Genomic DNA, 89,570 nt, shown 5'->3' with positions numbered 1-89,570 from the left:
CAGCCTTGAACTGCGCACTGAACCGGCGACGCTTCTCAGCCATGAACAAATCCTCTCAACCAAGAGCACCTGTCCAACAACCTTGGTACACCCCATCGGGTGGGCGGGAGCGCGCGTAGCGGGCGCGACGAAGGAGTGCCTGCGTAGCACGCGTGGGATGAACCACCTGCCGACTAGAGCGGCTTCTGGTAGGCGATGGCTCGGGCGACTATGTGGTAGTTGAGTTGTTCGTTGATCGCGATCATGTGGGTGTTGGACTCGGCGTTCCAGGTGTCGAGCTGGGTGATCGCGGGTTCCTGGTCGCGCATCCACAGCAGCATGGCGGTCTTGACCAGGGCGCCGAGGCGGTGGCCGCGGTGGTTGCGGTCGACGGCGGTGTCGTGCTGCTCGGCGATGTGCGGTCGTTCGCGCTCGACCGCGATGACCGAGTGGCCGGCCAGTTCGCCGGTCGAACGTTCGCGCGCGATCACCCGGTAGACGCTCTGGTCGCCGGCTTCCTGGGCGGCCTCGTACGCGCGGAGCCGCTCCGGGGTGAACACGTCGTCCTCGATGTCCAGGTCGTCCTTCGGTGCGTCGTTGATCGACGCGGTCAGCGCGACCAGACCGCCGATCAGGTCCTCGGGCACCGGCCCGGTCAGCCGCAGTAGTTCGTACCCCTGCGATGCCTGAACCGCCTCGTCGTACAAGCGCTGCACGACGGACCAGTCGAGGCCGGCGATGTCCTGCCGCCGGTTGACCTCGATCGCCTTCTGCTCGAACCCGTGCCGCAGCGAGAACGCGTTCGCCTTCGGCAGGTCCCAGTTGTCCGTGCCGACGCTGGTCCGGCCGAGCTCGCGCGCCAGCTGCTCGCCGTATGCGAGCAGCTCGGTGCCGATCCCGCGTCCGCGGTGGTCGGGGTGAACCTGCAGGTCGACCCACGAGAGATGGGTGTTGTCGTACGTCGGGGCGTGCAGGCCGAGAAGTCCGACGGCCACGCCGTCCTCGTCCCGGGCCAGATAGGCCCGGCCCGGGTCGCCATCCCAGCCGTGCTTCAACTTGGCGGCGTAGCCGCGGGGCGTCGGTACGTTCGCGGCCGGGCAGTCGAGCTTGGTCGCGACGCTGATCAGCGCCACGGCGTCCGCGCAGCCGACCTCGTCGTCGGGCGACAGTCTGGTGATCTCCACGCCCTCAGCGTCCACTAGATGGACACTTACCGCGACAGATTTATCGGTGGTGGAGAAGTTCCTCGCTGACCGTCCACAGCCGCCGGGCCGCGTCGGCGTCGATCGCGTACGGCCGGACGCCGTACGTGCCCTCGGACATCTCCAGCTCGCCGAGCTCCGCCTCGTCGGTGCGGATCGGGGCGATGTCGGTGTTCTCGCAGTACACGCCGCCGCGTCCGTCGAGCTGCGGGCTGGTCGCGCACCAGACGCTGGTCGACGCGCCCTGCTCGACGGTCTTGAGTCCTCGCGCCGGGTCGATCACCGGCTCGCCGTCCGCGTCCAGGACGCCGGCCGTGCGGAGTGTCTCGGGATTGGTATACCGCGCCAGATTGGTGACGATGCTGCCGGGATGCAAGGAGAACGCGCGTACGCCGTTGTCCTGCTCACGCTCGTCGAGCGCGACCGCGAAGAGGACGTTCGCCGTCTTCGACTGCCCGTACGCCGTCAGCGGCTGGTACTCGCGATGCGCGAAGTGCAGGTCGTCGAAGTGCACATCGGAGTACCGGTGCCCGCGCGACGAGACCGAGACGACGCGAGCGCCCTCGGCCTGCCGCAGGGCCGGCAGCAGTCGAGTGGTGAGCTGGAAGTGTCCGAGGTGGTTGGTCGCGAACTGCGATTCGTAGCCGCGGGCGTCGAGTGTGAACGGGTTCGCCATGATGCCGGCGCTGTTCACCAGGATGTGCAGCGGCTTGCCGTCGGCGAGGAAGGTGTCCGCGAAGGCGTCGATGGAGTCCTGGTCGAGCAGGTCCATCGGGGCGACCCGCACGCCGCTCAACTGGGCGACGGCCTTGCCGGCACGGCCCACGTCGCGGGCCGGGACGATCACCTCGGCGCCGGCCAGCCGCAGGACCCGGACGGTCTCGAGTCCGAGCCCGGAGTATCCGCCGGTGACGATCGCGGTCCGGCCGGTCAGGTCAACGCCCCGGACGACGTCCGCAGCCGTGGAGGCCGCGCCGAAGCCGGAGCCGATGGGTTCTTGGGGAGTGGTCATGCCTTCAGCGTAGGAACGCGGATCCGGACGCAGAATATTTGTGAGTCCGGATTTCTTGCGCGATAGTACGGATATGCCCGCTGATCCACTATCCGACGTCCTCGAGCTGATCGACGCGCGCTGTGTGGTGTCGGGCGGGTTCGTCGCCGGCGGCCAGTGGTCGCTGCGCTTCCCGAAGCCGAACCGGCTGAAGCTCATCGCGATCACGGAAGGCGAGTGCTGGCTGGTCCTGGACGAGCACGCGCCGGTCCGGCTGATGCCCGGTGAGCTGGCGGTCTTCGACGGGACCCGCGGCTTCGTGCTGACCAGCGACCTCGAGCTCGAGCCGGTGGACGCGACCGAGCAGTTCCCGCCGGACCGGCCGCCGATGGTGCGGATCGGCGAGGGCCGCGAGGTGGTCAACCTGGGCGGCCACATCGATCTCAACGAGGTCGGCCGTGAGCTGCTGCTGGACGCGCTGCCGCCGCTGCTGCACGTCAGGGCGGACAGTGAGGAGGCCGTCGTGCTGCGCTGGCTGCTGGACCGGCTCGCGCACGAGGTGGCCGACGGCCGGGTCGGGTCAGAGCTTGCCTCCGGCAACCTTGTCGAGCTGGTCTTCGTCCAGGTGCTGCGGAGCTACCTGGCCGAGGCGCGGACGTTGCCGGCCGGTTGGCTGCGGGCCCTCGGTGACGAACGCATCGCGCCCGCGGTCCGCTCGATGCACGCGGATCCCGGCCGGGCCTGGCAGCTCGACGACCTGGCCCGGACCGTGTCGATGTCGCGGACCACCTTCGCCGAACGCTTCAAGGCGGTCGCCGGCGAGCCGCCGCTGACCTATCTGCTCAACTGGCGGATGCGGCTCGCCCAGCGGGCGCTGCGCGAGAGCGACGAACCGCTGTCGGCCCTCGCGCACTCCCTCGGCTACACGTCCGACAGCGCCTTCAGCAACGCGTTCAAACGTGTCAACGGGATCGCGCCCAAGCGGTACCGCGACGCGGCCCGGGCCGGCGACCTCGTTCAGCTCGGGGTCGGCATCCCGTAGGCGTGGTCGACGGTCATCGAGAACATCAGCCGCTGGTCGCGGACCATCACCGCGCGGTACTCGTCCCAGTCCGGGTGCTCACCGGACGCGGTCCGGTAGTAGTCGACGAGATCCTCGACGACCTCGTCGTACGGGTCCGCGGCGACCGGACTGAGCTCGGCCTTGCCCTCCAGTACGACGTACGAGCGGCCGCGCGGGCCGTCGACGTACAGACTGGCGCGCGGGTCGCGGCGGAGGTTCTTCGTCTTGGCGCGGCCATCGGTGAGCGAGACCCGGATCCGGGTGCCGTCGTACACATAGGTGACGTTCGACAGTTGCGGTCGTCCGTCCCGCTTGATCGTCACCAGGACGCCGAGCCCGTGACTGCCGATCCGATCGGCGAGGGAATCAGTCATACCCGAAGCTTAAAATTTCAAGCGCCCTTGAACACAAGTCAGGAGTACGCCGGCGATGATGGTGGCGAGTCCGGCGATGCGGGGGAGCGTGAGTCGTTCGTGCAGGACGACCGCACCGAGCAGGGCTCCGAGGACGACGTTCAGCGTGCGGCCGATCGCCACCGTGTCGACCGAAGCAAGAGACAGAGCCAGGAGGACGAGGCCGTAGCTGGCGGGCGTCAGGACGGCGATGGGCACCGCGCGACGCCACTGGCTCAGATCGAAGTTCCGGACCACCACGGTCAACACCGCGACCTGTGCCACGTTCGCCACGGCGAGATAGGTCAGTACGTCGACGCCGAGCGACGTGACCGCGAATCCGTCCCAGAGCGTGTAAGCGGCGGTGCAGCTCGCAACCGCCAGGCCCAGGCCGATTCCGCGCCCCAAGCGGCGCGAGTGCAACCCGTCCATGAGCAGTACGCCGCCCAGCACCACGGCGGCACCGGCAAAGACCCGTGGTCCGGGATTGCCCACCCACGGAATCGCCGCCACCGTCACCAGCACAGGTGCCGTCCCTCGGCTGACCGGATAGACCGTCGAGAACTCGCCGGCGCCGTACGCCTTCTGCAGGGTCACGGCGTACGCCGTGTGCAGGACCATGCTGACCAGTGCGGGCCACCAGGTCGTCGCGATCGAGCCGCGGATGAGCAGAACCAGGGAGAGCGGCAGCGTGATCAGGCCGCAGAGCCACACGAATCCCGGACCGCCCTGACCGGACCTCTTGATCAGCAGGTTCCAGGCGGCATGGCAGCACGCGGACGCCGTCAGTAGCCCCAGAGCGATCACGTAGACAGTGTCTACACGATCGCCGTAGACGTTGTCTACCAACCGCAGCGATCACGCTCCGTGTCTCGGCGGTCAAGACCCCGGTTCGACGGGCCGGGTGGGTTGTGCCTACACTCACTGGCATCATGCGGCACCAGCTTCTCCTCCTTCGCTGCCGCGGCGAGGCCTGACAAGGCCGGTTCCCTCGCCGCGGAGTCTCGTCGTACGCGCCGGTCGTCCTCACGACCCCCCAGCGACTGCAGCACATCCTCCGAGGAGAACCCCCGTGGCACCCAAGAACCAGCCCAAGCCTGTCCAGCAGCCGACCGGCATGCCGATCCACCGCTACCGCGCGTTCCCGCCGATCGACCTGCCGGACCGCACCTGGCCGGCCAAGTCCGTGGACCACACCCCGCGCTGGCTGTCCACCGACCTCCGCGACGGCAACCAGGCCCTGGTCGAGCCGATGTCCCCGGCCCGCAAGCGGCGGATGTTCGACCTGCTGGTGAAGATGGGCTACAAGGAGATCGAGGTCGGCTTCCCGAGCGCGAGCCAGTACGACTTCGACTTCGTCCGCAGCCTGATCGAAGAGGACGTCATCCCCGACGACGTGACGATCTCGGTGCTGACCCAGGCCCGCGACGAGCTGATCGAGCGGACCGTGCAGTCGCTGCAGGGCTCGCCGAAGGCGACCATCCACCTGTACAACGCGACCGCGCCGCTGTTCCGCCGGGTCGTCTTCAACGTGGACAAGGCCGAGTGCCTGAACATCGCGGTCCGCGGCACCGAGACGGTGATGAAGTACGCCGACGACATGCTGGGCGATTGCGAGTTCGGCTACCAGTACAGCCCGGAGATCTTCACCGGGACCGAGCTGGAGTTCGCGCTCGAGGTGTGCGAGGCGGTCAGCGACCAGTGGCAGCCGGCCGAGGGCCGCGAGATCATCCTGAACCTGCCCGCCACCGTCGAGATGTCGACGCCGAACGTGTACGCCGACCAGATCGAGTGGTTCGGCCGCAACCTGACCCGGCGTGAGTACAGCACGATCAGCCTGCACCCGCACAACGACCGCGGGACGGCGGTGGCCGCGACCGAGCTGGCGCTGATGGCGGGGGCCGATCGCGTCGAGGGCTGCCTGTTCGGCCACGGTGAGCGGACCGGCAACGTCGACCTGGTCACGCTGGGGATGAACCTGTTCAGCCAGGGCATCGACCCGCAGATCGACTTCGCCGACATCGACGAGATCCGCCGTACGGTCGAGTACTGCACACAGATGCGCGTTCCTGAGCGCCAGCCGTACGCCGGCGACCTGGTCTACACCGCCTTCTCCGGATCGCACCAGGACGCCATCAAGAAGGGCCTGGAGGCGCTGGACAAGCAGGCGGCGGCCGAGGGCAAGCCGGTGTCGGAGATCGCCTGGGAGGCGCCGTACCTGCCGATCGACCCGAAGGACGTCGGCCGGTCGTACGAGGCGGTCATCCGGGTGAACTCGCAGTCCGGCAAGGGCGGCGTCGCGTACATCATGAAGTCCGAGCACCGGCTCGACCTGCCGCGCCGGCTGCAGATCGAGTTCAGCAGGGTGATCCAGCAGCACACCGACGCCGAGGGCGGCGAGGTCGGCCCGCAGCAGATGTGGGACATCTTCGCGAACGAGTACCTGGCCCCGGGCAAGCTGTCGCTGCTGACGGTCAATTCGACCTCCGGCGAAGGCCAGGGTGACCAGCTTCGCGTTCAGGTCTATTCCGGTGGCGTGCCGCACGAGCTGGTGGGCGAGGGCAACGGTCCGGTGTCGGCCTTCGTCGACGCGATCAAGCCGCTGAAGTACGACGTCCGTGTCCTTGACTATCACGAACACGCGCTGTCCGCGGGCGGCGACGCGCTGGCCGCGGCGTACGTCGAGTGCGAGGTCGGCGACGAGGTCTTCTGGGGTGTCGGCCGGGACGCCAACATCCTCACCGCCTCGCTCAAGGCGGTCGTGTCCGCCATCAACCGCGCCACCCGCTGAGCAATCAGGGATCGCCCGCCTCCCGTGTCGGAGGCGGGCGATTCCGACACGCCCCGATACCGTTGCGTCACGGTTCGCAACGTTGTCTCAACGTTGCCTCAAGACGTTGACTCGCTGACCGAGGTTGCGCACACTGTCGTCACTATGCGCAGATCCTTGCAAGACAGCATTACTAAATCCGCTGTCTGAGGGTCCGTGCCACCGACTTTTCCCTGGCAGTCGTGTGGAGGTGAGCAGTGAGCGGTGCGGTCGAGACATCCGCGTCGAAGCTGATCGAAGGTCCGGCCCAAGAGCCGAGACCGACGGCGGTGCGACGTTTCTATAATGCCTGGCTGGTCCGAAGACTGGCCAAGGCGATCTTGACCATCTACATCGTCGCGACGCTGACGTTCTTCCTGGTCCGGCTGCTGCCGGGCAACCCGGTCGACACCTTCATCTCGACCCAGATCGCGCAGACCGGTGTCTCGTACGCCGACGCCGCCGCGCAGGCGCGCAGCCTGTTCTCGCTCGATCCGGACCAGCCGTTGATCCAGCAGTACGCCAACTACATGGTCAACATGCTGCACGGCGACTTCGGGAACTCGCTGCTGTCACCCGGCACCACGGTGGCCGAGGTGATCAGGACCTATCTGCCCTGGACGCTGTTCTCCGTGGGAATCGCCACGGTCATCGCCTTCGTCATCGGCATCCTGGCCGGCATGGTGATGGCCTACCGCCGGGAGAGCTGGATCGACCACGTGCTCACCTCGCTCGGGGCGCTGCTGCACGCGATCCCGAACTACATCCTCGCGATCCTGATCGTGGTCTTCCTCGGCGTGAAACTGCAGTGGTTCAACCTGACCCTGGCCCGCGGCTCGTACTCGCCGGGTGTCGAGCCCGGCTTCACCCTGAGTTTCCTCAGCGACGCGCTGTACCACGCGACGCTGCCGATCCTCGCCTACACCCTGACCACGGTCGGGTCCTGGGCACTGGTGATGAAGTCCTCCACCGTGGAGACACTGGGCGAGGACTACGTGACCGTCGCCCGGGCCCGCGGCTTGTCGTCGGCGCGGATCCGCACCGGATACGTGGGACGCAACGCCGTCCTGCCGATGTTCAGCGCGCTCGCCGTGTCGCTCGGCTTCGTCGTCGGCGGGTCGATCTTCGTGGAGCGGATCTTCGGCTACCAGGGCATCGGCTTCAGCCTCTACAACGCGCTCTCGGGCCGCGACTACCCGGTCCTGCAGGGAATCTTCCTGGTCCTCACGATCTCCGTGGTGGCGGCCAACCTCGTCGCCGACATCTTCTACAGCCGGCTGGATCCGCGGATCCGGCTCGGCGCCAAGGCGAAGGGGTGACGAGATGTCCGACATGACAGATGTAGCGATCCCCGGCCCCAGCGAGGTCATCGGCACGACCAGCGTCGGCCGGATGTCCGGCATCCTCCGCGGGCTGCGCCGGAGCCCGGCCGGCTTCATCGGCTTCATCATCGTCGCGCTGCTGGTGCTGATCACCGCGATCGGGCCGATCTTCACCCCGGACCTGGTTCCGGACGTGAAGTCGATCATGCTGCCCGCCGGATCGCCCGGGCACCTGCTCGGCACCGACAACGAGGGCAAGGACGTCCTGATCCAGATCATCGACGGCGGGGCGTCCGTCATCTTCATCGGATTCCTCGCCGCCGCGATCTCGACGGTCATCGCGATCGTCCTCGGCTCGCTGGCCGCCTACCTCGGTGGCTGGGTCGACTCGGTCGTGGTCAGCGCCGCCGATGTCGCGCTCACCATCCCGACGATCGTGCTGCTCGCGGTGCTCGGCGCGCTGTTCAAGCTCGACTCGCCGATCCTGCTCGCCTTCCTGGTCGGCGGCCTGGCCTGGCCGGTGCTGACCCGGGCGATCCGGTCCCTGGTGCTCTCGCTGAAGGAACGTGAGTTCGTCGAGGCGGCCCGGCTGCTCGACCTCGGCACGGTCCGGGTGATCTTCGTCGAGATCCTGCCGAACATGGCCAGCTTCATCCTGATGAACTTCATGATCGCCGTCAGCAACGCGATCTACGCGCTGGTCGGCCTCTACCTGCTGGGTCTGGCGCCGTTGACCGGATCGAACTGGGGGATCATGCTCAACCGCGCCTGGATCGCCGGCGCCATCTTCAACGAGGACAGCCTGGCGTTCATCCTGAGCCCGATCGCGGCGATCGTCCTCCTGCTCCTCGGATTGGTGATGATGACGAGATCGCTCGAAGAGATCCTCAACCCGCGCCTCCGGGACCGGTGAGCCTGGTGACTGTTCCGAACACCTCCACCTCAGCTGCCCGCGCCGTGCGTGGCGGCCAGGGCAAGCCACTGCTGTCCATCCGCGACTTCAAGGTCGAGTACCGGACCGGCGCCGGTGCCACGGTGCAGGCCGTCCGCGGCGTCGACCTCGACCTGTACCCCGGCGAGAGCCTCGCGCTGGTGGGGGAGAGCGGCTGCGGCAAGACGACCTTGGGGCTCGGTCTGCTGCGGCTCCTGCCGCGGCTGGGCCACGCCAGCGGCACGGTGACGTTCAACCGCGGCGACGGTGCCGAGATCGACATCCTCGGCCTCAACGGCCGCGACCTGCGGGAGTTCCGCTGGCGGGACGCGGCGATGGTCTTCCAGGGCGCGATGAACGCCTTCAACCCGTTGCTGAAGATCCGCGGGCACATGTACGACACGATGCGGGCCCACACCAAGGCCACCCGGCAGGAGGTCGAGGACCGGGCCGGGGAGCTGCTCCGGCTGGTCCGGCTGGAGCCGGCCCGGGTGATGGACAGCTACCCGCACGAACTGTCCGGCGGTATGCGGCAGCGGGTGCTGATCGCGATGAGCCTGCTGCTCGACCCGGAGGTGCTGATCCTGGACGAGCCGACCACGGCCCTGGACATCCTCACGCAGCGATCGATCGTCGACGTCCTGCACGAGGTCCGGGACCGGCTCGGCTTCTCGATGATCTTCATCTCGCACGACCTGTCGCTGGCCGCCGAGCTGGCCGACCGGGTGGCCACCATGTACGCCGGTCGCCTCGTCGAGACCGGTGGCGTCCGGGACCTGTTCTACCGGCCACGGCATCCGTACACGCTCGCCCTGATCAACGCCGTGCCGCCGATCGTCGGCGACCTGCCGGACCTCGAGTCGATCCCGGGCGGACCGCCGAGTCTGGCGGCCCTGCCGAAGGGCTGCACGTTCCACCCACGCTGCAAGTTCGCCACCGACGAGTGCAAGGCGGAGGATCCGCCGCTGCTCGCGGTGACCGACCAGCCGGGCGACGCGCACGAGGTCGCCTGCATCCACTCCAAAGAAGTCCACCTCGAACGCAAGCGGCCCACCGACACGCTAGGAACCGCCTCATGACCGCCATGGAGACGGCCCCGGCCAGCACGGCCGACGGGCGGAAGCCACTGATGACGCTGGCGGGGGTCAGCCAGGTGTTCGACACCAAGGCCGGCCCGATCCGCGCGGTCGACAACGTCGACCTGTCGGTGAATCCCGGTGAGGTGCTCTGCCTGGTCGGCGAGAGCGGCTCCGGCAAGACCACGGCGGCCCGGATGGCGGCCGGTCTGTCCCGTCCGACCGGCGGCCAGGTGGCCTTCGACGGCGCCGACATCTGGTCGATGAAGCGGCAGGACTTCTCCACGTTCCGGCGGAGTGTCCAGTACGTCCACCAGGATCCGTACGCCTCGCTGAACCCGACCCGGACCATCCAGCAGACGCTGACCGCGCCGCTGCTCAAGCACGGGGTGGTCAAGGGCTCGAAGGCCGCCGCCGCGCGAGCGGCCGAGCTGCTGGCGAAGGTCGACCTGACCCCACCGGAGAACTACCTGCAGAAGTACCCGCACCAGTTGTCCGGCGGCCAGCGGCAGCGGGCGTCGGTCGCCCGGGCGCTGACGCTGGACCCGAAGCTGATCATCGCCGACGAGTCGACCTCGATGCTCGACGTGTCGATCCGGATCAGCGTGCTGGCGATGCTCGGCCGGCTGCGCGACGACCTCGGCGTCGGGTTCCTGTTCATCACCCACGACCTGGCGATCGCGAAGTACTTCGGCTGGAACGGGAAGACCGCGGTGATGTACCTGGGCCGGATCGTCGAGTTCGGGCCGACGCGGCAGATCATCAACGCGCCCACGCATCCCTACACCCGGGCGCTGATCGACGCGATCCCGGAGCCCGATCCGGACCTGACCAAGACCAAGGGCGCCGGCTCGCTGCGCAGCCTGGAGATCCCGAGCCTGGCGCACCTGCCACCCGGGTGCTCGTTCCATCCGCGCTGCCCGCTGTTCGAGGGCGGCCTGTGTGACGGCGAGGTGCCCGAACTGGTCGACATCCGTCCCGGTCAGTCGGCCGCGTGCCATGTGGTGGCACGCGACGGCGTCGACCAGCTCAGGCCGTCGGACGAGCCGGCCGGCTGATGCCTCCCGAGATCGGCCGAGTGGCTCTCGGCTGGGCGGCGTTCCTGGTCCTGGCCAGCGTGCTTCTGCTCCTCACGCTGACGCCGGGGACACCAGAGTTCGTGATCACCCTGTTCACCTTGTGTTTGGGCCTGCTCTTGGGCCTGATCGTCGTCGCCGGGGTCGTCCTGACCAGGCGCCGGGAGAAACGCGAGGACGGTTAGCAGTAACCAGTGGTAGTGCCTGACCACGCGGGCGTGCGGTCAGTTCAGGAAAGGACGAAGGATGAGTCCCACCGGCACCAACGAATCCGGCGCGAGCGACCGGACCAACGCGGTCTCTCGCCGGCACGTGCTCCAGCTGTTCGGCATCGCCGGCGTCGGCATCGCCGGCATCGGGTCGCTGGAGGCGTGTTCACCGAGCTCTCCGACCGCGGAGAGCAGCAAGTCGGGCGGTAACAAGGAGTTCCACGGCGCGTACCCGTACCAGCTGCCCCCCAAGGGTCACTTCAACCTGGCCGCCGGTGTCACCGACGGCATCCAGCAGCAGAGCCCGTACCTCGACCTGATCTACCCGAGCGGCGGTCTGTACTACTGGGCGGACAAGAAGTGGGAATACATGATGGCCGAGTCCAGTGCGCTGGACGAGGCGGCCAACACCTACACGATGAAGCTCCGGTCCGGACTGACCTGGAGTGACGGCTCGCCGATCACCAGCAAGGACGTCGTGTCGACGTTCAACCTGCACTGGCTGATGCGCCAGCAGTCGTGGACGTTCCTGTCCGACGTCAAGGCCCAGGACGACACCACCGTCCTGTTCACCATCGGCACGCCGTCGACGGTGCTCGAGCGCTACATCCTCCGGGCGCCGATCCTGCCGGACTCGGTCTACGGTGAGTGGGCCACCAAGGCCGAGACGATGCGCAAGGCCAAGACCAGCCTGGACAGTGCCGAAGGCAAGGCGCTGAACGGTGACTTCCAGAAGTTCCGCCCAGAGAACCCGGTCGTGTCCGGCCCGTTCAACTACGACGCCAAGACCATGACCAACTCCCAGATGAGCCTGGTCAAGAACGACAAGGGCCTGTTCGCCGACAAGATCGGCTTCAGCAAGGTCCTGCTGTACAACGGTGAGACCTCCGACATCACCCCGACGGTGATGAACAAGGACGTCGACTACGCCACCCACGGCTTCGCGGTGGCCAGCGAGAAGACGTTCCTGAACACCGGCTTCCGGATCCTCCGTCCGCCGGTGTACTCGGGCCCGGCCCTGGTGTACAACTACACCACCCACCCGGAGTTCGCCGACGTCCGCGTGCGGCAGGCGATCGCCTACATCATCGACCGCAACGAGAACGGCACCGTCGCGCTCGGCGACTCCGGCAAGGCCTGCAAGTTCATGGCCGGCTTCTCCGACATCGCCGTACCGGACTGGATCTCCGACGAGGACCAGAAGAAGCTGCAGGCCTACGAGAAGGACGAGGCCAAGGCCACCTCGCTGCTGCAGGCGGCGGGCTGGAAGAACTCCGGTGGGAAGTGGACCTTGCCGAACGGCAAGCCGGCGGCCTACGACATCAAGTTCCCGACCGAGTTCGCCGACTGGAACCCGGCCGCCACCAACGCGGCTGACCAGCTGAACAAGTTCGGGTTCAACATCACCAAGCGCGGCATCACGTTCACCCAGCTGAACCCGGACGTCCTGGCCGGCAAGTTCGACATGGCGATCCAGAGCTGGGGCGCGTCGTCGCACCCGCACCCGTACTTCTCGTTCGTCCAGAACCTCTACACGTTCAACTACGTGACGGCGGCGAACTCCGGCGGCAAGGGAATGAACTTCCCGCTCAAGCAGACGACATCCGCGGGTCCGATCGACCTGCAGGCCGTCGTCGACAAGTCCGCGCAGGGCCTGAACCTCGACGAGCAGAAGAAGAACGTCACCGCCGCGGCGCTGGCCTTCAACGAACTGCTCCCGATCATGCCGCTGTGGGAGCGCTACGGTAACAACCCGGCCCTCGAGGGGACCCGGGTCGCCAAGTTCCCGGCGGACGACGACCCGATCCTGAAGAACGCTCCGTACGCGGACAACTTCGTGATCATGTACATGTACCAGGGCAAGGTCGCGCCGGTCTGAGTTGTCGACTGGCGTTCTGACCCGTTTGTTTGGTTGGGTCGGCCGGGTGATCATCGTTCGCGAGATCGACCCGGCCGACCTGGCCTTGTTCGACGAGTGGTTCGACGCCTACCGGGCCGGCTCGGTCGCCGGCCGGGAAGCCGCCCTGGTGGTCGGGCGGGAGGCGCTCGGGTGGTCGCTGCGCCACCCGGGCCCGCTGAAGCAGCGGCTCGCGGTCGCCGCGTTCGAGGACGACCGGGTGCTCGGCACGATGGTGTTCGGGTACCGGCTGACCGACAATCTGGACACGGTCGAGGTCGACGTCGCCGTACCGCCGCAGCACCGGCGCCGGGGGATCGGTACGGCGCTGTGGCAGTGGGCGGTCACGCGGTCGGCGCAGCTCGGCCGGACGATCGTCCAGGCCGAGCTCGAGGTGCCGTCGGATCCCTGGCCGGGAGCGGCGTTCGCCGCGCGGCTCGGTTTCACCGTCGAGCATGTCGAGGAGCATCTCGTCGTACCGCTGCCGTACGACGAATTCCGGCTGGCCGAGCTGGTGGAGTCCGCGGGCTCACTTGACGGCTACCAACTCACATCCTGGGCGGGGGTCTGCCCGCCGGAACATCAGCAGGCGTACGCCGATCTGCACACGGCGATGGATCACGACGTACCGACCGGCGGGATGACGCGGGAAGTCGTGCCGTGGACGGTCGAGAAGCTGCAGGCGAGTGAGCAGCGGATCGACCGCAACTATCTCGCGCTGGTGACGATGGCGCACACGCTCTCGGGAGAGCCCGCCGGGTACACGTTGCTGTACCTGCCGCGCGCCGATGCCGAGCACGCCCAGCAGGACGACACGCTGGTGCTGCGCGAGCATCGCGGTCACCACCTGGGCACGCACCTCAAGCTGGCGAACCTCACCCAGCTGGCCAAGCACCGGACCACGCAGCGCTTCCTGCACACGTGGACCGCACTGTCGAACGCGCCGATGCGCAAGGTCAACGCCCGCTTCGGTTTCCGCGCGGTCGAAGAACATCGCGAGCTGGAGCTGACCTTGCCGCACCTGCGCCCGGCCGCTCGTGGTGTCGTCATCGACGCCGACGACCGCATCCTGCTGGTCCGGTTCGAGTTCTCCTCAGGTCCGCTGTGGGCGACGCCCGGGGGCGGCATCGAGGCGGGGGAGTCCGTCGTCGACGGGTTGCGGCGCGAGCTCCGCGAGGAGATCGGCCTCGACGTCCCGGACGATCCGCCGCACCTGTGGCACCAGGAGGTCGTTGCCGAGGGCCACGCCACCGGGTACGACGGTGTGCTCAACGAGTACTTCCTGGTCCGCGTGGACGGCTTCACTCCGGCCGGCGAGCTGACCGACGCGGAGCTGGAGGCCGAGAACGTCTACGGCCACGCGTGGTGGACGCCGGCCGAGCTCGAGGCCCACGACGGTCCCTTCGCACCCCGTGCTCTCCCCGAGCTGGTGCGGAAGGTACTGGAGACCGGGCCGCCGACCACCCCGACCCAGCTGGGCCTGTGAGAATGATGTGGGAGTTCTGTGAGGACAGGGGAATCCGGCCACGCGGCGGCTTAACGTCGAAGTGTGAAGCCTCGACATTGCGGTGACTGGTTGGTTCCCGTTCGATCGACTGGTGCGGCGGCCGCGCTGCAGACCGGGCGACTGCCCGACGGACGACGGGTCGGCATTGCTTTCACCACGTTCGCACAGTTGCGCGCGGCAACGGGTCCGCGGCAGGAGTGGATGCGGCTCACCGAGGAGGCGCTGCGCGAGATGCTCGCACCGCTCGGTGTGACCAGGATCCAGCTCGATCCGGTGCTGGTCGGACCCGACGTGGCGTCACAGGCGCCGCAGCCAGCTGAGCCGGCCCTCGTCCATTAGCGCGTGGCCGTCGGCGCTGTCGGCGACGTTGGGGTCGTGGGTGGCGATCACGACGGCGGCGCCGCGATCCGCCTCGGCGCGGAGCAGTTCGAGGACGCGCTCGCGGTTGGTGCTGTCGAGTTCGCTGGTGGACTCGTCGGCCAGGATCACCCGGCCCTGCTGGGCGATGCCGCGGGCAACGGCCACGCGTTGCTGTTCACCACCGGACAGTTCCTCGACCAGATGGTCCCCACTCTCCTCCAGGCCGACCTGGGTGAGTGCCGCTTCGACCGCCCGGTCGAGCTCGTCCCTCGGCTTGCGCTCGGCGAGCAGTGGGATCGAGAGGTTCTCCCGGGCGGTGAGCACGCGCGCGAGTCCGTTGCCCTGCGGGATCAGGACGACGCCGTGCGCGGCCGCCGACGGCCGGTCCTTGATCACGAGTCCGTCGACCTCGACCTGACCGGTGGTCAGCGGTACGGCGCCGGCGATTGCCCATAGCAACGAGCTCTTCCCGGCGCCGGACGGGCCGCTGACCGCGAGTACGAATCCCGGCGGCACCCGGAACGACACGTCCGCCACCGCGGTCGTCTCGCCGTAGGTGACCGTGACCTGGCTGACGTCGATCACCGCGTTCCCTCCTGGTCGACCGGGGTGAGCCGGATCCCGCCGTCCTCCGTCGTGACCTGGACGAGCGTCCCGGCCGGCAGCAGTTCGGCCACGTGGGGCGGCAGCGGCAACGAGCCGTCGGTCGCGACCACGGCGTACTCCTCGCCTGAACGTCCTTCCGAGGCGATCCGGCCGTCCCGGATCGTGATCGTCCGCGGCAACGTCGCCGCCACCTCGGGGTCGTGGGTGATCAGCAGCACGGTCATCCCGGTCTCGGCGTTGATCGTCCGGATCGCCGCCAGCACCTCGTCGCGCGCGTGGTGGTCGAGCTGGCTGGTCGGTTCGTCGGCCAGCAACAGTCCTGGGAACGTCGCGATCCCGACCGCCACCGCACACAGCTGGATCTGGCCCGGCGTCAGCGCGGTCAACGGGGTGTTCGCGTGCTGGGGGAGGCCGACGAGCTCAAGGATCGCATCGGGCGTGGGCAGCTCGCGGTCCCGTGGTGCCGCGCCTTGGGCGTAGCGGATGTTGTCCACCGGCGTGAGATACGGGATCAGGTTGCGCCCGGCCCCCTGCAGCACGATGCCCACGTCACCGGACCGCATCCGGTCGAGCTCGGCCTCGGTCATGGTCGCGACGTTGTGCTCACCGATCTGCAACCGGCCCGCGCTCGGGGTCAGCAGTCCGCCACACAACTGCAGCAGTGTCGACTTCCCGGCCCCGGATGGCCCGAGCAGGCCCACCAACTCGCCGGGGCGGACGGTGATCCCGATGCCGGACAGCGCGGCGACGTCATGCCCGTGTGCACGGTAGATGTGCACGAGTCCCGTCGTACTGATGGCGAGGCCGGTCACGTCAGGTCCTCCCGGATTCGGGCGAAGCCGGCGCGCCGGTTGACGCCGGTGCCCAGCAAGAGCGTCACGGCCGCGAGTACCGCCGTACCCGCGAGCCAGAGCAGCAGTGCGACCGGCCAGTTGGTGCTGAGCTCAAGCGGTATCGGCCCACCGGAGTCCGCGAACAGCGGTATCAAGGGCAATGCGATCTGCGCGCCGATCACACCGCACACCGACCCCAGCAGCACGGCCAAAGCCACCGGACCGGTCTGCTCCCACCGCGCGGCCCGCCCAGTCGTGCTCGCGGGTACGCCGGTGATCCGCAGGCTCGCGTAGTCCTGAGCCCGCGACCGCCACGACGTCACCACAGTAAGCAGCAGTACGACGATCGCCAGCGCCCAGCCCGCTATCCCGACCACAGGGGTCAGCTGCAGGGCCAGTGCACTCGCAGACCGCCCGTACGACGCGATCCGGTCGGTCCGGCGGTCGATCAACTCCGGTGCGAACCCGGCCGCGCGGAGCTGCCCGACGATGACGTCGGCCTTCGCCAGGCCATCGGCGTTCAGCCAGAGCTCGAACTCGGTCGACGCTTCGTCCACTGTCCCGCCGAGGCGCCGTACCGTCTCCAGATCGACGACCGCGGTGCGGAGCGGGAACCTGTTCACCGGACCGTCGAGCCGGTCGAGCTTGGCCAGCGCGATCGGTGCGCCGTCGAATCCGGGACTCGTGGCCGAGGCGTCGTACCGGTAGTCCGGCGTCACGAGCGCGGGGGTCACGGCCGGTACCGATGCGTATTGCAGGAGCTGGTCGCCGCCCAGGTTCGTCACCGCCATCGTCAGTGCACCGCCCTGCGCCGCTTCGATCGAGTCCTGGCTCGAGTCCGGTTGCTTGACTGACTGCCAGTCCTCGGGCCGGCCGAGCGGGATGGAGGCGTGGTCGTCGCTGGAGAGCTTCTCGATCTTCACGTCACCGCGGATCCCGGCCTGGTCGTCCAGGTCGCGGCTGATGCCGAGCCGGAGGAGCTGGCATCCATCGCGACAGTCGATCTTGGCCTGCAGTTCGGCCTGCCGGCCCAGCGGCAGCCGGGGAAAGGTCAGCAGATTGCGCGCTCCGGTGCCGAGGTTGACGACGTTCGCGACCAGCCGGACAGACTTCGCGGCCGGTTGCGGCACGGGCTCCTGACCGTCGTTGGCCGTCTTCGCCTGCACCGGTGTCATCGGTCCGGTCGAGGCGGTGATGGTCAGCTCGGTACTGCGGAACTCGATCGGCCGGACGCTCGGCGCCGACAGCCTGCGGAACCCCTCGGCGTCGGTGAGCCGGTCGCCGCGGTACGCGATCCGCTGGAAGCTGTCCGGTTCGATCATCATCGTCTGCAGCGAGTCGGGCGACGGCGGTCGCGTCAGCACGACCGGGGTCAGCCAGTGGCGGTCCGGGTCGATCTTGTCGATCGCCTGGGTGAACTTGCCCAGGTAGCCGGCGTTCACCCGCAGCACGCCCCCGGCGCCGGTCTCGTAGCCGGCCCGGGACTCCCGGTTGTGCTCGCCCACCGACGCGGCCTGACCGGCGAACACGACGAGCGCGGCGGCGACCGCGACCGCCGCGACGATGCGGGTGACGGCGGGCCGGCGGGAGATCTGCAGTGCCCCGAGGGCCAGGCCCAGGCGTCCCCGGCGCAACGCCCGCCGGCTGATGAGGCCCGCGAGCGGAAGGAGCAGGTGGGCGAACGTGAGTCCCACCGCGAGCGCCAGCAACGCGGGCGCGAGTACCGGCAGCGGGCCTCGACCCGAGCCGGTCAGACCGGACACGAGGCCGGCGACGGCGAGCACGATGATGGCCAGGTCGACCATGCCCAGCGTCCGGCCGCGACGGTGTGGTGCCACTCGCCGTAGAAGGGCGGAGATCTGCTGCCGAACGACGCCACGCACCTGGAGCACCACGACACCGAGAGCGACTACCGCGACCGCGAGCAGGGCCACCGGGACCGTCCACGGCAGCTCGATGGGGGAGCCATGGTGCAGCCAGGTGGCCCGGACGATCAGGAGCAGCGCGAAGCCGACCGGTGCTCCGGCGAGCGTTCCCAGCAGCACTGGTATACCAAGCTCGACGGACAACGAGCGGCCGGTGCGACGGGCAGTGGATCCGCGCAGACGGGCGACCGCGATCTCCGGCCGCCGTTGGTCGACCACCACGGCGAGAGCCAGTGCGAGGACGACCAGCCCGAACAGAGCGACCTGCACCATCACCAGCGGGATGATCGTCGCGGCCTGTCCGCGCTCGTTCCGGATCCGGTCGAGCACGCCGGGCAGGCCGGAGGTGTTCTCCGCACCGAGGTCGGTGGCTTTGATCTTGACGGCGTTCGAGGCTGCTTCGAGGCGGTCCAGGTCGTCGAGCCTCGCCACTCCCGGCGCCGGCCGCGTGTCTAGCGTTGTGTGCTGACTCCAGGTGTTCGCCGCGAACGTCGTACGGTCGGTCAGCAAGTAGTCGGACTCGCCTGGTTGCTTGTCGATCGGGGGATGGGAGTGACCGACGGGTGGGCGACCGAACCAGTAGTCCGCCTCGCTGTCCTTCGGACGGTAGAGGCCAACGACCTTGAGCGTGCCGCCGACGTCGGAGGTCTCCGGGACCACCGCGAGGGTCTTGCCGGGCTCGAGACCCCAGGTCTTCTGGTCGACGGTCGAGGCGATCACTTCGTTCGGCCCGCTCGGGCAGCGGCCGGCGACCACGACGATCTCGGTGCAGTAGCCGTCCCGCCACAGCAACCGGCTGACGATCGGCTCGGGCGCGTCACGCCAGTTGACGTCGCTGTGGATACCCAGCACGGGCTTGGTGAACAGGGGCGCGATGTCGGCGGGGATCAGCTTTGTCAGGTCCTCGGGCTGCGGGTTGCTCGCCGAGCTCCGGGCCGGACTCGTCTCGAGCTGCCACGCCGCCGACAGCCGCTGGCCGGACAGGGTCTCGGTCATCACGGTCTGCTGGACGGCGCGGGCGAACCACGGCCCGAACACCGCGCAGGTCCCGATCAGCAGGCTGATGCCGGCCAGCACCAGCGCCTGGGACCAGCGGTACCGCAGTGCTTGTCGTACGAACATCCGTTTGCCCACCCCCAGCGACTCGCCACCCGCCCGCCCGAACATACGGAACGGCGTGGGCGGAGGGGCGGGCGGTGGCGAAATGTCACAGAGTTGTTGTCTAGGCAGCAATGTGGGTGTCACGGACGGTGACCGGGCGGAGGGTGTTGCCCAGCGCAACGGGTCCCGGCGGTAGGTTCGGGTCATGCGTGAATCCCAGCTCGGTGACCTGACCGTTTCCTGCCTCGGCCTCGGCTGCATGGGGATGTCCCAGTCGTACGGCGTGACCTCGGACGAGACCGAGACCGAGTCCGTCGCCACCATCCACGCGGCCATCGACGCGGGGTGCACCTTCATCGACACTGCCGACGTGTACGGCGACGGCGAGAACGAGGAACTGGTCGGCCGCGCCCTGGCCGGCCGCCGCGACCAGGTGGTGCTCGCCACCAAGTTCGGCTTCAAGCGGCCGGCGAGCGCCAGCGCGCTGCCGTCGGTCGTCGACGGGTCGCCGGCGTACGCGCGGGAGGCCCTCGACGCCTCGTTGCGCCGGCTGGGCGTGGACCACGTCGACCTGTGGTACCTGCACCGGCGTGACCCACAGGTGCCGATCGAGGAGACCGTCGGGGCGATGGCGTCGATGGTCGAGGCCGGCAAGGTGCGGTACCTGGGGCTGTCCGAGGTGAACGGCGACACGGTCCGGGCCGCGCACGCGGTGCACCCGATCAGCGCCGTACAGAGTGAATGGTCGCTGTGGACGCGCGACCCGGAGACCGTCGTGCTGCCGACGCTGCGGGAGCTCGGGATCGGGTTCGTGCCGTTCAGCCCGCTCGGTCGCGGGTTCCTCACCGGTCAGCTCAAGTCGCCCGACGACTTCGAGCCGGACGACATGCGGCGCGGGCTGCCGCGGTTCACCGGGGAGAACTTCCAGCGCAACCTCGACCTGGTCGCCCAGGTCCAGGCGCTGGCCGCCGTGAAGGGTGTCACGCCGGGGCAGCTGGCGCTCGCGTGGTTGCTTGCGCAGGGCAATGATGTGGCGCCGATCCCGGGGACGAAACGGCGCAAGTACCTGGCCGAGAACCTGGGCGCGGCCGACATCACGCTGACGGCGGACGAGTTGACGGCGCTGGACGAGGCGTTCCCGGCGGACGCGGTCTCGGGGCAGCGGTACTCGCAGGGCGGAATGGACCTGGTGGGCAAGTGATCGGGGTCACCGGGTCGACCGGTCAGCTCGGCTCCCGGATCGCGCGCCGGCTGGCGGATTCCGGCGTGCCGCTGCGGCTGCTCGTCCGGGACCCCGGGCGGGCTCCGGTGCTGCCGGGCGCTTCGGTGGCACAGGCGGCGTACGGCGAACATGACGCGCTGCTGGACGCCCTGGACGGGGTCGACGTGCTGATGTTGCTCAGTGCAACGGAATCCGCGGATCGGGTTTCGTTGCACAAGGCCACGGTCGACGCGGCGGTGGCGGCGGGTGTGTCGCGGATCGTGTACACCTCGTTTGCCGGGGCGGCGCCTGGTGCGACGTTCACGTTCGCGCGGGACCATTGGCATACCGAACAGCACATCCGGTCCACGGGGGTCGACTTCACCTTCCTGCGGGACAACCTCTATCTCGACTTCGTGCCCAGGTTCGCCGGTGAGGACGGGGTGATCCGGGGGCCGGCCGGCGACGGGCGGACGGCCGCGGTCGCGCGGGACGACGTGGCGGCGGTGGCGGCCCGGGTGCTGGTGGACCCGGGGCACAGCGGGGCGACGTACGACCTCACCGGTCCGGTCGCGTTCACGCTGGCCGAGGCGGCCGCGATACTCACGGAGGCGTCGGGGCGGAAGTTCCGCTACGAGCCCGAGACGCTCGACGAGGCCTACCGGTCACGCGAGTGCTACGGCGCTCCCGCGTGGGAGGTGGCCGGTTGGGTCACGTCGTACGCCGCGATCGCCAGTGGCGAGCTCAGTCACGTATCCCGCGCGGTCGAGGACATCACGGGCAGCCGTCCGATCAGCCTCGAGGAGTATGTCGGTCGCGGGTGAGACACTGACCTCGTGCCGCTCTACCGGGATCAGGCGATCGTGTTGCGCACCCAGAAGCTGGGTGAGGCGGACCGGATCGCCACGCTGCTGACCCGCGGGCACGGCAAGATCCGCGCCGTCGCCAAGGGAGTCCGCCGTACGTCGTCGCGCTTCGGCGCCCGGCTCGAGCCGTTCAGCCACGTCGACCTGCAACTCGCCACCGGCCGCACCCTCGACGTCGTCACCCAGGCCGAGTCGATCGCGGCGTACGGCGAGGGCATCGTCGGCGACTACGCTCGGTACACGGCCGGCACGGTCCTGCTGGAGACCGCCGACCGCCTCGTCGTCGAGGAGAAGGAACCCGCCACCCAGCAGCACCTCCTGCTGGCCGGCGCCCTCCGCGTCCTGTCCACCGGCGAACGCGAACCGGCCCTCGTCCTGGACTCCTTCCTCCTCCGCTCCCTGGCGATCTCCGGCTACGCCCCCTCTTTCGCCGACTGCGCCCGCTGCGGCGAACCCGGCCCCCACCGAGCCTTCAACCCCGCCTCCGGCGGCATGGTCTGCAGCACCTGCCGCCCACCCGCCTCAGCCATGCCCGCCCCCACCACCGTCGCCCACCTGGCCGCCCTCCTCACCGGCGACTGGCCCACCGCCCTCCAAGCCGACCCAAAAACCCGCCGCGAAGCCACCGGCCTGATAGCCGCCTTCTTCACCTACCACCAAGACCACCAACTCCGCTCCCTCCCCCACCTGGACCTCACCTCCTGACGCCCCTGCAACAACCTGCAGTCCTGTGGATAACCTCCACGCCGCGAACCGTACGTATGGAAGAGTTGCACTCTCAGTAGTCCAACACCCGTACGTGGAGGTCCGATGATCAGGCGGCTACTGCCCCCAGCGGCCGCGGCCCTCACCGCCCTAGCCCTACCCGCCTGCACCCCAAACACCCCCACCCCCACACCATTCACCCCGTCACCTGCACCGACGAGTACGTCGAGTACTCCGTCACCCGATCCAGAACAGTCCGCTGCAGCAGCCGCACAGGCGGCGTACCGGGGGTATATCGCGGCCAAACTCGCGACAGCCATGAGCGGTGGCAACGACATCTCGGGGCTATCGAAGGTTGCGACCGGGATCATGCTCAAGACCGAGCTGAATCAGGCGGCGACGTTCAGGGGGCGCAAGTGGCGTGGTGTCGGGCAGATCGACGTGATCTGGACGAAGGTGCTCAGTGTTGGGCCTGCTGGTGCAACTGGTCAGATCGCCGAGGTCACTGTCCAGGCATGTGTCGACGGATCGAAGGTAACCACGGTTGACGCGAAGGGCAGCAATGTCAAGAAACCCGGCACGCCGACTCGCTGGATCGACGAGATGCAGATGCGCCTGGACCACGGCGCCTGGAAGGCCTACTACGGCATGAACAAGGCAGCACAATGCTGATGAGAGCAGCTGGCCTGGCTTTGGTTTCCGCGCTATGTGCATTGCCCGCCCCGAGCGCCATAGCGGGTCCCGATCAGACGTTGGGTTCCGATCCACCACAGTGCAGGCAGGACATCATTTCTGGCGAGTGCGAGCTGACCGCCGACGATGACGGGCAACAGCCAGCCGATGACGCGAAGACGACACCCGGGTCGAAGAAGCCTGGGGGGTCTGGGTGCGTATTCGAGGGGCAGGCGGTGCCTTGTCGGACGGCGGATGGGTTCTTCGATGCGGCTTCGGGGTGTTACTTGACCCCACAGGAAGCGCCGATGTCGTTGGTGAATCCGGTCAGTGGTTATCCGCCGGGCACGAAGTTCTACCGGTGCTGGGTGATTCTCGGGGTTGTCGATGGCCGGCCGCAGGGGATCGAGCGGTTCGAGTCGGTCATCCGCGAACCGGGGCAGACGCAGACCATCGATCCACGGGTTGCGGCGCAGCAGGTGGTGGAGACGATGGACTTCGTGGCGCCGCAACTCGGCCTATCGCCGTACGTGCAGAGCACCACCCACGAGGGGATCGTCAACGTGCCGATCTGGATGTGGGTGACCGATCCGGGGTCGACGACGACGGGGCCGCAGACCAAGCGTGCAGCGGTCGGCGGCGTCGCGATCGAGGCGACCGGGACCGTCGACCGGATCGAGTGGTCAATGGGCGGCGGCGAGACCGTCACCTGCAAAGGCGCGGGTACGCCGTTCAGCCGCGCGATGGCCGAGGGCAAGTCCCTCAAGGAGATCCCAGCGTCCCCAACCTGCGGCCACAAATACCGAAAGACCTCACGCTGCGAGAAGTCCGGCACCTACCAAATCACCGCCACCGCCTATTGGAACGTCCACTGGACCGGCGGCGGCATGGAAGGCGACATCCCCCTCAACTTCAGCCGATCCACACCCCTCCGCGTAACAGACCTACGACCGGTCCTGGTCGACCCTGCCGGCGGCCAAGCTACTTCCCCACCCCCAGTTCGCGACTGCACCAGCTGACAACGCCTCCCACAAGAAACCGCAGCAGATGACCACCCCGCCCGCCCGCCCGCCCGTCCGTCATCGCGGAGTGCGGCATCCACCAAGCCCCACACTCCGACACCCTCGCCGAGCTCGCGGCATCAGTGCTCCTGCTCCACGTCCCTGGCCTTCTCCAGGCCCGCCGTTGTGGCTCCGGCATTCAGGATCTCCAGCTACCGCTCGCGGCCGGGAGCGGGTGTGTCGTCATCGTCGTACACCGACTCCCTCAACATCGCATCAAGCGCCTCCCGGCGCTGCACACGCAGCCGCTCAACGAGAGCCAGTACGTCGGCCAGCCGCACCCAGTCGGTGTATTCGCTGGAACGGAACGGGATCGCGTCCTCAACCGCATACGATCGCAACTCGTCCGAGCCCATGCCCACCGCGGCGGCCGCCTCGTCGATAGGCAGCTCATGCCGCAGGGCAACGATCTGCACCGCGAATCCCTGACGCGTCGCATCCTCGACAAACTGCATCGCCTCAAAGACCTTCGGCGAAATGTCATGCCTGACCTGATCCGGCCCGACCAACGTCGGCCCCGCAGGCGCCACCTTCCGATCCTCCTCAGACAACAGAAAGATCTCCGACTGTCCCGGCAACACATCCATACCGTCAGCCTATTTGCCTACCCGACTCAAGGGCGCCGAGCTCGCAGCGTCAGTGCTCCTGCTCCACGTCCTTGGCCTTCTCCGGACCCTGCGGTGTCGACTTACGAGCCTCAGGTGTGCTGCCCGGAGCCTGCGCCGCACCCGTCGCAGGCGCCACCCCGTCGAGAGCAGCCGACTTCGCGGAGCCGCGCTGGTTGGCGGTCAGAACCTCGGCGCTGCCACGCTGCTCGGTCGGGACGACGGCGTTCAGCTTCTGAGCGAACGCCCGGAGCTCCGGTTGCGTGGCCATCTTGTCCAGCAGCGCCGGCATCGTGCGGGGATCCCGCTTGTTGCGGTCGAGCATCTCCTGCAGTGCTTCCTGAACCCGCGCAGGGTCTTCCTCGAGTTTGCGGCTGAGGAACTGCGACACTTTCTCGACTCGCATCGCGTTCGGCCCGGTCGACGGAGGGTCGAAGTCTTTGGTGTTATCGGTGACCAGTACGTCGGAGCCGCTGTGGACGGCGCCCGCAAGTACGTGCTTGTCCTTGGGATCGGCCTGCATCTGCGGTTCCAGATCCTCATAACCGCTCGTCGTCGCCCGGGGAAAGACCTTGTTCATCATCGCGATGCGCCGGTCGATCCGCTCCTCGGAGACCCCCGGCGGCCGATTGCGGCGCATCTCATCCAAGACGTGCTGCGACCAGTGAGGCTCGAAGACTTGCTTGTACGCCATCGTCAGCAGTATGTCGTTGGTCAACTGCCCACGGATCACGTTCGCGTCGAGGAAGGCACGCTCCGGCTGCGATCGGACCGGAGAGTCCGATTCGGTCATCGGTCGTCAGTCCCCGGCTCGTCCCACGGCTCGTCGTCCAGCAACTCCTGGAGCGCCGCGCCCTGCTCCTTCCGCCGCTGGTTGTCCCATTCGATCACGTCGGCGAGTCGCACCCAGTCGACGTACTCCGACGACCGGAACGGAACGGCGCCCTCGGCAACATAAGCCCGCAGATCGTCGCGCCCCATGCCGATCGCGTCGGCTGCCTCGTCGATCGGCACCTCGGGCCGCACCGGCACCACCTTCACCGCCATCCCGGCCCGCATCGCCTCGATCACGTGCTGAATCGCCCGATAGACCCCGACCGGGATCTCCTCGCGCACCCCGTCAGGCCGCACCACCGCAGGCCCGCCCGGCGAGATCTGACGCTCATCCGAATCCAGCAGGTAGATCCGCGCATCTGTCGTAGGCCCAGGCATATCGCAGAGTCTAGTCAGCACAGGGCGGACCAACGGCCCACCGCGGAGAGACGCGCCAAGCCCCATCACCCCGCTGTCCTCTGCGCACCACATCGCTCAGCAGCTCGCTTTCGCCGGCGCCGCGACCTCTGACCCGCCAGGATCGACAAGAACCGGAACAGCCTCGCCGATCCGCAGTTGGGTGCTCGCCTGCTGCGTCATGGCAATCTGCCCGGTATCGCCCAACGTGCTCCGCCACGTGATGTCCCAATGCGCCGTAGCCGTCACCGGATACACGCACTTAGGCAACTCCCGAGACGTCTTCTTATACCGATACCCACAATCAGGCGAGTCCTTCACACCCATCGACTTGTCGTACGGCGTCCCCGCAGTCTCACACCGAATCGTGGTGCCGTCCCCCAGTGACCAGTTGATCGCTGTGACGTGCGCTGTAGCCGTGACCGACAACCCCGGCACAACTGCCGTCCGCTCGATCGGGCCCCAGGTGTTCTCCGTCTTGTCCACCCACAGCCACACCGGCATGTTCACCAGCCCGACCTGCCCAACCCCAGGCGCCGTCTTCACCAACGGCGGCGCCAACAACATCATCGCCACCGCACGATAAGCAACCGTCACCGGATCAATCACCACGGTGTCAGGCTCACCGGGCAGCCAGACCCACTCCGTCACGAGATGCCGACCCTCGTCGTACCCCTGCTCCCTCACGCATGCCCAGATACTGCCGTCGGTGTGGCCTTGCCACCGGAAGTCATCAGGTGGCGGTTGAGGCACCTCGCGGCGCATGTAGCACTGGTGGCCGTTCGACCAGTTACCGAGCTGTGCGTCGACGCATGCCTGCGCGGCGCCATGGAATTCGCACACAGGCTTGGTCTTCTTGCCGTGCTTGTCATCCGTGCCAGGGTGACCGGGCGTGGCTGGAGGGGTCACATTGTTGGTGGCGACCCATTGGCAGTAGCGGAGGGCACAGACCCATTGGTAGTTGGGGCCCGGAGGCGGTGGCCTGTCGATCGCTGACGCAGCGCCACCGGAGAGAATGAGACCGGCCAGTGCCGCCATCCCGATCCAACTGAGCCGTCGAGCGCTTCTCAACATGTTCCGGTGTCCTTGTCGGAGATCAAGAACCACATCTTTTGCCCGCCCGGTGCGGGTGCGGCGTACACCAGGTGGGACACGAATTGGTGGCGGCGTCCATTGCCGGGACCCATTGGCACGGGTTTACCGTCTTTCTTGAACCTGATGACCAGTTGCGAGCTGTCCAGGCAGTTGCTGAGATTCACCTCTGGTTGCTCCGCGTCGACCTTCACTGAAGTCACCGTGGTCTTGGTGATTTTCGTGCTGCCGGTCTGATACCAGCCGCTGCGAGTCATCGATCTGGCTTGGTCGATGACGGTGATGATCCATTCGCCACCGACACCTGCCTTTTCGAGCGCCGAACGGTTCAGCGTGGCTGGGTCAACGAGGGCCCGATCCACCGCGGCGGTGGCGGCGACATAGCGCGCTTTGGCGGCGGTGATGGCGGCTTCTTGTTCGGGGGTCCAGGTCGGTGTTGAGGGGGCGGTGGGGGTTGGGGTGGGTGTGGGGGAAGTCGGGGTGGTGTTGGGGTGGCCGGCTTCGGGGGAGCCTTGGCAGGACGTCAGCGCTAGGAGGGCGCAGAGGGCTGCGGTGGCGCGGCCGAGGGCCGGTCGGGAGGGCATTCGGGCTCCGATCTGTGTGCTGTTGGTGTAAGGGTGTCATACGGAGGGTGTTCGTCCGGGTGGGTTATCCACAGGTTGCAGGTTGCTGCAGAGCGGGTTTCCAGGGGTGGGAGACTGCTGCTTATGTCGCCATTGGGACGTCGTCGGAGTCGGGTTGAGGCACGGGCGGGGGAGAAGGTGGTGGTTCCGCCGGAGCCGCATCCTTCCGGGGCCCGGGTGCCGGGGATTCCTGCCGAGTTGGTGCCGCGGCATGTGGCGATCGTCATGGATGGGAACGGGCGGTGGGCCAAGCAGCGGGGGCTGCCTCGGACCGAGGGGCATCGGGCGGGGGAGGCTTCGCTGCTGGATGTGATCAAGGGTGGGATCGAGATCGGGGTGAAGTACCTCTCGGCGTACGCGTTCTCGACGGAGAACTGGGCCCGGTCGCCGGACGAGGTGCGGTTCCTGATGGGGTTCAACCGGGAGGTGATCCACCGGCGGCGGGACGAGCTGGACGCGATGGGGGTCCGGGTGGTGTGGTCCGGGCGGCGGCCGCGGTTGTGGAAGAGCGTGATCGACGAGCTGGAGTACGCGCAGGAGCGGACCAAGCACAACGACACGATCACCCTGCAGTTCTGCGTGAACTACGGCGGCCGCGCGGAGATCGCCGACGCGATGAAGTCGATCGCGCGGGAAGTTGCCGCAGGCAAGCTCAAGCCGGACCGGATCACCGAGCAGACGATCGCGCGGCACCTGTACGCGCCGGACATCCCCGAGGTGGACCTGTTCGTCCGGTCCTCGGGCGAGCAGCGTACGTCGAACTTCCTGGTCTGGCAGCTCGCGTACGCCGAGATGGTCTTCCTCGACACCCTCTGGCCCGACTTCGACCGCCGCGACCTCTGGCGGGCGATCGAGATCTACGCCCAGCGCGACCGCAGGTACGGCGGCGCCGTACCGAACGAGGTCGTTGCCGAGAGCTAGCGATCGTGGACTCGGCCACGTCTACGCTGTTTCGGAAGATCTCTCACCGACAGGAGCAGCAGCGTGCCGGACCAGCCGACCGACGAGACCCCGCAACAGACCGTGGAGCGGGAACTCCGCGCCGCGCAGGAGCAGGTCCGTCAGGTGGCCGAGACCCTGCGCGCGAGCCTGGCCGAGGACGAGCACCTGGCGCAACAGACGACGAAGGACGAGCACTGATGGCGAACGAGGCGGAGATCGCCGGCCGGACCGATCTGATCGCGCAGGCGATGGTCGACGCGCACCGGACGATGCGCAACGTGCTGCAGGACCTGGGCGAGGTCGACAAGAGCATCGGCCGTCACCTGACAGACGTCCAGCGGCTGGCAGGCACCGCCGGAGTCGTCCGTGGCGCCGAGCGTTCGGCCGAGCAGGCCGGGCAGGTCGCCCAGCGGACCCGGGACCATCGCGCCATGGAGCAGTGGAACGACGCCGACATGCAGGTCCGCCGGACATTCGGCGCGTCGCAGGTCGCCGCGGGGGAGCTGTCGTCGCGGATCGGCAGCAGTCAGCGCGATCTCGAGGAGCTCCGCGACAAGCTGGCCTACAGTTCGGGCCGGCTCGATCAGGCCCTCCAGCACCTCGACGCGCTCGACCAGCTTCCCGAGTACGCCGGCTCCGCGCAGTCGACCGGGTTGCGCACCAGGCTGGAGCAGCTCAAGTTCGCCACTGTTCGCGCGGACGCCGGTATCAGGGACACGGTGCAACGGCTCGACGAGACCCGGAGGTCGTCGATGGCGTTCGAGACCGGTCAGGTGCAGATCGGCGAGTCCCGGCACTCGAGGGCCGTCGAGCAGACCAGCGAGTCGCTGCGGACCACGGTGACGCAGGCCCAGGCCAGACTGCGGGACACCGGGAACACCATCTACGACGAGCGGACGCGCATCGGTGAGGCGGCTCAGTACGGCGTCAACCAGGCCACCGAGAGTCGCGCCGTACAGCACGATGCCGAGTTGGCCGCCGCGCTGCGGGCGGGCTCGAATCCAACACCGCCATCGGCTCAGCACGTCGGCCGTGGTTCCGTGGAGCAGGACCTTCGCCACCGCCTGGACGGCCCGGCCCAGGACGCAAGCCTGAACCGCTGATCAGCGCCCCGGCGACGGAAGCAGACCGCGTTCGATCGCGACCGTGACCGCGCGAGTGCGATCGTCGACGTCGAGTTTCGCGAACAGCCGTTGGAGATGCGTCTTCACCGTCGCCTCACCGATGAACAGCTCCCGCCCGATCTCCGCGTTGCTCAACCCCCGCGCGACCGCCGCGAGCACCTCCAGCTCCCGCGGCGACGGCTGAGCGGCGGCCGGTGCTGCCGGCGTACGCAGCCGCGACATCAACCGCGCCGCAACCGGCGGAGCCAGCACAGTCTCGCCACGCGAGGCCGCACGGATCCCGTCCAGCAGCTCCGTGTGCGGAGTGTCCTTCAGCAGGTACCCGGCCGCCCCGGCCTCGACCGCGTGCAGGATGTCCGTGTCGGTGTCGTACGTCGTCAGCACGAGCACCCGCGTCGACGGATACCCGGACACGATCGCACCGGTCGCGGTCACCCCGTCCGTGCGTGGCATCCGCAGATCCATCAGTACGACGTCAGGCCTGGTCGACTCCACCAGCGCAAGGGCCTCGGAACCGTCACCCGCTTCGCCGACCACCGAGATGTCGTCGGTCACCGCGAGCATCCCGATCAGCCCGGACCGCACCACCGGATGGTCGTCGACCACCAGAACCCGAATCACGCATCCTCCCCAGCCGGAACCAGCACCTGAATCCGCGTGCCGTGACCAGGCGAGCTCTCCACCTGCACCGAGCCGCCCGACTCCTCGACCCGGCCACGCATCGCATTCAGCCCGAACCCACCGGACACCGCGGTCGGCGTGAACCCGGACCCGTCGTCCCGGATCTCGATCCACACGCCATCGTCCGACAGCCCCAACGTGATCAGCACCTGCGTCGCCCGAGCGTGCTTCCGCACATTCGCCAGCGCCTCCTGCGCCGACCGCAGCAACACCACCTGCTGCGCCTGCGGCAGCGCCGCGACCTCCTCGTCCGGAAGATCCAGCGACACCTGTACGTCGACGCCCGTCTCGGCCGCGAACCGTTCGCCCTGCCGCCGCAGCACCTCCGTCAACGTTGCCTCCGACAACGCAACCGGGGTGAACGCGGCAACCAGTGCGCGGGCCTCGGCCAGGTTCTCCCGGGCGGTGTCCTCGATCGCCGCCAGCCGGGCCGCCGTTCCGTCGGTACCGCCGCGCTGCAGTTCCACCGACGCTGCTTGCGCCAGCATCACGATGCTCGTCATCCCCTGCGCGAGCGTGTCGTGGATCTCCCGCGCCATCCGCTCCCGCTCAGCCATCACGCCGGCGCTGTGGTGCGCCTCGGCGAGCTCGTCCCGGGCCGACTCGAGCTGCTCGATCAGCACCGCCCGCTGCTGACTCTGCGTGATCACCTTCTCGATCCAGATCCCGAGCAGCAGGCTCACCACGAGGCTGACCAGCATCCACGGGAGGATCTCCCAGAACGGGTCCCAGCCCCACCCGGCGCCCCACAACTGAGCCGCGCCGACACCGATCACCAGCAGCAGGCTGAGCAGCGCGCTCTCGCGCACGTTCTCGCACAGCAGCCAGATCTGCGCGGTCGCGATGAACATCAGGAAGATCGCCTGCGGATACAACCCGACCAGCACCATCAGGCAGGCGATCAGCACCAGCCGGTACCCGTACGCCGCAAGCGGCCGCCGGGACCCCATCGCGGGCCGGCCGACGAACTGGTACGCCGCCCCGAGCACGACCACCGTCCCGACGAACACCACCTGCTGCGTCCGGTCGAGATCACCGGAGAACGACAGCACCAGCGTCATCGTCAGTAGCACCCAGAACACGATGTGCCACCCGACGAGGGTCCGGGTCCACACCGGCTGGCCGGCTCCGGATGAGGTCTCCACAGTGACCATCTTCCTCCACACCGGGATCCGGATACGAGGTCCGGCCCGGGCAGGGGTACGACGCCGGGCCACCGGGCCAGGCGTCGTACCGCAGGGCTCCTTCATCAGCCCGCGTCCCGGCGGGTCCAGCGGAACACGCGCTGGGCGACGAGCAGACCCACGACCAGCCAGATCGTGAGCACGAGCGCGCCGAGGCCGAGCTGCCACGAGCCGCTCGGCTCGTTCACCTCGAACCCGTCCGGCAGGAACACCGACCGCATGCCCTGGGCGAGCCACTTCAGCGGGAAGATCGAGGCGACGCCGCGCATCCAGGCCGGCAGGCTGCTGTAGACGAAGTAGACGCCGGACATGAACTGCAGCAGCAGGACCACCGGGGTGACGACCGCGGACGCGGCCTTTCCGGACTTCGGTACGACGCTGAACGCGATGCCGAGCACCGATCCCGACGCGGTGCCGAGGATGAAGATCCACAGGAAGTTCGCCCACTTGTCCGGCTCGGTCGGCAGGTCGACGCCGAGCAGCAGGCCGGAGATCGCCAGCAGCAAGGCTACCTGCGCGACCGAGGTGACCAGGACCTGGCCGATCTTGCCGATGAAGTAGGCCTGCGGCGGCATCGGCGTACCGCGCAGCCGCTTCAGCAGGCCTTCGTCGCGCTCCAGCGCGATGCTGATCGCCAGCGACTGGAAGCTGCTCAGGAAGATGCCGGAGGCGATCATCCCGGGCGTGAAGTACGTGGCCGCGTTGACGCCGTTGAAGTCGGTGCTGCCGAAGACGGCGGAGAAGATGCCGAGGAAGATGATCGGGAAGAAGAAGGTGAAGATCAGCGCCTCCTTCTCCCGGAAGAACTCGCGGACCTCGAGCTTGGTCCGGGCCAGGCCGACCGACAGCGTCGACGGCAGCGGCTTGGTGGTGGTGTCGGCCATCAGAGTGCTCCAGCTTCGATCGCAACTTTGGGGGTGTCGGCGGCGGCCTTGCCGATCAGGTCCAGGTAGATGTCTTCCAGGCTCGGGCGCCGGACCTCGAGCTCCGGTACTTCGCCGCCGAAGCGCTGCATCAGCGCGGCGACCTCGGCCGTCGGCTGGTCGGTGCGCAGCTCGTGCGGGCCGTCGGCGTCACTCCAGGAGACCCGGGCGGTGCGGGCTCCACGCCCGCCGAGCGTCTCCGGCGTACCGATCTCGACCATCCGGCCGTCGGCGATCACCCCGACCCGGTCGGCCAGGTGCTCGGCCTCGTCCAGGTAGTGGGTGGTCAGCAGAATCGTCGTACCGCTGGTGCGCAGGTTCTCGATCAGGGTCCAGAACTGCCGGCGGGCCTCGGGGTCGAACCCGGTCGTCGGCTCGTCCAGGAACAGCAGCTCAGGGTTGCCGATCACGCCGAGGGCCACGTCGAGCCGGCGGCGCTGACCGCCGGACAGCTTGCGCGGGCGGGTCCTGCGCTTCTCCTCGAGCCCGACGGCCGCGATCACCTCGTCCGGGTCGCGGGGGTTCGGGTAGTAGGCGGCGTAGTGGCTGACCAGCTCGGCGACCGTCGACTCGGCCTCGTCGCGCGAGGTCTGCAGGACGATCCCGAGCCGGCTGCGCCACGCCCGGTCGCCCCGGCCGGGGTCGGTGCCGAGCACGCTGACCTCTCCGGCGTCGGCCCGGCGATACCCCTCCAGGATCTCCGTGGTCGTCGTCTTGCCGGCCCCGTTCGGCCCGAGCAGGGCGAACACCTCACCCCGGTGGATGTCCAGGTCGACACCGTCGACCGCCACCTTGTCGGGGTAGCGCTTCACCAGGCCCCGCACCCTCACTGCGTTCTCCGTCTGCATGCCTCAACCCTCCCGTCCGGACCGCGCCCCCCGGGAGCACCGGCCGGTGGACTGCCTGTCCCCCGACCGGTGGACACGCCCAAGGGGGCTGACGGCACGCGGGTCCGCCGGATAGCGTCGGGGAATGGCTCAGACGGTGCGTGGTGTGGTGGCGAAGGGCAAAGGCCTACCGGTGTCGATCGAGGAGATCACCATCCCCGATCCCGGGCCGGGGGAGGCGGTGGTCAAGGTCCAGGCGTGCGGTGTCTGCCACACGGACCTGCACTACCGCGAAGGCGGCATCAACGACGACTTCCCGTTCCTCCTCGGCCATGAGGCCGCCGGGATCGTGGAGTCGGTCGGCGACGGCGTGACGGACGTCGAGCCGGGCGACTTCGTCGTACTCAACTGGCGCGCGGTCTGCGGCAACTGCCGGGCCTGCCTGCGCGGCCGCCCCTGGTACTGCTTCAACACCCACAACGCCAAGCAGAAGATGACGCTGGCCGACGGCACCGAGCTCAGCCCGGCCCTCGGCATCGGCGCGTTCGCCGACAAGACCCTGGTCGCGGCCGGCCAGTGCACGAAAGTGGACCCGGCCGCCAAGCCCGAGGTCGCCGGTCTGCTCGGCTGTGGCGTGATGGCCGGCCTCGGCGCGGCGATCAACACCGGCAACGTCGGCCGCGGTGACAGCGTCGCCGTGATCGGCTCCGGCGGCGTCGGTACGGCGGCCGTCGTCGGCGCGCGGCTCGCCGGGGCGGCGAAGGTCATTGCCATCGACATCGACGAGCGCAAACTGAACACCGCCCAGGAGCTCGGCGCCACCCACACGATCAACTCCAAGGGCCTCGACCACGACGGCGTGGTGGCCGCGGTCCAGGAGCTGACCGGTGGGTTCGGTGCGGATGTGGTGATCGACGCGGTCGGCCGCCCGGAGACGTGGAAGCAGGCGTTCTACGCCCGGGACCTGGCCGGCACCGTCGTCCTGGTCGGCGTACCGACGCCGGACATGACGCTCGAGATGCCGTTGCTGGACTTCTTCGGCCGCGGCGGCTCACTGAAGTCCAGCTGGTACGGCGACTGCCTGCCGACCCGGGACTTCCCGCTGCTGATCGACCTCCACCTGCAGGGCCGGCTGCCGCTGGACCGCTTCGTCTCCGAGACGATCGCCCTGGACGAGGTGGAGGCCGCGTTCACCAAGATGCATCACGGCGACGTGCTGCGGTCGGTTGTGGTGTTCTGAAAGGAGATCCAGACATCGGGGATCGCGTCGGGCTTCCCGGCGATCGGGCGGCGTTCCGACGTCCACACGTCCCCGGAGACCTCGGTTGCGACCCGGTGCCAGAACCTCACGGCCTTGGGGTTGTTCTCCTGGAACGCGACGTCAACCGGGCCGGGGTGGTGTGCGAGGACGTCGCGCACCGCCCGCAGGCCCAGTCCGTTCCGCCGGACCGGCCGCACCATGAAGAAGGCGTTCAGCACTCGCACCGGTTGGGTGAGCGCGCGCATGAAGCAGAAGCCGACCGGGCTCTCGCCGCTGAAGAACAAGTACCCGGCCCAGTCCGGATCGCCGGTGAGGACCTTCTCCAGCCACTCGGTCCGGTAGCTCCCGTCCGGCCGCGGCAGCTGCCCCTGGAACTCGGACATGTCGTGCCGGAACATCAGCCACAACCGCTCCAGCACGACTCGATCCTCCGCACCGGCCCGTCGTACGAACATAGGTCTCCTCACAAAGAAGGTGTCTGAGAACGCAGAAAAGCCTCCCGCCGGAAGAAGATCCGGTACGGAAGGCTTACTGCGGTCAGTCTATCAGTCCTGCGGCGCGGTGGTCCCGGCGACCCAGTTCATGTCCGGGTAGCGCGTGCCCACCGGGGTGAGCTTGGCCAGCGACGCGATGTCGTCGTCGGACAGTTCCACCTCGAGGGCGCGGGCGTTCTCCTCCAGGTAGCGACGCCGCTTCGTCCCCGGGATCGGCGCCACGTCGTTGCCCTGAGCAAGCACCCAGGCGAGCGCGACCTGTCCCGGCGTCGCGTCGTACCGGGCGGCCACTGCGCGGATCTCCTCGACCAGCGCGAGGTTCGCCGCCAGGTTCTCGTCGTCGAAGCGCGGGAGGGTACGGCGGTAGTCGTCGGACGCGAGGTCCTGCGGCAGTGCGCCGGTCAGCATGCCGCGGCCGAGTGGCGAGTACGGCACGATCCCGATGCCGAGCTCGCGGCAGGTCGGCAGCACCGACTCCTCGATGTCCCGGCTGAACAGCGACCACTCGGTCTGCACTGCCGTGATCGGGTGGACCGCGTGCGCCCGCCGGATGGTCTCGGCCGACGCCTCGGACAGCCCGAGGTACCGGATCTTGCCGGCTTCCACCAGCTCGGCCATCGCGCCGACGGTCTCCTCGACGGGTACGGCCGGATCCGCGCGGTGCTGGTAGTACAGGTCGACGTGGTCGAGGCCGAGCCGGCGCAGCGATCCGTCGATCGCGGAACGCACGTACGCCGGTGAACCGTTCACGCCACGCGCGGCCGGGTTCCGGGGATCGCCGACGATGCCGAACTTGGTCGCCAGGAACACCTCGTCGCGACGGTCCGCGATCGCCCGGCCGACCAGTTCCTCGTTGGCGCCGAAGCCGTACAGGTCCGCGGTGTCGAGGAAGGTGATGCCGAGGTCGAGCGCCCGGTGCAGCGTCGCGATCGACTCGGTGTCGTCGGTCTCGCCGTACGCGAAGCTCATTCCCATACAACCCAGTCCGAGGCGGCTGACCTCGGCGCCGTTGCTACCCAGTTTCATCAGAATCTCCTACGTGAAGTTGGCATGGCTCCGCCCACCGACGGACCACGAGCGGACCGGCGGTCGAGCACAACCGGATTTACGGAGCGGCACTGCCGCCGTACACGGCGATCTTGTAGTCGGTCACCGCCAGCGCGAGCTGCAGATCGCGCAGCTGCTGCTGGATCCTGGCCCGGTGTTCTTCCATCAGGGCGAGCCGCTGTGGCGCGGTGTGGTCGCCCTGCAGGACCAGATCCAGGTAGTGACTGATCGTGCCGATCGGCATGTCGGACGCGCGCAGCCGGGTGACGAACACGATCCGGGCCAGAGCCTGCCGGTCGTAGCTGCGGTACCCGGCGTCGTCCCGGCCGACCTGGACCAGCCCGATCCGTTCGTAGTACCGCAGGGTGTGGGCGGTGAGCCCGGTGATCGCGGCGGTCTCCGCGATCGACAACTGCTCGGGCAGGTCGTCCGGAAGCTCGAGCAGACCCAGCAACTGCGGGTCGACCGGCGGCCTGAGCAACTCCGTGGTGTTCATGTCTTCGACCGTACGCCTTTGAGTGCGCTCGAAGGCAAAGGTGAGTTGGGCCACAGTCAGGCGAGGAGATCCCGGGTGAGGGTGGTGCCGCTGATCGCGGCGCACATCACCCAGGCCGAGTGGGACCACCTCGGAAAGGTTGCCTTCAGCAAGTTCAAGCCGCATCAGCGGTTCACCGCGATGGGCGAACTGCTCGCGACCGCGAAGGCTGACGAGGCCGCCCGGATGCGGGCCGACCTGCCGGCGCCGGTGCGGATCGTCTGGCGGCTGATCGGACGCCGCGGCTACCAGCACTTCATGACGGCGGTCCGCGGCTCCTGCGCTAGTTGGGCTGCTGGCAGTCGCCGCAGGTGCCGAAGATCTCCAGGGTGTGGCTGACGTCGGCGTAGCCGTGCTCGGCCGCGACCTTGTCGGCCCAGCGCTCGACCGCCGGGCCCTCGACCTCGACGGTCCGGCCGCAGTTGCGGCAGACCAGGTGGTGGTGATGACCCTTCGAGCAGCGCCGGTACGCCGTCTCGCCGTCCGTGGTGCGCAGGACGTCGACCTCGCGTGAATCGGCGAGCGCCTGCAGGGTCCGGTAGACAGTGGTCAGGCCGACGGCCTCACCCGCGCCCCGGAGCTCCTGGTGGATCTCCTGGGCGGTCCGGAAGTCGTCGAGGTTGTCGAGCGCGGACGCGACCGCAGCGCGCTGACGGGTCGAGCGTGTTCCGATGGCCACCGTTCCTCCTGTCCTCAAGTCACACCGATTGTCTCAGAAGTCAGCAAATCAGTGCTCATCCCAATGGTCTCCGTGAGCCGCGTGCAGGTGACCGTCGTGCACGTAGTCGACGTGATCGCCGTGCTCGACCTTCTTGTGACCGCACTGCGGATTGTGCGCGTGCGGGTGCCCGGCGCTCACCACATGCGGCTCCGGCGCCGGTACGCCGATCTCCGGCTCCTCGTCCTCCAATGGGAGCGCTCGCCCGGACCGCCGCCGCAGCAGTGTCCCGATCGTCGCCGCCACCACGAACCCGGCCAGCGCCAGTACGACGATGGTCGCGCCCGGAGCCACATTCGCGTTGTACGACGTGACGATCCCGGCCAGACACGCGACCACACCGATCACACACGCGGTCAGGAAGGTACTGCGGAACGAGCGCGTCAACTGCTGTGCGGTCGCCACCGGGACGACCATGAGTGCACTGACGAGCAGCAGACCCACAGTCCGCATCGCCACGGTCACGGTCACGGCCGCCATTACCGCGATCAGCAGGTTGAGCAACTGGACCCGGAGTCCCGTCGTACGAGCGAATTCCTCGTCCTGGCAGACCGCGAACAACTGTGGTCCCAACCCGATCGCCACCACCAGGACCGTGACGGCCAGCCCGACGACGACGTACAGGTCGCTCTGCGAGACAGTAGTGAGTGAACCGAACAGATAGGTGTTCAGAGTGGCTGCGCCTTGCCCGGCCAGGCCGATGAGCAGCACACCGCCCGCGATACCGCCATAGAAGAGCAGTGCGAGGGCTACGTCGCCACTGGCCTTCCCGCGAGCGCGGACCAGCTCGATCGCGGTCGCACCGGCGATCGACACGAGCACAGCGGTCAGCACCGGCGCACTGCCGGTCAGTAGGCCGAGAGCGACACCGGTGATCGCGATGTGGCCGATCCCGTCACCCATCAGCGACAGCCGCCGCTGCACCAGGTACGTGCCTATCGCGGGCGCGGACAGCCCGGTCAGCAGCCCGGCGATCAACGCGCGCTGCATGAACTCCAACTCGAACATGGTCATGACGTGAGCCATCCCGGTTCGTCACCAGTGTGGGAGTGGTGGACATGAGCGTGCGTTTGGGATGCGTGCGGCGGGCCGTCGTACACGATCCGGCCGCGGCGCAGGACGACCGAGCGGTCGATCAGCGCGTCCATCGGGCCGAGGTCGTGGCTGACCATCACCACGGTGGTGCCGCGGGCGACCCGCTCGCGAACCGCGTCGGCGAAGATCTGCTGGCTGGCCAGGTCGACCCCGGCGGTCGGTTCGTCGAGGATCAGCAGCTCGGGTTCCGACACCAGCGCCCGGGCGATCAGGACCCGCTGCTGCTGGCCGCCGGACAGCTCGGCGACCGCGTCCTTGCGCCGGTCGGCCATGTCGACGATCTCCAGCGCCTGCTCGATCGCCTGTTTCCCGGCCGTTCCCAGCGGGCTGAACATCCGCCGCTTCGACAGCAGCCCGGACGAGACCACCTCGTACACGGTCGCGGGGACACCGCCGGCCGCGGTGATGCGCTGCGGGACGTAGCCCACCCGGCGCCACTCGCGGAAGCGGGGGACCGGCGTACCGAACAGGCGGACCTCCCCGCGCGCGGCCGGGAGCAGCCCGACGATGGTCCGGATCAGCGTCGACTTGCCGGAGCCGTTGGTACCGAGGACGGCGACCACCTCGCCCTGGCGGATCTGCAGGTCGACGCCCCGGAGTACGAGCCGACCGCCCAGGTCGACCGACAGATCGGCGACCTGGACGGCCTGCGCGGAGCTTTCTGGTGGTGTCACGAGCAGCTGTTCGCCTTCCGCAGCTCCTGGAGGTTGTCCCGCATCAGGGTCAGGTAGGTCTGCTGGGAGTTCGCGTCGGACAGCCCCTCGATCGGGCTCAGTACGGCGGTCTGCACGCCGACGTCACGGGCGATCGTCTCGGCCACCTTCGGGCTGACCAGCTCCTCGTAGAAGATCGTGGTCACGTGCTGGGCCTTCACGATGTCCTGGACCTCCTTGATCCGGGCCGGGGTCGGCTCGGCGTCCGGGGTGAACCCGGCGATGCCGACCATCGTCAGACCGTATCGCTTCGCGAGGTACGCGAAGGCCTGATGACTCGTCACGAAGGTGTTCAGCTTGCAGTCGGCCAGACCGGTCTTGAACTCGGTGTCGAGCTTGCCGATCTCGTTCAGCAGGGCCTTCGCCCGGGTGTGGTAACCCTCGGCGTTCGCGCTGTCGGTCGCGGCGAGCTTCTCCTCGACCGCCTTGACGACGTCGGCGTACCGGACCGGGTCGAGCCAGAAGTGCGGGTCGAGCGCGTCCTCGGTGTGCGCGGCCGGGGCGGCGCCGCCGGGCTCCTCGTGCTCCTCGAAGTCGGCGCCGGTGGCCTCCAGCTTGGCGGCCGGGGAGACGTCGAAGCCGGCGTCCTTGGCGTTCTGGTCGACGGCCTCGTCGACGGCCGGCTGCAGGCCCTTCTCGTAGACGACCAGCTTCGCGGTGGCGACCGTACCCACCTGCTTGGGAGTCAGCTCCAGATCGTGCGGCTCGACGCCGGGGGCGGTGAGCGTGGTCACGTTCACGGCATCGCCCCCCACTGTGCGGGCGATGAACTCGAGCGGGTAGAACGAAGCCACGACGTCGAGCTTGCCGTCAGCAGCGCCGCTGGCGGACGAGCCCCCACACCCGGCCAGGGCGAGGGCGGCCAGGGCGGTGGCGCCGGCGACGACAGCACGAGCACAAGATCTCATGACAATCATTTTCATTTAACTGGAAGTGATTGTCAAAACAGGGAGTTCACCGATGGCCAGCCGCACTGCCGGGCACCGACGTGCCGACCACCGGAGCAACCGTAGGCGGCGCCTGGACATTCCGCGCGGTCACGGGCACGGACACGGACATGGTCACGGCGACCATGTGGTCGACACCTCGGTGGTGGACCAGGACGCGATCGTCGCCCGGCGCGTCCGGTTCGTGGTCGCCGCGATCCTGATCCCGCTGATCACGGCCGCTGTGGTCGCGATGATCGTGCTGTGGCCGGGCGGCGGCGTGAAGGTCGCGTCGTACCAGACCGAGACCGCCCGCGGCGAGGTGATCGCTCTCAAGGCGTGCCCGAACGCGAAGGACCAGTGCGACGAGGCGACGGTCAAGCTGAGCAACGGACCGGACAAGGGGAAGCTGGCGCCGGTCCAGGTGCCGAAGGCCGGTCAGGTCCCGATCCCGGTCAAGGTCGGACAGACCGTGATGCTGGGAGTGCAGAGCGACGCGAAGACGATCGCCGACCGGTACCAGTACGTCGACCACGACCGGACGAAGCCGTTGCTGCTGCTCGCCGGGATCTTCGCGATCGCGGTCGTGGCGCTCTCGCGGTGGCGTGGTTTCGCGGCGCTGATCGCGCTGGCGGTGACCGCGGTCATGCTGACGCAGTTCATCCTGCCCGCGATCCTCAAGGGCGAGAACGCACTGGTGGTCGCGGTGGTCGGCGGCACGGTGATCATGGCGATAGCGCTCTTCCTGACGCATGGGGTCAATGCGGAGAGTTCGATAGCACTGTCCGGAACGATCGCGGCGCTGGGACTGACCGTCGTCCTCGGGTGGATCTTCACCAAGCTCTGCCAGCTGAGCGGCCTGGCCTCCGAGGGCGCCTCGGCCGCCAAACAGCTCGCGCCGGACATCGACCTGACCGGGCTGCTGGTGGCCGGGATGGTGATCGGTGCGCTCGGCGTACTCGACGATGTCACCGTCACCCAGGCGGCGGCGGTCTGGGAGCTGTCCGCCGCGAATCCGGCCGCGAACCGGCGTGAGCTGGTCGGCGCCGGCCTGCGCATCGGCCGCACCCACGTCGCCTCGGTGGTCAACACCCTCGTGCTCGCCTACGCCGGCGCGGCGATGCCGACCCTGCTCGTCTTCGCGATCCAGGGCCTTCCCGCCCAGTCCGTCCTCTCCACCGAGACGGTCGCCATGGAAGTGGTCCGCGGTCTGGTCGGCAGCCTCGGGATCATCGCGGCCGTCCCGCTCACCACCGCTCTGGCCGCGATGGCCGTCGCGGACCGCTCGCGGAACCTGGTCACCGCCGAACCGGAACACATCCACGTGAGCTAACCGAAAATCAGCCCTTCCACCCGGCCCGTCAGGCTTCTAGAGTGCTGAGTAGGTCACGGAGAGTCCGCTAGCGATCACCTTCTGTGGCCTACGGGGTGAGGAGTGCTGATGAGGTTCCGTCATCGGGACGGTTCGACCGTCCACCTGGGGTACTGCGCGACCGTTCACCCGGCCGCGGATCTCGACGAGATGATCGCCGGCCTCGACGGCTGCGCGGGGCTGGTCCGCGCGACCCTCGACGTACCGGTGCTCGGGGTCGGGCTGTGGTTTCCGAGCCCGTTGGCCGACCGGCTGGCCAACTCGCCGTCCTCCCTGAAGAAGCTGCGCCGGTCGCTGACCCGGAACCGGTTGGAAGTCGTCACGTTGAACGGCATTCCGCACTCCCACTTCACCGACACGGTCGTCGGGACCAAGGTGTTCTGCCCGGACTGGACCGAGCCCGAGCGACTCCGGTACACCCTCGACCTGATCGACGTACTCGCCGAGTTGCTCCCGGCGGACGCGTCGTACGGATCGGTCTCGACGCTGCCGCTGGCCTGGCGGGTGCCGTGGTCGAAGGGTCGCAACACCGCGGCTCGGGAGGCCTTCGATCGTTTGGAGAAGCACATCGCCCGGACCGAGTCCCGCACCGGCCGGACGATCCGGCTGGCGGTCGAGCCCGAGCCCGGCTGCGTCCTCGAGATGATCGGCCAGGCCGCCGCCTGGCTGAGCCGCTACTCGAGCCCGTACGGCGGGAGGTCGCGCATCGGACTCGGCTTGGACGCGTGTCATCTCGCGGCCCAGTTCGAGCAGCCGGCCGACGCGTTCGAGACGCTGTGGCGGGCTGGCGTCGACGTGGTGAAGGGGCAACTGTCCGTCGCGCCGACGCTGGTGGATCCGGGTGACGCGGCTGGTCGCTACGCGCTCGGTCAGCTCGGGACTCCGAAGTACCTGCGGCAGGTGCGCGAGTGGGGTGGACCGGGTGTGGACGACGTGGCCCAGGCGTACGAGTTGTCGGGACACTCGGCCTGGCGCATGCATGCCCACGTCCCCGCCCACACTGCGCCGCCGCCTCCGCTCTCCGCGACCACCCTGGTCTTGGAGGACTGTCTGGCCAGACTGGTCGGCGGCGGCCATGCACTCACGCACCACTTGGAGTCCGAGGTCTATGCGTGGCCGCGTCCTCCGCGGACCAAGCAGCAGTTGGCCAAACGGATCGCCAAGGAACTGCGCTGGCTCAGCGACCGCCTGATCGGGCTGGGCCTGGAAGCTGTCGACTAGACAGCGCGAGGCACTCTGATCAGGTCGGAGTAGTCGGGGAGTGGCACCGAGGTCAGTGCCTTGCCCGCGGCGTTCTGCGACCAGATGAACCGCTGCAGCGGAATCGGCAGCTTCGGTACGGCGGCAGCCGCGATCGGCATCAGCCGCACGGCGCCGGGACCGCTGGGGATGATCGAACGCATCACTCGCGGTCCGATACCCCGGCTCAGCTCGACCATCCGGCGTACCGCCTTCTCGTAGTTCCGCAGGCCGGACGGCGGATCGCTGCGGGCCGCGGCGAGCTCACCGGCCAGGATGTACGCCGTCACCACCGCCAGGCTGGTGCCACCACCGACGGCTGGTGCAGGGCAGAAGCCGGCATCGCCGACGAGCGCGATCCGGCCACGCTGCCAGGTGTCGAGGGTGATCTGCGAGATCGAGTCGAAGTAGAAGTCGTCGGCTGCGTCCAGGTGCTCGAGGAGCTGTGGCACCTTCCAGCCGTAGTCCTGGAACTCCTTGCGCAGCAGGGCTTTCTGTTCGTCCTTGTCGCGGTAGTCGTAGCGCAACTCGTGCGGCGTCCGGAACAGGAAGGTCGCTCGCTCCTGGCCGGTCTGGTGCACGCCGTACGCACCGCACAGTCTGTCGACGCTCAGATGGCCGAGCATCCGGTCGCCGAGACCGAGGACGGCGGGCATCGAGTACACCGCGAGATAGCCGCCGAGTGGCCGGCGCATCGGTTCCTCGGGGCCGAAGACGAGCCGGCGGACGTTCGAATGCATGCCGTCGGCACCGATCACCAGGTCGAACCGGCGGTCCCGGCCGGACTCGAACGAGACGTCCACGCCGGTGCCGTCGTCGTGCAGGGCCGTGATCGAGTCGCCGAAGACGTACTCGGTGCTGTCGCGGGTGGCGTCGGACAGGATCTTGGTGAGCTCGCCGCGGAGGATCTCCACGTGATTGCTGGAGATCCCGGCGTACAGGCGGCTGAGGTCGATGTTCACCGGGCGCTTGCCGAAGCGCTCGATCGTCATCGACTCGATCCGGGTCCGGGCCGCCTCGATCGCGTCCCAGCGGCCCATCCGGCGGGCGACCTCGGCGGCCGGGCCGAACAGGTCCACGGCGTGCCCGCCGAGACCGTGCCGCATCGCCGGTGTGCGCTCGACGACGGTCGGCTCGAAACCGTAGCGGTGCAACCAGTAGGCGAGCACCGGACCGGCCACGCTGGCGCCGGAGATCAGGACCTTCATGACAACCCCCTCGATTCGCTTACTTAACGGAAGGTAAGCAATAGCCGCGGCGTTGTCAATGGCTTACTTACCGGAAGGTCAGCTAATCTTCCGGGTATGCCGAGACAACGGGCCGGGGACACCCGGGCGCGGATCCAGCAGGTCGCGCTCGAGCTGTTCTCCGAGCGAGGGATGCAGCAGACGAGCCTGCGCGACATCGCGGACCGCCTCGGCGTGACCAAGCCGGCGCTCTATTACCACTTCGCCAGCCGCGAGGACCTGCTGAACAGCCTGGTCCAGCCGTTGATCGAGGACTTCGAGGCGTACGCCGTCGCGCAGCAGGCCGCCGCGCCCGTCGAGACCCGCGAGCTCCTCGGGTCGTACTTCGATCTCGCCTACAAGCACCGCATCCTGATCCAGCTGGCCATCCGCGACCTGTCCGTGCTGCAGGAGCTCAAGCTGGCCGTCCGCTTCATCGAGTGGCGGCAGCAGCTGACCGAGCTGCTGATCGGGTCCACACCGTCCCTCGCCGACCAGGTCCGGGCGATGGTCGCCATCGGCGGGCTCTCCGACTGCGCGGTGATGATCGACAACGTCCCGGTCGCCGAGTTGCGGGCCGCCGCCGTCGACGCGGCGTACGACAGTCTGGGCCGGTCCTGATCAGCCGTTTGCGATCCGGGAGACGGCGAAGAGCAGGATCACGAGGATCGAGAAGATCCGGAGCAGCCGTGGCCCGGTGGTGACCACCGGCCAGGACAGGAATCCCAGCCAGGACAGCAGCAGCGCCAGGAGGAGCAGGGCGGGAATGGCGACCGGTACGGGCGCGAACACGCCGGCCAGCGCGAGCACCAGGGTGATCCCGGGCAGGGTGAGCTTCGGCATCCCGTGCAGCCGCGCGACATACGGGTAACTGAACTTCGTGATCCGCTGCCGAAGCGGACTCACCGGCTGACTGCCCTGGGAACTCATTGCTCCATTGTTCCAGGTGCAATGAGTTCCGCGGACGTCTCCTTACGGGATGAGCTGGTAGAACCGCCAGAACGGGTGCTCGATCGGCAGTACGTCGACCCTCGAGAACCCGGCCTGCCCGGCGAGGTGGCGCAGGTGGCCGGTCCGCAGCATCGTGCCGACGACGTCGGAGTCGGCCTCGACCCGGCCCTGCGGCGTACACCAGATGACGCTCGCCGCGGCCAGGAAGCGCTGCACCTCGTCGCCCGGCGTGGTCAGCGCGTCGTCGGCCCGCTCGTCCATGACGATCACCGAGCCGCCCGGCGCGAGTGCGTCCCGGGCGGCGGCCAGCGCCTCGACAGGGTGCGCGAGGTCGTGCAGACACTCGAAGAACGTGACGACGTCGTAGCGCGGGCCGTTGACTGACACCGCGCTGCCGTCGCGGACCTCGAAGTCCACCTGGTCGGCGACGCCCTGCTCGGTCGCGTTGCGCCGGGCTCGCGAGATGGAGTCCTCGTCGTTGTCGAACCCGTCCACGCGCACGGCCGGGTACGCCTTGGCCAGCTCGATCGCCGACCAGCCGGCGCCGGTGCCCACGTCCGCGACCCGGGCGCCTCGCGTCAGCAGGTCGTGCAGGCCCGGGATGGCAGGCACCCATTCGGCGACCAGAGAGTTGACGTACGCCGGCCGGTTCAGCGCCTCCTGGGCTCCGACCGCCTCCGGGCCGTACGCGCCGTACGGCACGCCCGTACCGGTCCTGAAGGCATCGACCAGCAGTGGGAACGCCCGGCCGACGGCCGGTGCGATCGCGGCGAGACCGCCGGCGAAGAACGGGTTCGCCGGCTCCAGCAGTGCCTCACGGACGCCCGGCGCCAGGTTGTACCGGTCGCTCCACACGTCGGTCCCGTCGATGGTGAGCATCCCGCTGATCGCCTGCGACTGCAGCCATTCGACCAGGTAGCGCAGGTCGACGCCGGTCCGGTCGGACAGCTCGGTCGCCGTGAGCGGACCGGCATCGCCGATCGCGCGGTACAGCCCGTTCACGTCGCCGAGGTAGATCGTGAACAGTTCGGCCGCACCCAGCGCCGCGCCGAACAGGCGGTCGAGGACGGTTTCCGCGGGTGCGGTGTCGATGGTGGTCATGGCAGTGCCCTTTCGCGTGGGTTTGCTTTCACCCACTCAGGCGCCAGGTGTGGTCTGGCAATGCCAGGTGACGTCGTCCTCGGGCTCGTAGACGCACTGGCGGCCGGTCCGGACCGATACGCGCAAGTGCCGCCCGAGGGCCGGGTGCACCTGTTCGATCGCCTTGACCGCGGTTCCGATGCGCATCGAGACGGCTTTCCGGCTGCGCTCCACCGGGTCGCCGGCGGTGCGGGCCCGGCCGCCGAGTCCGAGCGCGCTCGCAAGTTCGCGCGCCAGGAAGTCCCGTTCGGCCCGGGCCTTCTCGGCACGGATCGGATCGTGGTCGGCCTCCGCCTCGGCGAGATCGTCCTCCAGCCCACGCAAGCGGTCGCGATAGGCGGTGCGCGCCTGATCGTCGAGCACCGGGCCGAGGCCACCGCCGACCCGCCCGGGACCGGACAGATCCAGGACACTGACCGGGACACCCGGCTGCGCCAGCAGGACCGCGATGTCGCGGATGCCCTTGGAATCCGGGATGTGCACGGCGACACCGCGCCAGTTCACCTCCCACGTCGCGCCGCGGCGGCGCAGTTCGCCGGTGTCCACGACCCTGCGGACCCGGGCCGCGCCGAGTTCGGCGAGCGCCTGCTCGGTCTCGGCGACCAGCGTCTCGGCGCCGGCGGCACGGTGTGCGTCGAGCGCGGTCTCGAGCAGCCCGCGCGCGTCAGATCGTCCGAGCCGCGCCGCGAACCGGCCGAGGAACAGCTCGACCTGCCCAAGACACGCCCCGCCGACGCCGTCGATCACCCACAACCCGGCGTACGGCGCCAGCGCCTCGGACGCGATGGTCACCGCCTCGTCATCGCCGAGCAGGCGGCCCGCCTCGCCGAACAGGGCGACCGACTCCAGCCATTCGGCGTCTTTCGGAATCGCCGCCAGGCCACCGCGGACGCGGCGTCGAACGATGCCGCGCGCTCGCTCGACGGCACCGGCCCGGGCCAGATAGCAGGCAGCCGGACCGTCGATCATCGGGTGGTCGACGTACGGCGCCATCACCTGCTCGATGTACTCGCGCAGGCCGGGGACGGTGCCGGTCGCGTGCGCATGCGCTGCCCGCAGCGCGAACACCATAAGTCCGGCGTTGACGCTGTCCGCATCGTCGGCGAGCTCCCTGGCTCGTGCGATGCAAGTCGAGGCGTCGTCGAGGGCACCGGTCATCAGCGCCCGCATCCCCTGCCAGATCGGCACCAGCCAGCTGTACAACGGCAGCCGGAGCGGCGACACCGCTCGTGCGAACGCGGCGATGTGTACGTCGGCATCGGCGAACCGCCCCTGTTCGAGCAGGGCCACCACCAGCGATCGGCGCGCCAGCAGGACGAGCGCCACGTCGGCCGTCGCGACGGCCATCTCCAGCATCCGCTCGGCGGCCGCGACGCGTTCGGCGACATGATCGGGTCCGGCGAAGACATCGCACCAGGCCGCCAAGGCCGCGACCTCTGCGCGTGGATCGCCCGCGTCGCGGGCCAGCGCGACCGCGTCCTGCGCGAGCGCGCGCGGCCCGTCGCCGTGGTCGGTACGAGTGCGACCGAGCGCCAGCCGTGCGAGGACAGCTGCCTTGAGCGCGCCATCGGCCAGCATCGGCGCTGCGTGCTCCAGCAGCCGGATCTGCTCGGTGTCCGCGAGATCGACCTCGAACCCGCCGAGTCCTCCACCCATCGCCAGCACCGCCCGCGCGACGGTCTCGGCATCCGCGCTCGCCACGGCCTCCCGAGCCACCGCGCGCAATGTGTCCCGACCGGCGACCAGTTCCCCGGCCAGGACCTGCGCTTCGCCGAGCTCGAGGCGCGCTGCGGGGTCGGTCTCATCGGCCCAGCGGTAGAAGCGCACCGCCTGTTCGTACCCGGATCGGCGCATCGCGGCGCGCGCGGCGATCAGCGCGAACTCCCGGGAACGCTCCTCCGCCTGCGGATGACCGATCGCGGCCCGGTAGTGCGCTGCGACCTGGCCCGCGTTCGCCTCGACCAGCGCCGGCCGGCAACACGAGTCGATCAGTGGCAGGCCGTTCGTCACGTTGTGCACCCCGGTCGGGCAGCAGCGACCGGTGAGCGCCTGTCCCGCCAGCAGGTGCAGATTCGACCGTTGCAGGGCGCCGAGACCGGAGTACACGACCTCACGAACAAGCGAATGCGCGAACCGGACCCGGTCCCCATCGACCTCGGCAAGTCGGGCCGCCACCGCCTCGCCGAGCAGGGCGAGAACGTCCGCGGTCGGCGTGCCCCGGACTGCGGCGATCAGGCGGATGTCCGCCTCCTCACCCAGTACCGAGGCCGCCGCGAGGACGTCGTACGCGTGCTGGTTCAGGCGCGCCAGCCGTCGCTCGAGCACCTGGCGTACGCCGGTCGGCGTCTCCAGGGACGCTGTCCCACGGGCCGCGTGCAGCCGGGTCAGTTCCTGGACGAAGAACGGGTTCCCGCCCGTCCGTGCGTACACCGCGTCGGCATAGCCGGCATCGGACCGGCCGCCGAGGACCTGCTCGACGAGCTGGCCTGTCGCCTCCCGGTCCAACCCGGTCAGCGCAAGGCGCACGAACGAGACCGGCAGGCCGCGCAGTACGTCGGCAGCCGGCTCGGTGAGGTCCACGGCGTTGTCGCGACTGGTGAGCAGGAGCAGACAGCTCAGCTCCGGCAAGACGCCCACCACGAACTGCAGCAGGGCCAGGGTCGGTCCGTCGGCGATGTGAACGTCCTCGAGAACGATCACAGCCGGTTGTTGCGCGGTGGCCGCCGCCAGCTGGTCGGCGACCTCGGCGAAGACAGCCACGCGGCCGGTCGCCGCGGCCGCCGGCAGCGCGGTCGGGATGCCGAGAGCGCGGAACGCCTGCCGCCACGGCCAGTACGGCATCGTCTCGGTCTCCGGGCAGCGCCCCCACACCACCCGGACACCGCGGTCGCGCGCCGTGTCCGCGAAGGCCGCCGCAGTGGTCGATTTGCCGATGCCCGCGTCACCCAGCAGGAGCGCGCCCTGTCCACGTCCGCGCTCGACCTCGTCCAGCAGACCGGCGAGGGCCGCGAGTTCCCACGTCCGGCCGACCACAGGCTCGGGCATACCGCCACTGTGCGGCGGCGGCCGCCGGAGCGGAAGTGCTGATCGGCGTCCGTGTGCGTCACGTAAGGTGAGCCGCGTGTTCGTGGTGATCAGGTTCCGCGTGACGGAGGCCGAGCAGGCGGAGTTCGCCGTCCGGGCGAAGGCCGCTGTCGACGTACTGGCGCAGCAGAAGGGGTTCGTGGCGGCGCAGCTCGGCCGCAATGTCGATGACCCGGAGTTGCTGGCGCTCAACCTGGAGTGGGAGAACGTCGGCAGTTACCGCCGGGCGCTGTCGCCGTACGAGGTGAAGCTGACCGCCGTACCGCTGCTGTCCCAGGCGATCGACGAGCCCACCGCCTACGAGGACCTCGCGGAGATGCTCGCGTCGCACTGATGCGACGGCGGGCACCCCGGACCGATAGCCTGGACCCTTCCGTATTGCAACTGCCTGTTCTGGAGTCTAAAAGTGCCCGTGGAAACCGTCGATGCCGTCGTCAGCCTCAGTAAGCGGAGAGGCTTCGTCTACCCGTGCGGCGAGATCTACGGCGGTACCAAGTCGGCCTGGGACTACGGACCGCTCGGTGTCGAGCTGAAGAACAACATCCGCACCCAGTGGTGGCGGGCGATGGTGACGAGCCGTGACGACATCGTCGGCCTGGACTCCTCGGTGATCCTGCCGACCAAGGTCTGGGAGGCCTCCGGCCACCTGTCCGAGTTCGTCGACCCGCTGACCGAGTGCCAGTCGTGCCACAAGCGGTTCCGCGACGACCACCTGCGCGAGGACTACGCCCGGCGGAAGAACAAGGACGCCGACGACGTCAAGCTGGCCGAGATCGCCTGCCCGAACTGCGGCAACAAGAACACCTTCACCGAGCCGCGGATGTTCAACGGCCTGCTGAAGACCTACCTCGGCCCGGTCGAGTCCGAGGAGGGCCTGCACTACCTCCGCCCGGAGACCGCGCAGGGCATCTTCATCAACTTCGCGAACGTGATGGGCACCGCCCGGAAGAAGCCGCCGTTCGGCATCGCCCAGGTCGGCAAGAGCTTCCGCAACGAGATCACGCCGGGCAACTTCATCTTCCGCACCCGCGAGTTCGAGCAGATGGAGATGGAGTTCTTCGTCGCCCCGGGCTCGGACGAGGAGTGGCACGAGTACTGGCTGAAGGCGCGCTGGGACTGGTACACCGGCCTCGGGCTCAACGCCGACAACATGCGGCTGTACGAGCACCCGAAGGAGAAGCTGAGCCACTACTCGAAGCGCACCGTCGACATCGAGTACAAGTTCAACTTCGGCGGCAAGGAGTTCGACGAGCTCGAGGGCATCGCGAACCGGACCGACTTCGACCTGTCCACGCACTCCAAGCACTCCGGCGCCGACCTGTCGTACTTCGACCAGGAGAAGGGTGAGCGCTGGACGCCGTACGTGATCGAGCCCGCGGCCGGCCTGACCCGCAACGTGCTCGCGTTCCTGCTCGACGCCTACACCGAGGACGAGGCCCCGAACGCCAAGGGCGGCGTGGACAAGCGGACGGTACTGCGCTTCGACCCGCGGCTCGCGCCGGTCAAGGCCGCCGTACTGCCGTTGTCGCGCAACGCCGACCTGTCCCCGAAGGCCCGCGACCTGGCCACCGAGCTGCGGAAGAACTGGAACGTCGACTTCGACGACGCCGGCGCGATCGGCCGCCGCTACCGCCGCCAGGACGAGATCGGTACGCCGTACTGCATCACCGTCGACTTCGACACCCTCGACGACCAGGCGGTGACGATCCGGGAACGCGACTCGATGAAGCAGGAGCGGGTCGCGCTGACCGAGGTCACCGGGTACCTCGCCCAGCACCTGGTGGGTTGCTGACGATGGTGCTGTCGGGGCAGCGGTTGCGCTTCGGGCTGGCCGTCTTCGGGTTGTCCGCGCTGGCGGTGTTCCTGCTGTCCGCCTGCTCGGACAGCAAGCCGGAGGCCGGTTCCACGCCTTCGACCGGGTCTTCCTCTTCGACGTCTTCCAACGCGCCGATTCCGACCGCCTCGACGCCCGCCTTGACTCCGCTGCCGACGCCGTCGAAGCCGTGGCCGACGCCGAAGGTGACCGGCGCGCCGCCCGACGACGCGCCACTGGCCGACCGGATCCGGTTCGCGATCGCCAAGCAGGCCCAGATCGCGGCCGGCAAGGCCGCCACCACGACCGTGAAATGCCCCGGCATCGAGACCGCCGAGACGCCCGGGAAGCACGAGCTCACCTGCACGGTCACGTACGCCGGCAAGCCCTACAGCGGGACGCTGACGATCGACGCCAAGCAGTACAGCGCGTCGTACAAGTTCACCTCCGAATCGGTCGCCATCGTTCGGGCGAAGGTCGTCGACGCGGTCCTGCGGACGGTGACCGACGCGGCCAAGGTGACCTGCACGATGGACGATGTTGCCGTGGTCAAGCATTCCGACGCGGGCATCGCGTGCGACGTGACGACGACGGCGAACGCCGTACAGCCTTATAAAGCACAGGTTTCCGGCAACGGCCAGGTCCTGGTGGCAAAGGCCTGACATGCTGAAGCTGGGCAACCTCACGATCGACACGCCCGTGGTGCTGGCGCCGATGGCCGGCATCACGAACGCGGCGTACCGGCGGCTGTGCGCCGAGCAGGGTGCTGGGCTGTACGTCTGCGAGATGATCACCTCGCGCGGGATCGTCGAGGGCGACCAGAAGTCGCTCGACATGCTGACGTTCGACTCGCGCGAGACCGTGCGATCGGTGCAGTTGTACGGCGTCGATCCGGTGTTCATCGGTCGCGCGGTACAGATTCTGTGCGACGAGTACGGCGTCGCGCACATCGACCTGAACTTCGGCTGCCCGGTGCCGAAGGTGACGCGCAAGGGCGGTGGCGCCGCGCTGCCGTGGAAGCGCAACCTGCTCGGCGCGATCCTGCGGTCCGCGGTGCACGCCGCGACACCGTACGGCGTACCCGTCACGATGAAGACGCGGATCGGGATCGACCGGGATCACCAGACCTACCTCGACGCCGGGCGGATCGCTTCGGACTCCGGGGCCGCGGCGATCGGGCTTCACGGGCGTACGGCGGCACAGGCGTACTCGGGTCAGGCGGACTGGTCCACGATCGCCGCGCTGGTGGAGCACGTGGACATCCCGGTGCTCGGCAACGGCGACATCTGGGAAGCCGGCGACGCCCTACGGATGGTCGCCGAGACCGGGTGCGCCGGAGTGATCGTGGGTCGAGGTTGCCTCGGCAGGCCGTGGCTGTTCCGCGACCTCGCGGTCGCCTTCGCCGGCGGCGAGGCCCTCAACCTTCCTCGGCTGGGCGAGGTCGCGACCGTCATGCGCCGCCACGGTGAACTGCTCGCCGATCTGATGGGGGAGCCGCGGGGGCTCCGCGACTTCCGCAAACACGTCCCCTGGTACCTCAAGGGATTCCCAGCCGGCGGCGAACTCCGCGCGGCCCTCGGCATGGTCGAGTCCCTTGCCCAGTTGGACGAGCTCCTGGCCCAGCTCGACCCGACGGTCCCGTTCCCGGTCGCTGAGCTGGGCGCCCCCCGAGGCCGCCAGGGCAGCCCCCGCGACCACATCGTCCTCCCTCAAGGCTGGCTCGACGACACCGACGGCCTCACCGCCGACCTAGCCGACGCCGAACTCGGCGTCTCCGGCGGCTAACACCACCTCCGTCCGCAAAGGACGCCGCCTCCGGCACAAAAGGACACCACCTTCGGCGGCGACTGCCTCTTGGCCGCCTCCGGCGGCGCCGCACACCCGCAACACAGTCTGCTGTGGTCTGCGGATGGAATGTGGTTGGGTCGGGTGGAAAGGACACCGCCTTCGGCGGCGGCTGCCTTTTGGCCGCCTCCGGCGGCGCCGCGGATCGTCTCACGGTCTGCCGTGGTGTGCGTGACGGAAGGTGGTTGCCCCGCCCGCCCACCCCGCGCGGTGGGTTGGATCGTGGGGGAGCGAGGACACCGCCCGTGGTTGGCGGCCGTTCGTGCGGCCGCGCTTCGGCGGTGCCAGGCACCGGGGGTCAGGTGCTGTGGTGGGCGGCTTGCAAGGTGATTGCGCCACCCACCGGCCGTGGCTTCTCGCGCATGCGGAGGTTCGGCGTGGTGCCCCCCGAGGGCGGGTGTATGTCGCCCGCTCACCTACCGCGCGCTCGCGGGTGGGGTCGGTGGGGGGAGAGAGGACACCACCCGTGGTGACGGCTGTTGTTGCGGCTGACCCCGCACACTGGGTCTCACGTGCGCTGTGTGGGCGGCTCGCAAGGTGATTGCGCCACCCAGCCGCCGCGCGTGACGAGGTTCGGCGTGTGAGCCCGTGTCGGGTCTTACCCCTCAGTTGATTGCTGGCGTGTGGTCCGCAGTTCTCAGAGACCACAATCGCCCGCTTATGTACCTTGACGGTTACGTACCCCAGTGGTTACCTTCAAGGGGTGGAAGCTGTTTTGCGGGCGTTGGCTGATGACGGGCGGCGGACCTTGGTGGAGGCGTTGGCTTCGGGGCCGGCCACCGCGGGGGAACTGGCGGCGCTCTTGCCGATCGCGCGGCCCGGGGTTTCGCGGCATCTGCGGGTGTTGCGGGAGGCGGGGCTGGTGGAGAGCCGGCAGGAGGCGCAGCGGCGGGTCTACAGCTTGCGGTCCGAGCCGTTCGCCGAGCTCGACGAATGGCTGGGGCGCTATCGCGGTCTCTGGGAGCAGCGACTGGACGCCCTCCACACCGAGATCGCCAGAGGCAAACGAAAGGAATAACAGATGACGAGCAATGCAGGGAGTCGCGTCCTGGGGCGCCTGGCGGTGGCCGACGGTACGGGCGTCGTCCACGTCGAGGACCGCTACGACACCGACATCGACGATCTGTGGTCGTCAATCACGGACCCCGAGCGACTGGCCCGGTGGTACGGCAAGGTCGACGGTGACCTCCGCTCCGGTGGCGCCTTCACCGTGTACCTCGAGTCCGCCGACCTGGAGAGCGTAGGGCGCATCGACACCTGCGAACCACCGCGGCGACTCCGGGTCAGCACCAGGGAAACGGACGAGTCCGCGCAACGAGGCAACGGCCCGAAACCCTTCGAGCAAACCGTCGAAGCCACGCTCACCGCCGCAGGCTCACACACCGTCCTGACCATCGAGATCCGCGGCCTGCCCCTCGACAAGATCGAGTACTTCGGCGCCGGCTGGCAAATCCACGCCGAGAACCTCGCCGCCTACCTCGCCCACCAGGAACTCGCCAACCCCGAGTCGCGCTGGTCCGAACTCGTCCCCACCTACGAACAGCTCGCCTCCGCCCTCCGCTGACCTGACGAGCTCCCCGAGGGTGGTCCGGCCGCCCACCCTCGTGCGTGGTCGCCGAGCTGATGGCGTGGTGCTATCGCCGCCCGCCGCCCGCCGCCCGCCGCCCGCCGCCCGCGGCAGCCTGCCGCGCCTGCCACCGGCCGCCGCGCCCGCCATCCGCCGCCGCGCCTGCCGCCGCGCCCGCCTGCCGCCGCGCCCGCCTGCCGCTCGCCGCCTGCCGCGCCCGCCGCCTGCCGCCCGCCGCCTGCCGCTGCCTCTGTCCTCGCCGGGGCGCCGGGGCTGCGGGGGCGGGCAGTTCGGTCACCTTCTCTTTCTGCGGATCCCTTGACCTGGCTAGTGGATCTCGGCCACCTTGGGTGCGCAGTGGATTTACGAGTCATTTCCGAACCTGGTTCGTAAAGGGGTGCCGTGGCCATCGTGATCGGGGTTGTCACGCATGTGACGCACCGTGGGTTGTTTCACGATGCGGCGAGCACGCTCGGGGGCGTGGATCTGGAGTGGGTCAGCTACGACCACGAGGACGAGATCCGCGCCAAGGTCGCCGAGTTCCTGAGCACGACCCGCCTCGACGGCTTCCTCGCCGGCCCGGTCCCGTACACGGCCAGCCGTGAGCTTCTCCCACCCGGCCTGCCGGTCGGCGTCATCCGGTCGTCGGCGCTCGACCTGACGCTCGCGCTCTACCGCGCCCAGGAGCAGGGCTGGGGCCGTATGCCGGTCAGCATCGACACCTTCCCGGCCGAGGCGGTCGAGGCCGTCGCGACCGCGCTCGAGCTCGACCAGGACCAGATCGATTGCTTGCCCTACGCACCGACCCAGTCGGTCGAGGACATCGTCGAGTTCCACCGCTCGGCGTACCACCGGTTCGGCGATCGCAGCTACGTGATCAGCGGGCGCGCCGCCGTTCGGGAACTGCTCGACGGGCAGATCCCGATCGTGAGTGGTATGCCGGTGCCGGCGACCATCCGGACCGAGTTGCACGAGCTCGCGTTGCGGATCGAGTCGGAGCGGGCGAGCGCGCAGCGGTTCGCGGCCGGGGTCTTCCTCATCTCGCAGTCCGCGGACGAGGAGCGGGCCCGGATCGGGCTGATGAATCTGTTGCTCAACACCCCCGAGTTCGCCGGCGCCTGGATCGAGAACCGTGGCCGGCGGGGCGTCGTCGTCTTCGCGCACAAGGCGTTGTTCGAGCGCATCACCCGCAACTGGGTCGCCGTACCGGCTCTGGCCGAGGCGGCCGCGGCGCTCGGCGTACATGTCTCGGCCGGTTTCGGCGTCGGCGTGTCCGCGCGAAACTGCGTCCTGCTCGCGGAGCAGGCGGCCGCGCGGGCCGAGCTCGCGAGCGAGCCGTGTGCGTACTTGTTCGAAGACAGCGGCGTGATCATCGGCCCAATGGGACCGGCCGGTGAGGCACCGCGGTACTCCTACCGCGAGCACGGCGAGGACGTCGAACGGCTCGCGAAGTACGTCGGTCTCAGCGCCGTGACCGTGTCACGGCTCGCGGCGCTGGACCACGAACTGGAAGGCCGCGCGCTCTCGCCTGGCGAGCTCGCCGGCCATCTCGGCATCACGGATCAGAGCGGGCGCCGGCTGATCCGCACCCTCGACGCAGGCGGCCTGGTGAGCGTCGAGGGCACTGCACAGCACCATCCGAAAGGGCGCCCGACGCGTCTGTACCGACTTCGCATCGGCCAAGCGTTGAAGGGACAACCATGGAGCTCCTCTGCACCTGGTTGACACCTCTGGCGGCACTGCTCTACAGGCATCCCATCGAGAGGAACGGCGTTGAGAGACCCCGAGAATGCGACCGTCGAGGTCGAGCTGCCGGACGACTTCGACGATTTCTGGGCGGCCGGCCTGGCGGATTGTGCGTCGTACCCGCTGGATCCCGTGCTGACCGAGATGCCGTCGCTGTCCACGGACAAGGTGATCGTCTACGACCTGCGCTACACGAGCTACGGCGGTCTGCGGATCGCCGGTTGGTATACCGTTCCGCGGGCCGGGACCGCGCCGTACCCGGGTCTGGTCACGATCCCCGGCTACATCTCCGAGCCGACCATCCCGAAGGAGTGGTCCGAACTCGGGTACGCCGCCCTCGCGGTGGCGCCCCGGGGCAAGTTGCGGTCCAACACCGTGTTCAACCCGGGCTACCCGGGTCTGCTGACGCACAACATCGTCGACCACAACACGTACGGATATCGCGGGTTCTACCTCGACGTGGTGCGCGCGGTCGAGGTTCTGCTCGATCGTCCGGAAGTCGACAATCTTCGGATCGGACTGCAGGGGTCGAGTCAGGGCGGTGGACTCGGGATCAGCACGGCCGCGCTGCTGACCGACGTGATTCGCTGCGTTGCCGCGGGAGCGCCGTACCTGTGCGGGATCATGACGGCGCCGACGCTCACTCGCTCGTACCCGTACGAGGAGATCAACGAGTACCTGCGGCTGCATCCGAAGGACGTCGACAGGGTGCGGGAGACGGTCGCGTACTACGACGGGCTCAACTTCGCGCCGAAGGTGCAGGCGCCGACGCTGCTGTACCTCGGGCTTGAGGACGATGTGTGCCCGCCGGAGACCGGGTTCGCGTTGCATCGGGTGCTGACGTGTGAGAAGACACTGCATACGTATCCACACTGCGCGCACCACGCCGGGCTGCCGGGAGTGATGCGGATCGTGGAGGACTTCCTTGCCGAGCATCTCAATCCGGGACGGTGACCGATGAACTTCGCTAGCTACTGGGCGGCCGTCGACGAGGAACTGGCCGCGATTCCCGGCCGACCGGTTCTCGACCTGGTGCCGCAGCGGACCACGGCCGAGGCGACCAGCTACACCGTTCGGCTCACCAGCACCGGGCCGTACCGCGTCTTCGGTCATCTCAGCATCCCGACCGGCGACGGCCCGTTCCCCGCGCTGCTGCAGACGCCGCGCTACGGCAGCGTCAACCACGTCCCCCATCCGAACGACCGGAGCCGGTACGTCGTCCTCGGGCTGATGCACCGTGGTCAGCGGCTGGCCGACGAAGGGTTCTCGGCGGCGTACCCGGGATTGTTGACGATGGGCATCGACGACCCGGCGTCGTACATCTATCGCGGGATCGCGGCGGACTGCCTGCGGGCGGCCGAGTTCTTGATGAGCTTGTCGGAGGTGGATCCGGCGCGGGTGGCCGTGAGTGGGGATGACCTGGCGGTGCTGACGGCGGCGCGGAGGCCCGGTTTCAGCGCGGTGCGGGTGTCGGATCTGCTGTTCTACCGGGCGATGGAGGCGCGGTTGCAGTCCAGTCACTACCCGCTCGAGGAGCTCAACGACTACCTGCGCGCCGGGTCCTCCGCGGAGATTGTCGACAACACGATTGCCTACTTCGATCCCGCCCGGCACGCGCCCGCGGTCAGCGGACGGACGCTGCTCGCGGTCGACGATCCCGACTGGTGTGCGTCGCTGATCGAGGCGCTGCCGGCCGGGAGCGTCTACCGGCTGACCCACCTCGACGGCACCGACAACGACTTCCTCGACGCCTGGCTGGCCGAACTCTTGGCCGTCCAGCCCCTCTCCAGATTCATCACCACATGACCACCCCCACCCGAAGCTGCCCGGCCCGGGTGACCACCCCAACGCGAAGGTGCCTGAAATGAGTAATCCGTTTGGGGTGCGGTCCGTCGTCAACGCGTCTGCCACGTTGACGGTCCTCGGTGGGTCGTTGATGCCGCCGCCGGCGGTGAAGGCGATGGCCGACGCGGCCGCACATTTCGTCGACCTGCCCGAGCTGCACGACCGGGTCGGCGAACGCCTGGCCGAGCTCACCCACAACGAGGCGGCCTGCGTGACCTCCGGCGCCGCGGCGGCGATCACCCTCACCGTCGCGTCGTGCATCGGTGAGCCGGCGCAGGCGTTCCCGACCGACGCCGAAGTGGTCATGTTCGCGGGCCAACGCAACGGTTACGACTACTCCGCCCGGATCACCGGCGCGCGCATCGTGGAGATCGGTCCGTCGATCGCCGAGTTGCAGGAGGCGCTCGTACGACGTCCCGCGTGCGTGCTGTGGTTCGCCGGAGCCCACCTGGCGACCGGCGTGCTGCCGATCGAGGACGTGGTCCCCGTGGCGCGGGAGGCCGGCGTACCCGTGATCGTGGATGCGGCGGCGCAGATCCCGCCCGTCTCCTCGCTGTGGCGGTATACCAGGGAGGTCGGGGCGGATGCGGTGCTCTTCAGCGGGGGAAAGGGTCTGCGCGGACCGCAGGCCAGCGGGTTGGTGCTGGGGAAGCAGTGGATCGTCGACAGGTGCCGGGCCCACGCGTCGCCGTCCCAGGAGATCGGGCGCGGGATGAAGGTGGGCAAGGAGGAACTCCTCGCGTTGCTCGCCGCGGTCGAGTGGACGCTCGAGCAGGACGAGGACGCCGTACTCGCGGGATACGAGCAGATGGTCGACCGGTGGATCGTCGGACTGCGCGAGCTGCCGGGCGTAACCGTCGAGCGTGGGTACCCGAGTGAGGCCGGTCAGCCCCACAGCCGGGCGATCGTTCGATTGTCGACAACCAGCGGATGGACACGAGATGCGCTGGTCGAGGCGCTCTGGGATGGCGACCCGCGGATCGCGGTCGGGACCTTCCGCATGCCCGATGACGCGATCGCTCTCAACCCGCAGACGCTTGAGCCCGGAGAGGACGCAGTAGTTATCGAAGCCCTGGTCAGGCTTCTGAGCCGTGTCCCGTGAACCCGTACGGCCTAAGCTCTGGGGATGGCGAGCAAGCCGGATGAGACGCGTGACGGGGTCGACCTGACCAACCTGGATCAGCCGCTGTTCGACGGGGCGGATGCGACGAAGCGCGACCTGGTCGACTACCTGGACGCGGTGCACGAGGTGATGCTGCCCGAGCTCCGGGACCGGCCGTTGTCGGTGATCCGGATCCGGCCGGGGCAGCCGGCGTTCATGCAGAAGAACGTGCCCAAGTACACGCCCGACTGGGTGAAGACGGTGCCGGTGTGGGCGGAGGCGTCCAAGCGCGAGGTGTCGTACGCGTTGTGCGACAACCGGCGGACGCTGCTGTGGTTCGCCAACCAGCGCGCGGTGGAATACCACCCGACGCTGGTGCGCGCGGACCGGTGGGATCACGTCACGCATCTGGTACTGGACCTCGATCCGCCGGAGGGGGACGAGACGTTCGCGAAGGCGGTGCAGGCCGCGTTCCTGGTGCGGCAGGCGTTGGCCGATGCGGGGCTGACGGGCGCGGTCAAGACGAGCGGGGCCAAGGGTGTGCATGTCATCGTGCCGATCGATGATTCGGTGTCGATGGAGGACGCTGCGGCTGCGACGCGGGCGATCGCGGCTCGGGCTGAGCGGATCGACCCCGAGGTTGCGACCACGGCGTACATCAAGGAGGACCGGCACGGGAAGGTCTTCGTCGACTCGACGCGCTCCGGTGGGGCGACGGTTGTCGCCGCCTACAGTCCGCGCGTGCGGCCTGGTACGCCGGTGTCGTTTCCTGTTGGGTGGGACGAGCTGGATCGGGTCACGCCGCGCGACTTCACCGTGCGTACGGCGGTTGCCCAGCTGGGCGACGTCGATCGGTGGGCGGCTCAGCTTCCGGCACCCCAGACCCTTCCCGAGGACCTGCTAGAGGAAGGCCGGGGCATCCCCATCGCGCGGGTAGTAGCCATGCACGAAGGCAAACGCCGCAAACGCGCTCGCGAGGCTGCTGAACAACCGAAGCCTGAGGAGTAGGCCGGCCGAGGTCGGTGGCGATGCGGCCGACCCAGTCCCCACCAATTACTCGCCGCCGCGGCCGAAAGTTGGTCGAGGGTGCCTTCGCCTGCTTGCGGGTCGTGGGTGGGGCTGGGCTAGTTCTCGGGGGCGGGGGTTAGGTCTAGGGCTCGTTGGCGGATGTCGGGGTGGGGGTGGTTGCGTAGGGCAACTAGGAGGTGGCGCCACTCTGGGGGCCAACCGGCGCGGGGGGCTGCAACCGAGATCAGAGCGTGGAGCAGCAGGCCGGAGGGGAGGTCTTCGGCTTGAGTCAGGGGGGTGGCTACGGGGAGGAGGGTTGTGGGGGTCCAGGTGGGGTCGGTTGTGAGGCGAGCTTGGAGGAGGTCGGCTGCGGTCAGGGCGGCTAGGGGGCGGTTGTTGATGAGGTGACGGAGGTCGGAGAGGTCGGCTGCCAGGTGGGTGGTTTGCAGGGCGGTGATGGTGAGGGTGAGGCGGAGGTTCAGGAAGTCTGGGGTGGTCAGCTCGGCGGCTACCTGTTTGAGGAGTTGGCGGAGCTGTTCCGAGCGGCCGGCTAGTTGGGTCGACAGGCGGTATACCAGGAGCGTCAGGCGTTGGCAGGCGGGGTGATCGCGGTCGGCGGTTGCGTTCGGTAGGTGCGGATCGTCTTCGAGGCGGACGAGTAGCCGGACCGCGTCGACCAGGTCGTCCAGGCCGTCGGACGGGTTGGACGCCACGATGCCGACGAGAGCAATGGCCGCGTCGGACCAGATGGGACTGCGGTTCGCGAGGTCGGTGATGAAGTCGGCGCAGACCCGAGCCGCGGCGCGGTTGTAGCGGGCCCACTGCTGCAATGCGAGCAGCGCCGGTCCGACCACCTCCGGCTCGGCTCTGGTCGTGACCGCGATCAACAGGTCGGCATACCGCGAGCGGTAGACAGTCGGTACGGCGTACGCCCGTCGCTCGGTCAGTACGACGGCCGTCGCCGCAGAATCGTGCACGGCCTGCTCCAGCACCGCCCACGCGGCCGCGTCGTACAGCAGGTACTGCGACACCGTGCTGGCGATCGCCGCCCGTACATCCCGATGCGCAGTCGTCCAGGCCTCCGTCAGGATCGCGCCGGCACCAGGCGCGCGCAGCTCCCCGAGCAGCCGGACCGCCTCCTTGCGGGACGTCACCTTGGCACCGTCCCCCGTCAGCAGCGGCTGCAGCAGACCAGGCAGCAGACTCGGCCGGACGTACCGCGCGGCCCGCGAGGCGGCGTACATCGCGACTCGGGCGCGATCGTCACCGGCGTGCGCGAGCAGCACCGGCAGAGCGAGGTCCGGCCGGTCGGTCCACGCCAACCCGGCGAGCGCGGCCTCCTGAAGTAGTACGTCGTCACCGTCGAGGAACTGCTCCAGATCAGCCCCCGGCACGTGCCCCAACGCGCGCACCGCCGAAGCCCGATACCACTCGGGCATCCGCTCGTCCCGGGCAGCACCGACGAGGAGTTCGGTATACCGGGCCTGCTGTCGAGGAAGCCAGACCCGTACGGCGTAGTCCGGCACCTCCCACGCCGGGCTGTTGCGGTCGAACCGGCGGATCCGGTCCGCGGCGGCGAACACCGGGTCGAGCAGATCGGTGTGGATCTCGGTGACCACCCACCAGACCGGATGCCAGCGAGCCATCCGCACATCGCGGGCGATGATCGACGCGGCCCGGTCGTGACGCGTCCGCGGCGGATCCAGCCAGTACCTGCAGGCCTGCTGGACGGTGTTCTCCTGGTTCGACCAGACAGCCTGCTCGAGCACCTCGTGCAGATGGGTCAGCGACCAGCCCCGCCGACCCAGCGCGGCCGCCACGGAGAACGCCAGCCCGAACTCGTTCCGCTTGGCCGCAGCCTCGATGGCCGGCCGCAGTACGTCGTACACGTCGGTCTCACGCCCGCGAGGCAGACCGTCGACCAGACCGTAAAGACTGAGCGAGCCCCGGTTCTCGGACAACCGCGCGTGGGCCTGCAAACCCCAGTCCAGCAAAGCGGATCGGTTGCCCAAGGCACCTTGTACGACGGCCCGCTCGGCCAGCGTGGTGAGCGCCCGCCGGGTCGCCCACGAAGCGTCCCGAGCCTCGAGCGCGTCCGTGAGCAAAGTCTGCAGCTGACGAACATGCACGTCCGCCAGCAGTGACGGAGGTACGGCGGTCAACGCGTCGAGCACCGCCACCCGCACAGTGTCGCGGTCGTTGCGGACCCGTTCCGCAGCCCACGTCAGCGCGCGAGCCAGATCCTCGCTCCGCCGCGACCGCCCGGCCGCCCGGATCACCGCCCGAAAGACCCCGGCCCGGTAGTCCGCGTCCGGGCGTCGTACCTCGGCCTCGAGCTCCGCGAACGCCTCCTCATAGGGAAGCTGAGCCAACACGCGCCACCGGTGGAGTAGGTCCTCCGCGACGGCCGGCAGCTCGAGCATCCGCCTGGCCTGTGAGTGGCGGGTCGCGGCCGGGAGAACGTCGAGCAGTTCCTCGGACAGCACGGCCTGGCCGAGGTCGACCGAACTGGTGACGGCCTCGAAGATCGTCGTACGACGAGACGGCGCGAGATCCTGCAGGAGGCCGGTGAGATCCGGCCAGACGACACGGCCGAGCGCAGTCAGCTCCTCGTTGGTATACCGGTACAGGCGGCGACGGAACGCCGGAGTCAACGCCTTCCGGACAACACCCTGCCGGTCGGGCGCGAGCACCAGCGCGAGCACCCGAGCCGGGTCGCGATCGGTCAGCCGGCCGATGACGTCGAGCACCGCGACCGGAAGATCATCCGGCGGGATCGCCTCCTCGATGAGGGCGAGAACGGTGTCCGGGGCAACATCGAGCGCAGCCGTGACCCCGTGCCCGACGCCACGCCACCACTCGTCCCGATCCTCTCCGGTCGGGAGAGTGCGTGTCGCATAGGCGAGCACCACTTCGGTATGCCGAACGGCAAGTCGCCGCCAGCTCCCCGGTGTCATGCAGTACGCCAACTCCGGCAGCAGCCGCTCGACGGTCGCTCGGTCGGTCCCGCCGAGCAGCCCGGCGGCGGCCTCGTCACCCCACCGGGCACGGTGCTCGTCGATCAGGCGATTGGCGAGGTGCTCGCGCCGCGTCCGGCGTACCAGGGACACGAGCTTCGGCCGCAGCGCCGCGGGCGCGTCGTCGTACAGGATCCGCAGGTCGTCGTCGGACACGGGTACGCCGCGCGCGACCGCCGCCAGTGCCCGGCTCTGGACCGCCGGCTCGGGATCGCGCAGCAGTCTGGTCACGTACGCCGTGTCGCGGGCGGCCTCGGCGATCTGGAGACCGAGCGTCCGCTGGAACGCGTCACCCCGGCCCAACTCGTCGAGTAGCCCGGTCAGCTCGTGGGCCCGGCCGGCGAGCAGCCGCGCCCGCTGCCCGTACGAGAGACCGTCGATCGACCGGAGGAGCTCACTCGCACGCATGGGCCAATCCTGCCGACCCCCGGTGTCAGGTCAGGACGGCAGGGTCGCGTCCAGCAGCAGCCCGGCGGCTTCGCGGGCGCGGATCGCGGGGTCGGGGGAGCCGGAGATCGCGGACCGGGTGATCGCGCCTTCGCTGAGCAGGATGAGGTGGTCGGCCAGGCGGTCCGGATCGGGGGCGCCGGCCTCCCCGGCGAGCTTGATCAGCGCCTGCCGGAAACCCTCCTTGTGCTGCAGCGCCAGCTCCGCGACTCGCGGTGAGACCGACCCGAGCTCGCCGAACGCGTTGATGAAGGCGCAGCCGCGGTAGTCGCGTTGGCTCGACCAGGAGTACAGGAAGTCGAACACCGCGAGGATCCGCTCACGTGGGTCGGTCTTCGCCTCGACGTGGTCGGCGAGCATCGTCTGCCAGAGGATCTCGCGGCGGTCCAGGTAAGCCTCGATCAGCCGGTCCTTGGACGGGAAGAGCTGGTACAGCCGCTTGAGCGAGACTCCGGACGCCGAGCGGATCGCGTCCATCCCGACCGCCTGCACGCCGCGCTCGTAGAACAGCGCGTCGGCCGCGTCGAGCACGTGCTGCTGTGCCGTCGCCGTGTCCAGAGCCATCTGTTTCCTCCCGCGTGACCCGCGCCACCTTGCGCGGAGAACCATCGTTCTCCTAGAGTACAGGACATCGGAGAGAACGTACGTTCTCTCCATCGAACCCAGCCAGGAGGAGATCGTCATGACCGTGCTCGAACCCGCCGCCCAGGCCTTCGCCGACGCCACCGCCAAGCCGCCGTACCTGTTCCAGCTGACCCCGGAGGAAGGCCGCAAGGCGGTCGACGAGGTGCAGACCACCGACTACCCGAAGCTCCCGGTCGACGAGGAGTGGGTCACGGCGGCCGACGGCACCAAGGCCCGGATCGTGAAGCCGCAGGGTGCGACCGGCGTGCTGCCGGTGATCCTTTACATCCACGGCGCGGGCTGGGTGTTCGGCAACGCGCACACGCACGACCGGCTGGTCCGTGAGCTCGCGGTCGGCGCCGGTGCGGCGGTCGTGTTCCCGGAGTACGACCTGTCGCCGGAGGTCCGCTACCCGCACGCGCTCGAGCAGAACTACGCCGTCGCCCGCTGGATCATTGCCTCGGGCAAAGACCACGGCCTGGACGCGCAGCGGCTGGCGATCGCCGGGGACTCGGTCGGCGGCAACATGACGGCTGCGGTGACGCTGCTGGCGAAGGAGCGCGGCGACGTGAAGTTCGTCCAGCAGGTGCTGTTCTACCCGGTCACCGATGCCTCGTTCGACACCGACTCGTACAAGCAGTTCGCCGAGGGCTACTTCCTGATGCGGGACGGCATGAAGTGGTTCTGGGACCAGTACACGACCGACGAGAACGAGCGGAACCAGATCACCGCGTCCCCGTTGCGCGCGACCACCGAGCAGCTGACCGGCCTGCCCCCGGCGCTGGTGATCACCGGTGCGGCCGACGTACTCCGTGACGAGGGTGAGGCGTACGCCGCCAAGCTGCTCGAGGCGGGCGTCCCGACGACCGCCGTCCGGTTCGCCGCGATCATCCACGACTTCGTCATGCTGGACGCGCTCCGCGACACCCACGCGGCGACCGCGGCCATCGAGCTGGCCATCTCGACGTTGCGGAATGCCCTCAACTGATCTGCGCGAGCTCGGCGAACGCGGCGGCCAGCTTCGGCAGCGTGTAGTGGGCGTTGAGGCCGCTCGGGTTCGGCAGGATCCAGACGCGGGTCGTCCCGATCAGTCGCTCCTGCCGCCCGATCTTGGCCGTCCGCTCGCCGAAAGCATCGCGGTACGCCGTGACGCCGACGACCGCCAGCCATTCGGGCCGATAGCGGAGGACCTTGTTCACCAGGTTCTCCCCACCGGCCACGTACTCCGCGCGCGTGAGCTCATCGGCTCGCGCGGACGGGCGGTCGACGACGTTGGTGATCCCGAGCCGGTAGGTGAGGAGCTCGCGCTGCTCGGCCGGTTGCAACTGCCGCGGAGTGAACCCGCTGAGGTGCAACGCCGGCCAGAACCGATTGCCCGGCCGCGCGAAGTGGTGACCGGTCTCCGCCGACATCAGCCCGGGATTGATCCCGGAGAACAGCACCCGCAATCCGTCGTCGATCACATCCGGCAGGGGTTGCACGCGCCACACCGTACCGAAGGACGGGTAGTGGTCGTCATCCGCGGCAGACTCCACGCCTGCCGCGGTCCTGCGAAGCCGGCCGGCGCCGACCACTACCCGTCCTTCGGTCCAACGCACCCCGTCAACCCAGGGTTGACGCTGAACAGATCGTCAACCTAAGGTTGACGATATGACTCCGGGGCCTGATCTGCAGCAGCTCATCGACACCATCAAGGCGGACGCGGGCAGCGACGACGAGCTGGAGCAGCTCGCCACCGCGGCGACGACGATCAGCGAACTGACCAGCACGAGTGACGCGGCTCTCGGGTTCTTCGTGGACCGGGCCCGCGGCGCGGGGAAGTCGTGGGTGGAGATCAGTGCGGTGCTCGGGGTGAGCAAGCAGGCTGCGCACAAGCGGTTCGCGGACTCCTGGACGACCAAGCCCGCGTTCAACCGCTACACGCAGCGGGCGATGGCCGTGGTCAAGGCTGCGGCGGACGTCGCCCGCGGCGACAACCACGACTACATCGGCACCGAGCACCTGTTGCTCGCGTTCTTCACCCAGCCCGAATCACTGGCCACGAAGGCGCTGCTCCAGCACGGCCTCACCGAGGAGCGCATCCGTACGGCGGTCCACGAGGTCAATCCGCCGGAGGAGCCGACCGACCCGCCGAAGACGCTGGACGCCGCCCGGCCTCCCTTCACCCGCAGGACCGCGCACGTGCTGCAAGGAGCCGTCGGCGAGGCCCTGACGCTGGGCCACAACTATGTCGGCACCGAGCATCTGCTGCTCGCGTTCTACCGGGACCAGGGCGGCCTGGCGACGAAGATCCTGCTGGGGCAGGGCTTCGACGAGAACGCCGCCTGGACCGCCCTCCGTGCATTGCTCGAGGAGGCCACGAAGTAGGTTGGCCGCATGCCTGACTGGTCTGCGCGGTTGAGTGAACTGGCGGTGGCGGCGGAGGTTCCCGGAGCGGTGCTCGGGATCTGGCACGACGGCGAGACGACGATCGCGCCGTACGGCGTGCTGAACGCCGCGACCGGGGTCGAGACGACGGCGGACTCGCTGTTCCAGATCGGCTCGGTGACGAAGCCGTGGACCGCCACGATGATCGTCCAGCTCGCCGCCGAGGGCCGGCTGACGCTGGACGATCCGGTGGTCAAACTGTTGCCCGAGGCACCGATTGACGAGCGGATCACGGTCCGTCACCTGCTCACCCACACCAGCGGCATCGACGGCGACGTGTTCACCGACACCGGCCGCGGTGACGACTGCGTCGAGCGGTACGTCGCTCTCCTCGGTGACGTGGACAGTCTCTTCGAGCCGGGTACGGCGTACTCCTACTGCAATGCGGGATTCGTGCTGCTCGGCCGGATCGTCGAGGTCCTCGACGAGCGCACCTGGGACGAGTCGCTCAAGGCCCGCCTGGTCGAGCCGCTCGGCCTGACCAGCACGGTCACCCTGCCGGAGGACGCGATCATGCATCGCGCCGCACTCGGTCACCTCGGCGCTGACGGGACGCCGGTGAAGATGTGGCAGCTGCCCCGCAGCATCGGACCGGCCGGGCTGATCACGGCGAGTGCCGGCGACGTCCTGGAGTTCGCCCGGATGCACCTGACCGACGAGCGCTACGCGGACATGCAGGTGCCGCAGGTCCCGTACGCGGGTGGCATCGGCGGGTTCTCCGACCTCGGCCTGGCCTGGCGGATCTACGACTGGGACGGCCGCCGGCTCTTCGGTCACGACGGTACGACGATCTCCCAGCTGGCGTTCCTGCGGATCGACCCCGAGGCCCGGCTGATCATGTGCCTGCTGACGAACTCCGGCAACGGTACGACGCTGTTCGAGCCGCTGGCCACCGAGGTCTTCACCCACTTCACCGGCGTCGGCCACCCGGCTGCACCGCAGCCGATCGACGCCCCGATCGACGACCGCCACGTCGGCCGGTTCGAGCGGGCCAGCGTGCGGCTGGACGTCGTACGACGGGACGACGAACTGGTGATGATCTACCACGCGACGGGTGACCGGGTGGCGTTCACCGACCAGCCCTTCCACGAGTACGAGCTGCGCCCGACGGAACCTGCGGACGGGGACCATTTCGTCACCCGGGAGGCGCCGACGCACCCTTGGGTGCCGGTCACCTTCACCCCGACCCACGTCTTCACGTCGGGTCGCGTCACGCCCAGGGTCTGAAATACCGCGAGCGTTGCTGGGGTGACCGAGCTAACGTCTTCAGGGTGACTAGTGCACCTGCTGAACTGCCCCGTAAGGCCGGTGACCTCCGGGCCGCCGGATATCTCCCTCGGTCGATCAAGGCCGAGCTTCGTGACAACCTGCTGACCGAACTCCGGGCCGGGCGTGATCCCTGGCCCGGCATCGTCGGATTCACCCGGACGGTGATTCCGCAACTCGAACGCGCTCTGATCGCGGGCCACGACGTGGTCCTGCTGGGTGAGCGTGGTCAGGGCAAGACCCGGCTGCTGCGCACCCTCGTCGGCCTGCTGGACGAGTGGACCCCCGTGATCGAAGGGGCCGAGCTCCCCGAACACCCGCTCGACCCGATCACGCCCGCCTCGCGCCGCCGCGCCGCGGAGCTGGGCGACGACCTCCCGGTCGCCTGGCTGCACCGCAGCCTGCGGTACGCCGAGAAGCTCGCGACGCCGGACACTTCCGTCGGTGACCTGATCGGTGACGTGGACCCGGTGAAGGTTGCCGAGGGCCGCAGTCTCGGCGACCCCGAGACCATCCACTTCGGCCTGGTCCCGCGGGCGCACCGCGGCATCGTGGCGATCAACGAGCTGCCGGACCTGGCCGAGCGGATCCAGGTCGCGCTGCTCAACGTGATGGAGGAGCGCGACATCCAGGTCCGCGGGTACACGCTGCGGCTGCCGCTCGACGTGTTGCTGGTGGCAACGGCCAACCCGGAGGACTACACCAACCGGGGCCGCATCATCACGCCGCTGAAGGACCGGTTCGGCGCCGAGGTCCGGACCCACTACCCGCTCGACATCGACGCCGAGGTGGACGTGATCCGGCAGGAGGCCGAGTTCACCGCCGAGGTGGGCGAGCCGCTGCTGGAGGTGCTGGCCCGGTTCGTCCGGCACCTGCGGGAGTCGACCGCGATCGACCAGCGTTCGGGGGTGTCGGCCCGGTTCGCGGTCGCCGCAGCCGAGACGATCGCCGCGGCCGCGTTGCGCCGCAGCGCGATCACCGGCGAGGAGCCGGCCGTCGCTCGCCCGGTCGACCTGGAGGCCGTGCCGGCCGTCCTGCGCGGCAAGCTCGAGTTCGAGCCCGGTGAGGAAGGGCGCGAGATCGAACTGCTCGAGTACCTGCTCCGCCGCTCGGTCGCGGACACCGCACGGGAGCGCTTCGCCGGTCTCGACCTCAGCCCGCTCGCCCACGCCATTGCCGACGGCAACCTGGTGACCACCGGGGAGCGAGTGCCTGGCCGGGACGTACTCGCGGCATTGCCCGAGCTGCCCGTCCTCCACGATGTCGCGGCCCGCGCCGGCGTCGAGCCGGACGAGTCGCCGGGACGGATCGCCGCCGCGGTCGAGCTCGCCCTCGAAGCGCTCTACCTGTCCAAACGAGTCGCCAAGGACGCCGACGACGACACCACCATCTACGGGATCTGACATGTCCGCGTCGATACCGGAAGGCTGGTCCTACGGGCCGTGGCACGACGGGCCCGATCCACTGAAGGCGCCCGCGGATCTGCGGGACGCGCTGGACGAGATCGGCCGGGACGTGATGAACGGGTCGTCGCCGCGGTCCGCGCTGGAGGAGCTGCTCCGGCGCGGCACCCGGAACACCCAGGGCCTGGACGATCTCACCCGCAGGTTGTGGGAGCGCCGCCGCGAGATCCAGCGGCGGCACAACCTCGACGGCACGCTGCGGGACGTGCAGCGGTTGCTCGACGAGGCGCTCGAGGCGGAGCGGCACGAGCTGTTCCCGAACCCGTCCGACGACGCCCGGTTCAAGGAGGCCGAGCTGGACGCGCTTCCGTCCGGTACGGCGGCCGCCGTACGAGAACTCGCGAACTACCAGTGGGAGTCATCGGAGGCCCGGGAGAAGTACGAGCAGATCCGTGAGCTGCTCGGGCGCGAGTTGCTCGGGTCGCGGTTCGAGGGCATGAAGGAGGCGCTGCAGCAGACCACGCCCGAGGACGTCGAGGCGATCAACGAGATGCTGACCGACCTCAACGCGTTGCTGGCGGCGCATGCGCAGGGCCGGCCGGAGGTGCCGGAGCTCTTCGAGGAGTTCATGGCCAAGCACGGCGAGTTCTTCCCGGAGAATCCGCGCAACGTCGACGAACTGATCGACGTCCTCGCGCGGCGGGCGGCCGCGGCGCAGCGGATGCTGAACTCGATGACGCCGGAGCAGCGGGCCGAGCTGATGGAGCTGTCGCAGCAGGCGTTCGGCAGTCCGCAGCTCGCTCAGCAATTGGCACAGCTCGACGCTCAGTTGCAGTCGCTCCGGCCGGGGGAGGACTGGTCCGGATCGGAGCGGATGAGCGGTGACGATCCGCTCGGTCTCGCCGACGGCGCGCGGGCGATGTCGGATCTCGCCGAGCTGGACGCGTTGGCCGAGCAATTGGCTCAGTCGTACCCGGGTGCGCGGCTGGAGGACATCGACCTCGACGCGCTCACGCGGCAATTGGGTGACGAGGCAACGGTCGATGCCCGGCGGCTGTCCGAGCTCGAGCGGCAGCTCCGCGATCAAGGGCTGATCGAGCGGGCGCCCGACGGTTCGTTGCGGTTGTCACCGAAGGCCTTGCGGCAACTCGGTCAGACCGCGTTGGCCGACGTACTGCGGACTGCACGGGGCTCCGGTGAACGCGACGCGGCGAACGCGGGCGCGGCCGGTGAGCTGAGCGGGTCCACGCGGCAGTGGGAGTTCGGCGACACCCAGCCGTGGGACGTGCCGCGAACGGTGCGGAACGCCGTACTGCGGACTGCCACGCGCAGTGGGTCCGTCAAGCTGGATGTGGCGGATGTCGAGATTGCGGAGACCGAACACCGGGCCAGGGCCGCGGTCGCGTTGCTCGTCGACACGTCCTGGTCGATGGTCCAGGAGGGTCGCTGGCTACCCATGAAGCGGACGGCGCTCGCGCTGCACCAACTGATCTCGACGCGCTACCGCAACGACGCGCTCCAGCTGATCACCTTCGGCCGGTACGCCGGAGTCGTCGAGCTGCCGCAGTTGATCGGGATGGAAGGCACCTGGGAGCAGGGCACCAACGCGCATCACGCCCTGTTGCTGGCCGGCCGCCACCTGCGCCGGCACCCGGACGCGCAGCCCGTCGTGCTGATGGTGACCGACGGCGAGCCGACCGCGCACCTGGAGCCGGACGGTACGGCGGAGTTCTCGTATCCACCCGAGCCGGCGACGTTGCGGAAGACGATCTTCGAGGTGGACCGGCTGGCCAAGCTCGGCGCCTCGCTGACCGTGTTCCGGCTCGGCGACGACCCGCGGCTGAACGCGTTCGTCGATTTGCTCGCCCGCCGCAGCGGCGGCCGCGTGCTCGCACCGGACGCCGACGGCCTCGGCGCCGCGGTGGTCGGCGACTACCTGCGCACCCGCCGGAAACTGTGAGCTGTGGGCACCTTGACAGGTGCCCACAGCAACATCATTCGATCAGGCCCTGGCGGCGCGGGCGGCCTCGACCAGGTGCCGCAGCGCGGGGACGACCTCGTCGTACCCGCGCGTCTTCAGACCACAGTCCGGGTTGATCCACAGTTGCTCGGCGGGCGTAGTGGCGAGGGCCGCCCGGATCAGGGCGGTGAGTTCCTCGGTGCCCGGAACGCGTGGGGAGTGGATGTCGTACACCCCCGGCCCGACGCCACGCCGGAAGCCGGCCGCGGCGAGATCCTTCAGCACCTCCATCTTCGATCGAGCCGCCTCGATCGTGGTCACGTCCGCGTCCAGCCCGTCGATCCCGGCGATCACCGCACCGAACTCCGAGTAGCACAGATGCGTGTGGATCTGGACGCCCGCCGGCGCACCACCGGTCGCCAGCCGGAACGCACCGACCGCCCAGTCCAGGTACGCCTTCTGTTCCGCGGTCCGCAGCGGCAGCAGCTCGCGCAACGCGGGCTCGTCCACCTGCACGATCCTGATCCCGGCCGCGACCAGGTCGGCCACCTCGTCGCGGATCGCCAGAGCGACCTGGTCGGCCGTGACGGCGAGCGGCTGGTCGTTACGGACGAACGACCAGGCCAGGATCGTCACCGGCCCGGTCAGCATGCCCTTCACCGGCCGCTCGGTCAGCGACTGCGCGTACGACGCCCACGGCACGGTCATCGGGGCCGGTCGCGACACCTCGCCGTACAGGATCGGTGGACGGACGCAGCGGCTGCCGTACGACTGCACCCAGCCGTGCTTGGTGGTCGCGAAGCCGTCCAGCTGCTCGGCGAAGTACTGGACCATGTCGTTGCGCTCGGGCTCACCATGCACGAGTACGTCGAGACCGAGCTCCTCCTGCAGGCCGATCACCCGCGCGATTTCGGCCCGCATCCGCTCGTCGTACGTCGCGGCGTCGATCCGCGCGGTCCGGAGGTCGGCGCGGGCCTGGCGGATGTCCGCGGTCTGCGGGAAGGAGCCGATCGTGGTGGTCGCGAGTGCGGGCAGTCCGATCGATTCCTGTGCGATACGGCGTTCGTCGTACGGCGGCCGCTGTCGATCCGCGGGACGAATCGAGGCGGCCCGGTCGCGGACGGCCTGCTCGCGGACCAGGTTGGATTCCTCGACCGGTCCGCCGGGTGTGTTGCCGAGGTCGACCAGGACCCCCTCGTCGAGGGCTCGGCCGAGTACGACGACCTCGTCGACCTTCTGTCGCGCGAACGCGAGTCGCTCGCGGACGCGTGGATCCAGCTCGTCCTCCGCGTCCACGTCGTACGGCACGTGCAGCAGCGAGCAGGAGGTGGAGACGGCCAGCTGACCGACCGATCCGAGCAGCTTCGCGCAGGTGGAGAGCGCGTCGCCCAGGGGAGTGCGCCAGATGTTGCGGCCGTCGACCACTCCGGCGACCAGCGTCTTGCGGCGGAGGCTCGGGAGTACGGCGAGTTGGTCGACGAGGCCCGGAGCGGACAGGAGTTCGACCGCGAGACCGTCGACGGCGGTCGACGTCAGCACGGGCAACGCCGGGCCAGGGTCACCGAAGTACGTCGCGACGAGCAGGCGTGGGCGGTCCGTGAGTGAAGCCAGGCGGTCGTAGGCGCGGCGCAGTGCGTCGAGCTCGGCCGGGGTGCGGTCCTGGACCAATGCGGGCTCGTCCAGCTGCACCCACTCCGCTCCGGCGGACTCGAGTTGGCTGAGCAGGTCGGCGTACGCGTCGAGTAAGCGGTCGAGCAGGCTGAGCGGTTCGAAACCCGGTGTGACCGACTTCGACAGCAGCAGGAACGTGAGTGGTCCGATCAGGACCGGGCGGGTGTCGACGCCGAGCTCGCGTGCGGCCGCCAGGTCCTCGAGGGGCTTGGCCGGATCGAGCTCGAAGGTGGTGTTCTCGCTGAGCTCGGGGACGAGGTAGTGGTAGTTGGTGTCGAACCACTTGGTCAGTTCGAGTGGTGCGACGTCGTCCCGGCCGCGGGCCATCGCGAAGTACGTGTCGAGGGTGGAGCGGCCTTGGAAGCGGTCGGGGACGACGCCGAACAGTTGCACGTGGTCGAGCATCTGGTCGTAGTACGAGAACGTGTTGCCGGGGAGTACGTCGAGGCCGCGGGCGGTCAGGTCGCGCCAGGTGTCGGCGCGCAGCCGATGGGCGGTCGCCTCCAGTTCGGTGGCGTCGATGGCGCCGGACCAGTACTTCTCGACGGCCTTCTTGAGTTCGCGGGCCGGGCCGATCCGTGGGTAGCCCAGGACCGTCTTGATGGTGTTCACGTCTCTCTCCTCGCGAGCGTGCCGATGGTTCGGCGGATCGCGGAGAGACCGTGCCGGTGGCGGTCGGTGCGGTACAGCCGACGAGCCATGGCTCCGGGCCGGGTCCTCCCACGAGACCGCCGTTCCCGCGCGCACCGGTTGGTGCGCGCACCGGCGGCAGGTCTTCGGACTCACGGGCGGACCGGTCGCTGACCGGTGGACCTACTGGCCGTCGCTTCCCGGACGCTGGGGCGTCCAGTGCTCGTGACGGCGGTCGTTCCCGTTCACCGCTGCGGGGCAGTCCCGGATTCCCACCGGGTTCCCTCTTGCCTCGCCCGATCACAGATCTCATGACCGCGCGAACCGTCGGCGTCTCCGAGCGTACGCGCGTCCGCCGCGTCTCGCCGTGTCCCGCCGTACACCGAGACGAACACCACTACCGGACTCTCCGCGCGATCCCCGGATCCGGCGTCCCGCCCCGCAGGAGCTCCGCCAGCATTTCGATCCCGTCGAGAAGCCGGGGCCCCGGCCGCGCGAAGTACCCATTCGCATCCGCCGCCCACACCGCAACCCCCGCCGGGAGCACACCCAACAGTTCCTCCGCCAGCCGAGCAGCACCATCCAGCCCAAACCCACACGGCGCGACAACCACGATCTCGGGTCGCTTGGCGCCGACCACGTCCCAGGTGATCTCCGCCGAACGCTGACCCGCGGACCCCAGCACGCTGATCCCACCCGCCAACTCCACCATCTCCGGCAACCAATGCCCCGGCGCGTACGGCGGATCCGTCCACTCCAGCAACGCAACCTGCGCCGGCTCGCCCTGTGCCTGAGCGCTCCTTCCTAGATGACCGGCTACCTCCCGGAGCCGGTGGCGGAGGTCGTCCACCAACGGTGCCGGGTCTCGGTCGATTGCTTTGCCGATGGTTTCGATGGAGGTGAGGACCTCTTCGAGGGTGTGGGGGTCGGTGGTGACCACCTCGGCTCGGCAGCCCAGGTAATCGAGGGCTTCGGCGACGTTCGTCACGTCGATCGCGCAGACCTTGCAGAGGTCCTGAGTGATGACGACATCGGGATCGAGTTCGCGGAGCGCGCCGGCGTCGAGGTGGTAGAGGTCCTCGCCGGCCGCGACCCGCTGCCGCACGAACGCGTCGATCTCACCCGGCGTCAGTCCCTCGGGGAGTGCGGTCGTCGACACGATCCGCCGGGTCCGCGCGACGGCCGGGTAGTCACACTCGAAGGTCACGCCGACCACGTCCGCACCGGCGCCCAAGGCGAAACAGATCTCCGTCGCCGACGGCAGCAACGAGACGATCCGCACGCCCGAAGCCTACCCGCGAGCCGCGCTCGGCGGGTGATCCGCACGGCCCGGAACGGTCCCGCGGGCTCGCCCGCAAACCCGCCCGGCGAACCCGGGTGACCTTGACGAAAAGCCGGTTTCAGGTCGCCGCGAGGTTTCGTCGGTGAAGGGGTGGATTGTCTTGCGTTGTCAATGGGGGAAGGGTTTTCCGGCCTTCGACCTGTGGGCAGGGTCACGTCGGCATCGTGAGACCAGTGTTCAACTGGACTGGTTTTCTGGCTTACTCTGAAAACACGCCCCCGCCACCGGAGTCGATGGGCCAGCGGACCACCACACCGCGACTCACCAGCACCGCCCGAACCAAGGGAGTGACAGTGCCGAAACTCGTCTACGACTTCGCCGAAGGCAACAAGGACATGAAGCAGCTGCTCGGCGGCAAGGGGGCGAACCTGGCCGAGATGACCAACCTCGGCCTGCCGGTGCCACCCGGTTTCACGATCACCGCCGACGCCTGCCGCGCGTACCTGGCCACCGGCGCGGTGCCGCCGGAGCTCGCCGACGAGATCGACCACCACGTCGACCTGTTGCAGCAGACGATGGGCAAGAAGCTCGGCCAGGCCGACGACCCGCTGCTGGTCTCGGTCCGCTCCGGCGCGGCCGTGTCGATGCCCGGCATGATGGAGACCGTCCTGAACGTCGGCCTCAACGACGACTCGGTGAACGGGCTCGCGCACCACTCCGGCAACCCGCGGTTCGCCTGGGACGCGTACCGCCGGCTGATCCAGATGTTCGGCAAGACTGTGCTCGGCATGGAGGGCGATGTCTTCGAGGGCGCGATCGAGGCGGCGAAGCAGGCCAAGGGCACCAGCAACGACCTCGACCTGGACGCCGACGACCTGAAGGGCCTGGTCGAGACGTTCAAGCGGGCCGTCCACGAGCACACCGGCCGCGAGTTCCCGCAGGACCCGCGGACCCAGATGGACCTCGCGATCGAGGCCGTCTTCGGCTCGTGGAACTCCGACCGCGCCATCCTGTACCGCCGCCAGGAGCGGATCGCCACCGACCTCGGTACGGCGGTCAACATCTGCTCGATGGTGTTCGGCAACCTCGGCATGGACTCCGGCACAGGTGTCGCGTTCACCCGCGACCCGTCGACCGGACAGCCCGGTGTGTACGGCGACTACCTGCAGAACGCGCAGGGCGAGGACGTGGTGGCCGGCATCCGCAACACGGTCCCGCTGGCGGACCTGGAGCAGATCGACAAGACGTCGTACGACGACCTGATGGCGATCATGGCCAAGCTCGAGGGGCACTACCGCGACCTGTGCGACATCGAGTTCACGGTCGAGCGCGGCAAGCTGTGGATGTTGCAGACCCGGGTCGGCAAGCGGACCGCGGCGGCGGCGTTCCGGATCGCGACCAGCCTGATCGACGAGGGCGTGATCGACACCGGCGAGGCACTGCGCCGGGTGAAGGGCGCGCAGCTGGCGCAGCTGATGTTCCCGCGGTTCGACGCGGACGCGGCCAAGGACCTGATCACCAAGGCGATCGGCGCGTCGCCGGGTGCGGCCTCGGGCAAGGTGGTCTTCACCTCGGCCGCGGCGGTCGAGGCGGCGGACAAGGGCGAGAAGGTGATCCTGGTCCGGCGCGAGACGAACCCGGACGACTTGCACGGCATGATCGCGGCCCAGGGCATCCTGACCAGCCGCGGCGGCAAGACCTCGCACGCGGCCGTGGTCGCCCGCGGCATGGGCAAGACCTGTGTCTGCGGCGCCGAGGAACTCGACGTGAATGTTGCCCAAGGCACCATCAAGGTCAAGGGCACGGTGCTCGAGGCCGGCGAGCTGATCTCGATCGACGGCACCACCGGCGAGGTGTTCCGCGGTGAGGTCCCGGTCGTCCCGTCACCGGTCGTGCAGTACTTCGAGGGCACGCTGGCTCCGGACGCCGGCGACGAGCTCGTCGCGTCGGTGCACCGGTTGATCAGCCACGCGGACGACGTACGGCGTCTCGGCGTACGGACCAATGCGGACACCGCGGACGACGCCGCCCGGGCGCGGCGGTTCGGAGCCGAGGGGATCGGGTTGTGCCGGACCGAGCACATGTTCCTGGGGGAGCGGCGGGAGTCGGTCGAGCGGCTGATCCTGGCCGACAACGACGCCGACCGTGACGCGGCGCTGGCCGAGCTGGAGCCCTTGCAGCGCGGCGACTTCCTCGAGCTGCTGGACGCGATGGACGGGCTGCCGGTGACGATCCGGCTGATCGATCCGCCGCTGCACGAGTTCCTGCCGTCGATGGAGGATCTCGCGGTGAAGGTGGCGCTGGCCCGCGAACGCGGTGAGGACCCGGGGCACGATGCCGCGCTGCTCACCGCGGTCGAGCGGCTGCACGAACAGAACCCGATGCTCGGCCTGCGGGGTGTCCGACTCGGCCTGGTCGTCCCGGGGCTGTTCGCGATGCAGGTGCGGGCGATCGCGTCGGCCGCGCTGGAGCTTCGCGCGCAGGGCAAGGACCCGCGGCCGGAGATCATGATCCCGCTGGTCGGCGCGGTCCAGGAGTTGCACCTGGTCCGCGACGAGGTGGAGGGCGTGCTCGCCGAGGTCGGTGTGGAGCCGGAGATCCCGATCGGCACGATGATCGAGCTGCCGCGGGCCGCGGTGATCGCGGACCAGATCGCCGAGGCGGCCGACTTCTTCTCGTTCGGGACGAACGACCTGACCCAGACGACGTGGGGCTTCAGCCGCGACGACGTCGAGGGCGCGTTCTTCTCCCGCTACCTGGAGAAGGGCATCTTCGCGGTGTCGCCGTTCGAGTCGATCGACCGCGAGGGGGTCGGCGCACTCGTCCGTACGGGCGTCGACCGCGGCCGCGCCGCCAAGCCCGGCCTCAAGATCGGTGTTTGCGGCGAACACGGCGGCGACCCCGACAGCATCCACTTCTTCCACGAGGTCGGCCTCGACTACGTCTCCTGCTCGCCCTTCCGCATCCCGGTCGCCCGCCTCGAGTCCGGCAGAGCAGCATTGGCGGGTAATTAGCGAATCTCCGGCAGACCTTCGGGTTATTCGGCGGCCGAATATCCCGCGCTTTTGTCCTCGTATTCCGTGGATCGTGCCTTGACAACGGACCGGCGTGACGGACTGTAGAGCTGTATCGGGCGGCGGATCGAGGCGGCGGGCGGGTCGGTCACGGAGCGTTACCCGACTCAACTTTCTGCAGCAATTTCCTTAACCAACCCCTTGCGTAAGCGCTCTCCGGGTGGCGAGAATATCCGGGCGGGAAGGGCGATCACTCGTCGACTTTCGGGTCTGACCTGAACCAGCCGCTGTGGCGGCTCGTGACTCCCTTCCCGCACCAAATCCTCTTGTTTCCAACGCGTTGTAGGGTTTTCGGCATGGCCCTTTATGTCGTGCAACTGCGCTTCGACCTCGCCGAGACCGACCGCCGGATGGAGGTCCGTCCGGCCCACCGCGAATACCTCACCGAGCTGAAGGCGGCCGGGAAGCTCGTCGCCGCCGGCCCCTTCACCGATCAGACCGGCGCCCTCCTCGTCTACGACGTCGCCGACGAAGCCGAGCTCCGCGACATCCTCGCCAAGGACCCCTACACACCGGCCGACGTCGCCGAGATCGCCACCCTCGCCGATTGGGAGCCGCTGTTCCCGCTCAGCTGACGAGGATCAGACGTCGGCGGCTTCCAGGTCCAGGTGGTCCACGTAGGCCCAGAGCCAGACGAGGGGGGCCAGGACCAGTTCTGGTTCGTTGTCCTCGTCGGCGATGAAGAGCATGGATGCTTCGCCGTTGGCGATGTCCTCGATGACCGCGTCGCACAGCTCGAGGGCGATCTCGAAGGGGAGAAGGGGTGGGCCGTTCTCCCAGCGCGGCTGGGGGAGGGGGAGGACCGGGGCTTCGTCGGTGCCGTCCAGCTCGACCGAGACCTTCTGCAGTTCCTCGTAGAGGTCGAAGGTGATCAGCCCGGCGAGCGGGTGGCCGTCGAGGCCGATCAGGTACGGGTCGTCGGCGCCGTTGCGGTAGTTGTCGCGCAGATCCGGCAGCGCGGCCTTCAGGTCGGAGGCTTCCAGGTACGGCGCCTCGCCCGGCTCCTCCTCGTCGTCCTCGACCCCGACCAGCCCGCTGCGCATCTGGTCGAACTGATGCAGCAGATCGTTCAACTCGTCGTACGCACCACCGCCCGGGGCCTTCTGCGCGCGCCCCTCCAGGTCCCGCAGGTGCTCGACCAGGTCGTCCTCGAAATGCAGCTCGTAGCGCGGCAGGCCCGGCTCGCGGCCGGAGTTGATCTGCGCGACCAGCTGGGTCGACACCGGCCCGAGCCGCTCGGCCAGCACCTCCAGCGGCGTGGTCGGCTTCTCCTCGTCGTCGTGCGCGCAGGAGTCGTCCTCGCCCTTGCCCTCGCCCTCCATCGCGAGCAGCACCTGGAACGCCGGGAACGCGACCAGCGCCGCGGTCGCCATCATCCCGTCGCCGATCAGCATCAGCGGGTTCCCGCCGGCTTCGGTGCGGCGCAGATGATCGGGCATCAGTACGGCGGCCTGCTCGACGTTCACCTGACTCGCCAGCGAGGAGAGCCCGTGGTCGCCGTCGACCCCGAGCAGCTCGACCAGCCGCTCCGAGCTCATGTCGAACGTCGAGCGCAGGTAGTACCGCAGCCAGCCGGCGTCGACCGGGTTGGCCAGCAGCTCCGCGATCCGGGCCCGGAAGTCGGCCAGGTCGGCGATCGCGAGCACCACCAGCACCGGCTGGTCGCCGTCACCGATGACCAGCGGCCGGGTGTCGCCGTTGTGGAACCCGTCGATGACCTGGTGCAGGCTTTCGGCGGCTGCCTCGAGCGGCCAGGACTCCGCCTCGAACTCGCTCACCACCGCGGGGGAGGTGTCGTCGGGCATCTGCTGATCCTCTCCTGGCGGCGGGAGTTGGAGTAACTCTAGGCGGCGGTCGTTTCAACGGACGGTAGGGGTCTGCCCGGGGGCCGGTGCCAGGGCCGGCGTGACATTGGCTACGCTGGCACCGGCGGGTCGATGCAGAGGTATCTCACATGTGAGATAAGGTCCGGCGCATGACCGATGACTACCTGAGCCGGATCGGAAATCTCATCCGGGACGCCCGCAAGCATCGCGGCTGGACGCAGACGCAGCTCGCGGAAGTACTGAACACCAGCCAGAGTGCGGTGAACAGGATCGAAAAGGGTCATCAGAACCTCACCCTCGAGATGCTCGCCCGGATCGGCGAGGCACTCGACTCCGAAATTGTCTCTCTCGGAGGAGGCCCGGTCCACCTCCGTGTGGTGGGTGGACTGCGGCTGTCCGGATCCATCGACGTGAAGTCCAGCAAGAACGCCGGTGTCGCGCTGCTGTGCGCCAGCCTGCTGAACAAGGGCCGGACGACGCTGCGCAAGGTGGCCCGGATCGAAGAGGTCAACCGGCTACTCGAGGTGCTGAACTCGATCGGCGTCCGGACCACCTGGCTGAACGACGCCGGCGACCTGGAGATCGTCCCGCCGGCCCACCTCGACCTCGGGGCGATGGATGCCGAGGCGGCCCGCCGGACCCGCTCGATCATCATGTTCCTCGGCCCGCTGCTGCACCGCGAGGACACCTTCCAGTTGCCGTATGCCGGTGGCTGCGACCTGGGCACGCGGACCGTCGAGCCGCACATGGCCGCGCTCCGTCCGTTCGGGCTCGAGGTGAAGGCGACCGGCGGTGAGTACCACGCGGTGGTGAATCGGGCGATCAGCCCGGGCAAGCCGATCGTGCTGACCGAGCGCGGCGACACCGTGACCGAGAACGCGATCATGGCCGCGGCCCGGTACGACGGGGTCACGGTGATCCGCAATGCCAGCTCGAACTACATGGTCCAGGACCTGTGCTTCTACCTCGACCTGCTCGGGGTGCGGATCGACGGGGTCGGCACCACCACGCTGACCGTGCACGGCAAGTCCGAGATCGACGTGGACGTCGACTACGCGCCGTCCGAGGACCCGATCGAGGCGATGAGCCTGCTCACCGCGGCGATCGTGACCGGCTCGGAGATCACCATCCGCCGGGCGCCGGTGGAGTTCCTGGAGATCGAGCTCGCGCTGCTGGAGGAGATGGGCCTCGACTACAGCCGCAGCGACGAGTACCTGGCCGAGAACGGCCGGACCCGGCTGGTCGACCTGACCACCCGGCCGTCGAAGCTGCACGCGCCGATCGACAAGATCCACCCGATGCCGTTCCCCGGCCTGAACATCGACAACCTGCCGTTCTTCGCGGTGATCGCGGCGAAGGCGACCGGCCAGACGCTGATCCACGACTGGGTCTACGAGAACCGCGCGATCTACCTGACCGACCTGAACAAGCTCGGCGGCCGGGTCAAGCTGCTCGACCCGCACCGGGTGATGGTCGAGGGCCCGACGCACTTCTCCGGTGCGGAGATCATGTGCCCGCCGGCGCTCCGGCCGGCCGTGGTCACGCTGATCGCGATGATGGCCGCGAAGGGTACGTCGGTCCTGCGCAGCGTCTACGTGATCAACCGCGGCTACGAGGACCTTGCCACCCGGCTCAACAGCCTAGGCGCCCAGATCGAGACGTTCCGGGACATCTGAGTCCTGCAGGAAGGCGACGGCCTCGGTGATCACCTCCGGATCGGACAGGATCCGGCTGTGACCCAGGCCGTTCGTCGCGAGGAAGTTCGCCCGCGGTCCGTAGGCCCTGACCAGCACGCCCGCCTGCCGAGGATCCACGACCTCGTCCTCGTCGTTGTGGATCACCAGTAGGTCGATGTCACCGGTGGACACCGAGAACCGGGTCCAGATCCGGTCGTCGCCGTCGAAGTACCCGCGCTCGATGTTTCGCCGGAGCGCCCGGTTGATCTTCGGGCCCAGACCCAGCTCGGCGCAGAAGGTGTCCGCCAGGTAGCCGAACTCGGCCACGCCGCTGATCGTGACCATCCGCCCGGCGGCCACGCCTTCGCGGACGGCGTACAGCGCGAACGGTACGCCGAGGGAGTGGGCGATCACGCCCTCGAACGGGCCGTGCAGCTCCTCCAGCCGGCGGATGATCCGCTGGTGGCCGAGGATCGACACGATCGGACCGGCGGAGTCGCCGTGCCCGGGAGCGTCGTACGAGACCGGGCTGTAGCCGAGCTCGAGCAGCTTGGTGACGAACCCGGCGTACCGCGACGCGCGGGAGCGCCAGCCGTGCACGAGCAGCACCGGCCGGCGGCCGTCGCCCCAGGCGTAGCTGACGACGCCGTCGACGACCTCGACCCGCGCGGCCTCGTGGACCTTGCGCTCGGCGTCGCGGACCCGGCCGCGGGCCAGCGGCCGGCGCCACAGCGCGAACGCGAGGCGTCCGGCGAGCCGGGGTGACACCGCTCCGATGGCCGGCAGTCCGGTCCTGACCAGGTTCTTCATGGCGCTCCTCGACTGGCAAACTATACGAACGGTCGTATTATTAGTTTGGCAAGGCACGAACGTCAACACCCTTAGGATCGGGAACCGTGGAGAAGGTCGACGGACGGCTGGCGCGGGGTGACCAGACCCGGCGCGCGGTGCTGCGCCGGTCGGTCGACATCGCCTCGGTCGACGGGCTCGAAGGACTGTCGATCGGGCGGCTCGCGACCGAGCTGGGGATCAGCAAGAGCGGGCTGTTCGCGCACTTCGGGTCCAAGGAGGAGTTGCAGCTCGCGACGATCCGGGCCGCGCGCCGGATCTACGCCGACAACGTGGTGACGCCGGCGTTGGAGGTCGAGCCCGGGCTCGGGCGGGTCTGGGCGTTGAGCAAGCACTGGCTGGACTACTCGGAGCGCCGGGTGTTCCCGGGCGGGTGCTTCTTCCAGAAGGTCTCGCACGAGTACGCGGCCCGCGGCGGAGCGGTGCAGGAGTCGCTCGCCGCCGTGCATCGCGAGTGGATGGACCTGATCGAGACCATGATCGCCGAGGCGATCGACCGGGGTGAGCTGGCCGGCGACCCGAAGTTCCTGGCCTTCGATCTCAACGCGTACTACGAGGCGGCGAACCTCGCGTCGATCCTGCACGAGGACAAATCGACGTACGACCAGGCCCGGCACGCCGTTCGCTTCCGGCTGGAGTCAGCCGCCACTGCCGGGACGACTTTGCCCTGGTGAGGTTGTCGGTGGGCCTCTCTAGGTTGGCGGCATGCGGCCTCATGTGGTGGCTCAGGTGGCGGTGTCGCTGGACGGGGTGACGTCGGGATTCGACGTCGACCTTGCGCGGTTCTATGCGCTCGCGACCTTGTGGCAGGAGGACGTCACCTTGGTCGGTGCCGACACGATCCTTGCGCAGGAGATCGCCGTACGGGCGGCTCCTCGGCCGGGGCCGCGGCCTGATGGTCCGTTGCTCGCGGTGGTGGACAGCCGGGGGCGGGTCCGTGAGTGGGAGACGCTCCGACAGCTCGGCCACTGGTCCGACGTCCTTGCCCTGTACGCCGATCAGACGCCGGCGCGACCGCCCGACGCGACGACCCGTGAGCTCGTCACCGGATACGACCAGGTCGACCTGGCCGAGGTGCTCGATGTCCTTGGTACGCGCGGGGTTCAGACGGTCCGGGTCGACTCCGGCGGTGCGCTCGTCAACGCGCTCCTCGACCTCCGCCTCGTCGATGAGCTCGCGCTGCTCGTCCACCCGGTCCTCGTCGGGACCGGCCGACGCTGGTACGACACGGGACGGCTGGAGTTGCAGCACGCCGGCACCGAGGTCTTCGACGGCGGTGTGGTCTGGCTTCGCTACTGCGTCTCCAGCTGACCCGCGGTCCAAGGCCGCTCTGGCGATTCACGCCCCTCAGGTGAGGTCGTCAGAGCGGCCGGCTTCCAGGCGCGACCACTGGGAGATGGGACGGCCGTCGGCGGTCAGACCACCTACTTCCCAAGGCTGCGGCCATCCGGCAGGGGAGTCCTCGTGTTCCTCCTGGCGTCCGTACACGGTGAGGTCCATCAGCGAGTAGCTGTTGTCCATCACCTCGACGCCGCGGATCGTCGTCCACCAGGTCTCGAACACGCGATCGCCGTCCCGGACGTAGCAGACCAGGTGCATGTTGCCGACCTTGCGGCCGACGAGCAGTTCGTCGAGCGAGTCCACGGCCGAGTACCAGGGCATCGTCCAGCCCATGAAATCGCGGTAGCGGCGGCTCTCGTCGTAGGGGCCCTGGCAGAAGACGGCGTACGTGATGCTGCGGGAGTGCAGGTAGGACAGCTCGGCGACGTTGCCGTTGCACCAGGTGCAGCCCTGGCACTGATCGCCGGCAGGTTTACCGGGGTGCCACATGAAGTAGTAGGCGATGAGTTGCTTGCGCCCTTCGAAGGCGTCGAGCAGGGTCAGCGGTCCCTTGGGTCCGATCAGCTTGACGGTGGCGTCGACCTCGACCATCGGCAGGCGCCTGCGGGCCGCGGCGATCGCGTCGCCCTCGTGGGTGTGCGCCTTCTCCCGGACGCGGAGCGCGTCCAGTTCCGCCTCGAACCCGGTCCGATCGACGACCGCCGGCAGGCTTGACCTTCGTTCGTGAACCACGACTCTTCCTTCCCTCGCTTCCGCTGTACCCGGGACGTCGGATCCAATGCGGTCTGCTCGACGCTTGTTCACCGAACTGTCGGTGGTCGCCGCTACTGTGAGCAGTGATGAGGAAGCAGCATGAGTGGTACGACGAGCATGACGCCGAGCGATGGGTCGCCGAGCCGGTCAAGCGGCCGGGGCGGACGGCGTTCGCGCGTGATCGTGCCCGCGTGCTGCACAGTGCGGCGTTGCGGAGGCTGGCCGCCAAGACGCAGGTGGTGACGGCCGGTAGCGACGACTTCGTCCGCAACCGGCTGACCCACAGCCTCGAGGTCGCGCAGATCGGTCGCGAGCTGGCCGCGACCCTCGGCTGCGATCCGGACATCGTCGACGCCGCCTGCCTGTCCCATGATCTGGGGCACCCGCCGTTCGGGCACAACGGCGAGCGGGCGCTCGACCAGGTCGCCGCGAACATCGGCGGGTTCGAAGGGAACGCGCAGACGTTGCGTCTGCTGACAAGGCTTGAGTCGAAGACGTTCGACGCCGACGGCCGCAGCGTCGGGCTCAACCTCAGCCGGGCCACGCTCGACGCGGCCACCAAGTATCCGTGGCCCCGGCGCGGCGGAGAACGCAAGTTCGGAGTGTACGACGACGATCTCGCGGTCTTCACGTGGTTGCGTCAGGGCGTCGGCGAGCGCCGCTGCCTGGAGGCGCAGGTGATGGACTTCGCCGACGACGTGGCGTACTCGGTGCACGACGTCGAGGACGGGATCGTTGCCCACCACATCGATCTCGCGGCGGTCGGCGCGGACCGGGCGCCGTACTGGGAGATCGTCCGGCGGCTGTATTTGCCGGAGGCAACCGATGCGGAGCTGGACGAGGGCTGGGCGCGGCTGACGGCGCTGAACTACTGGCCGGGCGGGCGGTTCGACGACAGCCGGCGGGCGCTCGGCGGGCTGAAGGACCTGACCAGCCAGCTGATCGGACGCTTCGCGACAGCCGCCGAGCAGGCGACGCATGCGGTCTTCGGCCGCTCCCGCCTGATCCGGTACGAGGCCGACCTGGTCATCCCCGACGGCATCCGGGTGGAGATCGGTCTGCTCAAAGGCGTCGGCATGTTCCACGTCCTCGACTCACCCGAGCGGCAGGCCCGCCGCGCCTCCCAGCGCGAGCTCCTCACCGAGCTCGTCGAGGCCCTCTGGAAGACGGCACCCCGCCACCTGGACGCCGCTTTCCGGTCCGACTTCACCGAGGCCCCCGACGACCACACCCGCCTCCGCGTCATCGTCGACCAGGTCGCCTCCCTCACCGACCCCTCAGCCCAGACCTGGCACGCCCAGCTCGTCCACTGAGTACTGACTCGGTGGGTACGCGACACGGTCTCGCGCACTAGAGTCGGCTGCATGACAGACGCAGACCAGCAACCCATTGTCATCGTCGGTGCGAGCCTCGCGGGAGCGACCGCGGCGGAGACGCTGCGGACCGAAGGCTGGAGCGGCGGCATCGTCCTGATCGGCAGTGAGAACGCCCTGCCGTACGAGCGACCGCCGCTGTCCAAGGGGGTGCTGCTCGGCAAGGACCAGACGGACGTGGCCCAGCTGCACGACCAGCAGTGGTACGACGACAACACGATCGAGCTGCGCCTCGGGCAGACCGTCACCGCCATCGATCCCGCCGCCCACACGGTCACCCTCGACGACGGTTCCCAGGTGTCCTACGCCAAGCTGCTGATCGCCACCGGCAGCCGCGTCCGGAAGCTCGACATACCGGGTGCCGACCTTCCGGGCATCCACTACCTGCGGACGGCCGAGGAGTCACAGGCCCTGACCGACGCGTACGCCGCCAAGCCGCGTGTCGTCGTGGTCGGCGCGGGCTGGATCGGGTTGGAGGCGGCCTCGGCTGCTCGCGAACGTGGGTGTGAGGTCACGGTCGTCGAGCCGCAGTCGACCGCGCTGGCCGCGGTCCTCGGCGAAGAGATCGGCGAGTTGTTCGCCGAGTTCCACCGGCAGCACGGGGTCCAGTTCCGGTTCGGCGCCGGCGTCGAGGGCTTCGAGGGCACCGACGAGGTGAGCGGGGTGCGGCTCGCCGGTGACGAGGTGCTTCCGGCGGACCTGGTGGTCGTCGGCGTCGGCGTACAGCCGAATGTCGAGCTGGCCGCGGAGGCCGGCATCGAGGTCGCGACCCGCGAGAACGGCTCGGGCATCGTGACCGGCCCGGACCTGCGGACCTCGGCCGCGGACGTGTACGCCGCCGGCGACGTGGTGCGGTGGGCCCACCCGCTGTTCGGGCGGCCGGTGCGGGTAGAGCACTGGCAGAACGCGAAGGACACCGGCGAGTCGGCCGCGAAGGCGATGCTCGGCCAGGACGTTGCGCACGACGCGATCCCGTACTTCTTCACCGACCAGTTCGACCTCGGCATGGAGTACGCCGGTGACGTTCCGCGCGGTATGTCGTACCAGGTCGTCCTGCGCGGCGACCCGGCCTCCGGTGCCTATTTCGCGTTCTGGCTGGACGACGACCGGCATGTCCTCGCCGGCATGCACGTCAACAACTGGGACACGATCGACGCGATCCAGGCTCTGATCCGCTCCGGCAAGCAGGTCGACCCGGCCCGCCTCGCCGACACCTCGGTGGAGCTGGCGGACGTCTAGAGCGGGTAGGCGACGTACGCGAAGGCGGTGCTGTCCGGCGACCAGCTCGGCACGTTCATCGTGCCCTGGCCGCCGAACAGTGTCGCGATCTCCCTGATCTCACCGCCGGCGGTGAGCAGCCGCACCCGGACGTCCTCGATATCGGCGGGATGCCCCTCGGTGCCGGGCGGGAAGCTGACGTAGGCGGTCGCGGAGCAGTCCGGTGCCGGATGCGGGAACCAGTTCACCCGCTCGTCGAAGGTCAGCTGTTCGATCTCACCACCCCCGATCCTGAACAACTGGGCGTGGCCGGCTCTTTCCGAGTTGAAGTAGATCCACTTTCCGTCCGGGCTGTACTCGGACCCGTCGTCCGCGTGCTCGTCGTCGGTGATCTGTACGTCGTCACCGCCGGCCGCCGGAATCGTCCACACGTTGGTGATCCGGCGCCCGTCCACGTGCTCCAACCCGATGTACGCCAAGGTCGTGCCGTCCGGCGAGACCCCGTGCAGGTAGTGGTGGAACCCGGGTCCCCGATCGTTGGTCACCCGACGCGGCCGGCCGCCCTCGAGCGGTACGGCGTACAGATGTCCGTCGTCGGCCGACACGTAGACCGTCGTCCCGTCCGGACTCACCACATGGTCGTTGTTGATCGCCGGCACCCCGCCGAGGTCGATCTCCTCGAGCCCGTCGGCGACCCGGAACAGCCGTCCGTCCCCGTTGACGATGAGCTCGCCGCCGGGCGTCCAGTTGGGCGCTTCGAAGAGCAGATCGGGGGAGCTGTACACCAGGCGGCGCTCGCCGGTGGACACCTCGACGACGTAGAGCTCGGACACTTGACCAGGGCGAAGAGTACGCGGCACGGCATCCAGGTTAAGTCCACCCGGCCGGCGTCGTAGACTCGCGGGGTGGCAGGCCGGATCAAGGACGAGGACATCGCGCTGGTGCGCGAGCGGGCCCGGATCGACGACATCGTCGGCTCGTACGTGACCTTGAAGAACGCCGGCGGTGGTTCGCTCAAGGGGTTGTGCCCGTTCCACGACGAGAAGTCGCCGTCGTTCAACGTCACCCCGGCGCGGGGGTTCTTCTACTGCTTCGGCTGCCAAGAGGGCGGCGACGTCATCGACTTCATCCAGAAGATCGACCAGATCAGCTTCCACGAAGCGGTCGAGACGCTGGCCGCCAAGGTCGGCATCCAACTGCGGTACGACGAGTCCGGCGCGCCGATCCAGCGCGGTCCGGGCAACCAGCGGCCCCGGCTGGTCGAGGCGCACAAGGTCGCCGCGGAGTACTACGTCGAGCAGCTGTTCGGCGCGGCCGACGCAGCGCCCGGCCGGCAGTTCCTGGACAAGCGCGGCTTCGACAAGGACGCCGCCGTCCACTTCGGCGTCGGGTTCTCGCCGCGCGGCGGTGAGGCGCTGACCAACCACTTGCGCGGCCGCGGCTTCACGAACGCGGAGCTCGTCGCAGCCGGCCTGTCCGCCGAAGGACAGCGCGGCCTGTACGACCGGTTCCGCGGCCGGCTGATGTGGCCGATCCGGGACGCGTCCTCGGACGTGATCGGGTTCGGTGCCCGTCGGTTGTTCGACGACGACCGGATCGAAGCGAAGTACCTGAACACTCCCGAGACCCCGATCTACAAGAAGTCCAAGGTTCTGTACGGCGTCGACCTCGCCCGCCGCGAGATCGCCAAGGGCCGCCAGGCCGTGGTCGTCGAGGGCTACACCGACGTGATGGCCTGCCACCTGGCGGGCGTGCAGACGGCGGTCGCCACCTGTGGGACGTCGTTCGGCGACGACCACGCGCGTGTACTGCGGCAGCTGCTGCTCGACCATGACCAGTTCCGTGGTGAGGTGATCTTCACCTTCGACGGTGACGAGGCCGGTCAGCGTGCGGCGCTGAAGGCCTTCGCCGGCGACCAGGCGTTCGCCTCGCAGACGTACGTCGCCGTGGAGCCGGACGGACTGGATCCGTGCGACCTGCGGCTGGAGAAGGGTGACGCCGCGGTCCGCGAGCTGATCGGGCGGCGGGTTCCGCTGTACCGGTTCGTGCTCACCAACGTGCTGTCGAAGTACGACCTGGATCGCGCGGACACGCGGATCGACGCGCTCCGCGAGGCGGCCCGCCTGGTGATCAGCATCCGTGACCGGTCGAAGGTGGACGCGTTCACCCGCGAGCTCGCCGGGCAGCTCGGGATGGAGGTCGACCAGGTCCGCTCCGAGGTGTACCGGGCGGCGTCCCGGCCGGCGCCGGCGGCCGCGCCGTCCAACGATCGCGGGCCGGTCGTCGTCCAGACCGAGGCTCCCGCTCCTCCGCCGCGGGTGGACATCCCGTCGCCGCGGGACCAGCGGTTCGTGATCGAGTGGGACGTGCTGAAGGTCGCGATGCAGCATCCGGCGCTGGTCGGCGTCGCGTTCGACGAGCTCGACGACCACGACTTCACGCATCCGTGGCTGGCCGCGATCCGGGTCGCGATGGCGAAGGTGGGCGGTCCGGCCGCCGCGGCTCCCGGTGAGGCGTGGGTGGTCGCCGTACGCGATGCCATCGGCAACGATCCGGCCGCGGCGGTGGTGAGCGCGCTGGCCGTGGATCCGTTGCGGCTCGGACGCGAGCCCGACGAGCCGTATGCGCAGGCGTTGCTGGCCCGGTTGCAGGAGCTGACCTGTGCGCGCCGGATCCAGGACCTGAAGTCCAAGCTGCAGCGGACGAATCCGATCGACCGCGCCGACGACTACAACCGGATGTTCGGCGAGCTGATCGCGCTCGAGGCGTACCGCGCCGACCTGCGCAAGACGGCGATCTCGGGCGCGCTCTAGTCCTTCTCGGCCAGATGTGACACGAGCCGGGCGGCCTGCTCGGTGTACCGGTCGGCGAAGTCGGCGGCGTCAGGATCCAGGCCGAGGGCACGGGCGATCTGCGGGAACACGACCGGTGCCGCGGCCAGGCCGAACAGTGCGAGTCCGACGTACGCCGGATCCAGGTCGGCCGCGAGCT

At 68.9% G+C, this 89,570-nt stretch carries 84 protein-coding genes and 1 riboswitch (1 of these 85 running past the window's edge); of the genes, 47 read left to right on the top strand and 37 right to left on the bottom strand.

The window, feature by feature from the left end; all coding sequences use genetic code 11:
• Positions 1-173: 173 nt before the first annotated feature.
• Positions 174-1,163 (bottom strand): GNAT family N-acetyltransferase, encoded by a 990-nt coding sequence (locus ACZ6O0_RS34640; RefSeq protein ID WP_465769249.1) that lies wholly within the window; start codon positions 1,161-1,163, stop codon positions 174-176.
• Between the two features lie 40 nt (positions 1,164-1,203).
• Positions 1,204-2,193 carry an oxidoreductase gene (locus ACZ6O0_RS34635; protein WP_465769248.1) on the bottom strand — a complete coding sequence of 330 codons (990 nt, stop codon included), beginning with the start codon at positions 2,191-2,193 and terminating at the stop codon, positions 1,204-1,206.
• 73 nt (positions 2,194-2,266) lie between these two features.
• On the opposite strand from ACZ6O0_RS34635, the gene ACZ6O0_RS34630 reads away from it, so the two are divergent.
• On the top strand, positions 2,267-3,214 hold the full coding sequence (locus ACZ6O0_RS34630) for an AraC family transcriptional regulator (protein ID WP_465769247.1): 948 nt from the start codon (positions 2,267-2,269) through the stop codon (positions 3,212-3,214).
• Here ACZ6O0_RS34630 and ACZ6O0_RS34625 read toward each other — a convergent pair.
• Both ACZ6O0_RS34625 and ACZ6O0_RS34620 read right to left on the bottom strand, forming a co-directional pair.
• Positions 3,190-3,609 (bottom strand): PPOX class F420-dependent oxidoreductase, encoded by a 420-nt coding sequence (locus ACZ6O0_RS34625; protein WP_465769246.1) that lies wholly within the window; start codon positions 3,607-3,609, stop codon positions 3,190-3,192. The genes ACZ6O0_RS34630 and ACZ6O0_RS34625 overlap by 25 nt on opposite strands.
• A gap of 9 nt (positions 3,610-3,618) precedes the next feature.
• Positions 3,619-4,434: an EamA family transporter gene (locus tag ACZ6O0_RS34620; RefSeq protein WP_465769245.1), complete on the bottom strand. Its 816-nt coding sequence runs from the start codon at positions 4,432-4,434 to the stop codon at positions 3,619-3,621.
• 310 nt (positions 4,435-4,744) lie between these two features.
• Here ACZ6O0_RS34620 and leuA point away from each other — a divergent pair, with 310 nt between their 5' ends.
• The 9 genes from leuA to ACZ6O0_RS34575 all read left to right on the top strand — a co-directional run bounded on the left by leuA (position 4,745) and on the right by ACZ6O0_RS34575 (position 14,793).
• Positions 4,745-6,418, top strand: a complete 1,674-nt coding sequence (leuA, locus tag ACZ6O0_RS34615; RefSeq protein ID WP_465769255.1) for a 2-isopropylmalate synthase — start codon at positions 4,745-4,747, stop codon at positions 6,416-6,418.
• A gap of 236 nt (positions 6,419-6,654) precedes the next feature.
• The gene (locus tag ACZ6O0_RS34610; protein ID WP_465769244.1) at positions 6,655-7,755 is read left to right on the top strand and encodes an ABC transporter permease; all 1,101 of its coding nucleotides are present in this window, start codon (positions 6,655-6,657) and stop codon (positions 7,753-7,755) included.
• A gap of 13 nt (positions 7,756-7,768) precedes the next feature.
• A complete protein-coding gene (locus ACZ6O0_RS34605; RefSeq protein WP_360367466.1) occupies positions 7,769-8,671 on the top strand; it encodes an ABC transporter permease in 903 nt (300 codons plus the stop codon).
• Between the two features lie 5 nt (positions 8,672-8,676).
• A complete protein-coding gene (locus tag ACZ6O0_RS34600) occupies positions 8,677-9,768 on the top strand; it encodes an ABC transporter ATP-binding protein (RefSeq protein ID WP_465769243.1) in 1,092 nt (363 codons plus the stop codon).
• Positions 9,765-10,823, top strand: a complete 1,059-nt coding sequence (locus ACZ6O0_RS34595) for an ABC transporter ATP-binding protein (protein WP_465769242.1) — start codon at positions 9,765-9,767, stop codon at positions 10,821-10,823. The genes ACZ6O0_RS34600 and ACZ6O0_RS34595 overlap by 4 nt, the downstream gene beginning before the upstream one ends.
• Positions 10,823-11,026, top strand: coding sequence for a hypothetical protein (locus tag ACZ6O0_RS34590; RefSeq protein ID WP_465769241.1), 204 nt, complete (start codon positions 10,823-10,825; stop codon positions 11,024-11,026). Before ACZ6O0_RS34595 ends, ACZ6O0_RS34590 begins: the two co-directional genes overlap by 1 nt.
• Positions 11,027-11,087: 61 nt before the next feature.
• The gene (locus tag ACZ6O0_RS34585; protein ID WP_465769240.1) at positions 11,088-12,929 is read left to right on the top strand and encodes an ABC transporter substrate-binding protein; all 1,842 of its coding nucleotides are present in this window, start codon (positions 11,088-11,090) and stop codon (positions 12,927-12,929) included.
• Positions 12,930-12,975: 46 nt separating this feature from the next.
• Positions 12,976-14,433: a bifunctional GNAT family N-acetyltransferase/NUDIX hydrolase gene (locus ACZ6O0_RS34580; RefSeq protein ID WP_465769239.1), complete on the top strand. Its 1,458-nt coding sequence runs from the start codon at positions 12,976-12,978 to the stop codon at positions 14,431-14,433.
• Between the two features lie 90 nt (positions 14,434-14,523).
• Positions 14,524-14,793 carry an SAV_915 family protein gene (locus tag ACZ6O0_RS34575; RefSeq protein WP_465769238.1) on the top strand — a complete coding sequence of 90 codons (270 nt, stop codon included), beginning with the start codon at positions 14,524-14,526 and terminating at the stop codon, positions 14,791-14,793.
• Here ACZ6O0_RS34575 and ACZ6O0_RS34570 read toward each other — a convergent pair.
• The 3 genes from ACZ6O0_RS34570 to ACZ6O0_RS34560 are packed head-to-tail and all read right to left on the bottom strand — an operon-like array spanning position 14,752 to position 19,300.
• Entirely contained in the window at positions 14,752-15,399 is a 648-nt protein-coding gene (locus ACZ6O0_RS34570) for an ABC transporter ATP-binding protein (protein ID WP_465769237.1), read from the bottom strand. The two genes, ACZ6O0_RS34575 and ACZ6O0_RS34570, sit on opposite strands and share 42 nt — an antisense overlap.
• Positions 15,396-16,232: an ABC transporter ATP-binding protein gene (locus tag ACZ6O0_RS34565; protein WP_465769236.1), complete on the bottom strand. Its 837-nt coding sequence runs from the start codon at positions 16,230-16,232 to the stop codon at positions 15,396-15,398. Before ACZ6O0_RS34565 ends, ACZ6O0_RS34570 begins: the two co-directional genes overlap by 4 nt.
• On the bottom strand, positions 16,229-19,300 hold the full coding sequence (locus tag ACZ6O0_RS34560; RefSeq protein WP_465769235.1) for an FtsX-like permease family protein: 3,072 nt from the start codon (positions 19,298-19,300) through the stop codon (positions 16,229-16,231). The genes ACZ6O0_RS34565 and ACZ6O0_RS34560 overlap by 4 nt, the downstream gene beginning before the upstream one ends.
• Positions 19,301-19,484: 184 nt before the next feature.
• Here ACZ6O0_RS34560 and ACZ6O0_RS34555 point away from each other — a divergent pair, with 184 nt between their 5' ends.
• The 5 genes from ACZ6O0_RS34555 (at position 19,485) to ACZ6O0_RS34535 (ending at position 23,742) form a co-directional block, all read left to right on the top strand.
• Positions 19,485-20,480, top strand: a complete 996-nt coding sequence (locus ACZ6O0_RS34555; protein ID WP_465769234.1) for an aldo/keto reductase — start codon at positions 19,485-19,487, stop codon at positions 20,478-20,480.
• On the top strand, positions 20,477-21,304 hold the full coding sequence (locus tag ACZ6O0_RS34550) for an SDR family oxidoreductase (protein ID WP_465769233.1): 828 nt from the start codon (positions 20,477-20,479) through the stop codon (positions 21,302-21,304). Before ACZ6O0_RS34555 ends, ACZ6O0_RS34550 begins: the two co-directional genes overlap by 4 nt.
• Before the next feature lie 12 nt (positions 21,305-21,316).
• The gene (gene recO / locus ACZ6O0_RS34545; RefSeq protein WP_465769232.1) at positions 21,317-22,051 is read left to right on the top strand and encodes a DNA repair protein RecO; all 735 of its coding nucleotides are present in this window, start codon (positions 21,317-21,319) and stop codon (positions 22,049-22,051) included.
• Positions 22,052-22,369: 318 nt separating this feature from the next.
• The gene (locus tag ACZ6O0_RS34540; RefSeq protein WP_465769231.1) at positions 22,370-22,723 is read left to right on the top strand and encodes a hypothetical protein; all 354 of its coding nucleotides are present in this window, start codon (positions 22,370-22,372) and stop codon (positions 22,721-22,723) included.
• 308 nt (positions 22,724-23,031) lie between these two features.
• Positions 23,032-23,742 (top strand): hypothetical protein, encoded by a 711-nt coding sequence (locus tag ACZ6O0_RS34535; RefSeq protein WP_465769230.1) that lies wholly within the window; start codon positions 23,032-23,034, stop codon positions 23,740-23,742.
• A gap of 194 nt (positions 23,743-23,936) precedes the next feature.
• On the opposite strand, the gene ACZ6O0_RS34530 is transcribed toward ACZ6O0_RS34535, so the two are convergent.
• The 5 genes from ACZ6O0_RS34530 to ACZ6O0_RS34510 all read right to left on the bottom strand — a co-directional run bounded on the left by ACZ6O0_RS34530 (position 23,937) and on the right by ACZ6O0_RS34510 (position 27,295).
• A complete protein-coding gene (locus tag ACZ6O0_RS34530; protein ID WP_465769229.1) occupies positions 23,937-24,371 on the bottom strand; it encodes a hypothetical protein in 435 nt (144 codons plus the stop codon).
• Positions 24,372-24,420: 49 nt separating this feature from the next.
• Positions 24,421-25,182, bottom strand: coding sequence for a PIN domain-containing protein (locus ACZ6O0_RS34525; RefSeq protein WP_465769228.1), 762 nt, complete (start codon positions 25,180-25,182; stop codon positions 24,421-24,423).
• Complete coding sequence (locus tag ACZ6O0_RS34520) at positions 25,179-25,601, bottom strand: hypothetical protein (RefSeq protein ID WP_465769227.1); 423 nt, start codon at positions 25,599-25,601, stop codon at positions 25,179-25,181. Before ACZ6O0_RS34520 ends, ACZ6O0_RS34525 begins: the two co-directional genes overlap by 4 nt.
• Positions 25,602-25,697: 96 nt before the next feature.
• Positions 25,698-26,657: a hypothetical protein gene (locus ACZ6O0_RS34515; protein WP_465769226.1), complete on the bottom strand. Its 960-nt coding sequence runs from the start codon at positions 26,655-26,657 to the stop codon at positions 25,698-25,700.
• A 29-nt stretch (positions 26,658-26,686) separates the two neighbouring features.
• Positions 26,687-27,295 carry a hypothetical protein gene (locus tag ACZ6O0_RS34510; protein ID WP_465769225.1) on the bottom strand — a complete coding sequence of 203 codons (609 nt, stop codon included), beginning with the start codon at positions 27,293-27,295 and terminating at the stop codon, positions 26,687-26,689.
• A 180-nt stretch (positions 27,296-27,475) separates the two neighbouring features.
• Here ACZ6O0_RS34510 and ACZ6O0_RS34505 point away from each other — a divergent pair, with 180 nt between their 5' ends.
• From ACZ6O0_RS34505 to ACZ6O0_RS34495, 3 genes are all read left to right on the top strand, one after another.
• Complete coding sequence (locus ACZ6O0_RS34505) at positions 27,476-28,255, top strand: isoprenyl transferase (RefSeq protein ID WP_465769224.1); 780 nt, start codon at positions 27,476-27,478, stop codon at positions 28,253-28,255.
• A 63-nt stretch (positions 28,256-28,318) separates the two neighbouring features.
• Positions 28,319-28,474, top strand: coding sequence for a hypothetical protein (locus tag ACZ6O0_RS34500; RefSeq protein ID WP_465769223.1), 156 nt, complete (start codon positions 28,319-28,321; stop codon positions 28,472-28,474).
• Positions 28,474-29,379 (top strand): hypothetical protein, encoded by a 906-nt coding sequence (locus tag ACZ6O0_RS34495; protein WP_465769222.1) that lies wholly within the window; start codon positions 28,474-28,476, stop codon positions 29,377-29,379. Before ACZ6O0_RS34500 ends, ACZ6O0_RS34495 begins: the two co-directional genes overlap by 1 nt.
• Here the strand turns inward: ACZ6O0_RS34495 and ACZ6O0_RS34490 are convergent, their stop codons facing one another.
• From ACZ6O0_RS34490 to ACZ6O0_RS34475, 4 genes are all read right to left on the bottom strand, one after another.
• On the bottom strand, positions 29,380-30,021 hold the full coding sequence (locus tag ACZ6O0_RS34490) for a response regulator (protein WP_465769221.1): 642 nt from the start codon (positions 30,019-30,021) through the stop codon (positions 29,380-29,382).
• A complete protein-coding gene (locus tag ACZ6O0_RS34485) occupies positions 30,018-31,235 on the bottom strand; it encodes a sensor histidine kinase (protein WP_465769220.1) in 1,218 nt (405 codons plus the stop codon). Before ACZ6O0_RS34485 ends, ACZ6O0_RS34490 begins: the two co-directional genes overlap by 4 nt.
• A gap of 95 nt (positions 31,236-31,330) precedes the next feature.
• Complete coding sequence (locus tag ACZ6O0_RS34480; RefSeq protein WP_465769219.1) at positions 31,331-32,149, bottom strand: ABC transporter permease; 819 nt, start codon at positions 32,147-32,149, stop codon at positions 31,331-31,333.
• Entirely contained in the window at positions 32,149-33,036 is an 888-nt protein-coding gene (locus tag ACZ6O0_RS34475) for an ABC transporter ATP-binding protein (RefSeq protein ID WP_465769218.1), read from the bottom strand. The genes ACZ6O0_RS34480 and ACZ6O0_RS34475 overlap by 1 nt, the downstream gene beginning before the upstream one ends.
• 124 nt (positions 33,037-33,160) lie before the next feature.
• On the opposite strand from ACZ6O0_RS34475, the gene ACZ6O0_RS34470 reads away from it, so the two are divergent.
• Entirely contained in the window at positions 33,161-34,255 is a 1,095-nt protein-coding gene (locus tag ACZ6O0_RS34470; RefSeq protein WP_465769217.1) for an S-(hydroxymethyl)mycothiol dehydrogenase, read from the top strand.
• Here ACZ6O0_RS34470 and ACZ6O0_RS34465 read toward each other — a convergent pair.
• The 3 genes from ACZ6O0_RS34465 to ACZ6O0_RS34455 form a co-directional block, all read right to left on the bottom strand.
• A complete protein-coding gene (locus ACZ6O0_RS34465; RefSeq protein WP_465769216.1) occupies positions 34,219-34,731 on the bottom strand; it encodes a GNAT family N-acetyltransferase in 513 nt (170 codons plus the stop codon). The genes ACZ6O0_RS34470 and ACZ6O0_RS34465 overlap by 37 nt on opposite strands.
• 90 nt (positions 34,732-34,821) lie before the next feature.
• The gene (locus tag ACZ6O0_RS34460; protein WP_465769215.1) at positions 34,822-35,796 is read right to left on the bottom strand and encodes an aldo/keto reductase; all 975 of its coding nucleotides are present in this window, start codon (positions 35,794-35,796) and stop codon (positions 34,822-34,824) included.
• Positions 35,797-35,875: 79 nt separating this feature from the next.
• Positions 35,876-36,313, bottom strand: a complete 438-nt coding sequence (locus ACZ6O0_RS34455; RefSeq protein WP_465769214.1) for a MerR family transcriptional regulator — start codon at positions 36,311-36,313, stop codon at positions 35,876-35,878.
• Between the two features lie 75 nt (positions 36,314-36,388).
• Between ACZ6O0_RS34455 and ACZ6O0_RS34450 the strand changes: the two genes are divergently transcribed.
• On the top strand, positions 36,389-36,691 hold the full coding sequence (locus ACZ6O0_RS34450; RefSeq protein ID WP_465769213.1) for a hypothetical protein: 303 nt from the start codon (positions 36,389-36,391) through the stop codon (positions 36,689-36,691).
• On the opposite strand, the gene ACZ6O0_RS34445 is transcribed toward ACZ6O0_RS34450, so the two are convergent.
• The 4 genes from ACZ6O0_RS34445 to ACZ6O0_RS34430 are packed head-to-tail and all read right to left on the bottom strand — an operon-like array spanning position 36,636 to position 39,786.
• On the bottom strand, positions 36,636-37,031 hold the full coding sequence (locus ACZ6O0_RS34445) for a Fur family transcriptional regulator (protein ID WP_465769212.1): 396 nt from the start codon (positions 37,029-37,031) through the stop codon (positions 36,636-36,638). The genes ACZ6O0_RS34450 and ACZ6O0_RS34445 overlap by 56 nt on opposite strands.
• 48 nt (positions 37,032-37,079) lie before the next feature.
• A complete protein-coding gene (locus tag ACZ6O0_RS34440) occupies positions 37,080-38,084 on the bottom strand; it encodes a metal ABC transporter permease (RefSeq protein WP_465769211.1) in 1,005 nt (334 codons plus the stop codon).
• Entirely contained in the window at positions 38,081-38,839 is a 759-nt protein-coding gene (locus ACZ6O0_RS34435; RefSeq protein WP_465769210.1) for a metal ABC transporter ATP-binding protein, read from the bottom strand. Before ACZ6O0_RS34435 ends, ACZ6O0_RS34440 begins: the two co-directional genes overlap by 4 nt.
• The gene (locus tag ACZ6O0_RS34430; protein WP_465769209.1) at positions 38,836-39,786 is read right to left on the bottom strand and encodes a metal ABC transporter substrate-binding protein; all 951 of its coding nucleotides are present in this window, start codon (positions 39,784-39,786) and stop codon (positions 38,836-38,838) included. The genes ACZ6O0_RS34435 and ACZ6O0_RS34430 overlap by 4 nt, the downstream gene beginning before the upstream one ends.
• Positions 39,787-39,838: 52 nt before the next feature.
• Between ACZ6O0_RS34430 and ACZ6O0_RS34425 the strand changes: the two genes are divergently transcribed.
• Positions 39,839-41,137, top strand: coding sequence for a YibE/F family protein (locus tag ACZ6O0_RS34425; protein ID WP_465769208.1), 1,299 nt, complete (start codon positions 39,839-39,841; stop codon positions 41,135-41,137).
• Positions 41,138-41,245: 108 nt separating this feature from the next.
• Entirely contained in the window at positions 41,246-42,397 is a 1,152-nt protein-coding gene (gene eboE / locus ACZ6O0_RS34420; RefSeq protein ID WP_465769207.1) for a metabolite traffic protein EboE, read from the top strand.
• Here eboE and ACZ6O0_RS34415 read toward each other — a convergent pair.
• Complete coding sequence (locus tag ACZ6O0_RS34415; RefSeq protein ID WP_465769206.1) at positions 42,394-43,623, bottom strand: FAD-dependent monooxygenase; 1,230 nt, start codon at positions 43,621-43,623, stop codon at positions 42,394-42,396. The genes eboE and ACZ6O0_RS34415 overlap by 4 nt on opposite strands.
• A 96-nt stretch (positions 43,624-43,719) precedes the next feature.
• Here ACZ6O0_RS34415 and ACZ6O0_RS34410 point away from each other — a divergent pair, with 96 nt between their 5' ends.
• Positions 43,720-44,262, top strand: coding sequence for a TetR/AcrR family transcriptional regulator (locus ACZ6O0_RS34410; RefSeq protein WP_465769205.1), 543 nt, complete (start codon positions 43,720-43,722; stop codon positions 44,260-44,262).
• On the opposite strand, the gene ACZ6O0_RS34405 is transcribed toward ACZ6O0_RS34410, so the two are convergent.
• From ACZ6O0_RS34405 to ACZ6O0_RS34395, 3 genes are read right to left on the bottom strand one after another with little or no spacing between them, the layout of a single operon-like run.
• Positions 44,263-44,571: a DUF6703 family protein gene (locus ACZ6O0_RS34405; protein WP_465769204.1), complete on the bottom strand. Its 309-nt coding sequence runs from the start codon at positions 44,569-44,571 to the stop codon at positions 44,263-44,265. It lies immediately after the preceding gene.
• A 42-nt stretch (positions 44,572-44,613) separates the two neighbouring features.
• Complete coding sequence (locus ACZ6O0_RS34400) at positions 44,614-45,693, bottom strand: class I SAM-dependent methyltransferase (RefSeq protein WP_465769203.1); 1,080 nt, start codon at positions 45,691-45,693, stop codon at positions 44,614-44,616.
• Positions 45,694-45,729: 36 nt separating this feature from the next.
• Positions 45,730-48,777, bottom strand: coding sequence for an ATP-binding protein (locus ACZ6O0_RS34395; protein ID WP_465769202.1), 3,048 nt, complete (start codon positions 48,775-48,777; stop codon positions 45,730-45,732).
• A gap of 76 nt (positions 48,778-48,853) precedes the next feature.
• Here ACZ6O0_RS34395 and ACZ6O0_RS34390 point away from each other — a divergent pair, with 76 nt between their 5' ends.
• The 11 genes from ACZ6O0_RS34390 to ligD all read left to right on the top strand — a co-directional run bounded on the left by ACZ6O0_RS34390 (position 48,854) and on the right by ligD (position 59,742).
• Positions 48,854-49,150 carry an antibiotic biosynthesis monooxygenase family protein gene (locus ACZ6O0_RS34390; protein ID WP_465769201.1) on the top strand — a complete coding sequence of 99 codons (297 nt, stop codon included), beginning with the start codon at positions 48,854-48,856 and terminating at the stop codon, positions 49,148-49,150.
• Between the two features lie 72 nt (positions 49,151-49,222).
• On the top strand, positions 49,223-50,608 hold the full coding sequence (locus ACZ6O0_RS34385; RefSeq protein WP_465769200.1) for a glycine--tRNA ligase: 1,386 nt from the start codon (positions 49,223-49,225) through the stop codon (positions 50,606-50,608).
• 2 nt (positions 50,609-50,610) lie between these two features.
• The gene (locus tag ACZ6O0_RS34380) at positions 50,611-51,291 is read left to right on the top strand and encodes a hypothetical protein (RefSeq protein WP_465769199.1); all 681 of its coding nucleotides are present in this window, start codon (positions 50,611-50,613) and stop codon (positions 51,289-51,291) included.
• A 1-nt stretch (position 51,292) separates the two neighbouring features.
• Entirely contained in the window at positions 51,293-52,414 is a 1,122-nt protein-coding gene (gene dusB, locus ACZ6O0_RS34375; RefSeq protein WP_465769198.1) for a tRNA dihydrouridine synthase DusB, read from the top strand.
• 763 nt (positions 52,415-53,177) lie between these two features.
• Positions 53,178-53,492, top strand: coding sequence for an ArsR/SmtB family transcription factor (locus ACZ6O0_RS34370; protein ID WP_465769197.1), 315 nt, complete (start codon positions 53,178-53,180; stop codon positions 53,490-53,492).
• A gap of 3 nt (positions 53,493-53,495) precedes the next feature.
• Positions 53,496-54,038 carry an SRPBCC domain-containing protein gene (locus ACZ6O0_RS34365; RefSeq protein WP_465769196.1) on the top strand — a complete coding sequence of 181 codons (543 nt, stop codon included), beginning with the start codon at positions 53,496-53,498 and terminating at the stop codon, positions 54,036-54,038.
• Between the two features lie 483 nt (positions 54,039-54,521).
• Positions 54,522-55,766, top strand: a complete 1,245-nt coding sequence (locus ACZ6O0_RS34360; protein WP_465769195.1) for a hypothetical protein — start codon at positions 54,522-54,524, stop codon at positions 55,764-55,766.
• A gap of 48 nt (positions 55,767-55,814) precedes the next feature.
• Positions 55,815-56,741: an acetylxylan esterase gene (locus ACZ6O0_RS34355; protein ID WP_465769194.1), complete on the top strand. Its 927-nt coding sequence runs from the start codon at positions 55,815-55,817 to the stop codon at positions 56,739-56,741.
• A 3-nt stretch (positions 56,742-56,744) separates the two neighbouring features.
• The gene (locus ACZ6O0_RS34350; RefSeq protein WP_465769193.1) at positions 56,745-57,593 is read left to right on the top strand and encodes an acetylxylan esterase; all 849 of its coding nucleotides are present in this window, start codon (positions 56,745-56,747) and stop codon (positions 57,591-57,593) included.
• A 58-nt stretch (positions 57,594-57,651) separates the two neighbouring features.
• Positions 57,652-58,734 carry an aminotransferase class V-fold PLP-dependent enzyme gene (locus ACZ6O0_RS34345; RefSeq protein WP_465769192.1) on the top strand — a complete coding sequence of 361 codons (1,083 nt, stop codon included), beginning with the start codon at positions 57,652-57,654 and terminating at the stop codon, positions 58,732-58,734.
• Between the two features lie 24 nt (positions 58,735-58,758).
• Positions 58,759-59,742: a non-homologous end-joining DNA ligase gene (gene ligD / locus ACZ6O0_RS34340; protein ID WP_465769191.1), complete on the top strand. Its 984-nt coding sequence runs from the start codon at positions 58,759-58,761 to the stop codon at positions 59,740-59,742.
• A gap of 116 nt (positions 59,743-59,858) precedes the next feature.
• On the opposite strand, the gene ACZ6O0_RS34335 is transcribed toward ligD, so the two are convergent.
• Together ACZ6O0_RS34335 and ACZ6O0_RS34330 are read right to left on the bottom strand one after the other, a co-directional pair.
• Entirely contained in the window at positions 59,859-63,167 is a 3,309-nt protein-coding gene (locus ACZ6O0_RS34335) for a hypothetical protein (protein WP_465769190.1), read from the bottom strand.
• A 30-nt stretch (positions 63,168-63,197) separates the two neighbouring features.
• Complete coding sequence (locus tag ACZ6O0_RS34330) at positions 63,198-63,770, bottom strand: TetR/AcrR family transcriptional regulator (protein ID WP_465769189.1); 573 nt, start codon at positions 63,768-63,770, stop codon at positions 63,198-63,200.
• Positions 63,771-63,888: 118 nt separating this feature from the next.
• On the opposite strand from ACZ6O0_RS34330, the gene ACZ6O0_RS34325 reads away from it, so the two are divergent.
• On the top strand, positions 63,889-64,818 hold the full coding sequence (locus ACZ6O0_RS34325) for an alpha/beta hydrolase (RefSeq protein ID WP_465769188.1): 930 nt from the start codon (positions 63,889-63,891) through the stop codon (positions 64,816-64,818).
• Here the strand turns inward: ACZ6O0_RS34325 and mug are convergent.
• Entirely contained in the window at positions 64,811-65,311 is a 501-nt protein-coding gene (mug, locus tag ACZ6O0_RS34320) for a G/U mismatch-specific DNA glycosylase (protein WP_465769187.1), read from the bottom strand. The genes ACZ6O0_RS34325 and mug overlap by 8 nt on opposite strands.
• Before the next feature lie 169 nt (positions 65,312-65,480).
• On the opposite strand from mug, the gene ACZ6O0_RS34315 reads away from it, so the two are divergent.
• Genes ACZ6O0_RS34315 through ACZ6O0_RS34300 form a run of 4 tightly spaced genes read left to right on the top strand, consistent with a single transcriptional unit; the run spans position 65,481 to position 70,886 of the window.
• On the top strand, positions 65,481-66,197 hold the full coding sequence (locus tag ACZ6O0_RS34315; protein WP_465769186.1) for a Clp protease N-terminal domain-containing protein: 717 nt from the start codon (positions 65,481-65,483) through the stop codon (positions 66,195-66,197).
• A gap of 9 nt (positions 66,198-66,206) precedes the next feature.
• Entirely contained in the window at positions 66,207-67,484 is a 1,278-nt protein-coding gene (locus ACZ6O0_RS34310) for a serine hydrolase domain-containing protein (protein ID WP_465769185.1), read from the top strand.
• Positions 67,485-67,528: 44 nt separating this feature from the next.
• Positions 67,529-68,926, top strand: coding sequence for an ATP-binding protein (locus ACZ6O0_RS34305; RefSeq protein WP_465769184.1), 1,398 nt, complete (start codon positions 67,529-67,531; stop codon positions 68,924-68,926).
• Between the two features lies 1 nt (position 68,927).
• Positions 68,928-70,886 (top strand): vWA domain-containing protein, encoded by a 1,959-nt coding sequence (locus ACZ6O0_RS34300; protein ID WP_465769183.1) that lies wholly within the window; start codon positions 68,928-68,930, stop codon positions 70,884-70,886.
• Positions 70,887-70,928: 42 nt separating this feature from the next.
• On the opposite strand, the gene metE is transcribed toward ACZ6O0_RS34300, so the two are convergent.
• Positions 70,929-73,169 carry a 5-methyltetrahydropteroyltriglutamate--homocysteine S-methyltransferase gene (gene metE / locus ACZ6O0_RS34295; protein WP_465769182.1) on the bottom strand — a complete coding sequence of 747 codons (2,241 nt, stop codon included), beginning with the start codon at positions 73,167-73,169 and terminating at the stop codon, positions 70,929-70,931.
• Between the two features lie 138 nt (positions 73,170-73,307).
• Positions 73,308-73,531: riboswitch (cobalamin riboswitch) on the bottom strand.
• A 53-nt stretch (positions 73,532-73,584) separates the two neighbouring features.
• Positions 73,585-74,469 (bottom strand): TroA family protein, encoded by an 885-nt coding sequence (locus ACZ6O0_RS34290; RefSeq protein ID WP_465769181.1) that lies wholly within the window; start codon positions 74,467-74,469, stop codon positions 73,585-73,587.
• Between the two features lie 353 nt (positions 74,470-74,822).
• Between ACZ6O0_RS34290 and ppdK the strand changes: the two genes are divergently transcribed.
• Both ppdK and ACZ6O0_RS34280 read left to right on the top strand, forming a co-directional pair.
• A complete protein-coding gene (gene ppdK / locus ACZ6O0_RS34285; protein ID WP_465769180.1) occupies positions 74,823-77,483 on the top strand; it encodes a pyruvate, phosphate dikinase in 2,661 nt (886 codons plus the stop codon).
• Between the two features lie 356 nt (positions 77,484-77,839).
• Positions 77,840-78,118, top strand: a complete 279-nt coding sequence (locus ACZ6O0_RS34280; protein ID WP_465769179.1) for a YciI family protein — start codon at positions 77,840-77,842, stop codon at positions 78,116-78,118.
• A gap of 6 nt (positions 78,119-78,124) precedes the next feature.
• Here ACZ6O0_RS34280 and ACZ6O0_RS34275 read toward each other — a convergent pair whose 3' ends face one another.
• Positions 78,125-79,348, bottom strand: coding sequence for a hypothetical protein (locus tag ACZ6O0_RS34275; RefSeq protein WP_465769178.1), 1,224 nt, complete (start codon positions 79,346-79,348; stop codon positions 78,125-78,127).
• A gap of 170 nt (positions 79,349-79,518) precedes the next feature.
• Here ACZ6O0_RS34275 and ACZ6O0_RS34270 point away from each other — a divergent pair, with 170 nt between their 5' ends.
• Positions 79,519-81,045, top strand: a complete 1,527-nt coding sequence (locus tag ACZ6O0_RS34270; protein WP_465769177.1) for a helix-turn-helix domain-containing protein — start codon at positions 79,519-79,521, stop codon at positions 81,043-81,045.
• On the opposite strand, the gene ACZ6O0_RS34265 is transcribed toward ACZ6O0_RS34270, so the two are convergent.
• Positions 81,010-81,855, bottom strand: a complete 846-nt coding sequence (locus tag ACZ6O0_RS34265; protein ID WP_465769176.1) for an alpha/beta hydrolase — start codon at positions 81,853-81,855, stop codon at positions 81,010-81,012. The genes ACZ6O0_RS34270 and ACZ6O0_RS34265 overlap by 36 nt on opposite strands.
• 86 nt (positions 81,856-81,941) lie before the next feature.
• Between ACZ6O0_RS34265 and ACZ6O0_RS34260 the strand changes: the two genes are divergently transcribed.
• Positions 81,942-82,568, top strand: a complete 627-nt coding sequence (locus ACZ6O0_RS34260; protein ID WP_465769175.1) for a TetR/AcrR family transcriptional regulator — start codon at positions 81,942-81,944, stop codon at positions 82,566-82,568.
• Positions 82,569-82,599: 31 nt separating this feature from the next.
• Complete coding sequence (locus tag ACZ6O0_RS34255; protein ID WP_465769174.1) at positions 82,600-83,205, top strand: dihydrofolate reductase family protein; 606 nt, start codon at positions 82,600-82,602, stop codon at positions 83,203-83,205.
• 36 nt (positions 83,206-83,241) lie between these two features.
• Here the strand turns inward: ACZ6O0_RS34255 and ACZ6O0_RS34250 are convergent, their stop codons facing one another.
• Positions 83,242-83,967 (bottom strand): DUF899 family protein, encoded by a 726-nt coding sequence (locus ACZ6O0_RS34250; RefSeq protein ID WP_465769173.1) that lies wholly within the window; start codon positions 83,965-83,967, stop codon positions 83,242-83,244.
• 107 nt (positions 83,968-84,074) lie between these two features.
• On the opposite strand from ACZ6O0_RS34250, the gene ACZ6O0_RS34245 reads away from it, so the two are divergent.
• Positions 84,075-85,301 (top strand): deoxyguanosinetriphosphate triphosphohydrolase, encoded by a 1,227-nt coding sequence (locus ACZ6O0_RS34245; protein ID WP_465769172.1) that lies wholly within the window; start codon positions 84,075-84,077, stop codon positions 85,299-85,301.
• Between the two features lie 51 nt (positions 85,302-85,352).
• Positions 85,353-86,600: an NAD(P)/FAD-dependent oxidoreductase gene (locus tag ACZ6O0_RS34240; protein WP_465769171.1), complete on the top strand. Its 1,248-nt coding sequence runs from the start codon at positions 85,353-85,355 to the stop codon at positions 86,598-86,600.
• Here ACZ6O0_RS34240 and ACZ6O0_RS34235 read toward each other — a convergent pair.
• Complete coding sequence (locus ACZ6O0_RS34235) at positions 86,597-87,412, bottom strand: TolB family protein (protein ID WP_465769170.1); 816 nt, start codon at positions 87,410-87,412, stop codon at positions 86,597-86,599. The genes ACZ6O0_RS34240 and ACZ6O0_RS34235 overlap by 4 nt on opposite strands.
• 72 nt (positions 87,413-87,484) lie before the next feature.
• Between ACZ6O0_RS34235 and dnaG the strand changes: the two genes are divergently transcribed.
• Positions 87,485-89,392, top strand: a complete 1,908-nt coding sequence (gene dnaG, locus ACZ6O0_RS34230) for a DNA primase (protein WP_465769169.1) — start codon at positions 87,485-87,487, stop codon at positions 89,390-89,392.
• On the opposite strand, the gene ACZ6O0_RS34225 is transcribed toward dnaG, so the two are convergent.
• Positions 89,389-89,570 carry the end of a TetR/AcrR family transcriptional regulator gene (locus tag ACZ6O0_RS34225; RefSeq protein WP_465769168.1) on the bottom strand. It continues 421 nt past the right edge of the window, so only the last 182 of its 603 coding nucleotides appear in the window; the start codon falls outside the window, past its right edge; it ends in the stop codon at positions 89,389-89,391. The two genes, dnaG and ACZ6O0_RS34225, sit on opposite strands and share 4 nt — an antisense overlap.

The organism is Kribbella sp. NPDC048837, from assembly GCF_055586945.1.
The sequence above is the reverse complement of the archived record's forward strand: the minus strand, read 5'-3'. Positions and strand labels throughout refer to the sequence as shown.

Excerpts from the sequence above, each read along its gene's own strand:
- ACZ6O0_RS34635 (WP_465769248.1), bottom strand. The coding sequence starts at position 2,193 with ATGACCACTCCCCAAGAACCCATCGGCTCCGGCTTCGGCGCGGCCTCC.
- ACZ6O0_RS34630 (WP_465769247.1), top strand. The coding sequence starts at position 2,267 with ATGCCCGCTGATCCACTATCCGACGTCCTCGAGCTGATCGACGCGCGC.
- ACZ6O0_RS34625 (WP_465769246.1), bottom strand. The coding sequence starts at position 3,609 with ATGACTGATTCCCTCGCCGATCGGATCGGCAGTCACGGGCTCGGCGTC.
- leuA (WP_465769255.1), top strand. The coding sequence starts at position 4,745 with ATGCCGATCCACCGCTACCGCGCGTTCCCGCCGATCGACCTGCCGGAC.
- ACZ6O0_RS34605 (WP_360367466.1), top strand. The coding sequence starts at position 7,769 with ATGACAGATGTAGCGATCCCCGGCCCCAGCGAGGTCATCGGCACGACC.
- ACZ6O0_RS34595 (WP_465769242.1), top strand. The coding sequence starts at position 9,765 with ATGACCGCCATGGAGACGGCCCCGGCCAGCACGGCCGACGGGCGGAAG.
- ACZ6O0_RS34590 (WP_465769241.1), top strand. The coding sequence starts at position 10,823 with ATGCCTCCCGAGATCGGCCGAGTGGCTCTCGGCTGGGCGGCGTTCCTG.
- ACZ6O0_RS34585 (WP_465769240.1), top strand. The coding sequence starts at position 11,088 with ATGAGTCCCACCGGCACCAACGAATCCGGCGCGAGCGACCGGACCAAC.
- ACZ6O0_RS34560 (WP_465769235.1), bottom strand. The coding sequence starts at position 19,300 with ATGTTCGTACGACAAGCACTGCGGTACCGCTGGTCCCAGGCGCTGGTG.
- ACZ6O0_RS34555 (WP_465769234.1), top strand. The coding sequence starts at position 19,485 with ATGCGTGAATCCCAGCTCGGTGACCTGACCGTTTCCTGCCTCGGCCTC.
- ACZ6O0_RS34540 (WP_465769231.1), top strand. The coding sequence starts at position 22,370 with ATGAGCGGTGGCAACGACATCTCGGGGCTATCGAAGGTTGCGACCGGG.
- ACZ6O0_RS34535 (WP_465769230.1), top strand. The coding sequence starts at position 23,032 with ATGTCGTTGGTGAATCCGGTCAGTGGTTATCCGCCGGGCACGAAGTTC.
- ACZ6O0_RS34530 (WP_465769229.1), bottom strand. The coding sequence starts at position 24,371 with ATGGATGTGTTGCCGGGACAGTCGGAGATCTTTCTGTTGTCTGAGGAG.
- ACZ6O0_RS34525 (WP_465769228.1), bottom strand. The coding sequence starts at position 25,182 with ATGACCGAATCGGACTCTCCGGTCCGATCGCAGCCGGAGCGTGCCTTC.
- ACZ6O0_RS34520 (WP_465769227.1), bottom strand. The coding sequence starts at position 25,601 with ATGCCTGGGCCTACGACAGATGCGCGGATCTACCTGCTGGATTCGGAT.
- ACZ6O0_RS34515 (WP_465769226.1), bottom strand. The coding sequence starts at position 26,657 with ATGGCGGCACTGGCCGGTCTCATTCTCTCCGGTGGCGCTGCGTCAGCG.
- ACZ6O0_RS34510 (WP_465769225.1), bottom strand. The coding sequence starts at position 27,295 with ATGCCCTCCCGACCGGCCCTCGGCCGCGCCACCGCAGCCCTCTGCGCC.
- ACZ6O0_RS34495 (WP_465769222.1), top strand. The coding sequence starts at position 28,474 with ATGGCGAACGAGGCGGAGATCGCCGGCCGGACCGATCTGATCGCGCAG.
- ACZ6O0_RS34485 (WP_465769220.1), bottom strand. The coding sequence starts at position 31,235 with ATGGTCACTGTGGAGACCTCATCCGGAGCCGGCCAGCCGGTGTGGACC.
- ACZ6O0_RS34480 (WP_465769219.1), bottom strand. The coding sequence starts at position 32,149 with ATGGCCGACACCACCACCAAGCCGCTGCCGTCGACGCTGTCGGTCGGC.
- ACZ6O0_RS34475 (WP_465769218.1), bottom strand. The coding sequence starts at position 33,036 with ATGCAGACGGAGAACGCAGTGAGGGTGCGGGGCCTGGTGAAGCGCTAC.
- ACZ6O0_RS34470 (WP_465769217.1), top strand. The coding sequence starts at position 33,161 with ATGGCTCAGACGGTGCGTGGTGTGGTGGCGAAGGGCAAAGGCCTACCG.
- ACZ6O0_RS34465 (WP_465769216.1), bottom strand. The coding sequence starts at position 34,731 with ATGTTCGTACGACGGGCCGGTGCGGAGGATCGAGTCGTGCTGGAGCGG.
- ACZ6O0_RS34460 (WP_465769215.1), bottom strand. The coding sequence starts at position 35,796 with ATGAAACTGGGTAGCAACGGCGCCGAGGTCAGCCGCCTCGGACTGGGT.
- ACZ6O0_RS34455 (WP_465769214.1), bottom strand. The coding sequence starts at position 36,313 with ATGAACACCACGGAGTTGCTCAGGCCGCCGGTCGACCCGCAGTTGCTG.
- ACZ6O0_RS34440 (WP_465769211.1), bottom strand. The coding sequence starts at position 38,084 with ATGACCATGTTCGAGTTGGAGTTCATGCAGCGCGCGTTGATCGCCGGG.
- ACZ6O0_RS34430 (WP_465769209.1), bottom strand. The coding sequence starts at position 39,786 with ATGAGATCTTGTGCTCGTGCTGTCGTCGCCGGCGCCACCGCCCTGGCC.
- ACZ6O0_RS34425 (WP_465769208.1), top strand. The coding sequence starts at position 39,839 with ATGGCCAGCCGCACTGCCGGGCACCGACGTGCCGACCACCGGAGCAAC.
- eboE (WP_465769207.1), top strand. The coding sequence starts at position 41,246 with ATGAGGTTCCGTCATCGGGACGGTTCGACCGTCCACCTGGGGTACTGC.
- ACZ6O0_RS34415 (WP_465769206.1), bottom strand. The coding sequence starts at position 43,623 with ATGAAGGTCCTGATCTCCGGCGCCAGCGTGGCCGGTCCGGTGCTCGCC.
- ACZ6O0_RS34410 (WP_465769205.1), top strand. The coding sequence starts at position 43,720 with ATGCCGAGACAACGGGCCGGGGACACCCGGGCGCGGATCCAGCAGGTC.
- ACZ6O0_RS34405 (WP_465769204.1), bottom strand. The coding sequence starts at position 44,571 with ATGAGTTCCCAGGGCAGTCAGCCGGTGAGTCCGCTTCGGCAGCGGATC.
- ACZ6O0_RS34400 (WP_465769203.1), bottom strand. The coding sequence starts at position 45,693 with ATGACCACCATCGACACCGCACCCGCGGAAACCGTCCTCGACCGCCTG.
- ACZ6O0_RS34395 (WP_465769202.1), bottom strand. The coding sequence starts at position 48,777 with ATGCCCGAGCCTGTGGTCGGCCGGACGTGGGAACTCGCGGCCCTCGCC.
- ACZ6O0_RS34380 (WP_465769199.1), top strand. The coding sequence starts at position 50,611 with ATGGTGCTGTCGGGGCAGCGGTTGCGCTTCGGGCTGGCCGTCTTCGGG.
- dusB (WP_465769198.1), top strand. The coding sequence starts at position 51,293 with ATGCTGAAGCTGGGCAACCTCACGATCGACACGCCCGTGGTGCTGGCG.
- ACZ6O0_RS34365 (WP_465769196.1), top strand. The coding sequence starts at position 53,496 with ATGACGAGCAATGCAGGGAGTCGCGTCCTGGGGCGCCTGGCGGTGGCC.
- ACZ6O0_RS34350 (WP_465769193.1), top strand. The coding sequence starts at position 56,745 with ATGAACTTCGCTAGCTACTGGGCGGCCGTCGACGAGGAACTGGCCGCG.
- ACZ6O0_RS34345 (WP_465769192.1), top strand. The coding sequence starts at position 57,652 with ATGAGTAATCCGTTTGGGGTGCGGTCCGTCGTCAACGCGTCTGCCACG.
- ligD (WP_465769191.1), top strand. The coding sequence starts at position 58,759 with ATGGCGAGCAAGCCGGATGAGACGCGTGACGGGGTCGACCTGACCAAC.
- ACZ6O0_RS34335 (WP_465769190.1), bottom strand. The coding sequence starts at position 63,167 with ATGCGTGCGAGTGAGCTCCTCCGGTCGATCGACGGTCTCTCGTACGGG.
- ACZ6O0_RS34330 (WP_465769189.1), bottom strand. The coding sequence starts at position 63,770 with ATGGCTCTGGACACGGCGACGGCACAGCAGCACGTGCTCGACGCGGCC.
- ACZ6O0_RS34325 (WP_465769188.1), top strand. The coding sequence starts at position 63,889 with ATGACCGTGCTCGAACCCGCCGCCCAGGCCTTCGCCGACGCCACCGCC.
- ACZ6O0_RS34315 (WP_465769186.1), top strand. The coding sequence starts at position 65,481 with ATGACTCCGGGGCCTGATCTGCAGCAGCTCATCGACACCATCAAGGCG.
- ACZ6O0_RS34310 (WP_465769185.1), top strand. The coding sequence starts at position 66,207 with ATGCCTGACTGGTCTGCGCGGTTGAGTGAACTGGCGGTGGCGGCGGAG.
- ACZ6O0_RS34300 (WP_465769183.1), top strand. The coding sequence starts at position 68,928 with ATGTCCGCGTCGATACCGGAAGGCTGGTCCTACGGGCCGTGGCACGAC.
- ACZ6O0_RS34280 (WP_465769179.1), top strand. The coding sequence starts at position 77,840 with ATGGCCCTTTATGTCGTGCAACTGCGCTTCGACCTCGCCGAGACCGAC.
- ACZ6O0_RS34275 (WP_465769178.1), bottom strand. The coding sequence starts at position 79,348 with ATGCCCGACGACACCTCCCCCGCGGTGGTGAGCGAGTTCGAGGCGGAG.
- ACZ6O0_RS34270 (WP_465769177.1), top strand. The coding sequence starts at position 79,519 with ATGACCGATGACTACCTGAGCCGGATCGGAAATCTCATCCGGGACGCC.
- ACZ6O0_RS34265 (WP_465769176.1), bottom strand. The coding sequence starts at position 81,855 with ATGAAGAACCTGGTCAGGACCGGACTGCCGGCCATCGGAGCGGTGTCA.
- ACZ6O0_RS34255 (WP_465769174.1), top strand. The coding sequence starts at position 82,600 with ATGCGGCCTCATGTGGTGGCTCAGGTGGCGGTGTCGCTGGACGGGGTG.
- ACZ6O0_RS34245 (WP_465769172.1), top strand. The coding sequence starts at position 84,075 with ATGAGGAAGCAGCATGAGTGGTACGACGAGCATGACGCCGAGCGATGG.
- ACZ6O0_RS34240 (WP_465769171.1), top strand. The coding sequence starts at position 85,353 with ATGACAGACGCAGACCAGCAACCCATTGTCATCGTCGGTGCGAGCCTC.